Origin of the sequence: Paenibacillus sp. FSL H7-0703 (genome assembly GCF_038003485.1) — a bacterium.
Lineage (GTDB): Bacteria > Bacillota > Bacilli > Paenibacillales > Paenibacillaceae > Paenibacillus > Paenibacillus polymyxa_B.
This window is the reverse complement of the sequence record NZ_JBBOPF010000001.1, coordinates 2,380,686-2,496,028: the sequence shown is the minus strand read 5'-3', so window position 1 is coordinate 2,496,028 and position 115,343 is coordinate 2,380,686. Positions and strand designations below refer to the sequence as shown.

The following is a 115,343-nucleotide window of genomic DNA, read 5'->3' as shown; positions in this document are numbered from 1 at the left end:
TGGGACGGACAATCCGGTACTATTTTAACTATTCCGAACAAGCAGGCTCGGTGGTATATTCGCATGGAGACGGCAAGGAGCTGATTGGGGAGCATGCGGTTACCCAAGGACAAACGCTTACATTAGAGCCTTGGGGTGTTATAATTATCGAAGAAGCGTAAATGATGAATAGTGAGCCGAAACCGACTCACGAATAATATCATATAGGTATTCCCCGGGAGTATCCGGTACATGAAGCGCCCCTGCGAATTGCGGGGCGTTTTCGCATATGGCTGAATAGAGGAGTGCATCGCTATGACAACCCGAGCAGTCCGCTGGTTCCGGGCGCTGACGGCCCCGTATCGACGCAGCATTCAGCTCAAGCTGATCTTGACGATGATTGTTCTATCTGTGCTGCCGGTCATTGCTGTCACGGTGCTGGCTGCGGAAAAAAGTAGAGCTTCCATGGAAGCTGAAGTAGTAGAGACGAACATGTCCAATATGAAATGGACGGGGATCTATATCAGCGACCAGCTAGATCGTCTGAATCATCTGATTTACAGTATTCAGATCAGCCCTGATCTGAGCGATTATTTGAATGAGCGCGAGCCTGACAATCTTTCAAGCCAATTTAATGCCCAGCGAAAAATGCTGAATACGATGGCGAATGTGTATTATTCGGCCGGAAGTCATGTGATCGGCATCCAGCTTTATTTGAAGCAATCGCAAACCTTGTTTACCTTCAATAGTATGCAAAATGAAATTACGACAGTGAGCGGTATTCCCCCACAGTATGCCGAGATGTGGCAAGCGAATAAGGATTATTCGATTCGTCCAAGCTTTGCTGACCCGGAACGCTTTATTTTGACGCGCAGTATTCGGCGTTTTGAAGACCAGAAGCAGACGGGGGCTATTTCTTTGGATGTATTGTGGTCGCAATTCGATCAGACGCTGGGCTTGCTGGGACGAGGGGATCAGCATCAGGTGCTTATTACAGATGCAGATGGCGGAGTTATGTATCCAGCACAGGCTCGGCAGTCGCCTCCTCCTGCAAGTGTGCTGTCAGCTCTTCGTGACGTTAAGCCGGGTCTCGGGATGATTCAAACTGCTGAACATTATGTGTTCTATAATGATCTGGATGTAGTTGGGCTGAAGCTGGTCAAAATCGTACCCACTTCCTCCATTAACCACAGCGCTTTTTCAACGATGCTGTATGGTATTATCGTAGGCGTGATTTCAATTCTGGTTTCCATCTGCATTGCCGTTTTCATCGCATGGCGGACTGCACGTCCGATTGTTCATTTGGCGCGTTCTGTACAGGAGCTGGATATGATCAAAGGACCGATTGGACAGCCAAGTACACGCCCGGATGAGATTGGGCTGCTGGAAAGAAGTCTGCATGGGATGGCAGGCCGAATTCGCGAGCATATTCAGGCGGAATACAGTATAAATTTGCAAAAAAAGACGGCTGAATTGAAAGCGCTCCAAGCGCAGATTCATCCACATTTTCTGCAAAATACGCTGCAAATGATCGGAAGTATGGTGTTTTCGCAAAAGCCGGAGGACACCTATGAAGTCATTCGGTCGCTGAGTGAGATGTTCCGTTACGTGGTACGGGAACCTCAGGATTTGGCCTCTTTACGCGCAGAGCTCGACCATGTGGGACACTATATGCGCATCCAACAGCGACGATTTCCACAAAGATTGGTGTTTCAGGTGGAGACGGAAGAACAGGCGATGGATATTCGTCTGCCTAAGCTATCGCTTCAGCCATTGTTGGAAAACGCGTTTCAGCACGGTCTTGACCGAAAGGCGGGGGCATGGAGAATGGGGATTCGGGTGGAGATTATGAAAGAAGATGTGTGTATTACGGTTTGCGATAATGGAAACGGCATGGCCCCGGACAAGCTGGAAAAAGTACGGGCAAAGCTGGAAAACGCGTCGGAGGAACCGATCTGGGCGCAGGGTAGTCATATCGGATTGAGCAATGTGTCTTCACGCATACGGATGAATTTTGGAGTGCGCTACGGAGTGACGATAGATAGTGAGCAGGGAGTCGGTACAAGTGTCACTATCCGCATTCCATTTACCTCAGCAGAGGAGGGAAAAGTATGATCAGAGTATTAATTGTGGACGATGAGCCGTGGAACCGCGATATTCTAAAGACATTTGGCACATGGGAAAAACTTGGAATGTTGGTAGTGGGTGAGGCTGAAGACGGAGACGAGGCGTTCAGGCTGGTCGGGGAGTTAGCTCCCCATATTGTGATTACTGATATGCACATGCCGGGTGCGGACGGAGTGGAGCTGCTGCAAGCGCTAAATAACCATTGTCCTGATGTAAAAATCATTGTCGTGAGCGGATATGATGACTTTGCGTATGCCAAACATGCCATCCGTTACAAGGCCGTCGATTATTTGTTAAAGCCAGTCAATCCTGCAGAGCTGAATGCAGTGTTGCTCAAATGCAAAAACGATCTGGAGGTCAAGGCTGCTGAACAGCAGCAAGAAGCGACGGAGCTGGATTATGAGTTTTTTCACAAGCTGACCCGGTATAAGCAACTGCTGCGTCTTTATTTTAATGAGTTGAACCGTGACGGGGTGAATATAACTTGTAGGCAGGTTATGCAGGAGCTGGAGAGTTATGGAGCACCAAGTCCACATATGCTGGGCAGACTGGTGCAGGAGCTTCTTTCCCTGCTAAAAGAGCTCGCAGCGGATAACGGGCTAGATACTTCTACGGCAAAGGCAGGATTCCCACTGTCGCAGGATGCCGTATCCTCTGTAGAACATGCGCTGGAATTCGTATCGTCGTGCTATGTTCAGGAACTGGATCAGCTCATTCGGCAGCGGAAATACAAAAACAAACTGAATTTAGAAGAGGTACGGCGATATATCGACAGTCACTTTGCTGGGCCGATTACACTGGAGCAGTTGGCAAAAAACTTTTTTGTGAGTAAAGAGTATATGAGTAAGGTATTTAAGCAGGAGTATGGTCAAAATGTAACGGACTACATCGTAGAGCGAAGAATGGAAAAGGCGCGGGAATGGCTGGTCAATAAACAGATTTCAATCAAAGCAGTCGCGGAGATGGCAGGATATGAGGATGTGTCTTATTTCTATCGGGTATTTAAAAAGCATTTTGGCATGGCACCCGGTGAAATGAGGAAGGAAGTTTAAAAAAGTCCAATCCAATAAGCTAAGGGTGTCCAATGGCAGAAGTGACCTCTCATTCTATAATGAAAGCGTATACAAAACGAGCAGTACAAAGGAATTTGACCTTTATGAAGTTCGCACAGAGCTGAATAGAGGTTGAAGACCGGCGGCATAGCTGCTTTGAATAACAACTGATTTGCCGATGGGCAACGGTTATTTTCAAAATAGGGGAGGTCATTTTTCATGAAAATGTGGAAATGTGTATTGAGCACGATGCTGGTTGGCACGTTATTGGCCGGGTGTGGAGCGAATTCTTCAGGCAGTGACAGCAGCGGTTCCGGTGGAGACGGCAAAACGGTGAATCTCAAAATGTTTATTGCTCAGCCCCGTTTGAAGGAGCACTACGATAAATACATTAATGCTTTCGTAGCGAAAGAGAAGAAAGATAAAAATATCGACGTTACGGTGCAACTGGAGATGCCGCCTGCTGACAACGCCGCACAAATTTTGAAGACAAGACTCGCATCCAACGATGCGCCGGACGTATTTGCATTGCACGCGGTGAATGAAATTCCTCCGTTTTATAAAGCGGGCTATTTGGAGGATTTGTCCGGTCAGCCTTTTGTTAACAAATTGATGGATAGTGTGAAGCCTTCGGTGACAACCAAAGACGGAAAGGTCGTAGCGGTTCCTTTAGAAACGATCTCGTGGGGCTACTTGTACAATAAAAAGATATTTAAGGATTTGGATTTGCAGCCGCCGGGAACGTTGACCGAAATGAAGGCTGTGGTTGAGAAGCTGAAAGCGAATAATGTAAAACCGTTCCTGTTGTCTTACAAGGAATCCTGGATTCCACAGCTGTTCGTGCCTCTGACAGCAGGTGCGATGATGAACACACAGAACAAAGATTTTATCGAACGGATGAATCAGGACCAAGGCTCCTTTTCCGAAATGAAGAGCATGTTCGATATTATTGATCTGGTGAATAGCAACGGTACGGACAAGGCGCTGGAAATCGGCGGGGATGATGGATCGGCTGCGTTTGCCTCGGGTAAAGCGGCGATGTGGATTCAGGGACCGTGGTTTGCGGAAACGATTTTAAAATCGGATCCGAAGATGGATTTTGGGGTAGCACCGCTTCCGATTAATGACGATCCCAATGCGACATTGATTAATTTGTCCACTTCGACTTCGCTGGCTGTATCCTCCACAAGCAAGAACAAGGAGGTTGCGCTCGATTTTGTTAACTATGTGCTGGATGACAAGGATTCTAGCGCGTTCTATGAAGCATTGAAATTTAACCCGATCTCCAAAGTGCATACGTTTAAAAGCTATCCTTGGGTTAATGACGCTACCGAATATGTGAAAGCAGGCAAGTCGTACCAAGATCCATCTATCCCGCAAGCGGTCAAGGACGAGGCAGGCAAATCGCTACAATCCTACTATGCAGGCCAACTCACGCAGGATGAAGTCATTAAGGCGCTGGATAAGGCATGGAAATCGTATAACAAAGTGAACAAGTAACGGTAACCTATAGAATTACACCAGGAGGGAGAGACTCCATGCCTTTTAAAATCTATAAAAAATACGTCATGCTACTGGCGTTTACGGCTCCGGCGCTGATCTTTTATGCTATCTTCCTGCTCATTCCAACGATCAGCGGCATGTACTACAGCTTTACAGACTGGAACGGCTTGAATCCCAATTACAGCTTTATCGGCTTGGGGAACTTTGTGGAATCGTTGAAGGAAGACCCCGATTTTCTTAATTCCCTTTGGTTTACTCTTAAATACGTATTAGTGATGATTGTGCTGCAAAATGTACTGGCACTGGCATTGGCAGTGTTGATTGAGTCGCGTACACGTACCAAAGGATTTTTCCGGACAATATTTTTCATGCCCAATATGATCAGTACCATTATTAGCGCATTTATGTGGACCTTCGTTTTTTCTTCCGTGCTGCCACAGATCGCCGAAAAGACGGCTATCGCCTTTCTGGGCCAATCGTGGCTGGGCGATCCGAAAGTATCTTTCTTCTCTATCATTATTGTGTCGCTCTGGAATGGTGTCGGCTATATGATGATCATCTATCTGGCTGCGCTTCAAGGTGTACCACAAAGCTTGAAGGAGGCTGCTATTATTGACGGGGCGAACGCATTTCAGACATTGCGAAGCGTAACGATGCCGATGATTACTCATGCGATTACGATCTGTTTCTTCCTGACGCTGAATGGTGCCTTCAAGGTGTATGAGGTCGTATACGGATTGACTGGCGGGGGGCCGGGGCGCAGTACACAGGTGATTACGATGAACATTTATGAGGAGGCCTTCTCCAACAACTTCCGTTATGGTTATGCGAGTGCCAAATCCGTTATTTTGTTCGCGATCGTTCTAATCTTCACCCTGATTCAGCTGCGTGTCATGAAGAAGAGGGAGGTGGAGGCATGAGGCTGAAGAAAGCCAATTCCTTGCTGGTTACGCTGATTCTGTGCGTGGGCGCTGTCGTGTCCTTCTTCCCAATCTACATGGCGGTAATTAACTCGTTTAAAACACAGGGTGAGATGTTTGCATCCTTTACGACGCTGCCGACGAAGCTTCACTTTGAAAATTACAGTCAGGCTTTTCATCAGACTCATTTGCTGAACAGCGCCCTTAATTCCACGATTATTTCTTTTATCGGCATTGGTGGCATTGTGATCTGTTCGGCACTGGCAGGCTACAAGCTGTCTCGTACACAGGGGAAACTGAGCGGTGCGATTTTCTTCCTGTTTGTCGCATCGATGCTGGTACCGTTTCACTCTATTATGATACCGCTTACGCGAATGGCAAAAGATTTGTCCGTTCAAGGCAGTACGTACGGCTTGGCCCTGATCTATATCGGCTTGGGTGTGAATATGGCGATCTTTTTGTATCATGGATTCGTCAAATCCATCCCGCGTGAGCTGGAAGAATCCGCACAAATGGACGGCTGTAATGAGTTTCAAACGTTCTTTCGCATTATATTTCCTTTGCTGCTGCCAATCACAGTTACCATCGCGATTTTGGATTTTCTGTGGATTTGGAATGACTTTTTGCTTCCATTGTTAATGCTGACGGATGTGAACCATTACACCCTGATTCTCTCGACCAATATGCTGTTTGGAGAGTACAACAAGGATTGGTCGCTTATTCTGGCCGCACTCGTGCTGACCTCCATCCCGGTTATCCTGATCTATGCATTCTTTCAGAAATTCATTATGGAGGGCATCGCAGAGGGAGCGGTTAAGGGATAAGGTGGAAAGCCTTCCTATCAACAAGGAAGGCTTTTTCTCTGATTCAGCTTTTTTCGCGCCAACGTTTCAATAAAAAGATAGGAAGGGTTACAAACGAAATTGCAAAGGCTACAATGATCCACCACTGAGGGTCAATGATATACAACACGACTCCGATCAGCAGAACTGTTGTTATTAAGGAAATTCTCACTTTCAACATTGTTCTCTTACTCACCCTAGCTTCTAATTTTGGCAACGTTATGAGGGTGATTGCAGTTAACGCAGCAAAAAATATGGAGGTAAATGAATTATAGATAATATCAGCTCCTTGATCTAATTACCCACCCAGGATTGTTCGGAATTAATGTGATAAAACAGAACCCCCCCGCTGAGGAAGGCTTTTGTTTTGGAACGACGCACATCCAACGTTACTTCGAGAAAATACTTATAATAAAAAATAAAAGCGAAATGATGATCAAAGTTAGATATATACTGGAAATCCGTTTTCCGATTGTAGCTCCAAACTCCTTAGGATTTTTATATCCAATGATTAAACTGGGAATAAAAAAAATACTGGATAGATAAATGGTGTAGTGAAACCTAGTATTATCAACACTGTTAGACCAGGTGGGCAATCCTAAAAAGGAAAGCAACTGGTCTCCCAATATGTAATTGCCAAATTCGAAAGAAACAGCCATGCCAAGAAGAGATAACAGCAGTGAAAGTGATCCCCAGCCTATTTTTTTTCTGTTTTTTCTCAACAATTCAAAGATAATTAGTAAAATTGCAATGGCTTGTATGCTGTATGTCAACATGATTGAAAACATAAAGTACCTCCTTGAACATTAAGATCCAATGATAAGATGTCAATTTCGGAAATGAGTATACCATTTTTTGGAATTTTTTCATATGCTTTTCAATACAGCGATCGTAAGATCAAATGGAACGTGAAGCGTCTCTAGCCATACAATATTTCATCTGAATGTAAAAGGAGATGATTATGTTGGCTACCTTCTCGGCCGCGCTTCAAGTGAAAAAGCGGATGGCCAAGCGAGTCTTAAAAATGTCCGGTGTCCACGGCATTGGCGTAGGATACAGGGACCCTGCCCATCCCAAAAAGGGAGCCGCTGTCATTGTGTATACGGACCGTCTAGCGTCGGCCTCTACTGGACTCCTGTCGGCCACCGCCTTAGGAAAGAAAACGAACGTTCCAGTCCGAATTGTAAAAACTGGAAAGATCAGAGCCAATGCCACGGACTACAAAGTGCGCATACGCCCGGTCATCGCCGGCTACAGTGTCGGGACGATTGAAGGCTCTGGTTCAACCGGACTCATCGTTGCCCCAACTGGAGCGCCGGCGACGCGTTATCTTTTTAGCAATAACCATGTCCTCAATCCCTCCAATACAGACAATCGGGAGGCTACAATACAGCCAGGCGGAGCCGATGGGGGGACGGTTACTCAGGATCGTATAGGAAGGCTGTATCGTTACGTACGCTTGAATCCCACCGGTACAAACCTGATTGATGCGGCGCTTTCGCTTCCGACCCGTAACAACCTACTCAATCCGCGTTACGCTACGGTAGGAGCGATTCCAGGTCATGTTACCGCATATCGCATAGGAGAAAGATTGAAGAAGGTTGGGCGTACGACCGGACGGGTCAATGGCACGGTAGAGTCCGTCTATACGGACCTGCAAATCAATTATGGCGGAGAGTTGGGCCTGCTGACCTTCGAAGATCAGACGGTTATTAGAGGTACGACTCCCGTATCACTACCTGGGGATTCTGGCTCTGTATGGCTCAGACAGTCAGATAATTATGCAGCTGCGGTCAACTATGCAGGCACGGCAGATGGTCGCTTATCCATAGCCTTTCCGGTGCAGTGGGCGATGCAGGTATTCAACACACGGGTAGCCCGCCCCAACGGGGCAGGCAGGGTGCTCAGGGTAGATACAGGTTCTTCCCCTCGCTCCTATACTAGGCAACTCACCAGTGAGGAACTGGTTCGCTTAAGACCAAGAACGACACGCATTAGACGAAGCTAAACGTCCTACAGATGGAAAAGCTGCCGCTGATCGTCCCGATAAAGCGGTCGCTTTAAAAGCTTTCGAAGGACTGCTTGCTTCGGAAGCATCATCTCCCCGGATTTCTCCCCTGATTATAGACTTAACTTAAGTAATCCGGGGGTGGAGCTAATATAGGAAGAATCATTCACGATACCAATTATTTATGACGATAATGATTCACGACGCAAATCATTCACGGTACAAATCATTCATAATCTAAAACGTTAACGGCATGAATGAATATATTCTAATCTGCTCCTTCAGCATATGAATGGGCTCCCACATCATGGGCTGTAATGGTGCTGCTTGCCGAGGCCAAGCCCCGGATTTCCTGAGCGGTTAGGGCTCTGTTGTAAATAATCAGTTCATCCACTGCACCGTTCAGGTAGGGATCATCAAACTGGGATTTCCCAATGTAGTTCCGGTCTGTCAGTCCAAGGCTGGAAGGCTTGAGCGTCATGTTCGTGTTACGCGTCGCCTCTACACCGTCCAGATACATCATTCCAGTATTGCCTGACAAAGTCACGGCGACATGCTTCCAACCCCCTGTTGCCAGCTCTGGTGCATTCAACTGTTGTTCCTCTCCGTTCCCCGAGACGGTGATAGCAAAACGCATACCGGTTCCCTCGGCCTTGGGTGTCAAAAACATATACCGATCCGTGCCTGCTCCAAAATCAAACAGGCGTGCCCAGCCGTTATGCGTGTTCACCCGTACCCACGCGGCAATCGTAAAGTCATTTATGCTGCTAACGATACCACCGGGCAGGCTAGCATAGGCGTCTGTACCGTTAAAGTGCAGGGCATTGCCTTTCCGTCCGGCTCCCCACGCGCCTCCACTTACACTGGCCTGCTGTCCATAACCTGACGAATCGGCTGCGGTAGATCCGGCCGTTTCGTCAAATTCATAACGGGCTACAATGTCTCCGACGGGAGACGGGTTGTCTGTACTCGACTGGATACGGATATCATAGTTGGCTGCCGTACCGATATTCAGTCTGACCGTGGTCGCAGAGCTGTTAGCAGCCGTGACTGATCCGGTTTTTGTGCCGTCTACGAGCACGTCATACGTACCTGCCGCGAGTCCGGTCAAGCTCATAACGGTAGTATGAGTCGTGCCTGGGGTCATATTTTTCAGTGTCAGGCGGATATTGTTCTTGGACTTGGACACGTTGGCCAAGCTATATTGGTCCCGATTCAGCTCCACACTCAGCTTTTGGGTGATCAGATGCAGTCGTTGGAATACACCGTCCTTTGGAGTGATCGCGTAGCTGTTATTGCTTTCCGTAACGTCACATCCATAGCCGAACAGGCCGAATATTGGATCTACAGCCACATCCGAGCTTAGGATTTTAATGGCTCCAAACAGCCCCAGGTCGGCTTCCCCGGACATGCCGCGCCATCCGTTAAAGAGGGGACCGCCGTCCAGACCGAGTGCGCCATAATTGCCCTTGCCCGCCTGATATGTCCACGATACCGCCCCGATATTGGCAGGATCAGAGCTGATCTGTCCCGAGTTAATCGCCCCGATGTTCGCCAGCTTGGCGGCATAGGACAGACGCTGATCCACTTCGGGCTTGGACGAATGCCGACGTGTCCAGTCATCCATCGCATAGCCAGCCAGTGAGGTGGTGTACTGGAAGTTCCACCAATTCTCTCCGGTGATGGTGACCGGATCGGCGTAATAGTACCAGACAGGCATATGACCGCGTGCAGCACGCGTTTTGGCGTTGATTTTGCTCATCATGGTCGTGTTGTTGTTCATTTTGGCGAGTGTATATACGGCTTCTTCACCTGTGTTGTCATAGTTATACTCAGAGCCATAAGGATAGGTGGTGTTTTTGAAATTGTTGTACTTGGTAGCCATTTTGGCAATCAGGTCGTTAGCCTCGGTGGTCAAGCCTTCTTCCTGAAGCGCTTTAATAATATCAGGTGTAGTTAGCTCACCCATGAGTCCCGTGTTCCAATTATAAGCAACAGGGCCTTCATACAACGTTTTAAAAATACGATAAGCACGTAGCAAATATGTGTTTTTGCTATTGCGATAGCTGATCAGGTTGGGATACAGCTTGGCAAGTTTATACATGCTAAAAAATGTATTATAAATGTGCGGATAGGCATAGCCCCGGTACGTTGGTGTCGTATTAGGCTGCGGCATCAGGAAATCAGGAACCAGATAATCGGTATGATGGCCTTCCATCAAATTCGTCCAGATGGCCACCTCCAAATAATCATCGACTGCCTTGATTTCAGATGCTACGGGCTTCTGAACGTTTTTCTCCGCCAGAAACTGGCCGTGAGTTAGTCCCCAATCATCACCCCAGCCCCAGTAGCCAGCAAAGCTGTTGCGTTTGGCCTTGTATTGCATCATCCAGTCATCAAAGACCTTGTCCCTCAGGTCGCCCGGCACGTTCCATTGGGTGCTGTTGACCATGAAGGTAGAGTGACGCTGAAGTGCAGCTTCGACTGGCTCGATGGCATAGAACTGGAGAACGGTTTTTTCGCCGTTACCATAGTTTACAGTAATATTGTTATGTCCCAGTCGTCCCAGTGTAAGTTCATATATTTTATGGTTTGTAGGGGCTGTTTCCAGATAGCTGATGGTCGTTTCGGACGGATATTGCGCTGTGACAGAGGTAATGGATTTGCTGGTATGCAGATCGAATTTGGCCTTGAGATTGGTCGGGACAATCATACCCGGAACCACGGTCACATCCACATGTCCCTCACTGTACAGCCTGTCCTTTACAGCCTGCTCGTCCGCTACTTTATAAAATTTAAAGGCATACGTTTTGCTTTCACCAGGAGCCAGCCACAGACTGGTGCTTCCGAGATAACCACGGTTGGTGCTCTTGATGACATTGGAGTGGATATAGAACACATTCAGTCCTTCGGACCAGCCGCCTTGCTCCATAGCCCAAGTGCTGCCGGGATGCTCCTCAGTTCTCCAATGGTCCTGATATTCGAGACCAGCACCCGTTGAGGCATCAGGGATTAGCAGTACATACGGTCCGATGCCGCTAGGTCGTCCGGCGGTAATAAAGGAGCTATTATGGCCTACAAAGGAGTGTGAGAGTACTCTGGTTTCATAAATTTGTTCATTATTGCCGCCGGACCAGTACTCGTTAAACGGAAGCGGCAGTCCCCAATCTCCGATTTCCAACGTTTGATTAGAGGTGTTCGTTACTTTCATTTGCCAGTGCAAATAATCGTTAACCAACGAATAAGTTTCATGTAAAATGAAATTACGTATTCCCTGATTGTTTGATGAATTCTGATAGGCTACCTGGACACTGTTTCCAGAAGAGGTGATCTGGCGCGCATCAGCAGAATTACTTGTCCATGCCCGAGTCCACGCTCCGTTGCCGAGACGATAGGTGAACATCAGTTCACCTAGCCACTGATGATCCGACGTATTCTGTTTAGGTGCGTTGGAACTGTTCATGACATAGTTGGTATTAAAAGTGTCCCCTACCAGCCGTAAGGAAGAGAGATCGCCGTAATCTCCGACAGAGATGGAGAACACTTGATTAGATAGCTGTATTGCCATGCTATCAACCTCCTAACAAAGGTTCGTGAGAGTGCTCACAACGTTAATATATGTGTGAGAAATACTTTTGCTACCCTATGTATGAGAATTGATAGAAAATAGATTCATATAAATGTCCTAGAGGGCTCTCAATCGTGGAGGTAGAGGTATTATGAAAATTAAAATGGAGTTGCCGAAGATTCCTGTCGACTTGCCCGTATTAAATGAAGAAATGTATTCCTTACGATCCAAGGGCGAATATCGTATGGGGTCTGTAGAGGATATGATTTTGGATAATGTGGAAGCGGTTAAGGTTTCATTAGAGAAGATGACTTTTAAAAATGTAACGATCATGGAATCGTCATTACCGGAAAGTGAATGGACAGACGTCATTTTTGATAAATGCGATCTATCGAATGTTAATTTCTCAGGTTCCTTTATCCATCGGGTAGAGTTCAGAAACTGTAAATTGCTTGGAACAGATTTCTCCAGAAGCAGGCTCCAAAACGTTCGCTTTTCGGATTGCTTAGGGGATTATTCGATGTTTCGTTTTGCTAATTTTAAGCAAGTTGGTTTTGAAGATTGTTCTTTAATAAGTGCCGATCTGTATCATTTAACACTACAAAAGACCTTTTTTAACCGTTGCAATCTGGATCAAGCGATGCTATCCGGGTCCAAGCTCAAAGGGATTGATCTGAGCGATTGCGAATTTGATGGGTTGCAGGTGGATATAGAAGATTTGAATGGCTGCATCATTTCACCGCATCAGGCTTCATCATTTGTAGGGCTGTTGGGGCTAGTGATTAAATAAGGGAATTCCTCATTGATTTTTAATATGGTCCCAAGCCTGGCGCAGACGGTTAAACCCTTCAATAATTTGTTGCTCCGTTAAATGGGCAAAGATAAAGCAGGCAGATGGAGGTCCCGGTGTCAGTTGGTAATCGGCGGCATCACGCCATGTGACTCCGTAAAATCGTGCTGTCTGCATCAAATGATGATACTGGGCAGACTCATGCTTCCAGATGGCATAGGCATGTAGTCCACAATCGTTCTGATGCCAGTGAAATAGTTCGCTCAACTGCTGTATTTCACGCTGGAACACGTCGTAGCGTGATCTGTATATTCGAGTCATCCGACGCACATGGCGAACGTAGTCGCCGCGCATCATAAAACGTGCCAGTGCGCGCTGTTCCAAGCGGGCAGGCGGCAGGGGATCGTATAGTCGTTTGGCAGCTGTCAGCGCTTGGGCTAATTCAACGGGCAGGATTGCAAACCCGAGTCGAAGGCTACTGAACATGCTTTTGGAAAAGGAGCCGACATAGATGACACATTCCGCGCAATCCAGTGCTTTTAATGGTTCAATGGGTCGTCCTGCCCAGCGGAATTCACTGTCATAATCGTCCTCAATGATCCACGCTCCTTGGGATGCTGCCCATTGCAAAATGTGTTGACGGCGTGCTAATGGCAACACAGCACCCGTTGGAAACTGACGTCCCGGCGTAACAAACAGCAATTTGGAATCCCAATCCTGTGGGACAATTCCATGTTGATCCATTTCAGCAGCATGTATCTGTCCGCCTGAGGCAGTAACTGCACGATAGATGCCGGAATAACAGGGATTCTCCAATACAATTCGATCTTGTTCATGAATAAGCAACTGACTTAATAACGTGATCACTTCCATGGAACCACTGCATAATACGACTTGATCCGGGGTAGCCGTTATTCCGCGTGTTCTGCCAACATGATGGCAAATCGCTTCGCGCAGCCATTCATCACCGTTCACTGGTGCAGTCGTCGTATCAGCCGAGGGCCTTTGCAGATCTTTTCCAGCGGCAGTCATTGCGCTTTTCCATGCGATCTGTGAATTGCCCTCCAATACAACTTCTCCTGCCTGGAAAGAAATCAAAGGCGGTTTCGCACTGTCTTTATCTGTAGCAGAAGCAGGAGACGACTGTAAGTTTCGTTCCCTTTCGATCTGCATGATTCGTTGTCCCCATGCTGATAGAGCAGGGGCTTTTTGTTTTGCAACAGGTGAATTTTGGTTCTGCTGGTTGATTAGAAATTTGTCGGGCAGCGTCGCTGTCTGTTGCATAACAAAGGTTCCTCTGCCTACTGCCGAGTCTACATATCCTTCTGCCAACAGCATATCGTATGCTTCTTTAACGCTCCCTCGCGAAATTCCATACATCACAGCCAGATCACGAGTGGAAGGCAGACGCATACCACTGGCTAGGGAACCATTGAGGATTCCCTCACGAAGAGCATGATACAATGCCAAATATTTTAAATGATACTTTTGAAGCGCACGCTGATAAGCAATCGTAATATCCATACTCTTCTCCTTCGATTGGACCACTCATTTTCGTTCATATTGGATCTTTTTATGAATCCATTTTCAACATAATCTGAAATGTATCATTGGTCAATAGATGGAAGGAGAGTTCCCTGTGAGAAGAAAAGAATTTACGGTGGCAGAACAAGAGGAAATAGAGCAGTTTCTGAGCGAGGTCAGTTTCGGATTTTTAGGCATGAACAGCGAGGATGGTTTTCCGCGTGTGGTTCCCTTGAATTTCGCTTATGGAAACGGCGTTTTTTATATTCATGGCAGCCGTGCTGGAGAAAAGATGGAACGGATGAAAGAGGATAATCGGGTTACTTTTTCAGCCGCCAAAGAATATGCGCTCATTCCGTCTTATTTTACGGATGAACATATGGCATGTCCTGCGACATCATTTTTTAAAAGTATTACCGTGCGTGGTCATGCGGAGCATGTAGTGGATTTGGAAGAAAAAGCATCGGCCTTTTCCATTTTTATGAGTAAGCTGCAACCGGAAGGCGGGTATGACACGATTGATGCCAGCGATTCTCGGTATGCTTCACGTTTGAAAGGGGTCGCTCTGATCAAAATTGTACCGGAGGAATGGACTGCCAAGTTTAAATTCGGTCAAAATGTCAAAGATCAGGAACGTCAGCAGATTATCGACGGCTTGCAACAACGGGGGCTGGATGATGATCTGACAACAATTGAGATGATGCGCAAATATTGTCCTCATCACTCGGCTTAATAATTCCTGCTCGCTCACCGTCCAATTGGTTAATTATACCTTATAGGGAGATGCCCTTGATTTTCCAAAACGTTCAGTCCTTCTGTATTAGGACTTTTGAAGGACAGGTATATATCATCCTCAAGCCCGTTGTTCTTACTGCAAAGGAACTTTATAATACGATAGATTTGTGGCGTAAGGGGGCAAGACCGTGATGAGAGCAGGAGTCAGAAGTCGGGAGAGTCGACGGTTGTTACTGGAAGCGGGGGCTGAAGAGTTCGCTCAGACGGGGTTTTATCAGACAAAGGTAAGTTCGATCGCGGCACGTGCAGGATTGACGCAGCCGGATTTTTATATTCATTTTGAAAGCAAGGAACAGATGTACGAGGAGCTTGTGGAGAGCTTCCGTACTTTGGTGAATGATACGGTACAAAGCATGAAGATAGGCCCAGACCTAAGCGAGGCTGAAATTTTGAGACGGGGACAAGTGTTTTTGGAAGCTATTTTTCGCGTGTTGTCTAATAATCCGGCGATTACCCGTGTCGGATTTTACCAGGCGGCAGACTCGGTGCGCATTAAGGCAGAAATGGCCGAGCATATCAAAAAGCATCTGCTGGCGGCGCAACGATGGGGCTCCTGCCGTGAGGAACTGGACCCTGAACTGACAGCAGAATGTGTGATCGGCTTGATTGAACGGCTGACGTTAACGAAATTGCTGCCTGGACGTGAAAGTCCGTCTGTGCTTGCCAAGCAGGCACGAAACCTCCTGTATCACGGCATGCTCGGGTCCGAAGAATAACAGGACTATACAATCCCAACCTAGATTTGGGCGGCAGGCGCGGCATTTGTCCCTATCATGAATGATGGCATAAGCATAAGATGCTCTTGTAAACCATGAAGGGAGGAATCACCATGTCTGGAGTAGGCGCTGGTTATGGAGCTTTTACATCTACAGGAGCGATTCTGGTACTTTTCATTCTGCTCGTTATTATTTCCAAAGCATTCGTTATCTAATTCGTAGCTCATGAATCTGATTTCGGGCGATTTGTTGTAATCGACAGAGGGAGGAGGAACTTAAGATGGGTGAAGTAGAAAGAGGTTGCGGTGGTGGCTACAACATGTTTACTTCCACTGGTGTTATTCTGGTACTCTTCATTTTGCTGGTTATCATCACACGTACCATTTTCATCTAAAGCTATATTCATGGGCTTGAGCACCGATGCTCGGGTCTATGACCGTGCAAGCCAATAGGAACCGTCTCTAATAGAGGCGGTTTCTTTTTTATATAAAAGTTTACGTTGACGTTAACGTTATAGAGGCGTAGTATTTATATATAATCTTTTTCATAAGGTGGGTGTCATGGTTACGTATAAAATTGATGAGGTCGCCAAGCAAAGTGGTCTGACGAAGCGAACCATTCGTTATTATGAGGAAATCGGATTATTGCCCTCTCCGCAGCGTAGTGAAGGGAATATGCGCCTATATACGCAGGAGGATGTGGATTTACTAAAAAAAATAGTCAGTGCCAAGGAAGTACTTGGGTTCTCCTTGCAAGAGCTTCAGCGTTACATGTCCGCAGCGGAAATGCTTAAGGGTCAGCGGGAGGAATATCGCGAGCGAACGGAGCATTTGCAACCGAATGAGCGACGGGCCATGTTGGAGGATATGGAAGGTACACTGAACGAACAGTTGGAATTAATGGAGGGAAAAATCAACAGCATCCGTATGCTCCAGACTGAGTTAGAGGAGTTACGGGTTAGGGTGCGTGAACGCAAGGTTCTTCTGGATGAGGAGCTTGATCACGACCCGTCATAACAAGAACATTTACATTCAGATGTGGAGGTAACATCATAATATGAGTTCACAACATGCATTACCTGAAGAGTTAAAAGAACGCTCAGGCTTGCTGTCTCAACCCAAAGCGGTATGGGCGGTTACCTTTGCTTGTGTTATTTCATTTATGGGTCTGGGATTGGTCGATCCGATTCTTCCGGCCATTGCCGATCAGCTTCATGCTACGAAAAGCCAAGTGTCATTGCTGTTCACCAGCTATAATCTGGTAACAGGCGTTGCGATGCTGATTACGGGCGTTGTATCTAGTCGATTGGGTGTCAAATGGACACTACTAACCGGGATTTTGTTTATTATTGTGTTTGCCGGACTGGGCGGCACAGCCAATACAGTTGGCGGAATTGTGGGCTACCGGGCAGGCTGGGGTTTGGGGAACGCTTTGTTTATCGCAACAGCGTTGTCTGCGATTGTAGGTCTGTCCACTTCTGGAACAGCTAAAGCAATTATTTTGTATGAAGCGGCATTGGGCCTGGGGATTTCAGTGGGTCCGCTGCTGGGCGGTGAGTTAGGTTCCATTTCCTGGCGCGGTCCGTTTTTCGGTGTAGCTGGACTGATGGTAGTGGGATTTTTGTTCATTACATTTATGCTGCCTTCGATTCCAAAGCCCAAAAAACGCGGTTCCATTGCCGATCCGTTCAAAGCACTCAGTTATCCGGCTTTGCTCACGCTCGGTATTGTAGCGTTGTTATATAACTTTGGATTTTTTACGTTGATGGCGTATTCTCCATATGTAATGAATCTGGACGAGCATGGTTTAGGTTATGTGTTTTTTGGCTGGGGAATTATGCTGGCCTTTACCTCGGTGTTTGTAGCACCGAAGATTCAAGCACGCTTGAGCGTGGTATCTTCCATTAGTATCATGCTGACGCTGTTTGCCATTGATTTAGGTGTTATGGCGATTGGGACGATAGCTGGTTCACCAACGACTGTCATTGTCGCCGTCATTGCAGCTGGTATTTTTCTGGGAATTAACAATACATTGATTACAACTGCTGTTATGCAGGCTGCTCCAGTGGAGCGCTCGACAGCATCTGCGGCCTACAGCTTCATGCGTTTTTTGGGCGGGGCAATTTCGCCGTGGCTTGCAGGGAAGCTGTCAGAGTGGTACTCAGCAGAAACCCCGTTTTATTTTGGAGCATTGATGGTACTGATTGGTGTAGCTGTGCTGATCGTACGTCGTCGACATATGCAGGATATTCAAGTGGATGCACACTAAGATTGAACTTCTGAGGAGGAAAAGAGTATGAGCGAGTACAAACATATTCTAGTCGCGATTGACGGTTCGGAACACGCTATGAAGGCGCTGGAGACAGCCAAAACGTTGTCTAAGCAGCTTCAGGGGAATCCGCATCTGACTGTATTGCATGTAAACCCGGCTTTATCCATGAATGAGCCCCCGGTTGGGGTTGATGTGGATGAGCGGATCGAAGAGGAAGGTCGTCATATCTTGGAACCTGCATCCGACTATTTGAAGGACGAGGGTATTTCTTACCGTATGCTGGCGGGTCATGGTGATCCGGCGAGTGTCATTTGCGAAAGTGCAAAGCAGGAAAAGACGGATTTGATCATTATGGGAACGCGGGGCAAAGGACTTGTTTCCGAGATGATACTTGGTAGTGTGAGCCATCAGGTGATTCAGCATGCACCTTGTCCGGTGTTGACGGTAAAATAGATGGTAAAAGGAACGTTGAGATCAAGAGAAGGAGGGAAAAGCATGCAGCAGCATTTATTTATTGGTGGAGAATGGAAAGCTACTTCATCGTACACGACGTTGAAATCACCGTATTCCGGGGAAATCATTGCTGAGGTGGCAGAGGCCACGTCAGAGGATGCCAAGGCTGCTATTCAAGCGGCCTCTGATGCACGCTCGGAGATGCGGGCCATGCCAGCGCACCAGCGGTCAGCCATTTTGGAGAAGCTGGCTGACCTGCTGGAAGAGCGGCGTGAGGATGCAGCGCGCATCATTGCACGTGAAGCCTCAAAACCATGGAAGGCTGCGCTGGCGGAGGTTGATCGGACGGTGCAAACCTACAAGTTCGCAGCTGAAGAAGCCAAACGGATTCACGGGGAAACCATTCCGCTGGATGCCGCACCGGGCGGCGAGGGTCGTATGGCCTACACGCTCAAAGAACCAGTAGGGGTAGTCGGAGCTATTACACCATTTAACTTCCCGATGAATTTGGTCGCTCATAAAGTGGGTCCCGCGCTGGCAGCAGGCAATACGGTCGTATTAAAGCCTGCGGAGCAGACGCCGTTGTCGGCTTACCTGATCCCAGAGCTGCTGGAGCAGGCTGGATTGCCTGCGGGCGCTCTTAACGTGATCAGCGGCGATGGTAAAACCATTGGCGACGTACTTGTCACTGATCCGCGCGTCAGCTATATCACTTTTACCGGTAGCCCGGCGGTCGGTACAGAAATTCGCTCCAAGGCTGGCTTGAAGCGGGTCACGCTGGAGCTGGGTTCCAACGCGGCCGTTATTATCGACCGTGATACGGATGTGGACGCGGTCATCGACCGTTGTGTGAGTGGAGCCTTTGCCAATCAGGGGCAGGTATGTATCTCAGTTCAGCGTATTTACGTTGCTGATGAATTGTATGATACCTTTGTATCCCGATTTATAGAAGCAACTCAACGTTTAAAAATTGGAGATCCGCTAGAGCCGGACACGGATGTATCCGCGCTTATTTCAGCCAAGGATGTCGAACGTGTCCGTGAGTGGCTGGAAGAAGCAGTTCAAGCAGGTGCGAGGATCGCTCTGGGTGGCCAAGCTAAGGGAGGTATTTTGGAGCCGACGGTTTTGCTTAATGTGGACCCGACTTCCAAGGTGTCCTGTCGTGAAGTGTTTGCCCCGCTTGTGCTGATTCATTCTGTTAGCTCTATAGATGAAGCCGTAAACCATGTGAATAATTCGATTTATGGCCTGCAGGCGGGAATTTACACGCGTGATATCACGACCGCGCTGGATGCAGCGGACAAGCTTGAGGTTGGCGGCGTGGTAATCAATGACATTCCAAGCTTCCGTGTTGACCATATGCCGTATGGTGGTGTGAAGCAAAGCGGCACTGGACGAGAAGGCGTAAAGTATGCCATGGAAGAAATGCTGGAAACAAAGCTGGTCGTTATTAAACGGTAGTAGTTATATAAAAGCCTATCTGATGGACATAGATAATACGTTTTGCGTATGTCTGCTCATTAGATGGGCTTTTTTTCACCTTCTGCGCGATTGTCAGATGAAAATAAAGTGTTAGACCGTTGGAACTGTTCCGCCGTCAATATTATATTCACTTCCTGTAATTGAAGCGGCCCGGTCGGATACCAGAAAAGCAACAAGCTCAGCGACTTCTTCTGGTAGTCCTGGACGACCAATTGGAATTCCTCCCAACGAATCCATCAGTTGCTTTAATGCACTTTCTCGGTCACCTGTCGTCTCAGCAATCCGATCAATCAAACTTTGTGCTGCCTTCGTTTCGATAAAGCCTGGCGCAACTGTATTAATACGAATGCCTTGAGGTGAAAACTGCTTGGATAACCCTTTGCTGTAAGTAGTTAAAGCTGCTTTGGCTGCAGCATAAGCCAATGTTGCATCATATAGCGGCAAGCGACGTTGAATGGATGAAATATGAATAATAACACCGGAACCCTTTTCCACCATAGCCGGCAGCAGTCCACGGTCTAAACGGACGGCAGCAAACAGATTGGCGTTAAAAGTTTGCTGCCAATGCTCGTCTGTCAAGCTAAGAGCTCCCCCGGATGGGGCTGACGAGCCTCCAACATTGTTGACAAGAATATCTACACCGCCTAGGCGCTCAAGAACACTGTTTACTACTTTATCTACACCTTCAGGCGTACTAATATCGGCTGGAATAAACAGGTCTGGATTTTCTAAATTAACTGGAGTCGTTCGAGCCGTAGTTATTACGGTAGCACCTGCAGCCGTAAGTCTCTTAGCAATAGCCTCTCCCATTCCTTTGGTACCGCCTGTGACCAAGGCTCTTTTGCCTTTAAACTCACTTAAAATGTTTTCTAATTGAAAACTCATGCGAATAATTCCTCCTAAATTTTACAATGTGGTTGAGAAATACCTCTAGGTATCTCCACTCCGAGTTCACTAGTCTTGCGAACCTTACAAACTATCGACAATGACACCCCGGTAACGCCCTCCGCGCAGTCGATGCTTTAGGGCTTTTTGATAGGCTGGACTAAAGTACCAAGCTTGTGCTTCCTCAAAAGTGGGGAATTCCAAGATGGCCAGCCCTTCAATAGCGGGTCCTTCGAGGACTTGGTATGCGCCATACATTGCTAGGGGGTTGACGGAATGTCCCGCCAAACCTGCCGGTGCCAACTCAGAATAGAGTTGGAGTTCAGTTTGATCGGTACTCTGTTCACGTATAAAAACAACATAAGCGGGCATATTCATTTTCCCTTTCTTATTTTTTTAATTCCTTTACGGAAGTGTAATAATCAGTTCTTTAATTTTATTGTTGTTTACTAGAAATTGATGTTTAAGTAGGAGTGGATCGGGAAGATTTGATTTATCAAAGTCTCCGTCTACTTTCGCAATTACGACGATGGTATTATTACTGTCATCCATATCCACGATCTCAAAGGTGACATTCGGCCTCAATATTTCTGCTTCACACCATGATTTTATGGCTTCCATACCTTTGATTTCGCGATGATTATCCAAGATCAACGCATCTTTATCGAAAGCGGAAGTAAGTACTTCAAGCTGGGATTTGTTCGCTGATGTAAAGTAAGTTTCTACTACCGGTGGCAGGGTTCTATGTGGATTCATTTATCCTTCAACCTCCTATGGTGAGTATGTTGTGAGCGATAACTTCAAACTCATCATAGCAGTAATAATATGACTACATGGTGTCATATTATAGAGGATCATTTAAATTTCTTTTCATCGTTTCTAAATGAGACAATATTCTTGTACGTACTTGTTCGGGGCTAACCTCTATAAGGAGGGGACCAAAGGACAGCAGATAACTGTCCAGCCAATTGCCTACAGGAAATTGTGCTGTGACGGTATAAGAGCCGTCTTCCTTCTGAGTAATTGTTTTCTCGGCAAATTCATCGTATACGCGGTAAGCTCCTTGAGCAGAAATGTGAAGAGTTACTTCTATGGTATGAAGCAAGTCGTTCATCTTTGTATCTGTAGATGCTACGACTGTTCTTGGCTCATAACTAATTTCGGTAACTGCAATCTCTTTCATTCGGCTAATCTTAAATACACGATGACTTTCGGTATTTAAACAGTAACCTTCCACATACCAGGATTTATCTTTAAACAAGAGCTTGGCAGGTTCGACGCTACGATAACTCTGTTCCCCGGCGACGTTATAATAGCGGAACTTTATAACACGGTTTGTGATTATTGCGTTGCGTATAAGAGTGAATAGCTGTCTCTGGCTGTTCTGGCTTCCCCATGGCGAAAAATCTACTTCGATCCAGTTTCCCATGTCTTTTTTAAAAAGCCTACTCAACTTGTTTAGCACTTCTTCTACCTGTGGGATGGTAGCTGTAGCTACACTCTGAAGGGCCATTAAGATATCATCTTGTTCCTGCTCGGACAGTAAAGAGGTGTTAAAGACATAACCCTCCATCAATGATATTCCGCCCCCCTTGCCTCTACTGCTGTAGATGGGAATCCCAGCTGCGCTTAAGGTATCTATGTCCCGATAAATCGTTCGTGTGGAAACCTCAAAATGCTCTGCCAATTCATCAGCAGTCACTTTTTTCTTATGGAGTAACATATAAACGATTTCAAAATGTCTGCTTAACGGCATACGCTTCACCTCTCTCGGTAGCATACACCTTATAACATGACATTTTAAAGTCATATTAAGTGATTATTGACATCACACCTTAATGGACATCAACTGGGAGACTTTATTTTCTTTGAACAGCGATAATAACACTGCCTTGGGATCAGATCTTTAAATAATCTTTTTGACAAGTTGAACAAAAAGCACTTGCAAAGTAAAAAGGAATAAACTATACTGAGGCCAATCATTAGTAATTGATCAATCACTAACTTAATTAACAAGCAACGGAGGTGATATTCATGAGCAGGATACCGCTCAAGTTTACTGAACGTATCTTTATCGGAACTATGGATTGAGCATATTCAGTTAATTGAAGGAGTACGAAGTTAAGTAATTGATCAATCACTTATTTTAAAGTAAATGGAGGAGAGAACATGAAGCATCTTATTATTTACGCACACCCATCCGAGGGAAGCTTTAATCATGCAATTTTGACCACAGCAGTCGAGGGGCTGAAGCAAAAAGGACATGATGTGGTTGTTCGTGATCTATATGCAATCAACTTTCAACCTGTGATTAGCAGCAGCGAGGTCATTGGAGGAATCGGAGAAGATGTTGTACGGGAACAGGAATTTTTGCAATGGGCAGAGGTAATCACCCTTATTTATCCGATTTGGTGGACTGGGATGCCAGCTATTATGAAAGGGTATATAGACCGCGTATTCTCTTACGGATTTGCTTATAAATATGTAAATGGAGTGCAGATGGGATTACTCAAGGGAAAGAAAGCTATTATCCTCAATACGCAAGGAAAATCACATGCGGAATATGCCAGCAATGGTATGGATCAAGCCCTTCGCTTGACGTCTGACAAAGGCATATTTGAATATTGCGGACTTGATATCATGTATCATCTATTTTTCGAGTCGGTACCCCAATCTGATGAAAATACGCGTAAGAAGTGGCTTCGCCAGATTGCAGACATGGCCAGCAAAGCCTAATATTTATGTTCAGAGCCAGAGGATTAAGAATTAGGGGAATCGAAGTAGCCAGTGGCTAACCCAAAAGGCATCGCGTGCATCTACAGGCGATGCCTTTTGGGTTGGTCCAATATTGAATGTGTTCCAATCGACACTCGCTCATGGCAAGCGGCAATTGCAACAATAAGGGGTGGATATTAGTTTTTCCGATTTTTCCGATTGGCGCTACGAGATCCACCGGAAGGCCACTGTGATCCACCACCTTGACCATGTTGAGGCCACCACTGTGACCCACCGCCCTGACCGCCACCTTGACCATGTTGAGGCCACCACTGCGACCCACCACCCTGACCGCCGCCTTGACCATGTTGAGGCCACCACTGCGACCCACCACCCTGACCACCGCCTTGACCGTGAGGAGGCCAATGCGATCCACCGCCTTGATGACCGCCCTGACCACTGCTTTGTCCTGGAATAGAAGGCATACTTGGATAAGGGCCTTGTGCCTGACTGATTTGAGTTACATCAATATATGATTGTGTACCATTAGGATATAGCACTAACATTGATTTGTTAGCGGGATCTACGCTTTTTACAAAAGCAACGATCTGTTGACCATTCACAGTAAATATTCCCCATAAATTAACAAAATTGCTCACTTCAGTAGTGGTCGCGAAATGTGGTTGTAACGGCCCCATCGAACGATGAGAAGAATGTTTAGACAAGGTGTGTATCTCTCCTTTAGATTGAATTTTGTGACATCATATGTGCAAACGTACTTGTTGGAATGGGCAATGTTGCTACAAGATATTTTTTTGGAAAAATTCATTGTCCCAAAAAAGTACAAAAAGGAGCATTTTTGCAACGGTCCCTATTGTTAGCCCGTTAATTAAAAAAGGCAGTCCATCCCTTTTGGACGGCTGCCTTTATTAGAAGTGTGCGGTGGTTTACTATAGAAAAATGAATAAATAAATGAAATGACCTTCTCTAATTAAAGAAGGTCATTTTTTAATTCAGGAACCATTATTAAATGTAGCACAGCCTTCTGCTTATAGGCGTTCTCGCTTGCAAGTCATGCAGTGGTTCTTTATACCTAGTGTGGAATTTTCGCATGGACGTTCATGCGTTTTGTCGGTTAGCTATGATGCTGCGTATCACGGTTCAAAAGTAGCTACACATGATGAAATCTCTGGTGTATATCTATGTAGGGTATCAAGCTGTAGTTAGAGCATTTTTTTGAGCTGGGATATACGGGCTTGGGAAACCTCAAGTATTTTGGCATATTCGTGCTGTGCTGCATTGGGGTGTTTTTGCATTAATTCTTTTAGACTTTCGATCATCTGTTGTGTCGATCGCCGCAGACGTTTGGGCTCTTTAATAGATCGTTGTGAGTTGGATAAAGCTGACTTGGCTGGTCTTAGGATAGGGCTAAAATGTATTCCCTTTTTTAAACTTTCAATACATTCCCCGCAAATAAAGCTGTCTCTAAAATAAGTTAATTGTTCTGTTGAACCACACATTTTACACGTCACCCCAGTATATTTTCGAAAGGCGAGAATACCAGTTTCCTCATCTGCAAAAATCTCAACAGGATCACCCACATTATAATCCATGGAAATTCGCATTTCTTTGGGGATAACGATACGACCTAACGCATCTAGGGGACGTGTCATACCTGTACTTTTCAAATGATAACCTCCTTTTTTTATATCCTTATAATACTAAATAGTTATGATAAAAAAGAATAGGCTTAGAGAAGCAATCGCATATATTTAGTAAACTGTTGAAAAGTATACAAGTAATTACCAAAATATGTTTTATTATTGAGAGAAACGTGTTGAGGAGATTATAAAGAATTTCCGATATATATTCATAAAGATTATTCTAGTTGGCAATTGATTCCCATGTTGTATGAGGTGGCGTTTGGTGTGTACGATTGGACGCAGTATAAGGCAGTGCGGGTATTAACTCGATTAGCACGTGAAGGTCTCTAGACCGACCAGATTGTGGACGATATTATCAGTCATGTCGACGATTTTCGTTATGAGGCACAAATGCCCACGTTCTATTTTCTATCTGGATTAACGGGCCATAAGAAGGTTGCCTCGCTGCTGCAAGGTAGTAGGAATCTTAATTTTGCACTCTTTACTATGAAAACTTATACTTATCGTTAAAGCTGACTTGAAGAGAAAATAAAAGAACGAGGAGGGGAATAACTATGTACTCCATTAAAGAAGTTCAAATGAAGAGCGGATTGCCCGCATCTACTCTTCGTTACTATGAAAAAGAAGGCATATTACCTGATGTGGGTCGGGATGAAGGTGGAAGAAGGGTATATACCGAAAAACAAATCGATTGGATTAGGTTCCTTATGGCTATGAAAGATACAGGGATGACCATTGAAGAAATTAAGGCATACCTTGAGCTAAATGTAAAAGGAGAAGCCACAATCCAAGAGAGAAGAGACTTCCTTGTAGCCCACAAAAAGAAAGTAGAAGAACATGTGGCACAAACGCAGCACAATTTGGAGAAAATTATTCAAAAGATAGCTTTTTATGATCATGTGGTTATGGGGAAAAGCCTTTCTTAGGTATCGTATGATCTGTAAATAGTGGTAAAGTCAAATCGAATATATGGAGCCCCCGGCATATTTGAGAATACGTGCTGGAGGGCTTTTTTTGCATAGATTTCTAAAGATGCAGATTCTAGGTCGTAAGTATGGAAAATGGTTGGCAAATGGGCGGTTCACAACGCGCTTACAGGGTAAAAGTGTAGTACCAAGGTGGGCAAGTGGGGGCGTTGACTCTCACGCCACGTGAGACTGTACACTGTCAAACAAGGGAGGTGAAGCGGAATGGCTTATACGGTGAAGGAAGTATCTAATCTGTCGGGAATCAGCGTACGAACATTGCATTATTATGATGAAATCGGATTGCTGAAACCGCATCATATTGGAAATAATGGATATCGCTATTACGAACAGGAACAACTGTTGAGGCTTCAGCAAATCATGATGTACAGGGAACTGGATTTGCCTTTATCTGAAATTGGAAATGTGCTGGAGCAAACCAAGGAACAAAAGGCCGAGGTTTTGCAGGAGCATCGAGCCAAGGTCGAGGCCAAAGTCTTCCGCTTGCATACTCTCCTACAGACCATCGACGAAACGGTGGCTCATTTGAAAGGGGAACAAGCAATGAAACCAGAGCACATGTACCAAGGATTTAATCCGGAAAAGCAGGAAATGTATGAACGTGATTTGACAGACCGTTATGGTCAAGAGGCTCAGGAAACAATTCAGGAGAGCAAGACGGCGACGAAGAACTGGAGCAAAGAGGATTATTTGGATTCGCAGGCAGAGGCTGACCAGATTCATCGGCGGCTGGCAGAAGCCATGAATAAAGGATTGAAGCATAACAGTGAAGAAGTACAGGCGCTAATCCGCCGTCATCTTCAATGGGTAAGCCGATTCTATACCCCTACAGCAGAAATTTATAGTGGGCTGGGAGACTTGTATGTAGAGCATGAGGATTTCAATAAAATGTATGAAGGCTATCGCCCCGGACTGGCTGAGTATTTGCGAGACGGGATGAAGGTTTTAGCCGAACGGGAATTAAATTAACAAAGGGGTGAACAACAAGCCAATTCCGATGGCCTGCTGTTCACCCTTTTTGTGTGTAAAGCAGCTTACATGCTGCTTTGTGCTGTTCTCATGCCTTGCTGACTGTTGTTTCCGTAATGTTGCATGCCACTGCTTGCGAAATGCTGTCCAGTCGTTCCCATATGTTGCGGAAAGCTGTGATTCATGTGGCTTCCTGTATTAAAGGAGGTTGGTTGCATACTGCGGGAAGCAAAGCTATCGCCAAATCCAGGCTGAGTCATTTGATTGCTGGAACGGATGGAGTTTTCCAACTGACTACACAGTTGAATCACTTGCTGGTATTGCTGCATAGCCTGCTGGTGATGCTGAATTGCAGTTTGGATCATTTGAGCTGCGCTTCGTTCACGTTGCACCAGGCTTTCAAGACTGGATGCATTTTGTTGTTCCTGTTGCAGCAACTGCTGATACATGGCAGTTCCTTGCTGTGTTTGTTGTACCAATTGCTGCATGATTTGTTCACATTGATGAAGTTGTTGTTGTGGAGCCATGTTGTTGTACATGAATCATCAATCTCCTTCGCCGGATAGTTTTGGGTTTCAGACCCTCCTATATTGTGGCGAAGGAAGACGATATATATGCGCTATTTTTGGTTATAGGCTGGCTACCAGAATAGCCGTAAATTCCTCTAGGAATACACGATCTTCGTGATCAAAGCGGCCTTTTAGTGGGCTGTCAATGTCCAGCACTCCAATCAGTTCCCCATTCTTGACAAGCGGAATAACGATTTCACTATTGGAAGCAGCGTCACAGGCAATATGTCCTGGAAACGCATGTACATCATCTATAACAAGCGTTCGTTGTTCTGCTGCTGCGGTACCGCATACGCCACGTCCTAATGGAATCCGTATACATGCAGGTAAGCCCTGGAAAGGACCAAGTACAAGCTCAGTGCCATCATAAAGATAGAAACCGCTCCAATTAATATCTGGAAGGAAATGACCAAGTAGTGCTGAAGCATTTGCCAGATTGGCAATGGTATTGGATTCATCATGAATAAGTGCCCGGAGTTGTCCAAGAACCGATTCGAATTGTTCATGACGTGTGCCTTCGTAAGGAATAGCTTGAAACATGTAGGGTTCACGCTCCTAACATTAAATTTTTACATAAAGTGTTGTATATATCGTAAAAAATAGGTAATTATCCAATTCACTTTTACCATTGGTTAATTAATTCAAGATATAACGATTGTATATATTCAGTCAAGTGGAAAATCACTCTGTAACCTTTTCGTACACTCCGTACTCTAACCTCTGTACAGAATCATTTTGGGAAGGGGAAAGCTATACGTTTTAGCGGGACAAACAATATAGAAAGTAATTCAGTGAGGGTTGCCCTCATCTGTTTCCAGCTTATCCTCTATGGGTAAAAACAGTGTAACATGGTGGCCTAGGCCAGGGAGGAGTTACAATTATGCATGCAGATGTTCAGAACTTGTTTATCCGTATACAGATGCTTTCTTATGCACATCAGAACGATCTCACGGTAAGAGATATTCAACCTGTGTTGGAAGAGCGCGGTTACCGTGTCGGAGAACGTGAAGTCAAGCAGGAGCTTGAAAACCTGACGCAGGAAAACTTTCTGACACCGCATGATGAAATGTTCAGCATTACCGGCGCAGGGATCGATGAATTACAGGAAATTCAGTCGATGCTGGGCGTACTGTACAAGGATGTTGTGAAGAAACCGACTCGCACCACAGTTTAATCTCTTATAATATAGAAGATGCCCTTCTAATTCCTAATCCTAGGAACAGAAGGGCATCTTCTATATATAAGCTTCTCAGCTTTAAATAAGGTTGTGTTTGTTGAAGGTGTATGCTTAAATGTAGCGTATATTTATTGTCATTTTAATGCTGGAAGGATGATTGAACATGTGTGCATATGCATGTAAGGGGCATATACCACCGCTGGAAAGTCCGCGTCTTCGGCTGCGAAGAATGGAAAGCGGGGATGCGGCTACAATGTTCGCTTGCTGGTCTGACCCGGAGGTTCACCGTTATATGAACCTTTCTGGTATGTCAGGACGTGAGGACGCAGAGGATATGATTGAGCTGTTGAATGAGCTGGCGAAGACGGAGGATGCGCTGCGCTGGGGAATAGAGCTGAAGGAGAACGGGAAGTTGATTGGAAGCTGTGGTTTTAATTATTGGCAGACAGTGGGAGCTTATAAGTCTGAGATTGGTTACGAGATAGCCAAGCCTTATTGGCGACAGGGTTACATGACTGAGGCGCTACGCTTGGTGCTGTCATTCGGGTATAACACGATTCGGTTGAATCGGATCGAAGCGCTGGTGGACCCGCGCAATACAGGCTCGCAAGCTCTGCTGTCCTCGATGGGCTGGACACAGGAAGGACTGTTGCGGCAGGTGCAGCATACATCTACAGGCTTTAAGGATATGCTGATGTATTCTTTACTGCACGGAGAATGGCTCAGACTGGAGGCACAACGAAATGCTGTTTCAGTATAACGGCGGTTCATCACCACTGCACAAGCTAGGGCCGTTAAGTAAGCTAATATGGGTGGGATGCTTTAGCCTCCTGTCGATGGTTTGGGATTCGACGCTACGGGAAGCAGTTCTCTTGGCTGTACTGATTGCCGTGGCTGGCTTGGGCGCACGTTTGCCCTTAGAACGCCAGCTTCGGGCTATGTCATTCCTGATTGGGTTAGGCATCCCGTATTTTATACTGTCTATCCTAGCGATTCGAGAAGGACATACCGTGGCTGCATGGGGACCCATTGTGATTACAGCAGAGGGACTGGACATCGCAGGGGCGTTAACGTTGCGGATTTTTGTGTTGTTTTTGGCATCTTATATCTATCTCTCGACGACCGATCCCCGAGATTTTGTGCAGGCATTGAATCTGCGCTTGCGTGTTCCTTATCGGTTTGCGTTCGGTATTTCAGTGGCACTGACGTTTCTCCCCTTATTGGAAGAAGAAGGGCGAACCATTATGGCAGCACGGCGTGTTCGTGGACAGGAGCCACCACGAGGGTGGAGCCATCGGTTATCATGGTGGAGCGGGTATGCGGCTTCCGTGTTGGTGAATGCTGTAAGACGGGTTCAGCAGACGGCGCTGGCTATGGAGGGCAAAGGTTTCGGTGCTTATGCAGAACGGACATATCTTCGTACACTGAACAATGGGCGTTTAGGCAACTTATGTGCTGTGACTGCTGTATTAACTACGGCTGTTTTATGGTGGAGCTTATAAAGTGAAGCCTCTTATTTTTGCTCTTATTGTCAACCTGTGAAATATAATTAGGTTGACAATAAAGCCGCAGATGAATACATTTATACAGTAGCAGCTTGTACAAGAATCAGAGCTGTAATCTTATAGATTAGATAGGGAGAGGAGTCAAGAAATACGTATGAAGGAATCTCGTATGTTTGCAAAGTTTACAACGCTGGATATCGTACTCATGGCGATGCTGGCCACGTTGAACGGCGTCATGACCGTGTATTTGTCGCTCATTAACAAAACATTAAACAGTCTGGGAGGGCCTATCGCTACTTCCTCTATTGTCGGGCTGTACATGATATACGGCTTGTTGGCTTATTATATTATTCGTAAGCCGGGTACGGCGGTTATTGCTTATGCATTTGGCGCGGTGGTGCAATCCTTTATGGGCTCTGCCTATGGAATTGCTTCTATTATCGCGGCGGCTGTCTGCTATATGATTGCGGCTGAGTTGGTATTTGCCTTGTTGCGGTATCGACGCTGGAACGCAGTTTCGCTGATGCTAGTGGGTGGGGCTATGGTTCCGCTGTGGTTTATTGTCGCAGCCAATATGTTTGGCTATATGCATTGGGGCTGGAAGGTGCTGACGATTGCACTGGTCGTTCGTATCCTGAGCGGCATTGTCCTGTGCGGTCTGCTGACGAAAGTGTTGGGTGATGCTTTAAATCGTACGGGACTGTTAAAACGTTTTGAACTGGGACGCGCTTCACGTGCATAGCCGTGGCTATACATGTGGTTATATCTTCAACAATGGGGATCGAGGATATTTCAGTTATGAATAAACATAGCGATTATAACTCTAGCAGTAAAATAGCCGTATCCTTGAAGAATTTTGGCTATCGGTATGATGATCAGGTAGAGCCAGCGTTACATGGTCTGACACTGGACATTGCGGTGGGCGAGCATGTAGCCATTGTCGGAGCCAGCGGAAGTGGAAAGTCTACGCTATGTCAACTGCTTCATGGCGGGTTGTCCCGTTCCGGTGAAGGCGAACGGACGGGGGAGCTGACCGTGTACGGGATGGACCCCGATACCGCCGATTTGGCTACTGTCGCCACCACTGTCGGCGTCGTGCTTCAGGACCCGGATGCCCAACTGGTGCAGGGAATCGTCGAAGACGAGATTGCTTTTGGGCCGGAGAACCTGCGCGTGCCTCCGGCAGAAATAGCGCAGCGCATTGCCGCTGCGCTGGAGGCCGTCGGCCTAGCTCCCGAGCGCGACTCCTTCGTGCGGCGCCTCTCGGGAGGCCAGCGCCAACGCACCGCGATTGCTGCGGTACTGGCGTTGGAAGCGCCGCTGGTCGTGTTCGACGACGCAGCTGCGCAGTTGGACCCGCCGGCTGTACGCGACTTCGCCCTGCTATGTCGGCGGCTCCATACGGCAGGCCGGACGGTGGTTACCGCGTCCGGCCGCATAGACGATGGCGCGCGGGCAGCGCAGCACGTCATCGTCTTGAAGGGCGGGACCGTGCAGCTGCAGGGTCCGCCAGAAACGCTGCTGCGCGAACATGGTGCGCAGCTGGCCGCCTTGGGGCTGCTCCCCTCTCCGGCAGGGAGGGGAGACATGCCGCGTGAGCCGGGGGTGAATCCCGGCTCAGCAGCGGACCGCACTGGGCAGCCGTTGTTGGAGGTGAAGGGGTTGACCTTCACCTATCCCGGCAGCCAGCGGGCAGCGCTAAAGGGCGTGAGCCTAGCTCTTGCGCCCGGTGAACGAGCCGTGCTGCTGGGTGAGAACGGCTCAGGTAAAACCACGCTCGGCAAGTTGCTCATGGGCCTACTCCCTGCACCGAAGGGGTGCATACGGTGGGAGGGGCAGGATATGGCGAAGCTGCCAATTCACCAGCTGGCTGCCGGAATCGGCTATGTGTTCCAGCAGCCAGAGCATCAGTTTGCAGCTGCAACGGTGTGGGAGGAATGCTTGTACAGTGTGCGCGCCAAGCTTGGTTTACGGACCGGGGAGCCGGTTCCCGCCGCATATGTGGAACGGGCGCAGCGCTTACTGGCTTCCGCCAGGCTGGAGCACAGACTGGATGCCTCCCCGTACCTGCTAAGTGGAGGCGAAAAAAGGCTCTTGAGCGTTGCGGCACAGTTCATCTTGCCCAAAAAGCTATACATTTTGGATGAGCCTACCGCAGGAACGGATTACGAAGGAGCGAATATTCTGCTCCGTATGTGCACAGAGCAGTCTGCCGAAGGTGCGGCTTTTCTGGTCATCACCCACGATATGCAGGTAGCTGAAAGCTTTGCCAGCGATGTTCTGTGCATGGAAGAGGGCCATCTCTATAAAATGGAAAATAGTGAGATTAATCATACGATTATAGTTGACAAAAATTAACGATATGTAGACAATAATATATATACATCGTACAAAACAGGCGGCCTATATAGGCCGCCTGTTTACGATTATGCGGGGCGGGTAATAATCCATTCTGGAAAGGCAAACCGCACAGATACAACACAGTTTTTATAAGGGAAGGATTTGTGATTTGCTTGGGAAACGATAAACCCATGAAGCGCGGACTCGTGCTGACAGGTGTTCTATTGGCCACTTTTCTGGCCGCAATTGAAGGAACGGTTATCGGTCCAGCGGGACCGACGATTGTTAGCGAGCTGGGTAGCGTGAAATTGCTCAGTTGGATTTTCACGGCATATTTGCTGACGATGGCTGTGACCACGCCCATTTTCGGCAAGCTTAGCGATTTGTTTGGCCGAAAACCCATTTTTTTAATCGGCTGTTCGTTGTTTGTACTTGGCTCGTTGCTTTGTATGATGGCTGGTAGTATGGAGCAGCTTATTATCTACCGGGCTATACAAGGGATTGGTGCGGGTGGTGTCATTCCCGTTACCTTTACCATCATCGGTGATATATACAAAATGGAGGAACGCGGCAAAGTCCAAGGCATGATCAGCTCCGTATGGGGAATTTCTTCCCTGATCGGGCCTCTCTTGGGCGGTTATGTGGTTACCTATTTTGGCTGGGAGTGGATTTTCGGCTTTAACGTCCCCTTTGGATTGCTGGCTATGTTCTTCATCGCCCGTTACTTGCGTGAACAGGTAAGCAAGCGTACCGCACGTATTGACGTCCCGGGAGCGGTTACCTTTACCATCGGGATGACGGCCCTCTTGCTCGTATTGGCACTGGGTGGGCAGTATATCGGCTGGGCTTCTCCTGAATTGCTGGCCTTGGCTGCCGTAGCCATTTTGTTCCTGATTCTGTTTTTGGTTATTGAAAAACGCGCTCAGGAACCGATGGTGCCACTAAAGCTATTTGGGATACGGGATATTGCTTTTTCCTGTGCCGCAGCCCTGTTAGTCAGCACTCTATTGATCGGACTGACTAGCTATCTTCCACTATGGATTCAAGGTGTACACGGTGGAGATGCCGCTTCATCTGGTCTCGCCTTGGCTCCAATGTCCGTAGGCTGGCTATTTGGCTCCATGATCGGAGGACGCATTTTGCTGACCCTGGGCTCGCGTCGAACCTCTTTGATTGGGCTGACCCTGATTGTATTGGGGGCTTTCGTCATGACCTTGATGGGCCAAACGGCTCCGATCTGGCTGCTGTTCCTGTCTACATTGTTGTATGGACTGGGATTCGGCTTCTCGATAACTGTGTTTACGATTATTGCCCAGTCCTCGGTCGGGTTCCAGTTGCGTGGCGCGTCTACAGCTTTGAATACGTTCCTGCGTACGTTGGGGCAAACGATCGGGGTTGCAGCCTTCGGTTCATGGCTGAACTATCGCATCGCTGCCCAGACAGCCGATGGACAGCTAACTCAGCAAGGGGTTACGCAGGAGGATATTAATGGTCTGCTGGCCCCGCATGCTTCACAGAGTCTAAGTGACAAGGTTGCCGGATTACTTCGTTCTGTACTGGAAAACAGTCTGCATTCCCTGTTCGTTATCATGGTCGTTATTGCGGTTATTAGCTGGTTTGTCGTCCTCGGACTGCGGAACCGTCCGCCGGGTACGGAAGAAGAGGCAGATCAGCGCGTAAAGACACCACAAAGAGAACACGCATAAAAAAATAATATAAATCTTTCATGATAAAGAGACAGTCCGGTGCACCAAATAAGGGTCCGGGCTGTCTCTTTATGCAATGGTCTCTCCTCCTACTGATTCAGCAAAATAGCCACCTCGTATAGGACCGATAAATTCCCCGGTATACAAAAAGGAGATAAAAACCCCCTAGAGTTGCTATATATTCATAGGGTATAGGTAACAAAATGGTAAAAAAGTCTTAAGAAATTGTAACAAAAAATTTGTTTCTGAATTGAGCTGTAGGGTACTAAGGAACCATTTTTTTGAATCCGCTTACAAATTGGGCTTTGTATGATTTATTTTAGAACGAATTTGCATGTGAATGAAGCAACCAACCTAGCAAAATGGGACACGGAAAAAAATCAAGTAGCAAATTTTTCTGAATGTAATGAAAATGAAAAAAATAAGAATTTTCAGAAAATTACTAGGAAAATATGAGGATGAAATTCATAGAGGGACCTGTTTTCTTACCTCACATAATAGGGCTTTTCAGTCTATATCAATCGTTTGACATACCATATAAAATGGCCCTAACAACCAAAAAGTTGGGTTTCAAATCTAGAAGCATAATTAGATTAAGGGAGATGGAGTACTTGAAGTTTAACAAATGGTTCAGTAAAGCAGCCACTGCAACAGTAGCAACTACCTTGCTGTTAGGAGGTGGCGTTCAGGCTTTTGCCGAGGAAAATGATGCATCTGATCTCAAAACAGACAATGCATTTACGCAAATTACGCGTAATGACATGCTGAATATTTTCAAACAGCAAGGCAAAGAGAAATATGAGGTTCCGTCCTTCGATGCGTCTACAATTAAAAATATTCCTTCTGCTATGGGTCGCGACAGCTCAGGCAAGCTGACTGATTTCGATGTTTGGGACTCTTGGCCGTTACAAAATGCCGATGGCACAGTAGCCAATTACAAAGGGTATAATATCGTTTTTGGATTAGCAGGCGATCCTAAAAGAGCAGAGGATACATTTATATATCTGTTCTATCAAAAAGCGGGTAATACCTCGCTGAGCGGCTGGAAAAATGCCGGAAGAGTATTTAAAGACAATGATAAATTACTTGCCAACGATCCGATTCTAAAAAATCAGTCAGAAGAATGGTCCGGTTCTGCTACGTTAACCGCTGATGGACAAGTACGTTTATTCTATACCAGCAGACAGCCCTTTGAGCCGAATAACCAACTATACGGTAAACAGACCTTGACTACGGCTCAAATTAATCTCTCTCAGCCTGATGAGGAGACACTGAAAGTGGATGGTATCGAGGATTTGAAACCGATCTATGATGGTGGTGATGGCAAAACCTATCAAAATGTTCTGCAAAGCGTCGGAGTGGAAATGGATAATCATACCTTTAGAGACCCTCACTATGTCGAGGATCAAGGCCACAAATATATTATATTTGAAGCCAACACAGGGACAGAAACAGGCTATCAGGGCGAAGATTCAATTCAAAACCCAGCTTATTATGGCGGCAATAAGAAATTTTTCACGGAAGAGCAACAAAACCTGCTGCAAAGTCCTAAGAAAAAGGGAGCTGAGCTGGCGAATGGCGCACTGGGTATCGTTGAATTGAATGATGATTATACGTTGAAAAATGTAATGCCTCCTTTGATTGCATCCAATCTGGTAACAGATGAAATTGAACGGGCGAATGTGTTCAAAATGAACGGTTTGTGGTATTTATTTACGAGTACGAGAGGTTCCAAGGTGACTGTAGATGCGATCGGTGACGATGATATTTACATGCTGGGTTATGTTTCTACTTCCTTGACAGGGCCTTATAAACCGCTGAATGGAACCGGTCTCGTTCTTCATCAGGATCTGGATCGTGATGATATTACCTGGACGTATGCCCATTTTGCTATCCCGCAAGGCAAAGGCAATAACGTAGTCGTTTCGAGTTATATGACTAATCGCGGGCTTTTCCCGGATCACAAATCTACTTTCGCACCAAGCTTCCTGCTGAATATTAAAGGCTCGAAAACCTCTGTTGTGAAAAACGGTATTCTGGCGCAAGGGCAAATCACGATTGATCCAACGGATGACAAAAAAGAACCTCCATATAATTATGGAAAGAAATAAGTAGCTTATACAGTATGTCCGAAGGCGGCAGCTTGGTAGCTTACCGATCTGTCGTCCATCGGGCGGTACATAACGATGCAATGAAAGGTAAGGAGGATCGTCATAATGAAAAAAAAAACTCCCAAGAGCATTTGGATACGATCCGTTGTAATTATCACAGGCTTAACTATATTTATAGCTATGGGATGGAGTATGTACCAACAGGATGCAGCCAAACCCCAAAAACCTGCTGCAATTCCCAAAAATCAAGCTAATCAAAGTAAGCATACAACACCAACCTACCGGGCATCCTATCATTTTACCGTTCCGGATAAGTGGAAGAATGATCCTCAACGGCCCATTTATTTTGATGAAAAATATCATTATTACTATTTATATAATCGTGACTATCCCAAAAAGAACGGTACAGAATGGCGACATGCCACATCAACCGACCTGGTACATTGGAAAGATGAAGGGGTGGCGATTCCAAAATATACGAACCCGAATGGAGATCCTTGGTCCGGTTCGGTCGTGATCGATGATAATAATACCGCAGGTTTTGGAAAAGGCACGCTGGTAGCCATTGTGACGCAGCCCTCCGCAGATGGCGGAAAGCAGGAACAATTTTTGTGGTACAGTAAGGACAAAGGCAAGACGTTTACTTCTTACCGCAACAAGCCTGTGATGTCCAACCCCGGTACAAAGGACTTCAGAGATCCCAAAATCATCCGAGATACTCAACGTAATCAATGGGTGATGGTCATGGCAGAGGGAACGAAGATTGGTTTTTATGAGTCTGATAATTTAAAGAATTGGCGGTATACGAGCGGCTTTCAAACGGAAAATATTGGGCTTGTGGAATGTCCTGACCTTTACCGGATGCGTGCGGATGATGGAACCTATCAATGGATTCTAGGTGTGAGCGCCAATAGCAAATCAACAGGCGGACCCAACACGTATGCCTATTGGACGGGAGATTTTAATGGAGAAGCATTTCTCCCTAATCACAGTGAACCTGAGTGGCTGGATTATGGGTTTGACTGGTATGGTGCAGTTACGTTCGAGGAAGGAAAAGACAAAGATAAATATAGTCACCGTTATGCTCTGGCCTGGATGAATAATTGGGATTATGCCAATAACACGCCTACCCTAAAGGAAGGCTTTAATGGAATGGATTCGATTGTTCGCCAAATTCGACTAAAAGTTACGGCAGATGCTGGATATCGTTTGGTTTCACAGCCGGTACCCAATTTGGAGCGATTCCAAACATCCAAAAAATCATTAGGAACGATTAAAGTAGAGGGTGCTCACCGGCTTCCGGTAGCAGGCGATGCCTATCAGTTAGAGGCGGATGTATCTTGGTCCACGATTAAAAATGTAGGATTGAGGCTTCGAGAGTCGACGGATGGCAAGCGTCATGTCGATGTGGGTGTCTCAGTAGACGGTCAATACTCCTACGTAAATAGAGCCAACACCGGGCAGCCGGATCAGAGTGGAAAATATGTGGAGAGCAAGGCGCCTTTTGATACTAATAAGAAAAAGGTTCACCTGAACATTCTCGTCGATAAAACCAGTATTGAAGTGTTTGTCGATGGTGGAGAAGTAGCTTATTCCTCTTTAATATTTCCACGGTTAGAGGATCAGAGAATCACTCTGTTTTCCGATGGCGGTCCAGCAATTTTTAATAATGTAGTAGTCAAACATTTTAGTCGATAGCAGGTACTTATGCTGCTCGTAAGCTTGGGCATATTTCGCTCTATTCAGGTATATGAAAAGTCCACCCATGAATATAAGGGTGGACTTTTCTGTGTAAATCTAAATTTTTGTTTAGCACAGCTATAAGATTGTTCGTTTATTCACAAACGATCAGTTGCTAAAATTACTATTCATTCTATTTGTGATAAGGTGACAAGTTATCAGCGCTACGGCCCAATTTTTTAAGCAAGCCGATGAGTTGATCTCTTTCGGTTTCACTGATTCCGCTAAAGGCACGTTCAATCTGACGTGTATAATCAGGATAAATTTCGTCCATGACACGTTGTCCTTCGTCCGTCAATTCTGCATATATAATCCGACGATCTTGGTCGCACGGGTGACGGTGCAAATAACCGCGGCTTTCCAGCTTGTCAATAACATAAGTGACATTTCCGCTTTGCAGAAGCAGCTTTGCTCCAATTTGTTGGATTGGCTGCGCGCCCTTGTGATATAAAACTTCCATCACGGCGAAGGCCGTTGGGTTGAAGCCCACCGTTTTGATGCCAGCAACCGCATGTTCGTTTACACTTTTGAATGACTTGGCAAACACGCTATACAAATGCATGGATTGCTGTGTCACCAATGTTCGGTAATCTATCATCTTCATTCCGCCTTTATGTATGGATTTGGGCATCCTTTGACCGCTCGGCTCGGATGACCGGGCAACCATACCCTTGTTACTAGCATAAAGGGATTTACGTAGCGAAAACATGCGATTTGTCACAGTAGCTGCTTTTTTAACTATTTAATTTCAAAGCTTTAAAGTAAATTTTTGAAAAATAAAGGTTTTGAATGTAAAAATACTGTTCCGCTTGGTTATATTAAAAATAACATACCTAGCTTGATGAACCCCAATTAACCAAATAGCTACTTCAGAGGAGATGAAACACATGGATACAGGTTCTTTCCGTTTTCAATTTCGTGATCCGCAGCAAGCTGCCCAAGCCTGTGAAACATTAAAGGAAATTGGATACTCCGCCAGCACAAATGGTGACACAGGTCTCAGTGTTCATATTGAGAACCAGGATGTGCTGTCTGCATTGGAAATTTGCCAAGCCTATGAAGGAAGCATGATTGAGGTAGGGACTCTTTTCTCTAAACCGGATGAATATCCCGGTTTGCAAGGAAATATAGGTGTACAACATCCAGGTTATAGCCCGGAAGATTGGATTATCCCGGCACACACGATCAACGAAGACTGGAGCGAAGCTTATAAAAATGGCTCCTCTCAAACGTATACTAATACGATGGAGGAGCACAACGTCAGCTCTGATCAACAACCTGAAGACGAAGTGGATGGATTTTCTGGAAGCATCCATATCTGATTTTGTCCTAAAAGTCATGATTAGAATTTGAGTCTTCACTGCTCAGCTCCTACTAGGATAAAGCTCCTATAAGACCATTAATTATTGTGGCTTTGAAGGAGCTTTTTTTGTGTGAGAAAAACTCAGTTAGAGCTTTCACCAGAATTGAAATTCTGTAGGATATGCAGCAAAGCTGTTAATCTTCATGAACAAATTTTTAATTATATGAAGAACAATGGTTACTATAACGCTTATGATCCGGATCAGCAAATACAAATGGATATTCAAAATGCAGACAAAGCACTTTCTTTGTCTAAATTTTGATAATTAATTAACGCAATAAAAGAATTATTTATTTAGTCCCAAATGAAGTCTCTGGTTTTATGTAGAAAAAGTATCAGCAAACCTTAAACGAGTTTGCTGGTGCTTTTTTATTATATAAATAGTCACACTAATCCTAGAAATCACAAATAACGAAATGAATTGCTGTCCACATGAAATATGGTGAAGAAGGCAAACATAATATCGAAGAACTAGGTCTCAATATCAGGAATAGGGTGATTTTCATTATGGGCAAGTCTTCGGCTGTTAAGCAAAAAGATCAAAAACTAAAATGGTGGCAACTTAGCTTATTAGGCGTTGCAGGTACCATTGGTACAGGATATTTCCTCGGGTCTGGCTTAGCGATCTCCATAGGTGGTCCAGCCGTGCTGATTGCATACTTTTTTGCAGCAGTGGGAACATATGTGGTGTTTGATGCCCTTTCGCGCATGACGGCAGATCATCCTGAACAGGGTTCTTTCCGTTCCTATGCCCAAAAAGCATTTGGAAGTTGGGCAGGATTCGGCAGTGGATGGGTGTATTGGTTCTCAGAATTGCTTATCAATGGGAGCCAACTAACCGCGCTATCTATATTCTCACGCTTTTGGTTTCCTCAGGTACCGATGTGGATATTTGCAGCAGGCTTCGGGATTTTAGGGCTTGTGATTGTTTTTTTTGGCAATAAGGGTTTTGATCGAGTTGAAAATGTACTGGCCATCATAAAGATGGCAGCTATTGTTATGTTTCTGGTCTTGGCCGTTGCTCTTTTGGCAGGCTGGATCGGAGGAGGAAAATATAATCCGAGGTTCCCCATCAGTTACAAAGAATTTTTTCCGACTGGGGGCATAGGATTGTGGTCATCTTTTATTTTTGCCTTTTATGCATACGGAGGTATTGAAGTACTCGGAATTATGTCTAATCGGCTTCAAAAACCGGAGGATGCACCTAAAGCAGGCAAGGTAATGCTGATTACACTGGTTGCAGTGTATGTGCTTTCGATTGGTCTGGCTGTGTCTATGGTGCCATTAAGTGCCTTTAACCCGAAAGAAAGTCCTTTTGTGCTTGCGCTTAGCAGCGATCATTTGGTTTTTGTGCCTCATTTATTTAATGGAGTGCTTATTATTGCAGGGTTCTCCACAATGACAGCATCCCTATACGCAGAGACATCTATGATGCTTACGCTTGCACAGGAAGGAGATGCGCCCACATTATTTTCACGGAAGTGGAAGGGCAAATATCCTCTTTATGCACTTAGTTTGATCTCCGTTGGATTAATCTCAGCCATCGTAATGTCGTTGCTGCTACCGGGAAAAGTATATGAATATATCACTACTGCAGCGGGTTTAATGCTGTTGTATAATTGGTGCTTTATTTTGCTGTCTTCAGGTAAGCTACTGGAATCGAGCAAATCAAACAATATTAAACGTTGGATTGGATTGTTGTTGATAGCTATGGCCGTGGTCGGATCATTTTTTCATAAACTTAGCCGCCCGGGAGTGTATATCAGCTTACTGCTTGTCTTGTTAATTGCAATATGTGACCTCATTGTACAATGGGTTCGCCGAAAGCACGCCAAGGAATCTCATTAACGTTGTCAGTGAGTTAAGCATTAGCGTAAAAAAAGTAATTGAAATGCTTGTACGCCAAAATAAAAGCCAAAACCGATAAGAGATAATCCGGACATCCAAGAAATGGTTTTAAGCAAGCCGGTTTTTAGGAACCGCCGGAAAATACTTGAAGCGGCTGCCATGGTCACATCCCAGAGTAACACGCCTAATACAATCGCTCCGCTATAGATCATTAGCTGTTGTACTGGATATGTATTAGCGACGTTTGCGAGTATGGATCCGTAAATGCCAAGCCAAAAAAGGATGGAGAGGGGATTAAATAATGACATTAGAAAACCGGACATAAATGAGTTACTTAATGTATTACCATTTCCCCTTAATTCGGATTCTGAAATCACACCTGCATTTTTGATGCTTTCAATACCTGTATACACAAGTACGAAAAAACCAAACAGCCATAAAAAAGCTTTGACAAACGGAGCATTAAGAAGGTGAATCATTCCCAAATAAACAAGCAGCATATAGATAATGTCTGCGGTTATTGCACCAAGCCCAATAAACCAGGCGTGCCAAAAACCATTCTTGATGCCTCGATCCAACTGTGCGGCATTAATCGGTCCAATGGGAGCCGAAAGTGACAGACCTAGAAAAATATAACTGATAAATGTATTAATGTCCTTTTTCCTCCTTGAGTATTATTGGATGTTATGTATTTGTCTATTTAAGTTTATTCGGACAAACCCATTTGTAAGACCATATTTTTTGTGCGTATATTGTAGGAGTAGCCTCGTTATTGCCAACCACCTATCAATGAATTAAATCTAAAAAAGGAGCTCTAATTCCGTTCACACGAGGATTAGAGCTTTTATAATGCAGATCATAAGTTCATCAAATAAATGGGCTTGACACTTTTATTGAAAGCGCTTATATTTATCTCGTAAACAATACGTTATATAACGTTATATAAAAAGGAGAGGTAAAAATGAATGTACAACAGACGGTTCAGACGATTTATGAACAAGCAAGTGGAGAGATTTCTGAGGTGTATTTAGTAGCCTGCGGGGGCTCATTAGTCGATATGTATCCCTCAAAATATTTTCTGGACAGTGAAGCAAAGAAGCTGGTAGCAGGGATGTATACGGCGAATGAGTTTGTGCATGCGCTGCCAAAACGATTAGGTAAAAACGCTGTAGTCATCGTTTGTTCCCATGGAGGAAACACGCCGGAGTCGGTTGCGGCTGCTAAATCAGCCAAAGAGAAAGGCGCTTACACCATCGGCTTAACCCACAATAGTGAAGCGACACTGCTCAATTATTCTGATTATTCATTCCTCTACGAGTGGGGAGATGAGAGCGATGTCAAAAATAACCCGATGGCTATTATTTTGGAGCTTGCTGTTGAGCTGCTTCAAATCGCTGAAGGCTATGTGCATTATCAAGCTTTCCAGAACGGCTTGGGAGCAATCAATGGAATTATTAACCGGGCAAAAATACAAGTTGAACCGCGTGCCAGTGTATTCGCTGACAAATATCGCAATGAAGATCTCTTCTATATCCTGACCAGCGGAGCTTCTTATGGACATGCGTACGGATTTGCTATCTGTTCTCTGATGGAAATGCAATGGCTTCATGCGGCTTCAATCCATTCCGGTGAATTTTTCCACGGACCGTTTGAAGTAACGGATAAAGAAACTCCATTTATTCTGATGATCAACGAAGGACGCACACGGGCATTGGATGAGCGGGCACAGACTTTCCTGAATCAATATGCCGAGAAAGTGGAAGTGATTGATGCAAAGGAGCTTGGAATCGGAACCATTGCCGACGAGGTCGTCGAGTTTTTTAACCCGGTTTTATTTTACAGCATTGTATGTGTTTATCGTGAAGCACTCGCAAATGTACGCAATCACCCACTGGAAACTCGTCGTTATATGGGCAAGGTAGCTTACTAAGCGCACTTACCAACAGGAGGAAACCATCATGAAAGTTCTAGGCATTGGCGATAATGTGGTAGATAAATATGTTCATCTGCGCATGATGTATCCTGGCGGCAATGCGCTTAATTTCAGTGTGTTTGCCAAAAAAGCGGGAGTAGATGCAGCCTTTATCGGAGTATTCGGAGACGATAACGAAGCACAGCATGTAGAACACATTCTCCGTGAGCTGGAAATCGACATTTCACGGTGCAGATATCACAGCGGTGAGAACGGCTGTGCACGTGTAACCCTGGAAGAAGGAGACAGAGTATTTCTGGGCAGCAATGAGGGAGGAGTTACACGTCTCCATCCGCTGGAGCTGAGTGAAGATGACAAGGCCTATGTTGGCGGGTTCGACCTTATTCACACCGGCTTGTACAGTCATACAGGGCACTTGCTGCCTGAATTGGAGATGCTGGGAATCCCTCTTTCTTTTGACTTTTCGGATGATTTCATAGATGCACAGGTGGAGAAATATATTGCGTACGCCGATTTCGCTTTCTTCTCTTGTAGCCATATGACGGATGAAGAGACACAGAACTATATCCGCTCCAATCGAAAAAAAGAGGGGCAAATTCTGGTAGCCACACGCGGCGGCGATAGATCTATCGCCTATGATGGTACTAAGTTCTATTATCAAATGCCTGATTCCGTGGACGCTGTGGATACGATGGGGGCAGGAGACTCTTATATAACCGCCTTTTTACTGAGCTTTTTGAAAAATGGCAACATTCAGGACGCTATGGTAGAAGGCTCGAGGGTTGCTGCTCAGAGCTGTCTGGTAGAAGGTTCTTTCGGATACGGCGTCCGCTACTAAAAAAATTATGTTCAAATATCTTCACTTGTAAGAATATGTAACATTTGATACTCTAAGTGGGAGTAATATAACGTTATATGACAAGTGAGGGCACATTATGTTGAATTCGGACCAAGCAGAGCCATTATATATTCAATTACAAAAAGCGGTCAAAACTGCTATTCATAATGGAACATTTACGCAGGGAAGCCGTATACCGACCGAAACTGAGCTAAGCGAGACCTACAATGTAAGTCGAATTACCGTAAGAAAAGCCATTGCCGAATTGGTTCATGAAGGTTATCTGACCAAACGTCAAGGAAAAGGTACCTTTGTCAATGTACCCAAAATTGGGCGGAAGATTGAACATGTCATCAGCTTTACGGCTGCCTGCAAATCCAACGGCTTATCTTCACACAGTGTGGTCACAGAACGTGAAATCATAGAAGCAGATGAGGAAGTTGCACATCAGTTACAGCTGCAACAAGGAGAAAAAGTGTTATATATTCAGCGCAAAAGATACGCTGGTGATCGACCACTAATGCTGGAAAATAATTTTTATCCTTATGACCGATTTTCTTTTCTAATGGAAGAGCAGTTGGAGGGCTCTGTATACGAACTGTTGCGTCATAAATACAGCATTGATCCTAATCAACCAGGAGAGACGATATTACAAATCGCTTTGGCGGATGAATACCAGGCAAAGCTGCTGGAGACGGCCATCGGACAGGCGATGTTCTACATGCACACGATTATTTATGATCAGCATGGAGGCCCCGTTCATGTAGGTAAACAGTACATCATTGGAGATCGTTATCAATTCTCAATATAAATCCGTTGTCTGTTATGCAAATGTATTCAGGTACGGCGCAGCTTCTGCTTCCACTCCATAAGAGGAGCAGAAGCTATATTATAACGTTATATTACGTTATGTAGTGAGGCGGATGAATAATGAGGGGGTGAAATTGTGCAAGGGAAGAATGACACATTAGCGGACAAAGTTTTACTGTCAAATGCTATTTTTAATGGCTTAGAAAATGAAGCCTCGCCGGGGTTTATTGCACTGCGAGGAGAATGTATTGCAGCTGTGGGTCGTCCCGAGGAGGCACAAGCTTGGATAGGAGCGGGAACGGTTGTCTGTGATTTGGGCGATGCTTTTATCATGCCAGGAGTTCATGACAACCATGTATTTTTTACCGGATATATGTCGATGCATCGAGGCGTGGATTTGACTCATGCAGCCTCGATTGAAGAAGCAATGGAATCCATGCTACAAGCGGCAAACAATCTTCCGCCAGGGAAAGATGTAACCGCTTACGGGTGGGGCGAGGAAGGATGGGGCAAGCTGCCTGAGCAAAGCTTGTTGGACGAGCTGTTCCCTGATCGGGCGGTAATTGCCATTAACCTAAATAAAAGCTACTGCTGGATGAACCGACTGGCTCAGGAGAAATATCAATTTTTGCCGGATCAATGCAACGCTGAGGCACGCGCTTTGCTGCTCCAATCTATGATGCAGGATCACAGCCTTGTCAAACAAGAGTTTATGGAGTTTTGCCGTATACTAGCTGCACGAGGAGTTACCTCCATAAAAGATATTGGCTTTGACCGGCATAGCGAGCTGCTGCCGATTCTAGAAGAATTGAAAGAAACAGGAGAACTGCCGCTCCGATTTCATTTCTCGCTTGAACCCGTTGTTGAACCGTTGGATATTGCCACCGGTATGAAGTATAAAGCACTTTATAATGGAGACCTTATTCGTTTCCAAGGATACAAGCTGATGCTTGACGGCGTCGTAGCAGATCATACGGGGGACATGCTGGAACCTTACGCAGATATGCCCGGAGTAACGACTTTGAGTACGGTTGACTACAAAAAGATTGAAGCCTCTGTGCTGGAAGCAGACAGCCAAGGTATCAAATGCTGCCTAACTGCAGAAGGTGATGCTGCGATTCGCCAAGCGGTATCCATAATTGAAAAATGCCGCGAACAACAAGGTAATAACCTTATCAGACATTCGATCAGTGACCTTGAGTATCCTCATCCGGATGATCTGACAAGAATGGGAGAGAACGAAATCTTTGCCGAAGTCTATGCCCAAATACTGCTGCTGAATCCTTCTTACGAAGATGCTTATATGTCTGCTGTAGTAGGAAAAGACAATGAAAACCGCTTTTATAATTATAAATCCATGCTGGAAGCTAACGTGCCGGTCACCATAGGTACTGATCTGCCTTTATTTATCACCAGTGTTCCCGATTCGCTATATGCAGCCTCTCACCGATTATTCCCGGATGGCTCGCCTGCAGGAGGCTGGTATCCTGACCAAGGGATGCCGCCATCCGAAGTTTTAAAGGCATGGACCATTAATGGAGCCAAACATTGTTATATGGAAGAGGTTACAGGTACGCTGGAGGCTGGAAAATATGCTGACATCGCCGTTTTTGATCGCGACCTCCTTAACGCATCCGCTGGTGACATCAGGGACGCCCAAGTGATATTGACCATTATGGGAGGGAAGGTTACGTATAACCATTCTTGGAATGAGGGATAAACATGAACATCAAGAATATGAAGTGGAAATTATCCTTGCCCCATAGCTATACTTTAATATTTTTGATTATTATTACAGTCGCCGCATTGACATGGATTGTGCCCAGCGGACAATTTGAGCGTCATGAAGTGACAGTGAACGGTGTGACCAAAACGGCGATCGTTTCGGGAACCTATCACACTGTACCCAAAACTGGTGAGAACGGTGATTTAAGACAAGGACTCCCCCAAATCCTAAGCGCTCCTATTGAGGGGATTATTAATGCCGCCGATGTGGTCTCTTTTGTCCTTATTGTGGGCGGCTCCTTCGGGATTATACTGCAGACGGGAGCCATTGACCGTGCCCTGACAGCTCTTGCCAGACGGCTGAAGAATAAGGGGATTCTGCTTATTCCAATTGCCATGGTTATATTCAGTCTCGGAGGCTCTACCTTTGGGATGAGCGAAGAAATTATTCCGCTTTATGCGATTTTTATTCCATTAATGTTTGCCCTAGGCTTCGATTCTATGACTGCTATTCTCATTCTATTTCTGGGAACGCAAATTGGCTATGTTGGTTCGACTGTTAATCCATTTTCAGTATTGATCGCCCAGGGAATCGCAGGAGTGGAGGGTAATCCTCAGCTCTGGCTGAGATTTATTGAATGGCTTGTATTTACTATGATATCTATTGCCTTTACGATGTGGTATGCGCACCGGGTTAAGAGAAATCCGGAGAAATCCATTGTTTTTCAGAGTGATATTATAAATCGCGAGCAGTTTATAAAAGAAAATACAGGTGAGGATGTCGTCTTCACGTTTCGGGACAAATTAATTATAGGTGGATTTATTGTAACGCTTGGAGCAATTGTCTGGGGAATTTTGGCCAAAGGCTGGTATATGACTGAAATCGGCGCCCTTTTCTTCGCACTCGGTCTTTTTGTCGGAGTAGTTACTAAAATGAGCCAGAAGGAAATAGCTGAGAATTTTGTAAAAGGGTGTGGAGAATTCATCTACGCTGCAGTGATCATAGGTCTCGCCCGCGGAATTCTGATCATCGCCGAGCAGGGTATGATTATCGATACCGTATTGAATGCACTCGCAAGCATTCTGGAAGGATTGCCAAGTTACTTGTTCACCACCATTATGTTGGTTGCACACAATATTATTACTTTCCTGGTTCCATCTTCTTCAGGGGAAGCTGCACTAACAATGCCTGTACTTGCACCCCTTGGCGATCTTGTAGGTATCAATCGTGAAGCAGTAGTCACAGCGTACCAATTCGGTAACGGGTTAACCAATCTCATTTCACCGACAGGCGGAGTACTGCTAGCGGGATTGGCCATTGCCCGGATCAGCTTTGGACAGTGGCTGAAGGTAATCTTCAAGCTATTCCCCATCCTGTGGTTAGTTGCTGCTATTTTTGCTGCGATTTCGGTTGCGGTGGGTATCTAATAAATCAAGTGAGAGCCCCTGTCTTTTAGAGACAAGGGTTCTTTTTGTGCATAAGTTTACGTGAAAAATGAATAATATGGATAGCATTTTCCTAAGGAGGAAATAAAATTGATGCACGCTGATAATAGATTACTCATTGCTGCTCTAGGCGGTGTTAATGAAATCGGGAAAAACATGTATTTCATCCAATACGATCAGGATATTGTCGTTATCGATTGTGGCTCCAAGTTTCCTGATGAGAACTTGCCTGGTATTGACCTTATTGTGCCCGATGTCACCTATCTGCTGGAAAATCAGGATAAAGTCAGAGCGCTCATTGTGACTCATGGGCATGAGGATCACATTGGAGGTATTCCCTATTTGCTGAAGCAGATTAATATGCCCGTTTTTGGCACAAAGCTCACCATCGAATTAATTAAGATTAAGTTAAGGGAGCACAATCTTTTACGTGATGCTGAGCTTCATCTTATAGATGCAGATTCAACCGTTCAAGCGGGAACGATTCAGGCCTCCTTTTTCACCACGGTCCACAGTATCCCGGATTGCCTGGGTGTCTTTTTTCAGACACCGGAAGGCAATGTGGTCCATACCGGGGATTTCAAATTCGATATGTCTCCCGTAAGCGGACCTTTTCCCGATCTTCATCGAATGGCTGAAATAGGAAAGAAGGGGGTAAAAGTGCTGCTCTCCGAAAGTACAAATGCGGAAAGACCGGGATTTACCCCTTCAGAACGTTTGGTTGGCGGGCATATTCTAGATGCATTTGCCAGAGCCAAGCAGCAGGTATTTATCTCCACGTTCGCTTCTAATGTGAACCGTGTCCAACAAGTCATTGACGCGGCTGTGGAAACAGGTCGCAAACTGGTTTTACTCGGACGCAGTATGATAAATGTGGTTTCGGTGGCCAAGGAGCTGGGCTTCTTGCATATGCCTGAGGAATTGTTGATTGAGCCAGGGGAAACAGAGCGGTTTCCCGCAGAAGAAATTGCAGTTTTATGTACCGGAAGTCAGGGAGAGCCGATGGCCGCATTGTCACGTTTAGCCAATTCCCTGCATCCCAAAATCGAAATTTTGCCTGGTGATACGGTCATCATTGCTGCGGGAGCCATACCAGGGAATGAGCGAAACCTTTCCCAGGTCATTGATAATTTGTATGTGCTGGGTGCACAGGTTATTTATGGATCAGGCAGCTCCACGGGGATGCACGTATCCGGTCATGGCAGTCAGGAAGAATTAAAATTAATGATGACCCTGATGAAACCGGAGTATTTGATTCCCATACACGGTGAATTCAGGATGTTGTATCAGCATCGTCAGCTAGCGGAGTCTGTGGGGATTCCGATGGAGAATGTATTTATCGTCCATAACGGTGACACTGTTCAAATCGAAGAGGGAAGAGCATCCCTGGGGCCCAAAGTATCAGCCGGCAATAGCTTGGTAGACGGGTTGGTAACAGGGGACGTAGGTAATATTGTACTACGAGACCGTAAAAAGCTTTCTTCAGACGGAATGCTGATTATTGTGATGACGTTGAGCAAAAACGAGAAGCAAATGCTCGCAACGCCAGAGGTTATTTCAAGAGGCTTTGTATATGTTAAGGATTCCGAAGAGCTCATGAGTCAGATCCACGACACGATTATGTCCACAGTGAACGAGTTAACAGAAATCGAAATGAGTCAGTGGGGACTGATTAAGCAGATGTTAAAAGATGATGTTGGCCGGTTTATTTACAGTCAGACAAAGAGAAGACCCATGATTTTACCTATCATTATTGAGGTATAGAATAGCGGCAAATGTAAAATTCAATACGCGATTACTCAAAAAAAGACTTAAATCAGCAATACGACTGATTTAAGTCTTTTTACTTCCTGTTTTTCCTAAAAATGAGGTTGTAATGGCGGTTTCTAGCGAAGCGGAGGATTTGAATCTGGAGAAGCGAAGCGTTCGCCTTTGCCACGGGATTCTAACCTTCAAATTTTTTGAAATCCAAAAAGAATCCCGTGGCAACAGCGATCGTAAGATCAAAGCCTACGCGTAGTGACTCCCACTCCTACAGCATCACGTTTAAAGCCGCTTGCGTTCCTGCTGTGTGCCCTGTCGTAAACGCCGCTGTAATATTATAACCACCTGTGTAACCGTGAATATCGAGAATCTCACCGCAGAAGAACAATCCAGGCATCAGCTTGGACTCCATCGTTTTCGGATTAATTTCCTTCAAATTCACACCGCCCCCGGTAACAAATGCTTCCTTCAGAGAGAGCGTACCGTTCACACGGATTGGAAACGCCTTAATGCGATGAGCAAGTTCTTGCCATTGCTGCTTGGGAATATGATCATAGGTCAAGTCCTCACGCAGTTTGGCTTGCTGGAGCAATAATGGAATTAAGCGTTCCGGTAAATAAGGCTTAAGCACATTTTTGATCGCTTTTTTAGCATCGACCGATGCCAATTCTAGCGTTTCACGGTAGACTTCATCGGCATGTTTGTGAGGCTGTAAATCCAGAGTCAACAACACCGTGTTTACCTTATCCTTTTTCATTCCCTTGACGACAAACTGACTGCATCGCAAAGCAGTTGGGCCAGATAGACCGAAATGTGTAAAAATCATATCTCCTTCATGGACGACAACTTTTTTTTGCTTCGCGTTCCATACGGTCAGACTGATATCGCGTAAGGATAGTCCCTGAAGCTCTTTCGTCTGGATGAACGTCTCGCCTGAGGTCAACGGCACCTCTGTTGGGTACAGTTCCGTAATCGTATGCCCTGCTTGTTCTGCCCATGCATAGCCGTCACCTTCCGAGCCTGTATGCGGGACGGATTTGCCGCCAACGGCTACAATGACATTACGGCTATGTAGGATTTCACCGGAACGCAGCCGCACCCCAGCCGTATGACCTTCATTGTAAATAACCTCTTGAACAGGACAGCTTGTCCGAATCTCGACTCCTTGAGAGCGTACCTTGTTGATCAAAGCATCGACAACTGTTTTGGCTTTGTCCGTCACTGGAAACATACGCCCATTGTCTTCTTCCTTTAAGGCTATACCCAGCTGTTCAAAAAAGGCGATGATATCCCGATTGCCGAAAGCCGCCAGTGCACTGTGCAGAAAACGGCCATTGCCGGGAATGTGTCGAATGAGTTCGTCCAGCTCTTTGGCATTCGTGACATTGCAACGACCTCCACCAGAGATCCCCAGCTTTCGTCCGAGTTTATTTCCCTTTTCCACTAAAAGCACCTTGGCGCCCTCACCGCTGGCAGCGGCAGCAGCCATTAATCCAGCTGAGCCGCCTCCGATCACAATAACGTCGTAAGTCATAGACCTCTTCCTTTTCGTCGACAAATTTTCAAAAAATTCAGAATGGTGTAACCGATTTTTCATCATATCGTAATACCGTCGCTTTAGATAGCCTTAGAACGCAGTAAATACGTATATATTTCAATTTTCAGGAATTTATAACACGTAAAAACGATCCATTTATATACATCTGGTATTTAGCAGATTTTGTCGTTCTACACCGGGATTTTAACACATATATTGTAATATATTGTAGCCTGTGCTTTAATTCAACTAACGGCGTCAAGGAAAGATGATGAGGGGGAGAAGTCCTTGTTAATTGCGTTGAAGGAAAGTGTGCTCCAAGTTCTCCTTGCCGTTATATCGGCGGGTTTTTTCTCTATATTAACGGATTATGGGGATAAGAAAAAGGTTTGGGGCGGCAATCTGCTTCCTGGACCTAATCAAGGAATACTGTATCTGTGTTGCTTGCCAGCCATATTGCTATGTACACTCTTTCAATATCAGTCTCCGTATGGTCTACCTTCCAATCTCGGTATTATTCCCCTTGCTGTTGGCATCATGTACGGTAGACGTCGCACTGCCTTCGTGCTCGCCGCTTCCGCACTGATGGGTGTCCTGATTATAGCCCAGTCGACAGAAATGTCCCCGATGTATGTGGGCACGGGTTTTATTCTTTTTCCTTTTATGCTGCTGCATGTCAAGTTTTTTCAAAGAGGAACTTTGTTGGATAAAAAACTCCTAATCTCCGCATATGTTGTGGCTGATATGCTGTTTAAGGCGATATTTCCGCTACTATGGGGCAAACAGGATATTGCGGTATACGTTCCTGACTTACTTACAACGTTCTGGAATATTGGTGCAGGGGTGCTGGCAAGTTTTACGGTCGTGAGTCTGATGCATAATGCCTTTGAGAAGCTGGCGCTGCGGCGTGATGTGACTGAATTTACGAGCAAATACTTAATTGAAGTGGATAAGCTGCGTCAAGTTATGGATTTGATGCCGTTATCTCTTGTTACTCTGGACAGCGAAGAACGAGTTATACATATGAACAAAACGATGCTGGAACTCTACCAGGACTTCGATCCCTACATTACACTGCCTGAGGTAGTAGGCCGTCCATTGACCTCGTTATATGGTTTTAGCTCTTTGCCTGTGGTTAACGAACGAGTTGCAAAGGCGTTGGAAGGAGAGGCGGGTGCTGATTTTATAAATGTTACTCCCAAAGTATTCTTCTCAAGTTTCCTTCCTATTCGTGATAAACATGTAAACCAAACGACAGGCGTCATTATCGCCTTGCAAGATATTACAGAGCTGGAGACGCTGCGCAGTGAGCTAGGCAATTTTGAAAGGCTCAGTCTGGTCGGACAGATGGCAGCGGGCATTACTCATGAAATACGTAATCCGATGGCGGTTGTGCGTGGTTTTTTACAGCTCATGCGTGAGAAAAGTCCAGAATCTCTCAACCATTACTACCGCATTGTGATGGAGGAACTCGATCGGGCGAACGGAATTATTAACGATTTCCTTTCACTGGCCCAGAATCGGATTGTCGAGAAAGAGCAATGTCATCTGCATGATATTATTCGCGAACTGACGCCTTTATTGTGGGCAGATGCGAATCTGAGGGGGCAGACGATTGAGCTAAAGCTGGAGGAACATGTGACGATGCTGCATTTGAACCCTAAGGAAATGAAGCAGTTGCTGCTTAATTTATCACGTAATGCGATGGAAGCTATGGGGGAAAAGGGGGTGCTGACCATTTCGACTCATGAGGAAGGGGATTTCGTGGAACTCGAAGTAAAGGACACAGGTCCGGGAATTCCGCAAAAACAGCTTGAAAAGCTGTTCCAACCTTTTTACACTACCAAAACGAAAGGTACAGGTTTGGGGCTGGCCTTATGTCAAAGTATAGTGGAGCGTCATCACGGTACGATTGCCGTAGACTCGGTGGAGGGAATGGGCACGCAGTTTAAAGTCCGATTGCGCAGAACCGTCCCGACTTACCGGGATCATGCTGAACCTCCTGTCATAAATTCGATACAGAAATAATCGTGCAAATATATAGCCGGATTTTTGCAAATTACGTGAAAAAGATTGTATAATGAAGTTTAGATGTCCATGCCTTTACTACGGCAAAGGATGAAATTAGAAACGTAGTATACATGATTTTTGGAAAAGGAGTGAAAGAATATGTCTATGTCTTTCGATCAATATATGAGAGATTCAGTTCAGCCAATGCGCGATGAACTGACGAATCTTGGGATTCAGGAACTGCGTACTTCTGAAGATGTGGAGGCCAAGCTGCCTAATGCCAAAGGGACAGTGCTGGTTGTTGTGAACTCGGTATGTGGTTGTGCCGCAGGCCAATGCCGTCCGGGTGTGGCTGAAGCGTTGAAGCATGATATTACGCCAGATCATCTGTATTCGGTTTTTGCCGGACAGGACAAGGAAGCAACGGCAAAGGCTCGCGAATTTTTCGCACCTTACCCACCGTCTTCCCCTTCCATCGCGCTGTTGAAAGACGGCGAGCTGGTTCACTTCATCGAGCGTCATCAGGTGGAGGATCGTTCGGCAGATCAGATCGCTGCTGATTTGACCAGTGCATTTGATCGTTTTTGCCGGTAAGACTGCTCAAGCTATGCCCCGCATTTTTCGCCTGCGAAACTTGCCGGGGCTTTTGCATGTTGGCTTGTGAAGGAAATTCCTAAAAAAGAGGTGCTTATCTGATGAGTTTGCAGGAACAGATTATTGCTGAATTGGGAGTACAGCCTACGATTAACGTAGAGGCGGAGGTCCGTAAGCGTGTGGATTTCCTCAAGTCGTATGTAACGAAAACGGGAAGCAAAGGGCTGTTGATCGCCATCAGTGGCGGGATTGACAGTGCCGTAGCAGCCGCTTTGTGCAAGCGGGCTACAGATGAATTGACGCAGGAACAAGGAGACGAATACAAAACGCTGGGTGTATTCCAGCCATACGGCCAACAGGAAGATATCGAGCATAGCTACGCGGTAGCCAAAGCGTTCGACCTGAAATATGCTGGGGAAACGAACATTAAGGAAGCCGTGGACAAGGTTGCCGTGGAAGTAGAGCATACGTTAAAGGATATCGGTCTGGAGCGTTCCATTACTCCGCAAGTGAGAGGGAATGTAAAGGCAAGAACACGTATGGTGGTTCAGTACGCACTCGCGAATGAGCTGAATCTGCTCGTCGTTGGCACAGATCACGCTTCAGAAGCCATCACAGGCTTTTATACCAAATGGGGCGATGGTGCAGTCGATATTACGCCACTTAGTACGCTTAACAAACGTCAGGTGCGCTTGCTAGCCAGCTATCTTGGAGTTCCGCAGGCCATTTTGGACAAAGCGCCTACAGCAGGATTGTGGGAAGGCCAGACGGATGAAAAAGAACTGGGGATCTCCTACGAAGCAAACAGCGACTACCTGGAAGGCAAGGAAATTGACCCGGCGGCACGCGAAAAGCTGGAAAGCTTCTTTACACGTACAGCGCATAAGCGGACAAGCATCCCAGGAGTGTAAGCATTAATCTTATGGAATTGTAAAATCCTGAAGTAAATAAATGCGGCGATCCGCCCGGCGGATCGCCGTTTGTATTGAAGGGGCAATAATTAATTGGCGATCCACTCAATGAAGCGGCGGGTTTCGGTAATCGCCTGATCGAGTGGAAGACTGCCTCCCTGGAATGGATGAACGGTATTAAAGGTATGAGTGCCGCCTTGAATTTGTACCCATTCGATGTCGGGACGAACGGATGTGAGCAGGGCAGAGCCTTCCCGTAGACGTTTGGAATCTTCGGTTCCCTGGATTAGTACAGCTGGGAGCTGGCTGTTGGCAAGTCTGTCTACAATGGCAAAACGCTGGCGATTTTGTTCCAGGTCTTCCAGAATGACTGCATCCAGCGGAAGCTGTTGTCCTGTTCTAGCGTTCTCCACATAGCTGCGCCCCTTGGCGCGCATTTCTTCTTTTTGCGGTAAAGTAAACAAATCAAGATCTGTCACGCCATTCCATGAAATGACGCCAGCAATCTCGCCGGGATGATCTAGAGCATATACAAAGCAGCTTCCCGCGCCTCGGCTATGTCCTAACAGAAACAACGGCAATTCTCTGAACTCATGACGTGCTCTCAGATTGGACAGCAATAGTTCCAAATCCTCTTGTTCGCGGCTATAGGTGTTGCGTGCGAACTTTTCCAGCTCGGTAAAATTCTCTAGATCCTCACCTATGCCATTATGTGAAAAGTTGAAGGTCACAACATGGTTATCCATACTCAATGCTTCTGCTATATAGGGGAACATGCCCCAATCCTTGAATCCTTTGTAGCCGTGAGCGATGATGAGCAGGCTTTTGGCTGTATTTTTAGCGGGAAACCAGGAAGCCCGGATCACCGCATCTGTTCCTGCTTCGGTACCTGCTTCAACAATAATGGTTTCTGACATCCTATCCTTCCTTTCTACGGGAATTTTTTAAATGGGCATATCAGCTGAATTTCAAAACATTCACCTATAGCCTTTCTTATTTTAACATATTTTGGTGCCGCTTTTACGCCTTTGTGACTCGCCAGGGTGTGGACGCACTGTTACAATAGATCCAGTAAAGTAAAAAGGACGGGGAATACCCAAATGATCTACGGAATTGGACATGATGTGCTGGAAATAAGCCGTATGGCTCATATTTTGGCAGGTAAATATGCAGATGCGTTTTTGAATCGGGTGCTGACCCCGGCAGAACGTGAGCTTGCTGTGGAACGCAAGGGTAGACTAACGGAGTTCGTAGCAGGGCGCTTTGCCGCCAAGGAAGCGATAACGAAAGCCTTCGGCTGCGGAATTGGGCAAATCATCGGGTTCGGCGATATGGATATTTTACCGGAACCTGGGGGGAAGCCAGCCGTTTATTTGTCTTCATCCGCGTGGGATAGACTGAGATTGCCGTCTACAGGTGACTCGAATTACAGCATTCACTTGAGTATTACACATCAGCCTAACATTGCCTCTGCTTTTGTGATTGTCGAATATAAGGAGATGTGATGTGATGACTACAAATACATTGGAACAAAAGCGTTATTTCAGCTTTGAACTGTTGAATTGGTATACACGTAACAAGCGCGATTTGCCGTGGCGCCGCCATCGGAATCCTTTTTATATCTGGATCTCGGAAATTATGCTTCAGCAGACACGTGTCGATACGGTCATTCCGTATTTTAATCGCTTTATTGCACGTTTTCCGACGATTGAAGCGCTGGCGGAAGCGCCCGAGGAGGATGTGCTCAAGCTGTGGGAAGGGCTGGGGTATTATTCGCGGGCCCGGAATTTGCAAACGGCGGCGAAACAGGTTGTTGAGCTTCACGGTGGGCAGGTGCCAGATGATACGCAGGCTGTTGCTGCACTGAAAGGAGTAGGTCCGTATACGACGGGGGCGATTATGAGCATTGCCTTTAATCGGCCAGAGCCTGCTGTAGACGGGAATGTGATGCGTGTGCTGTCGCGTTATTTTCTCATTGAAGAAGATATCATGAAGGGCAGCACGCGAGCGCATATGGAAAGTCTGGTCAGGGAGCTGATTCCCGAAGGAAGAGCCTCTGATTTTAATCAGGCGCTGATGGAGCTGGGGGCGCTGGTCTGCACGCCAAAGTCGCCTCACTGTCTGACCTGTCCGGTCATGGAGCATTGCTCGGGCAGGCTGGCAGGCCGCGAGGAGACGCTGCCAGTCAAAACAAAAGCGAAGCCGCCGCGGCTGGAGCCTCGCTCCGTCGCCCTTATCGAGGGTAGCGGTGCCAACGCAGGCCGCCTGCTTGTGCGCCAGCGCCCGGCCAAGGGCCTGTTGGCCCGCATGTGGGAGCTGCCGCATGAGCTTGCCGGGCCGGAGGGCTACAACGGCCCGGTGCCGGATGAGCCCGCCATGGACCATCTGGCGGCTCATTTGCTGGCAGAGGGCGTGCTTGCGCGCCCGATGCGGTTTGTACGTGAGGCGGAGCACACGTTCAGCCACATTCACTGGAACCTGCGTGTGTTCCAGTGTGAAGAGGTCGCCGTCCCTGCCGGGGAGGCGGGAGGACATCCGCTGGCTGCCGAACAGCGGGCCAGCTACAGCACCGAAGCGAAGCCGGGTGCGTTGATTGCGCTGGCTGAGCAGGCGGAGCACGCGCATAATGCGCTGCCAGCGGGGTACCGCTGGATCAGCGAAGCGGATATGGCCACCTTGGCGTTTCCCAAGGTGTTCCTCGATCTGATCACCGAGTATTATGCGAAGCAAAAAGGAGACTGATGTTAATTGAATAGCGCTGTCAGCAAAAAATAAAGTATTAGACTGAGCCTAGAAAATGGAAACAGCGACAACCAAGGACGAGAAAATAAAGTCCTAGACTGTCGCTGTTTCCATTGAACTAACGTTTCCCGTTAGCGTAATGGGTTCATTGTCATTAGCCTCAACCGCTTACCTGTTTGCTCAGACTCCTGGCAACAGCTGGGGCATGATGCTTTTTCCATAATCCAAGACGTACTTATTAGTTTTGTAGTGCACCTTGTTAATTACGAAGTAACCTGTACTAGAATATTGCTCATCACTCGAAAACATCAACGTAAAACGATAAAACAAAAAAGCCGCTAAAATAGCGACTTCAAATGGGACTATGCTCTTGTCCCCCGACAGTTAATCCAGATACAAAATCTCAATCTCGCCCGGAGCGAAGGATTGCTCTGCGTAATTCCCCCCCCAATCACAAAGCGATCTCAAAATGGGTTCAAGTGATTGACCCAGTTCCGTCGTTGAATATTCCACCTTAGGCGGTACCTGATTGTACATCTTTCTGCGAATTAATCCGTCTGTTTCCAGTTCCCGAAGAGTTTGAATCAGCATCTTTTGCGATATATTATGAACGAGTCGCTTAAGCTCTCCCGTCCGTTTAGGTCCTTTTATTAAATAGTACAGAACAAGCCCCTTCCACTTTCCTCCGATAACCTCTAGTGTAACTTCCAGTTCACAGAAAAATGTTTTCATATCAATGCACCATCTCCCGATCTAAGAATATCCCCTTCATGTATCGCTTGATCCTTCAAGGATCACTGAAGGAAAAATTGAACGTTACATGGAGGGGATAATACAATCGCATTTAAGTTGATTTAAAAATCTTTGTCGTTTGAAAATTATTATGTCCTGGTTAAACTTGAGCTACTCCGCCATCTACGAATAATTCAACGCCGTTCATATAACTGCTTTCATTAGAGGCTAGGAACATGACAGCATTGGAGATCTCTTCAACCTGCCCCACTCTGCCGAGCGGAATATCATTTTTTGCCTGTTCCAGGAAATGATCTAGTTCAGAGCCAAATAACTCATCGTACGCCGGCGTTACGATTGTTCCCGGACTAAGGATGTTTATACGAATTTCGGTCCCTCTCATATCAAGAATCCAGCTGCGGACGAGCTGTCTGATCGCTGCCTTGGATGCACCATAGATACTAAACGCTGGCATCCCCGTCGAGCCAGCAGTGGATCCCGTTAGAATAATCGAACCTCTTTTATTTGGAAACAAAGCTAATGCCTTTTGTACTGTAAAGATGGTTCCTTTCACGTTGACATCGAAAGTCTTGTAGTATTGTGCTTCTGTAATTTCTCCTAATGGAAGCAATGACCCTAGTCCGGCATTTGCAAAGAGAATGTCCAAGTGTCCCTTTTCTCGCTTAACTGTTTCGAATAATATATCTAGATCTTCCGATTTAGATATGTCACCTCGGACACCTGTAACATTCTTTCCGATCTGCTTTACTGCTTCATCCAGTTCACGTTGTCTGCGTCCCGTGATAAAAACGTAAGCCCCTTCTTTTACGAACTGTTGTGCCGACGCGAGACCGATGCCGCTTGTACCTCCGGTTACAACTGCTACCTTCCCGTCAAATTTCCCCATTCTATTACACTCCTTTTATAATGATTTATATGGTATAGGATGCTCTGTCTGCTTCATGAACCTCCTATGAACGATAGTATGGGGGGAAAGTTACAAGAAAAACAGTACCCACTTTTTTGTGATATAGTCACCAAAAAGTGATAATTGAGGCGGCACAAGCGTTTGTTTTTACAGCCTAACAGATGGAAGTGAGCTCCATTAAGTTTGAGATTGTATATGTGCTTTTAATTTCTGCCGGACTTATTTGTCCGGTTCTGTTGACCCAACAGGTGTCAATGCCCGACTGAAGACCACCTTTGATATCCGTATTTAATGAATCTCCAATGACAAGCGCATCCTTTCTATTAAATTCTGAAATATGACTTATGACGTAATTGAAAAATTCTTCCTTCGGTTTTTGATAACCAATGCTTTGCGAATCAAAGATATCCTCGAAAAACTTATATAGCCCAGACTGCTTCAAGCGTTTGATTTGCGTGTGAGTGATACCATTCGTGATTACGAACATTCGATGGGTCTTTGATAAGCGATGACAGACATCCATTGCGCCTTCCATAAGCAATTGGTTTCCATCTCCCAACAATTCTCTATACAAACCTTCCCATTCCAAGCCGACCACGATTTCCCCCATTCTCAACATTGTAAAAGAGGGCTCCATTAATTACTCACCACATGATACCACGTATTTGAACTATCCTGCCCGTTAGCTTAATGAAGCAACGTCAGTCTAATACTTTATTTTTCAGTCTAATACTTTATTTTTCAGTCTAGAACTTTATTTTCTTTTGACAATAGCGGCAGTATGGACATGAGGTTGATCCATGCTGCCGCTATTTTTCTGTTTTTGAAATATGCCTAATTTAGTTGCGAACGAAGTGTGTTACTTTGGGGGATTTTTTCGGTATTCGGATGGAGTCACCTTGTTGACCGTTTTGAACATTTTGGAGAATAGGAGTACATCTTTATACCCTACAGACCGAGCAATATCCCCGATTTTAAGGGAAGTATTTCTTAATAGGGAGCACGATTTTTCAATCCTCAAATGCAATAAAAATTCCTGTGGTGACTTATTTAGTTGCTGTTTAAATAAACGATGCAAATACGAACGGTCAATTGAAATGTACTTGGCAATGTCACTTACGGTAATGAAGTGTGAATAGTTTTGTTGAATGAAGAGAAGCGCTTCTTTAATATACCGCTGCTGTCTTACCTCATGGTTGACTTCCTGATTAGGGTAATGTTCAAACATCAGATACAGAAATTCATACAGCTTGGATGCAAGCAGCAGGTCTTTGTTGGATTTCAGTGTAGAAGAAACGACGATACTCTCCATACAGCGGGCAAGGCTGCCCTCTGCTTCAAACCGGAAAATGGGATTGTCCCTATTGATACAGGTCCGGCTTAGATATTCTTTTGCTTGCACCCCATTAAAACCAATCCAGGCATATTCCCATGGGTCGACTTCATCCGCTTCGTAGTAAATTAAAACCTTCGGCTCAATAAAGAAAGCATCGTTTTTCTCCAAATGATAGATTTTATCGTTGACTTTAAAGATCCCTTTTCCTTTTAAAATATAATGCACCATATACCCGCTTCGAATGGCTGGACCATAAGAGTGTTTGCTGATACAGCTTTCTTTGCCACATGTGTATAAATTGAGATCCAGGTTGTTATAGGAATGATTGGAAAAGTGTGAACTCATTTGTTTTCACCCCTTAATTCATCTCTGCATATTATCACACCGTTTCATATAGAGTCTACATTATTCCATATAATTATTTAAATAATTCAATTATTATTAGGATGTAAATGATAAGTAAACAACATAATTTATACTTTTTGGAAATCGTACTATTGGCTCTATAAGGGGGTTGCTATGGCTATACACATCGATAAAGAGAAGCTTTTATTCCATTTACAAGGCAGCAATACGAGTTATGTCATGCAGGTTATACGAGATGGTTATTTAGCCCATCTGTATTGGGGAAAGAAAATTCAGAACTATCGGGGAAGCAATAAAATCATCTTTATGGATAGAGGATTTTCACCCAATCCCGATGGCGAGGATCGAGCCTTTTCACTGGATACTATCCCACAAGAATATCCATCATTTGGAAAAAGTGATTTCAGGATTCCTGCGTATCAGCTTCAATTGGAGAATGGTTCTACCGTGACAGATTTTCGGTATAAAGAACATCGGGTTTACCAAGGCAAACCAAAATTGAAAGGGCTTCCTTCTACTTATGCAGAGGATGCTGGCGAAGTAGAAACCCTGGAAATCGTCCTTGAAGACCCATTAATTGATGTAAAGATTGTACTATCCTATAGCCTATATCAAAAGCGGGATGTCATTACTCGTTCAGTCCGTTTCGATAATGAAGGTCGGCAGCAGCTAAAACTGCTTAGAGCGTTAAGTGCTAGTGTGGATTTTCGTGATGATGAATACGAACTAATTACTTTGTACGGTGCGCATAATAATGAAAAAAATATAGCAAGGCGAAAAATTTTACCCGGAATTCAAGTGGTAGACAGCTGCCGTGGAGCTAGCAGCCCTCAACAGGCACCCTTTATGGCACTTGTAAGAGAAGGGACAGATGAAGAACAGGGTGAAGTGTACGCCTTTAATCTGGTGTACAGCGGGAACTTTACGGCCCAGACTCAGGTAGATTCCTATCGGAACACAAGAGTCACCATGGGGATTAATCCTTTTGATTTTACATGGCTGCTTGAACCGGAGGAATCGTTCCAAACCCCTGAAGTGGTCATGGTATACAGCGAAAATGGCTTGGGCGGCATGTCGAGAATTTATCATGAATTATACAGGAACAGATTATGTCGTGGGCCTTTTCGTGACAAAGAACGGCCGATCCTGATTAATAACTGGGAAGCCACTTACTTTAACTTTGATGCTGACAAGATTGAGCAGTTGGCGAAGGAAGCTCAAAGTGTAGGAGTGGAGCTGTTTGTATTGGATGATGGGTGGTTTGGAAAACGGGATGATGACAATACTTCATTAGGCGATTGGGTGGTGGATCGTCGCAAACTTCCAGATGGATTGCTGGATCTTGCAAACCGCATACGAAATCTGGGTATGGAGTTTGGTTTGTGGTTTGAACCTGAAATGGTATCCATAGACAGCGATTTATACAGAAAGCATCCCGATTGGTGTATCCATGTCCCCGATCGTCCGTATACGTTGGGAAGAAATCAGCTGATGTTGGATTTATCGAGGAAGGAAGTGTGTGAGTACATTATTAAGTCGGTTTCCGATATTTTATCGGACGTTCCGATTACTTATGTAAAATGGGACATGAATCGTCACATGACGGATGTGGGTTCGGCAGCCTTGCCACCTGAGAGACAAAGGGAGACTGCGCATCGTTATATCCTGGGACTCTATAGTGTTATGGAAGAGCTTACATCAAGATTTCCCCATGTCTTATTTGAGAGCTGTTCTAGTGGAGGAGGCCGTTTTGATGCCGGTATGCTCTATTACATGCCTCAGACCTGGACGAGTGACAATACGGATGCCATTTGCCGACTGAAGATTCAATGGGGGACAAGTCTTATCTACCCTCCGATTACTATGGGGGCACACGTCTCCACAGTACCCAACCATCAAGTGGGCAGAATAACTCCCTTGGAGACAAGAGGTTATGTCGCCATGGCCGGTAATTTTGGATATGAGCTGGATCTGACGACATTAACCATTGAGGAAAAAGAAATAGTAAAAAAACAGATAGCTTTATATAAAGAAATGAGATCGCTCATTCAATTTGGGAAGTTTTACAGAATAATTAATCCGTTTGATGAAAATGAAGCCGCATGGAACTTTGTGTCGGAAGATCAAACGGAAATGGCGGCCAGCTATTTCAAGGTTTTATCCCAACCCGCAGCCGCGATTAAAACGTTAAAATTCAAAGGTTTGAATCCAGACTACGTTTATAGAAATGTAGAAACCGGTGAGCTGTTCGGCGGTGATGAATTAATGCATGTCGGCATAACGCTTGCCAGGGTAAAGCAGGACTTTTTAGGCATGTTCTGGAGATTTGTTAAAGAAGACATCTGATTCAGCTAGAGGGGGTTTTACTAGATGGAAGCAAAAGAAAAGCAGTATAAGCAAATTTCTCAAGAAATTTTAAAATATATCGGTGGTGAAGACAACATTATCGGTGTGGCCCATTGTGCCACCAGATTAAGAATTGTACTTGAGGACAATGAAAAAGCGGAATTAAAAAAGATTGAAGATATTGATCTGGTTAAAGGCGTTTTCATAGCGGGGGATCAACTACAGATCATTTTTGGAGCAGGGTTGGTCAATAATATCTATGCCGTATTTTCCAAACTGACCGGAACGGAAGATATGTCATTAAGTGATGTCAAAACGAAGTCCGCACAAAGGCAAAATCCTTTTCAAAAAGCCATTAAATCGCTGTCAGATGTCTTCATTGAGATCATGCCGGGAATTCTTGCCGCCGCATTGTTAATGGGGATAACCGGGCTATTAGGTCAGAAGGGGTTATTCGGTCCTAAATCGATTGTGGAGATGTATCCAATTTTTCAAGGGATCAATCGCTTCGTTCAAATCGTTTCTACGGGTATTTTCACCATCCTGCCGCTGCTTGTTGTTTATTCTGCAACCAAGAGATATGGCGGTCGTCCGATTCTGGGGCTTGTGCTGGGTGCAATTATGCTTCATCCAGCCCTGGCGGATGCCTTTGAGGTAGCTAAAGGGAGTCAAAACCCGGAATCGATCAGTCTTTTCGGCCTTCCCGTACAGTTGGTTGGATTTCAGGGCGGTATTATTATTGCTCTAATGATGGGATATGTGGTAGCCAAGTTGGATCAGTTTTTTAACAAAAAGGTTCCGGACATGATTAAACTATTTTTGGCTCCGTTGCTGACTGTCTTTGTTTCTTCCCTGCTATTGTTTACCATTATCGGCCCTCTTGGGCGAGAGTTGGCTAGTCTGGTCACCGTTTCGCTGCTTTGGATGACGCAAAACCTTGGGATATTCGGTTTTATGTTTTTTGCAGGCATTCAGCAGATCATTGTTATTACAGGCTTACATCATGTTATGGGTGCGGTAGAAGCGCAGCTGTTAACCGATACAGGCAGAAATTTTATCAACCCGTTGGCATCAGTAGCTTTGATGGCTCAAGGGGGCGCCGTTTTGGGGTATATTCTTTTGAAACGCAAAGACACCAAGGTTAAAGAAATGGGTTACTCTGCATTCGGGTCTGTACTTTTTGGAATCTCGGAACCAGCGATCTTTGGGGTCACTTTAAAGTATAAGTTCCCCTTGGTTGCTGGATGCCTCGGAGGAATGATTGCGGGAGCATATGTATATTTAAGCAAGCTGACAGCCATAGGATTCGGAACCACGGCTCTTCCCGGCTTTGCAATTGCCGCGTCAGAGAACCATGGTCATATGAATTATCTTATCGCTCATCTTATTGCCCTGTTATGTGGAGCATTATTTACATTGGCTTACGGTGCTTTCAAGAGCAAGGGGTCAACAGTCTGAACCAAGAGAATATTGATTAGGTTGAAAAACTTAATCAGTTACAATCAAGCTTTTATGAAAACGGTTAAAAGAAGAGAATATTCGTGGAATAGACAAGAGAGCATAGATGAAAAAGTAAAAGGGCCGTCCTCAGTCGTTAAAAATGACAGGGGACGGCTCTGAGTCACATGAATATACTTGTATGTTCGTTAAAGCTAATTGATTCCATCATCGCTTTCAATCAGCCCTTTGCCGATTACATTGGCCGAAACCGGAGGCTTGCCGAGCTCCCGAGACCATATGGACAACTGCCCAATATGGTGGATTTGGTGGGCAATGACATGCCGCATCACCTCACCCCACGCATCAATTACAATCCTGCCGTCCGGGAGGTGATCTTCGAATCTTTTCCGTTCCAGACCATCATGCCAGGCGAGCACGAACGGCTCGACATCGAGTCGAAACTTTGCATCCAGCTCACGGACTTTGTCGAGCGTATCATACAGAGAGAAGTCCTCTTGAAAGTCGGGTTTGCCCTGAATCGTTTGAATCCAGCTCCACTCTACATCAACGATATGAAAGAGTGTCTTTAGAATGCCGCCGACTCCGCCGACGCGTTGTTTCAGTAATTCCTCCTGCGACACCTCTTCACACCAGCGGTACCATTGTTCCCGAATCATCCAGTTGTAACGAAAAAAAGTCTGCATCCATCAACCTCCAGAGCTGTATTTGAGAATCATCTCCACCAGTTTACCATGGAATGCCAAAAGGGCTGTCTCATTCGTAGAAAATCTACTTTTGAGACAGCCCTTTATTATAGGATAGAGATGTTGTTACTGGCTTATTTCTTTGCAGCCGCGTAACGTTTGTTTACTTCATCCCAGTTGATTACATTGTAGAATGCTGCAATGTAGTCTGGGCGTTTGTTTTGATATTTCAGGTAGTAAGCATGCTCCCAAACGTCCAGTCCAAGTACCGGAGTCAGACCTTCAGACAGCGGGCTATCCTGGTTTGGAGTGCTAGTGATCGCCAGTTTGCCGTCTTTGCCGACAACCAACCAAGCCCAACCGCTACCAAAACGTGTTGTAGCTGCTTTAGTGAAGTCTTCTTTAAATTTGTCGTAGCCGCCCAGCTCGTTGCTGATTGCTTCAGCAATAGCACCTGTCGGTTGTCCGCCGCCGTTAGGACCGATAACTTCCCAGAACAGGCTGTGGTTGTGGTGTCCACCACCGTTGTTGCGAACCGCAGTGCGGATGCTTTCAGGAACGCTGTCCAGATTGGAGATCAGATCCTCCAGGCTTTTGCTTTGCAGTTCAGGAGCGCTCTCCAGAGCTGCGTTTAAGTTCGTTACATATGTGTTATGGTGACGATCATGGTGAATTTCTACTGTCAGTGCATCAATGTGCGGTTCCAGTGCGTCTTTTGCGTAAGGAAGTTCTGGTAATTGAAATGCCATAGTAAAATCCCTCCTGGTTATATGGTTGGGTAAGTGTTCCTATGTAATAATACCCTCGATAGTTATATTAAACCGCATTCAGCCTATTTTATCAACATTTTTGTTTGTAAAATAGCAAACTGGGCAATACGGCCTGGTAGCTAGCATGTCCAAAAACCCGATTGGAATACACAATACATAGGTAATAAGAGGTAAATTGTGAACTTTAAAATGTAAACGCTTTATATACAGCGCTTACATGAGAAAAAGGGATGTATTCCATCAAAAAGTATGGTTTAATGGTCAAGGAAGCAGAAATTTCGGCTTTTTTGTCGTCTGCTATAATCTGTCATGTCTATGACATGACGAACTTGAGGGCATACACCCTTTTCCTGTTCTTCATTTCATATATAGCAGATCGTATGCATTTTTATCATAATGCCTTGTGATTAACACCATGATAAGAAATTTAAGGATTTATGTAAAAATGACGGTGCTGTCTCAATTTTTTTATTATGCTTACGAAAAGGGAGATATTACTTATGCACGTTCGTTCCTTTCAATTAAGTGATGTGAACTCAGTAACGGAACTCATGCAAATTGCCTTGTCAGAGGAGTGCTACAAAGAGACGGTGAAAGCATTTGCCCGTCAGCTTTCGTGGGATTCCGGTTTGATCATCGTTGCAGAAGAAGAGGGAGAGATCGTGGGTGCTTTGATCGGCACGATCGATCAGAATGATGGTTGTTACTATCGTATCGCTATTCACCCGGATCGTCGTCGGATGGGAATCGGCAAATCGCTTGTGGAGTCCATGGAGCAGCGTTTTCAGCAACGTAAGGTTAGCCGTATTTGGGTAGCAGGGGACAAGCATAACAGTGCGGCCATGCCTTTGTACGAAGCGATGGGCTATGGAGCAAGCCAGATTTTACAGGCTTTTCAGAAGCTGAGTATTTTGGCTCCTCATTAATCGGGAATCGAAATAAAGAGAATTGAATAACATTAAGTATAATATTTACATTTAGAGCATATCTGAGTAACCGTTGCAATCGGGTACGGGATATGCTTTTCTATTTATAACAGGGTTGAGGAGGTTTAATTATGGACGCTTTGGCTCCTTCGTCAGGCCCGCTTCCCTCGCCGGAAACGTCCAAACAAGCAGGCCGCTCTGGTTACATACGCGATTGGTTAGTCACTCTGCTGATCGCCATGGTCGTCTTGCTGCTTCTGAACCTGTTCGTATTTAACTTGTCCACGGTCAGAGGACATTCGATGCAGCCGACGCTAATGGAAAGCCAGCATTTGTTCGTTAACAAACTGGTTTATAATTTTCATGGTCCGGGCAGGGGGGACATTGTGATTTTAAAAGATCCCGATTCCAAGCTGTCGAGCCCAAGATTTTTAGTGAAGAGAGTCATAGGTATTCCCGGAGATGTAATCCGAGTTGAACATAATCAATTGTATGTGAACGGTGAGCTGCTAAATGAACCTTACACCAACTCTAACGTGGAGGATGGTGATTATGGTCCCTTTACGGTGGAGCCGGAGCACTTTTTTGTCATGGGGGATAATCGCCATATTGCAGCAAGCAAGGATAGCCGCTATTTTGGCAGCATTAAATCTCAAGATTTACTGGGACGTGCAGAATTTATATTTTGGCCGATATCTGAGTGGAAATGGCTATAGAGCAACTATAGTCTGAAATCAATGAGGAACACGTCCAAACCGATCAGGACCATGACGGAGCAGGCGGTTACCGATGAGGAAAGGAAGAGGATGATGAAAGAAGTGATGGTATATACCGACGGTGCTTGTTCGGGAAATCCGGGTCCTGGGGGCTGGGGGATTGTTTTGCTGTATGGGGAGCATCGTAAGGAGCTGTCAGGTGCCGAGAAAATGACGACAAACAACCGTATGGAGATCAAGTCTGTGATTGAAGCGCTAAAGCTGCTCAAGGAGCCTTGCCATGTGAAAGTACACAGTGACTCTGCCTATGTCGTCAATTGCTTTAAACAGGGCTGGATTAAGAATTGGCTTCGTAATGGCTGGCGCAACAGTAAAAATCAGCCAGTGGAGAACAAGGAACTATGGGAAGAACTGTGGGAACTGATGGGTAAGCATGAGGTTGAATATGTGAAGGTTAAAGGGCACAGTGACAACGAACTGAATAATCGCTGTGATTTTCTGGCGACCAGTGCTGTTAAAAATTTACGGTAGCATCTGCTGCTATTTTCTGTTGAAATTTGAGATATGGGTATTTTGCAAATCCTCATATCTGTAATGATAAAAAGTGGAAGAGAGGTGAGTATCGGATGCAACGCGGATTGACTCAGGCGGCTGCCGGAACCGCTTTGACTTGGGCTGCGCTCAAGCAGGAAATTATTGAGGCAGCTCCAGGGCTGGGTATCGACTCCATCGGGTTCGCATCCGCCGACCCCTTTCTGTCTCTGAAAGCTATATTGGAAGATCATCGTGCGAAAGGCTATGAATCCGGCTTTGAGGAGCCAGATATTGATAAGCGGATCTACCCGGAGCTGTATGGCTCACAGCCTGCATCTCTGATTGCTATTGCGGTGGCGTATCCTTCTAAAATGAAGGACCCGCCGAAGTCGGACAAGGGGAAGTACCGTGGTATTTTGGCGCGTTCAGCCTGGGGGAAAGATTATCATCTGGTACTACGCGAAGCGATGGAAAAGCTTGAGGCTTTTATAAGTGAGCGGGTGCCTGATGCCATATTGAAAAACATGGTGGATACCGGAGAACTATCGGATCGAGCCGTTGCGGAACGCGCAGGGATTGGTTTTAGCGGCAAAAATACGATGATGATTTCACCGACGCTGGGATCATGGATTTATCTAGGTGAGCTGTTGACGAACATTCCTTTCCAGCCAGATGAACCGGTAACGGATGGTTGCGGCGAGTGTACCAAATGTTTGGATGCCTGTCCTACGGGCGCGCTTGTGGGTCCTGGACAGCTGAATGCCCAGCGGTGTGTGTCCTTTTTGACGCAAACGAAGGGCTTTCTGGATGAGGAGTTTATGCGGAAGATAGGGAATCGGCTGTACGGATGTGATACCTGCCAAATGGTATGCCCCAAAAATCGGGGTCTCAACTGGGATCACCATCCCGAGCTTACACCCGATCCTGAAATTGTGAAGCCGTTGCTGCTGCCGTTATTGGATTTGAGCAACCGTGAATTTAAAGACCGATTCGGTCAAAGTGCGGCGGCTTGGCGGGGGAAGAAGCCCATTCAACGCAATGCGGTCATTGGACTGGGCAATTTCAAGGATATCAGTGCGGTGCCCAAATTAACGGAGGTTTTATTGGATGATCCGCGTCCCGAGCTGCGAGGCACGGCGGCGTGGGCTTTGAGTCGAATAGGAGGGGGAAACGCTATGACAGCGATCAAGCAAGCATCAGAGAAGGAACAACATGAGCAAGTACGCGAAATGATCGCGCAAGCGCATTCCAAACTGGAGGAACAAGAGCAGGCAGAACAGCATAAGGCGTCTGAATCATCAAAATCAGAAGTAACAGCTGGGGATTCACAGGGCCCAACCACCATTTATTATGATGAGATGGAGACACCTGTGGGCACGTTGACGCTGTGCGCTACAGATCGGGGGCTGTGCCGAATAGACTATGGCGTTTTCCATGCGAAGGAAGCACTGCTTCAGCAATGGGCCCGAACATGGATTGGGGAATATGTCTATGTGCAGGAGCCGGAAAAGCTGCGCGAAGCCGCGGATCAGCTGCGTGAATATTTTGCGGGAGAACGACGGGAATTCAGCATAGCCTATGATTTGAGAGGCACTCCTTTTCAAGAGCAGGTATGGCGTGCATTGCAAAATATTCCGTACGGACAAAGTGTGTCCTACAAAGATATTGCAGAATCGATCGGACGAGCCAAGGCAGTACGTGCTGTGGGTGGAGCCAATAACAAAAATCCGTTACCCATTCTGTTTCCATGTCACCGGGTATCGGGTGCTAACGGAAGTTTGGTCGGTTATGCTGGAGGCTTACCAGTCAAGACGAAGCTGCTGGATTTGGAGAAACAATAAGGACATATGTTTGCAAAAAGTGATTTGCTAGCTGTCCCATGTTTTGCTATGATAGGTTCGTGCAATTCAAGATGTTTCATATAAATATACAGAGGTGACGACTTCGTGGTGTGGAATATTGTCATTCCGATTATTACCCTGATTGCTGGTTTGGTTGGGGGATTTTTCATCGGTGCTTATTATCTTCGTAAACAGCTTGAAAAGATGCAAAACGACCCTGAAACGCTGCAAAAAATGGCCAAACAGATGGGTTACAACCTGAATGGGAAGCAAATGCAAAAAGCCCAGCAGATGATGAAGAACCAACAGTTCTCCAAAAATCAGCCTGGTCCGCGTAAAAATCAGGGCCGTCGGAAATAATGAGCAACGTGAGCACGGATGCCGCATGAGGTTGCTGCATAGAGGAGGATTACTGTGGCTGGCGTAAAAGATTATATTAACCGCAAAGCTGCGGATAACCGGGATAAAATCGAGTACCATGTGGAGCAGATTTTACAACTGATCGGTGAGGACCCCAAGCGTGAAGGGTTGTTGGAAACACCGGCACGCGTTGCGCGCATGTATGAGGAAATATTTGCGGGTTATGAGGTTGATCCCCGGGATGCGCTGGGTGTGACATTTGACGAGAATCACGAGGAGCTTGTGATCGTGAAGGACATTGTTTATTACAGCCAGTGTGAGCACCATATGGCTCCTTTCTTCGGAAAAGTGCATATCGGCTATGTACCCAGCGGCAAAATTGTAGGATTGAGCAAGCTTGCACGTCTGGTAGAGGCAGTGACCCGCCGATTGCAGGTACAGGAGCGTATTACATCACAGATCGCTGATATTTTAAATGAAGCAGTCTCCGCTCACGGGGTTATGGTGGTCGTGGAAGGCGAGCACCTGTGCATGTGTGCAAGAGGTGTCAAAAAGCCTGGTAGCAAAACGGTAACGTCTGCGGTACGTGGTACGTTTCGTGATGATGCAGCGCAGCGCGCAGAATTTCTGTCGCTGCTCAAGGATTGATCGAACATCGCAAGACGTTTATGTGATGAACAAAAAAAGGGTGGTTTACGCATAGGCGTAGCCACCTTTTTTTGTTAACATCAGAAATAGAGACGACGGGATAGCCGCCTTAAAATTACGATAGCCTATGGATAACAGTTATTTTTATAGATAGGGGATAACGTATGGAGAATGTACATAGATCAACAGAAAAAACAACAGCTTTGCCTGAGTTGCAGTGGTTTGAAGCGCCACTCGCGGCCACTCAGGAGGACGTTTTGTCTCCGCTGGCTTGGGAGGAGCTGGCCTGTCGGCAAGTAGGGAAAGGAGCTGCACCCATTTTGCATCTATGGCGGCATCCGTCAGCGCTTGTGATCGGTCACCGGGACCGCAGGCTTCCCTACGCCCCACAGGCGATGGAGCGAGTGCGCAGCGCGGGAACCTCGGTATGCGTACGCCCCTCGGGTGGAGCAGCCGTCATGCTGGACAGGGGGGTGCTGAACCTGTCCTTGATCCTGCCGAATCCACAGCGGGCCATCAGCCTGCATGAGGATTTTCGGCTCATGGCAGCGCTAATTGCCGATGCGCTGGTTCCGTGGTCTGGCGAGGCGCAGACCGGAGAAATCCCCGGGTCCTTCTGTCCCGGGGATTACGATGTCAGCGTCCGAGGCCGCAAGTTTTGCGGCATTGCACAGCGGCGCCAAGCCAAGGCGTATATCATCACAGCTTTCGTGATGATTGAGGGCAGTGGTGTAGAGCGTGCACAGGCGGTACAGGAGTTCTATACAGAGGCAGCCGGAGATACGCCGGCGGGCGTGCAGCAGCAGGATTACCCTGGGGTGAATCCAGCAACGATGGGTAGCCTGGCAGAGCTGGCTGGAGTGCCATCTGTTGAGGCGTACGTGGCATCTCTGCGCCGTGTCGTTGAGAGCCGGACAGCCGTTTTACCTGCCGATGGCTGGCTGGTACAACCGGAAGGATTGACCGAACAAATGGCAGCGCTCAGAGAGCGATACGATTTGCAGGTATAGTTTGTCTTTAGCTTAGAAGCTTAGAAGGGTTGCCATCTCAGCTTGGAGGCTTGATCGTAGCGTGCTTCCACTTCAGGCCAGTTAACGACATGCCACCAGTCTTCGATATATTTGTTGCGTTCGGCCTGATGCTTTAAGTAATATGCGTGTTCCCACACATCAATCGCCAGCAGCGGAATGGACTCCCACTGAGTCAGATTCTGGTGCTTTTCGGCTTGCAAAATTTCAAGCCGTCCCGCGCGCGGACTCCACACCAGTATCGCCCAGCCGCCGCCCTCAACCTTCTCGGCCGCCGAACTGAATTGCTTTTTGAATGCATCGTAGCTGCCAAAATCCTTTTTAATCTGTTCAGCCAGCGGCCCGCTAGGGTTTCCACCGCCTTGTGGACTCATGATCGTCCAAAAAAGAGTATGCAGATAATGGCCTGCACCGTTAAATGCCAGTTCTCGTTCCCAATGCTTTACGAGGTCAAAATCACCTGTTTTTCGGGCTTCTTCCAGTTTCTTTTCCGCTTTGTTCAGGTCATTCACATAGCTCAAATGATGCTTGTCATGGTGAATACGCATCGTTTTCTCATCAATATACGGTTCAAGCGCATTATAGGGGTAAGGGAGCGGCGGTAGCCGATGTCCCCCAATAGGAACCGACCGGCCGATTGAGGTTTTTTCCGTTGCCGAAGGTTGCGCCTGGCTGGACTTGACGCCTTTAGTGGTCCATGCGCCTTCTCCCCTTATGCCTGCCTGCCGTTCTCGAAACGCTTCCTCTGGGTAATTCTCACCCTCTGTAGCTACATGATACAACCTAGCAGCCCTTGCGATGGAGCCAGGTTCCTGAAAGGGGGTTGTCGAGATCAGGAAATATTGGCTTTCATGTGCCGCGTGTAATACAATTCCGGCGGCTTTTGGCTGCTGACGCAATGCATGACTGTGCTCGCTTAGCAGCCCGAGCTGCCGTACATACTCCTGTGACTGACGGTTTGCGGTTTGCAGCAAATCGTCCAGTCGACGATTTAATTCTTGTGAGTCAAGCTGAGAGTTTGAGGCTGACTCTGACAATGGCATCTTTACAGATGATGATGCGTCTAATCCCCTTGACTGTTTTGAATGTTCAGTGAATTCGTGTGTATGTGCTTGTGGAGCAGCCGACATCTGTTTCCATTCCTGATGCCACGCCTGATCTGCCGGATCGAGCGCGCTCCGTTGCTCTTCAAGCAACTCTATGGCGGTGCGTTCTGTCTGTTCGAATACAGTCCGCCAATCATCCAGCAGCCGTACATAAGTAGGCTCCAGTCCCTCGGTAGCGGATTTAATCACTTCCACATGCCAACTTTCCTGCTGCTTCCAATGCCGAATTTCCTCCAGCACACGTAAGGGCAGAAAAGACCCATAAGTACTCAGCATCGTTTTTTTACCTCCCGTATCCTACTATGGCTATCCGGCCGATCTGGCAGATCTGCCCTGGATGCATACGTACCCAGTATATTCGCTGTCTCATCAGGAATATGTCTATGAACTCCCTTAATCCGGTCACATCTGTTACGTAAAACAATAAATACCCATGGAAAACGAAAAAGAAGCCCAGCTACGGCACGGGTTAAGTGTCCATAGACAGGCTTCTTCAAGGGGAAGAATAGAATACAGTTCTTCGAAAAATAATTCTTTACTTCGTAGTCGTTTGTTTGTGGGCATCAGCGATGGTTTTCTTGTCCTCCAGCTCCTGTACACTGCTTAGAAACGTCGATACCCGTCGCAAATATTCACGAGGGTGCTCTCTGAAAATAAGCTCATGTATCCCGTTTTTGACAATCCATACACTGGAAAGCGGGTTGGTTTGATTGGCAGCGAGCTTTTCCGCAATAGGATAAGGAGCTTTTTCATCCTGTGTACCATGCACAAACATGATCGGGAACGGATAGTTTTCCTTTTTAACCTCCTGATATGGAATCTGATGCAAGCTGGTGCCGTTCAAGACTGGAAACAGCAACTCCAGAATTTCCAAAGACGGATGTCTTGGCAGATTAATTTGATTGTGAATGTTATGGTACAGCGTATCCGGCTCCAGCAGGAAGGTGCTGTCCAAAATCATTGCGTCCACATCCTTGGTTTGCAAGCCCGCCTGAAGAGCGGTTCCTGCCCCCATGGAGAAGCCCCATACGATAATCTCCGACGAGCCGCGTTGCTTCGCAAGCTGAATTGCTCCGAGGAGCTGTTGGGATTCTGCTTTGCCTCCGGTTGCGACTGCTTTGCTGTTTTGTGACGCAAATCCATAATCGAACATGACCACATTAAAGTTCAAACTGTGGGCATAATGCGCCAGATCATACATGGGAATCCAGCTTTCTTCGCGGTTAGCCCCATAGCCATGACTGAAAATAATCGTTTTCCGCGATTGATCCGCCGGGATATACCAGCCTTGTACGATGCGGCTACCATCCTTGGCAGGGAAGCTGACTTCCTCATAAGGCATGTTTTTGGCCTGCATCGGATTAGAGTACAGTGGTGCAACGGTGGGATTCGTAAGTACCCATGCGATGTAAGCATGCAAGGCAATAAAACAAAACAACAGAAAAAAGACGACCGACAGCAGCAGAGCAATCACAACGTGCTTGAACCGCAGCAGACGGGGATTAAAGAGTGGGGTGGACGGCTCCTGAACAGCGGTCTGTAGCTGAGCGTTGCGCTGGGATGTCGAAATCATGTAAGAGCCTCCTTATATAAAATTGATCTTCGTTTCATAGAATTTAGGTATAATTCCACTTGAAAATAGTAGTGTAGGTCCGTATAGATACCTATTATCGTATGATGGGGATTATCCAAAGTCAACGCCTGAACCGGAAAAGTAAAAATGATGCAAAGAATTGTCGATGTTTGTTCTCGTTCTGTAATATGGTTGTCACAAAAACATCGGTTTACAGTAGCCGCGACTATTCTATATAATTTATGTAACCATGTTTCATAGTGTGAAACGAATATGGATACAAGAGGAGCGGTTCACGATGGAAGACCGTAAATTAACCGTTCGCGCTGTAGAGCGTGCACTTGATATACTGCTGTGTTTTACCGCAAATTCGGATCTTGGCCTGACGGAGATTGCCTCCAAAATTGGTCTACATAAAAGCACGGTTCATCGGCTGCTGACTACGTTGGAGGATCGGGGCTTTGTCGTTCGGAATGCCGAAACGGAAAAATATCGACTGGGCTTCCGCATTTGGGAGCTATCCACGCATTTGTCCCAAAGTGACGAGCCGGCGGTGCTGTTACAACCTGCAATGGAAGGACTACGTGACCGTCTGGGTGAGACGGTCAGCTTGTACTTACGGGACGGCAGCATGCGTATTCGCATACAAGCCGTGCAGAGCAATCAGGCGATCCGCAGGGTCGCGCCTGTAGGTGCGCGTATGCCGCTGGCTGTAGGGGCCTCCAGCAAGGTGCTGGCGGCCTTTATGCCGCCGCAGGAGCTGGAAGCCCTGCTAAGCGGGGATGAATGGCCGCCCTCAGTAGACCCGGAGGTCTATAAAGCCCAGCTGCAGGACATTCGCGAGAAAGGCTATGCGACCAGCTATGAAGAACGGGAACCAGGGGCTGCTGCTGTGGCAGCGCCAATTGTGAACCGGAAGGGACAGGTCACTGCGGCTTTATCTGTATCTGGCCCGGTCAGTCGACTTGCACCCGAGACGCTACATGACTTTGCTCCGATTTTGATCGAAGCGGCGAAGGAAATGGGGCTTATGCTCCCGTAACAAGAATGAACACAGTTGAAGCAAGCAGAGTGATTTGATGGGGAACGTCTCCTTGGTAAAGGGAACCTAAAAGGGTTGCCAAAGCCATAAATTTGAAGTAGTCTGGTAAGGAAGGCGGGATGTCTGTTATATCCGCCTCATGTGAATAGAAGTATCACAGTTACTGGGGGAGCCTGTAATGCCGGGCTGAGATGGAATCGTGCAAGATTCCGGACCCTTTGCACCTGATCTGGATCATACCAGCGTAGGGAAGTAATCGGCCATTGAAATGTATACGCGGCTGCTGTCTTCAGTGGCGCATTGGAATGGATTATTCCATATGCGTACTGTCTGGATAGCTGCCTCGTTAGATTAGCCGGTTCCCTGGGGAACCGGCTTTTTTGCATAGATCAGCGCCACCCTGGGAATGGTTCCGGATCGGTGTGTCATTTCATCGAAACGGGAGGAATGGACAATGAAGCCGACAGAAGCAGAAGGAACAAAAGGAACAGAATTGAAATCAGCAGAAGTAAGATTGGTAGGAACAAAAGAAGTTGAGGTAGAGAAGACAAACAGGGAGCAAGCCAGTGGGGTAACGCCCTTTCCAGGGAGCCGTAAGGTATATATTCAAGGCTCACGGCCGGACATTGCCGTGCCAGAGCGCGAAATTGCTCTTCATTCTACACATACGCCGCAGGGCACGGAGCATCATGAGCCATTGCGTGTATATGATACAAGCGGTCCCATGACCGACCAAGCCTATCAGGTCGATATCCGTCAGGGCCTGCCTCCATTACGGCGAGCTTGGGCACTGGAACGGGGCGATGTGGAGGCTTACGAGGGACGCGCCGTCAAGCCGGAGGATAATGGACTGAAACCTGGCTCCAAACGGGAGACAGTGGAATTTCCCGGCGTGACCAACCGTCCGCTTCGTGCTTCGCAAGGGCGTACAGTGACGCAAATGCATTATGCACGGCGAGGGATCATTACGCCCGAAATGGAATTTGCGGCGATCCGCGAAGGGGTCGAGCCTGAGTTTGTACGGCAGGAATTGGCGGCTGGACGAGCCATTTTGCCTTCGAATATCAATCACCCGGAAAGCGAGCCAATGGTCATTGGGCGTCATTTTCACGTAAAGATCAATGCGAACATTGGTAATTCTGCGGTTACCTCCTCCATCGAGGAGGAAGTGGAGAAAATGACTTGGGCTGTGCGTTGGGGCTCGGATACGGTTATGGACCTGTCCACAGGCCGTAATATCCATACAACACGTGAATGGATCATTCGGAATTCTCCTGTACCGATTGGGACTGTGCCGCTGTATCAGGCACTTGAAAAGGTGAACGGTGAAGCAGAGGCGCTGACGTGGGAGCTGTATCGCGATACGCTGATTGAGCAGGCGGAGCAGGGAGTGGACTATTTTACAATTCATGCAGGTGTATTGCTGCGGTATATTCCGATGACGGCGAATAGAATGACGGGAATTGTATCCCGGGGCGGGTCAATCATGGCAGCCTGGTGCCTTGCGCACCATCAGGAGAATTTTTTGTATACACATTTTGAAGAAATTTGCGAAATTATGAAAGCCTATGATGTGGCCTTTTCTCTCGGGGATGGTCTACGTCCAGGTAGTATCTATGATGCGAATGATGAAGCACAGTTTGCAGAGCTGGAAACGTTGGGCGAGCTAACGCAAATCGCATGGAAGCATGATGTTCAGGTCATGATTGAAGGGCCGGGACATGTCCCTATGCATAAAATCAAAAAGAATGTGGATTTACAAATGGAGATTTGTAAGGAAGCTCCTTTCTATACCTTGGGACCGCTCACGACGGATATTGCCCCCGGATATGATCATATTACCTCAGCCATCGGGGCGGCGATGATCGGTTGGTTTGGGACGTCCATGCTGTGTTATGTTACGCCTAAGGAGCATTTGGGTCTGCCCAATAAGGATGATGTCCGCGAGGGTGTCATTACCTACAAAATTGCGGCACATGCTGCCGATCTGGCGAAGGGTCATCCACGGGCGCAGCAGCGGGATGATGCTTTGTCCAAGGCACGCTTTGAGTTCCGGTGGCGGGATCAGTTCAATCTGTCGCTTGATCCCGAGCGGGCCTTGTCTTACCATGATGAAACGCTACCGGCAGAGGGCGCCAAGGAAGCACATTTTTGCTCGATGTGTGGTCCCAAATTTTGTAGTATGCGCATCACGCAGGACATTCGCGCCTATGCAGCGGATAAGGGGCTGAACACTCAAGAAGCAGTAGCTGCCGGGATGCGTGAGAAGGCAGAGCAGTATCGGGATGGAGGTCAGTAAGACGAACGTGTGAGTTTAGGAACAAATGAATTAAAAAAGCCGTGGTTCTCTACAGTCGATGTAGGAAACTACGGCTTTTTAGCTTATGTAAAGCGGATCATGCAACCGGATAAACGGCGCCTTATTTTTTACCCATTTTTTCATTTAAAATGTCCTGAAAGCTGAGCTTCTTTTCCGAGCTATCTTCTTTCTTCTGCATACTCACCGCGTTGGCACGTTGGTATTGGTGGTGAAAGGGCATCAGGGTGTGGACGGTTAAGTTCATTGTATTCATGTAGGTCATTCCTCCAATTCCATATTGTCAAATTCAGATTGAGTTGCTTAGAACGTCTGTATAGGACTATTTGTATGTACTTGATGTCGTAATGCTATGTAGGTTGCTTGGTAATGTTTCAATCATTATACCCACATTTTTTCAAAGTAAAACGCTTTTGACATAAAACAGGAAGATGGTCATATGTGTCCAAAATGTCGATTAGGAGGATGGTCGTTTTAGAGGAAAATGTGCCTAGGTCTAAAACAAGGGCTAGAGGCCCGTTTTCTTAGTTTAGTAGTCGGGATTGTGTTTTTTTGTCGAATAACCTTGTAAAAGGAGAATTTTGCGGAATCCAAGTCAGGATTGAGGCAGTCTGGTGGCGAATTAAAGTGTCAAAGTTGTATTGACTTTATGTTTGGTAGTAGATACCATGAACTGGTTGTCAGCGTATTTTGGCAACAAGAGTCAGCCAATCCATCTGGCGATTCATCCTTTGAAATGTTATAGAAAGGATTAGAGCATATATGAAAAAAAGTATTGCAGATATCGCATTTATTATTCTGGGTGCGTTTTTTTTCGCGCTAGCTGTTAATCTGTTTGTGATCCCGAATGAGTTTGGCGAGGGGGGCGTTACAGGGGTTACGATCATTTTGTACTACCTGTTTCAGTGGTCTCCCTCGATCGTCAATCTGGTGATCAATGGCTTGCTGTTGATTGTCGGATATAAATTTTTGGACAAGAGAACGACCCTGTACACTATAATTGCGGTCGCTTTTAACTCGCTGTTTTTACATTTAACGGTCAACTGGCGGATTGATTCGCATGAGCCGACGATTAATGCTGTATTTGCCGGAGTTTTGGTGGGGGTCGGCATTGGCTTAATCGTACGGGTAGGTGGCACTACGGCGGGAACGGTCATTTTAGCCCGGATTGCCAACAAGTATCTGGATTGGAATATCAGCTATGGCTTGCTGTTTTTTGATTTGATTGTCGCATTCTCTTCCTATTTTATTATTGGTCCGGAAAAATTGATGCTAACTATCGTTATTTTGTACGTTGGTACAAAGGTGATGGACTTCATGATCGAAGGACTGAACCCGAAAAAAGCGGTCATGATCATTTCGGAGCACCAAGATAAAATTGCCGAGATGGTTATCACAAAAATGGATCGTGGAGTTACCGTCCTGTCAGGCCACGGATATTACACTAAAAATCCAAAAGAAGTGCTGTATATCGTCATTAGTAAACAAGAGGTGTCAGCGCTTAAAAAGATAGTGAAAGCCATCGACACAGCAGCATTCATTACCATTCATGACGTGCGGGACGTGTTTGGAGAGGGCTTTCTGGATATTTCGAAGTAGCTCGCGTGCGAAGGTAAGGTTATAAGAGAACGTGGCTAGAAGTCGGTCCTGAGGGATCGACTTTTTTTGTTTTATATAAATAAGATGAACTTGAAAAATGAACATCAAAACGGAGTAGGCGGAATGGTGCTGTACAAGCGAAGCGGTCGCTTTTGTCCCCGGATTTCTACCCTGGATTAGGGGCTTATTCAAGAAATCCGGGGGCGGTGGCGATGGGAAGCACCATCCGACTGCGCAGTGGCGCTATAGGTAACTCTTAAGTTCGGTTTATATAAATAAAAAAATACCCCCGATTGCAGCTTTATCTGCAAAACGGGGGTTCTTCACATATGAAGTTCATAAACTTAGCTTTCGATCATCTGACGCAATACGGTTTGTAGAATACCACCGTTGTGGTAGTAGTCGATATCGACGGTGCTGTCTAGACGGGCAATTACCGGGAATTCAAACTTTGTGCCATCCTCGCGTTTAGCCACCACTGTAAGCTCTTGACCTGGCTTCACGTCATTGTCGATGCCAAGAATGTCAAACGTTTCACGACCGTTCAGACCCAGGCTGGACCAGCCATAGCCCTCCTGGAATTGCAGAGGCAGTACACCCATGCCGACCAGGTTACTGCGGTGAATCCGCTCGAAGCTTTCGGCAATGACGGCTTTAACGCCCAGCAAAAGCGTACCTTTGGCCGCCCAGTCACGGGAACTGCCTGTGCCGTATTCCTTACCAGCAATGACGATCAGGTTCTGATCGGCTGCCTTATATTTCATGGATGCATCATAGATGGACATTTCCTCATCCGTTGGCAAGTATTTGGTCACGCCGCCTTCAGTACCTGGAGCCACATTGTTGCGGATACGGATGTTGGCGAATGTACCGCGCATCATGACCTCGTGGTTACCGCGACGGGAGCCGTAGGAGTTGAAGTCCTTGCGTTCCACGCCATGTTCCTTCAAGTACAGTCCTGCCGGGCTGGAAGGGGCAATGTTGCCTGCTGGTGAGATATGGTCCGTTGTGACCGAATCATTCAACAGGGCAAGCACACGGGCATTACGGATTTCCTTGATATCCTGCACGCCATCCTGAAGTTTTTCAAAGAATGGTGGATTTTGAATATAAGTTGATTTTTCATCCCATTCATACAGTTCGCCTTCAGGAACCGGAATGGAGTTCCATTTTTCGTTGGCAGTAAATACATTTTCATATTTACGACGGAACATATCCGGGCTGAGAGACAGGCTGATGGCTTCCTTGATCTCCTCGGAGGTTGGCCAGATATCTTTCAGGTAGACAGGCTGATTGTCCTGATCGTAACCGAGAGGATCATTCACCAAATCAATGTTCACCGTGCCTGCCAGCGCATAAGCGACAACCAGTGGCGGTGAGCCGAGATAGTTGGCTTTGACCTGTGCATGCACACGGCCTTCAAAGTTCCGGTTGCCGGAAATAACTGCGCTAACCGTCAAATCATTGTCTGTGATGGCTTGACTCACTTCGTCAGGAAGTGGGCCGGAGTTACCGATACAGGTTGCGCAGCCGTAGCCTGCTACATGGAAGCCGAGGGCTTCGAGCGGTCCGATTAATCCGGCTTTTTGCAGGTATTCCGTCACGACGAGGGAGCCCGGTGTCAAGCTTGTTTTAACATAGCCTGGCTTTTTGAGCCCACGCTGCACTGCTTTTTTGGCCAGCAAGCCCGCACCGAGCATAACGCTTGGATTGGATGTATTCGTGCAGCTTGTGATAGCCGCAATAACGACTGCTCCTGTACCCAACTCGCTGGTGGAGCCGTCCGGATGGGTCAGCGGAATCTTCTGTGCGATTTTTTCATCGCTCAGTCCATAGCCGCCCTTGTCCACCGGGGTACGGATAATGCCTTCGAACGTTTCTTTCATGCGGCTAAGCTCAACACGGTCCTGCGGACGTTTGGGTCCGGCGAGACTCGGTACAACCGAAGCCAGATCCAGCTCAATGGTATCACTGAACACAGGGTCCGGTGTATCGGATGTGCGGAACATGCCTTGGGCTTTGTAATATTCCTCTACGAGGCTTACTTGCTCATCGGAACGTCCGGTGCTGCGCAGGTAGGCCAGCGTTTCCGCATCGACCGGGAAGAAGCCAATCGTTGCGCCGTATTCCGGTGCCATGTTGGCAACTGTCGCACGGTCAGCCAAACTGATGTTAGCCAGACCAGGCCCGTAAAATTCCACGAATTTGCCGACTACGCCTTTTTTACGCAGCATTTGTGTAACAGTGAGCGCCAGATCGGTGGCGGTGGAGCCTTCCGACAGGCTACCTGTCAGTTTGAAGCCAATCACATCGGGAGTGACAAAATACAGCGGCTGCCCCAGCATACCCGCCTCTGCCTCAATCCCGCCGACACCCCAGCCTACAACACCCAGCCCGTTAATCATCGTGGTATGGGAGTCTGTTCCTACGAGGGAATCTGGAAAGACGACCGTTTCACCGTCAATGGTTTTGGTAGCGGCAACGGAGGCGAGATACTCCAGATTGACCTGATGGACGATACCGGTGGATGGCGGAACGGCCCGGAAGTTGTTGAACGCCGTTTGCGCCCAACGCAGAAAACGGTACCGCTCTTCGTTGCGTTCAAACTCTACATTAATATTGTAATCCAGCGCATCACTGGTACCAAAAGCATCGACCATGACCGAGTGATCGATAACGAGATCGACGGGAACGAGCGGATTGATTTGCTTCGGGTCCCCGCCTGCTTTTTTCACCGTATCACGCATAGCTGCCAAATCGACAACCACCGGGACACCGGTAAAATCCTGTAGCACGATGCGTGCAGGAATGAACGGAATCTCCTTGTTGGTATCCCGATCCTCAGCCCAGCCTGTCAGCTGTTGCACATGTTCTTCCGTAATGGCGCGACCGTCAAACTGTCGAACCGCGGCTTCCAGCAATACTTTAATGGAGAAAGGCAGCTTGGCGATACCGCTTTTTCCTTGTTCCTCCAGTGCCTTAAGACTGTAGTAGCGATAAGGCTTCCCGTTAACTTCCAGACTACGGGCGATGGAGAATTGATCTTTTCCTGACATAAGTATTACCTCCTTGAAGTGGATGCTTGGGGAAAATAGGGATGTCGTTTTTTCGACGTCTTTCACAGTTGGTTTAAATTGGTTGCGTTCTCAATTACATCTTCAGTAGTTTATTGCGTGTTAGAGGTTAAGATGAATGTAATTTGTTTCATTAGATGAAACATGATTTCAAAATGATTGCTTTTGGATTAAGTATACCGTTTTCAGACGGTTCCGTAAAGTTTTTTTGGCCTAAATGATGCGTTGCAGATTGGAAAATAAAACGTTCCGCTCCCTCGCGTTTCGATGTTCATACCAAGCTTTAGAGATTCATACTTATAGATAGAGAGCATTTCAGACCAGAGAGGCAAGAAAGGAAGTTATTCATCATTCCGGTTATCCCCGGAAAAGGATAGCGGGACGAATATGGAGGGATTGGGATGGGGGAGCGGGAATGGAAACAGGCCCTTTTTGCTTACGTGAATCAATATAATCGCAGTGAAGTGAATGGTGTACCGCAGCCGGATGAGTATCTGGAGGTGGGTCAGCGGATGGAACGAGCAGCTCGTGCGGCCAGATTGGAGCAGTGGTACAACGAACGGGATGCTGTTCCCCTACGCAGCGAGACACGCGCCAAGCCGCTACGAATGGTGCAGGATACCCCGGATGAGGCTGTGGTAGATGTACAACTGCATGTCCGACTCTTTTATGAGAAGGGTGGGATGACTCACCGGGAGGATCGGATCGAACGGGAGCGTCTGACGTTCACACGCGAGGGTGAAGCCTGGCAGGTAGCGAGAATTGAGCGCGATCCGGCAGAAAGGAAGCCAGCGGGGGGAGAGGTTCCTTTTGAACAGGCTTCGTTTAATCAAGGAGGAAATCTGCCGCTGCTGAATCGCGGTGTGCTGGGCTTCGGCTCATCAGCACGTCCCAGCCGATATCGCCGCGAAGAAGCAGCGGCCTATGCAGATCAGTGGTGGGATAGCTCCAATCCGGAGTTTGAAGGTTTTGATGTGGATTGCACCAATTATATCTCGCAATGCCTCTTTGCAGGGGGAGCACCGATCCACTATACTGGTAAAAGAGAATCGGGCTGGTGGTATAAAGGACGGGTCGCCGGAAATGAGCTGTGGAGCTACAGTTGGGCAGTTTCCAACAGTCTGGAGCGGTATTTGGGCTCCAGCTCATGGGGGTTGACCGCTGAGCAGGTGAGTCGCCCAGAGCAGCTCATGTTGGGGGACGTCATTTTTTACGATTGGGATGGTGACGGAACCTTCCAGCACAGCACGGTGGTCACGGCCTTTGATGCGGGCGGCATGCCGCTAGTCAATGCACATACGGTAAGCTCCAGACATCGTTATTGGGACTATAAAAATTCGTATGCGTGGACGGACAACACGGTATATCGCTTTTATCACATCGCCGACTATTTTTAAATGAGATGGTGGATAACAGGTACAGTGATGCAAATCAGTCACAATGACGAAAGCAGGAAAGCGGAGGATAGGCATGGCAAATCAAAAATTGACCGTAGGGCTAGTGTACGGAGGCAAATCGGGCGAACATGAGGTTTCGCTGCAAACGGCGTATGCGGTAATGAACGCTTTTAACTATGAGAAATACGAGATTATTCCTTTTTATATTACGAAGGCTGGCGATTGGCGTAGAGGGGCGCTATTAAGCGCTCCTCTGGCTTCTGTAGAGCAATTGAAGCTGGAACGCGCAGAGGGCGGCACCAAGGCGGCATTAGATACATTGTTCGGCAAGCTGTACGGAGAGCAGACGCTGGATGTACTGTTTCCGTTGCTGCACGGCACCTTTGGCGAGGACGGAACGATTCAGGGTCTGTTCGAAATGGCGGATATGCCTTATGTCGGTGCGGGAGTGCTGGCTTCGGCAGCAGGTATGGATAAAGGCGTCATGAAGAAGCTGTTTGAGCATGCAGGATTGCCGCAAGTGAAATACTGTTATTTTAATAGTACACAGTGGGCCCAAACCAGTCATGATCTGGTACGCAACATGGAAACCGAGCTAGGTTATCCTTGCTTTGTCAAACCGGCCAATCTGGGATCAAGTGTCGGTATTTCCAAAGCCAGTAACCGAGAAGAGCTGGAAAAGGCTGTAGATCTGGCTTTGCAATTTGACCTAAAGGTGATTGTCGAGGAGTACGTCGATGCCCGTGAGATTGAGGTCAGTGTACTGGGCAATGATGAGCCGATTGCCTCGGTACCGGGTGAAATTGTATCGTCGAGTGATTATTACGATTACGCTGCCAAATATACGGATGGCCAATCGGAAATGCTTATTCCGGCACCGTTGGATGAGGAAGTGGCAGATCGTATTCGTGAAGCCGCATTGCAAGCATTCCGTGCTCTGGAAGGCTGCGGGATTTCCCGTGCCGATTTCTTCGTCAGACGCTCGGACGGACATATCCTTATTAATGAAGTGAATACGATGCCTGGCTTTACACCGTTCAGTATGTATCCATTGCTGTGGAGAGAAACTGGCGTATCCTATGCAAGTCTGCTGGATCGCATGATTGCTCTTGCATTGGAGCGTTATGAGCGCAGGTCGGCACTGCACTACGAGAACTCATAAACGAAACAAAGGGGAGCTGATCACTCTCCTTTTTGTTCATATATATGGCATATCTTTGAGCACTACACTAAACCCTTAATGATGAAAGGTGGCGGCTACACATGGGATTTCAAACTGAATTTAACTCAGTGTGCAAATTCAAGAGCGAGCAAGAACTTTACGAACTCCTGGAATACGGACGTGGCAAAATGGTTAAATCCGGGCTGCGCGTGTTTCCGACAGGCCAGAAGGTCATCGCTTACAGCGTGGACAACGTGGCAGTAGCCATTGTGCAGATTGTGGGCTGTATCGCCGAAATTAATTTCCAGGGCGATGAAGTGACCGAAGTTGAGATGATCCTCATTCGTAAGCTGAATGAAGAGGAATCAAGAATTCAGACCGCATTGGCGGATGAAATGTTTTTTGGAGCACAGCAGCAATCCTAGCTGTTTTCTTCTTGCGATTTGTGCGATAACACCGAATCAGCAGGTGCTTTTCCGGGTATGATCAGTAGAAAAGGGTTTTAGGTCACAGAACGAAAGCGGCCTTACCATCTACTGCGACTGCTGAAAGGAAGACACCCTATGATCGTAAGGTTCGGTTATGTAGCCATGTCGGTTACCATTCAAAATGCATCCCCCTCTAAAACCATGACATTGAGCAGCTTTAACAAGATTGGAGACCGAGAAGCTGCAATCCGCAAGCTAGAACGGATAGCAGCCGAAAATCTCCATAATACTTTGAGGCTGCTGCGCCATAATCGCGCGAGTGATATCCAGGTCTATCGTTTCTCATCCAAGCTGATTCCGCTAGCGACCCATCAGGATCTGCGGGATTGGGACCCTTTTCAGGCGCTTGCTGCTGACTTTGCAGAGGTTGGGAACTATGTCAAGACGAATAGGATGAGGGTATCGTTTCACCCCGATCATTTTACAGTGTTAAGCACCCCCCGTCCTGAGGTGTTGCAGAGCTCCATTAATGATCTGAAGTACCACAAAGCGATGCTGGAGGCCATGGGACTCGGTGCCGAAGCCAAGAACAACATTCATATTGGTGGTGCTTACGGAGATAAGGTGACCTCAGGCCAGCGTTTTGTAGAGCAGGTTAGTGCGCTGGATCTTTCGTTAAGAAAACGGTTAACGCTGGAAAATGATGATAAAACGTTCAATGCGGTGGAAACGCTGGAGGCTTGCAAATTGACGGGGTTACCGATGGTTCTCGATATTCATCATCAATGGGTGAATAATGAGGGGGAGAAGCCGTGGGAGCTATGGCCGGATATTTTGGATACCTGGAAAGGGGAATTGGCCCAAGCCGGATCTTCTGTGGATCATCCATTGCCGCCCAAAATCCATGCGTCCAGTCCCAAAAGTGAAAAAGATCCTCGGGGCCATGCGGACGGTGTTCTAGTGGAGCCGTTGCTTACCTTTTTGCGCAATATTGCCGGATATACGGATCGGATTGATGTCATGCTTGAAGCCAAACTTAAGGATGAAGCGTTATTCGGGTTGATGAATGAACTGCGCCTTCAGGAAGCTAATGGGGTTAAAGTGCTGGATGGAGCTTCCGTAGAAATTATGCCTTAGAAAGTAGCATTTTGCGGATAAAGCTCCCATTTAGAGAAACTTTATGCAGCTTATTGTGTATACTAGAATGTGTAAACTAGCAAACTTGTACTGAAACAGAGATGGTTAAGAGACTGTGTTGTAGAGCAGCTTCGTAAACCACGTAACAATGATATAGAAAGTAGAGTGAACACGTTGAACGAAAATGAAAACGAAAAGGTTCCCTATATCGTATCAGGAAAAAGCTATACTGCCGTGGCTATTAACGCGGCATCCAAAGCCGGGGAATGGATTAAAAGCAGGCTGGGAACTGTTGAACATTTGAATACCAAACAGTCTCCTACGGATCTAGTGACCGAGGTAGATAAAGGTGCAGAGCAGATGATTCGCAGACTGATTCTGACCCATTTTCCCGATCATGCTATTTTGGGTGAAGAGGGTGTAGAGCCGGGAGCCGAAGCTTCGGCCCGCGCATTAGAGGTTGCCCGTGAAGAGGAATATCTATGGATTATTGATCCAGTAGACGGGACTACCAATTTTGTGCACAGTCTGCCCTTTTACAGTGTATCTATTGCATTGGCCCATCGTGGAGAGGTGATTGTCGGGGTTATCTATGATCCGTCCCGTGATGAAATGTTTGTAGCGGAAAAAGGAAAAGGCGCTTATGTACATGGCAATCGCATGCAAGCATCGAGAGAAGAAACACTGGGAGATAGTCTGGTGTGCATCGGCTTCCCGCCGGATCGTACGTATGCACAACCGCTAAATATGAAAATTACGCAGGTTCTTACACCTCAGGTACGCGGCATTCGGGCGCTGGGCTCGGCAGCATTGCATCTGGCTTATGTAGCATCAGGACGGCTGTCGGCCTATTGCGAAATTGGTTTGAATGCGTGGGATGTGGCAGCGGGCGCTTTGCTGGTACAGGAATCAGGCGGCACCATTACCGATACATTGGGCAGACCTTATGACCTGAGTGTACGGCATATTGCAGCGACGAATACAGCTATTCATTCTCAACTTATTCAAGTGCTGAAAGAAGCAGACGCAACCGGGTTATAATTCTACGTAGAACATCATCATGAAGGAGGAAATCGCGATGAGCCAATCCGAAGAATTGGAACGCCAGCTCAGTGAACTGCTGACGGAAGGCGAAATTCGTGAGAATGAGGCCCAGAAGCGGGAAAGACTCAGTCCTAAATATGAGGTGCGGGTTCAGACTCATATCGATCCCATTGTTGAGGAGACGCGTAAATACCGGAGTATGGCACGGGAACTTGATGACCGATACGACGAATATATGAGCAAGGCGGACAAATCGAAACCAACCGATCAACGCTAAGCAGATACAAATACCTCTTGCCGAATGACCAAGGCATGGGGTATTTTGTATGATATATAGAGTTTTCTCCATTTTGGGCTGGACCGGGCAGGATGAGCGAAGGAGGCGACATTCACTGATTACCTACTTTAAAAGCGCTTACAAAAATGCTGGAATCCATCATAAAATGGTACTGCTGATTACGGTGCTTATGCTGGTTAATTTTGCAGTTGTTGCAGTCATACTTAAGTACGTATTTCATATTTATGATAATCAAATGTACAAAAAAACATCCGAAGTACTCAATATTTCTTCAATCGGCATAGAAAATGAGCTGAAGGATGTGGAAAAAGTTACTTTCAAGGTAACAACGGACGAGCAGCTCCAACGTTATTTGCTGCAATTGGAAAAGGAAACGTCACCTTATAGCAAAATGGTGCTGCGTAAAAAAATAACGAATAGGCTCGTCGCCTTTGCCGGCTCTGAGACCTATGTCTATTCTATGATAGTCATCGACAAAGAGGGACAGGTCATGAGCGCGGGCAACCGCGAAGGTATTCCCCAGGAGCTTCGATCCACCCTGTCGGAGCTGGCAGACGAACATGACGGTTCCAATGCATGGTATGCGGCAGGTCATTCCTCCTTGCTGGCCGCTCGGCAGTTCAAATCCTTTACCGATTCCAATTTTACACTGAATGGGCTCGGAACGCTTGCGATTCGTGTGCGAATTGACCGGATTGTAGCGGATCGTGTGCAGACCTCCGGCCGTGACGGACAACTGATGATTACAGATGGAAGACGGATGATTTATCCCGAAACACCACTTTTGAGTGAGAGTGATATCCAGGCGGAGCTTGGCCGAAAGCAGCCTTACGGGATTGCGACCTACTCAGGAGGAACCTTTTTCGCTGCTCAAATCAAATCCTCTTATACGGGGTGGACGTATTTGCATATGACCCCCTTCGATGATATGTTTCGCAGTATTACGATCATCAAAGAAGTTGTAAGCGCTATTTTTGTTATTATGCTTCTTATCGCATTGGCACTGGGGGCTAGGTTGTCAGGGAGCATTACCAAACCGATCGTTCAACTAATCCAGAACATGCGTAAAATAGAAAAAGGCGATCTCGACCGTTTGGAAGAAGAAGCACTTGGCGCGGTCCCCCTTTCCACACAGGATGAGGTAGGCTTGTTACATCGGACATATAAGAAAATGATTCGTCGCATTCGTGAGCTCATTAATGAGAATGTTGCCAAGCAGCTATTACTGCGGGAAACAGAGCTAAAGGCATTACAGGCACAGATTAATCCACATTTTTTATACAACACGCTGGAATCCGTGAACTGGCTCGCCAAGGCCAATAAGCAGGATCGGATTTCAGAGATGGTGGAAGCACTTGCTTTTCTATTGCGTAGTGCGGTCAGTTTTGAAGAGCAGCTGATTCCGCTTCGAAAAGAACTGGATATTGTAAGGAGCTACGTAACGATCCAAAAAACACGTTTTGATGAACGTCTCGTTTTCCATCTGGATGTCCCGGAAGAACTGATGGATGCACAAATTCCGAAGCTAACGCTTCAGCCCTTGGTGGAGAATGCCATCCATTATGCGTTGGAGCCGCGAATTGAACCCTGTCGGATTGCTATTATTGCGAGAGAAAGCGAGGGGGCTCTATTTCTGCAAGTTGAAGATGACGGACCGGGAATGACGCCTGATTTCTTGGAAAAGCTGCGGAGCGGGCAGGTCATGACTCGTGGGCAGGGCATTGGACTTACGAATATTCAGGAACGGATTAACCTGACATTTGGTACACCTTGGGGGATAGAGCTGCATAGCGAGTCAGGAACAGGAACGTCAATTCATGTCTGTATTCCATATGTGAAAGGGGATCAGGGTCGTGTACAAGGTGCTACTGGTTGATGATGAGCGTATGATTTTGGAAGGCATATCACAGGTGGTTGATTGGGGCAAAGCGGGAACGAGACTAGTTGGTACAGCACGTAATGGGATTGAGGCTTATGATCAGATTCAGGCCAGCCCGCCTGATTTTGTGATCAGCGACATCTCTATGCCTGGACTGGACGGTATCGGACTGGTTGCCAAAACGACGGAGCATTTTCCAGACGTTCGTTTCATTCTGTTGTCTGGTTACAAAGATTTTGATTATGCCTGTCGGGCCATGCAATACGGGGTGAAGCACTACTTGCTGAAGCCATGCAATGAGCGGCAAATTCATGAGGCTCTGACCGAGTTGGGGCAGGAGCGGGAGGAGCAGGAAGAACGCAAGCAGTTTGTAAACCGGATGAAGCTAGATTTTCAGCGTATGCTGCCTCATGTGAAGGAACACTTTTTGAAGGAGTTTATTTCCTATAAAACTTACGGTAGCCGCGATATCGCATTTTATGAGCGGTTATTCGGACTTGAATTGCAAGATAAGCAGGTTCGAATGCTACTGCTGCGGGTGGAGGAATCACATGAGCCGGAGCATTTGTTTGCATTGCAAAATATAGCGGCAGATTTGATGGATGATGTCTTGCTCAGTACGACCATGCAGGGGCAATTGCTCATCGTGCTGGAAAGTGAGGATGACACGTCACGGTTTATGAAACAGATTGAAGCGGTACGTGCGACATTTCATCGCTTTTACAAGCTGGAGGTAACGGTCGCAGTTAGTGAGTCGGATAGTATGCAGCATTCACGGGGGATGTATCGGGAGACACTGCATTGTATGAATCACCGTTTTTACACCGGGGAAGGCAGTCTGATTACGAAGGAGGATTTAGCGGCTGAGGATACCCGGGAGATGGCAGATTTGGAGCTGGACGAGGAGAAGTTCGGTCTGCTGATCAAGGCTGGAAATACGGTGGAGGTTGCACAGGAAGTGGATCGGTTGTTCGGTATTCTGTCCCGTATGAAGCTGGAAATTTCCGTGACCCGCTCCTATGTGCTTCAGCTCTATGCCGCTATGATCCGTATATGCCCCGAAGAAGAGCGTGCGGCGTTTACGAGCCGAATGGTGGTGCTGGCAGAGCAAAAAACGCTGGCATGTCTCAAATCTTTTGTACAGGAAGCTGCCGAACGAATGACCGCAATCTATTATAAAAGTAATGTGTATCGCCAATCTTCCACCGTTGATAAAATGATCACTATTATTGAGCAAAACTACAGAAAATCCGATCTGTCGCTGAACGGAGTGGCAGGTCAAATGCTGTATATGAATTCCGACTACTTAGGAAAAATTTTCAAAAAGGTGACGGGGGAAAACTTTTCACACTACGTCAATCGTTATCGGATCGAACGTGCGGCTGAGCATATTCGAGAGACCGGAGACGTGAAGGTATTTGAACTGGCGGAATGGTTCGGCTTCGGTGGGAACGCGCAATATTTTAGCCAGGTGTTCAAAAAGTGGGCGGGTATGACGCCCTCCGAGTATATTAAATCACATGAACGGGGATGAGCTGATGGCCCCCACTGTTTTTTAAACCTAGGAAACCTGATTTGTGTATTCCAATGTTTCTCTGCTTTTGGGAAAATAACAACAGGAGCTAATGTAAACGCTATCAAAATTGCGAAAATGCGTTGTCACTCGTGATTTGGCTCCTTTCTAGAACAGCGAAAAGGGGAGAGATAGGTGGGCAAAAAGGGATGGTTTCTGATCATGGCTATGCTGCTCGTTTTGACGACGGCATGTAGCGGAGCGGACGGCGGCAGCAATTCGGGCACAAGTGCAGACGGGAAAGTAAAGTTACGTATCGCTTGGTGGGGATCGGATACGCGTCATGAATACACGCAGAAGGTCGTTGATTTGTATAAGCAGAAAAATCCAAATGTAACGATTGATGTGGAATATGCCTCTTTTGATGACTATTGGAAAAAGCTCGCCCCGCAGGCTGCGGCTAATCAGTTGCCTGATATCGTGCAAATGGACATTTCGTACATTAGCCAATATGCGAAAAATGGTCAACTGGAGGATCTCGCGCCTTACTTGAATCAAAAAATTCAGGTCGCTGATGTGACCGAAAATGTACTCAAAACCGGCGTAATTGCCGGAAAGCAATATGGTATTCCAACCGGTGTCAATGTTCTGGGTTTCCAGTATGACCCGGCGTTGCTCAAAAAAGCGGGTATAGACAAAATCCCTGACAACTGGACATGGGATCAGTACAAAGAACTGGCTTTAAAGGCTGGTTCCAATAAAGTATACTTTGACAGCTCGATGGCTGCTGATATTTTCTTCCACTACTATTTGCGTACGCAAGGAAAGACTCTCTACAATGCGGAAGGAACAGGATTGGGGTATGACGATGATAAGCTGTTTGTTGACTTCTTCAGCGGATTGGCTGATCTGATTAAGAAGGGAGCGACCCCGCCTCCTGAAATTATGAACCAGACCAAGGGGATTCTTGAGGAATCCGATATTGTAAAAGGAACAGGCATCGGTATTTGGCAGTGGTCCAATCAGTATGTGGGCTTACAGCAGGTCGTTAACCGCCCAATGGCACTGGCTCCAATGTTTGGGCCGAATATGGAAAAAGGCGTATACATGCAGCCTACGATGTACTGGACGGTTGCTTCCCGTTCACAGGTGAAGGATGAGGCCGCAAAGTTTATTGATTTCTGGATGAATGATGTAGAAGCGAATAAATTGATTAAAGGCGAACGTGGCGTGCCGATTTCCTCCAAAATCAAGGAGGCTGTTGCGCCAGAGTTAAGCGAGCCTACGAAGCAGGTGTTTGAATTTGTAGCTTCCATGGAGCCGAAGGCTTCTCCAATGAGCCCGCCGCCACCAGTCGGATCGCCGGAAGTGATTGCGACTCTGACCGATTATATTGAACAGGTCAATTTCGGACAGATGACGGCTGAAGACGCAGCGGCCAAATTCCGGGCTGATGCGAATACTATCCTTGCGAATAACAAGCAATAATGAGCGCAATGGGACCTTTAGGATATCTGACATCGTTTTAGCATAAGAACGACAAGATCCAAGGAACGTTTCGTTAAGTTAACCGTGCGTATTCCAAAGCATGATTGCGCACGGTTGATTCGACGAACCAACTGCATAAGCACTCTTTGCAGACATCACAATAATATTCATATAACAACGAATTATTAATAACATAAAATTTTTCTATTTCTTTAAATGCAACAGAAGGGAGGCTTGATGAGCTTGCGAAATCATCAGAGCTTGAAAGCCAATATGACCGGATATGCGTTTATCAGCCCGTTTATTGTGGGCTTTCTGGCGTTTACGTTAATTCCAATGTTTATTTCGCTGTATCTGTCCTTTACCACCTACAACCTGTTCACCCCGCCCAAATGGATTGGTCTGGGTAACTTCGAAAAAATGTTCACAGGCGACCCGAAATACTGGAATTCGATCAGGGTCACGTTTACGTATGTGCTGGTCGGTGTACCGTTGCGACTGATTTTCGCGTTGTTTGTGGCTATGATTTTGAATACCAAATCGCGCATGGTTGGCACCTATCGGACGATGTACTATCTGCCGTCGATTATCGGAGGTAGCGTTGCGGTATCCATTATGTGGCGGAACATTTTCAGTAATAACGGCATAGTGAACAGCCTGCTTTCGACCTTAGGGGCGACTCCGGTGAAATGGTTTGGTGATCCGGATGCTTCGCTTACGATGCTGATCACCCTGTCCGTATGGCAATTTGGCTCCTCCATGCTGATTTTTCTGGCAGGTTTAAAGAACATTCCTGTTGAATTGTACGAGGCGTCCAGTGTAGATGGCGCTAAGCCAGTACGAAAATTTTTCAGTATTACGCTGCCGTTGCTTAGCCCCATTATTCTATTTAATCTGATTATGCAGACGATCAGCGCTTTTATGACCTTCGTCCCGGCTTATGTTATTTCTAAGGGTGAAGGAGGCCCGATGGATGGAACGATGTTGCATTCTCTGTATCTGTTCCGGCAGGCGTTTATGTTCAGCAACATGGGATATGCGGCAGCCATGGCCTGGGTCATGCTCATTATGATTGGGATACTGACAGCGATTTTATTTATAACCTCCAGATACTGGGTATTTTATGAAACGGAAAAGGGGCGCTGATACCGATGACATGGAAAACGGTCAAATGGCCAATTTATCACATACTGGTTGCTGCACTGGCGCTCCTGATGCTGTATCCCGTTTTTTGGATGCTGTTCAGCTCGTTTAAAGAAAGTCGGACGATATTCGTCACGGCATCCTCGCTTTTCCCTACTGAATGGATCTGGCAAAACTATGTAACAGGCTGGAAAGGGACAACTGGCTACAACTTTGGCACGTACATTCTGAACTCGCTCACGATCGTGGTGATTTCAACGATTGGAGCTGTGCTTTCCTCCTCATTGATCGCATTTGGCTTTGCACGCTTGAAATTCAAAGGGCGTAACTTGTGGTTTGCTTTGATGATGGTGACACTTATGCTACCAGGGGATGTGGTACTGGTACCGCAATATATTATTTTCACCAAGCTCGGTTGGATCAATACGATCTTACCGTTGGTGGTACCCTCCTTTTTCGGGATGCCGTTCTTCATCTTCCTGATGGTGCAGTTTATACGGACGATTCCAGCAGAGTTGGATGAAGCGGCGACGATTGACGGATGCGGCAAGTTCCGGCTGTATTTCAGAATTATTTTACCCTTACTCAAATCGTCGTTGGCTACAGCGGCAATCTTCTCTTTCTACTGGAAGTGGGAGGATTTGCTTGGTCCGGTACTGTATCTGAATTCGCCGGAGAAATATACCGTATCTATTGCACTCAAGATGTTCCTCGACAGCGAGTCGGCTTCCAACTGGGGAGGAATGTTCGCGATGTCTATCCTAAGCCTGCTTCCAGTTATCGCTGTATTCTTCGCATTCCAGAAGCAAATTGTAGAAGGAATGAGTACGAGTGGTTTGAAGGGGTAAGATCCAAAATCCATAGCGTGAGGATATGAAGCTTACGAGTGGAAATGGAAGGCATCCGGGTTTGTACGATTGAATGGACGGGATTTGAGGGCGATGGCTGAGAGGTGAGTAAATTGTGGAAGTTTGATTTTGGTCCGGGGGAGCCTGCGGATGGCTACAAAGGAGTGCCTCCGGATTGCTTATATACAACTGAACAGGGCTATGGCTTCGAGACTACGGAGCATGTGTACGGTCGAAAAAGACAGAGTGCAGCCAAGGAGGCACGCACGCGGCTACGAAGCAGCTTTTGTATTCCACTGAACGCTGCATTTGTTGCAGATGTGCCAGACGGGATGTATCTCGTCACCGTACTGGTCGGCGATTCGCAGGCGGAAACGCTCACGCGATTCAAGGCTGGTGAAGGCAAGCACATGCTTCCCCCAGTACACACGCTGCCGGGCCAGTTCACCGAAGCACTGTTTGCGGTGCCTGTCCGGGGTGGCAAACTACGCCTCACCGTGTCAGGCACTGCGCCACGGCTCAATGCGCTGGAGATTGCGCCAGCGCCACAGACCCTCCGGCTATTCCTAGCAGGAGATTCCACGGTTACGGATCAGGACGCATTCGGCTATCCGTATACTGGCTGGGGCCAGGCTTTGCCCGCCCTGTTCAAGCATGATGTCTGCGTGGATAATCATGCCGTATCGGGACGAAGCTCCAAAAGCTTCGTGGACGAAGGAATGCTGGATGTCATTTTGGGCGAAATAAAGGCAGGAGATTTCCTGTTCATCCAGTTCGGTCATAATGATCAGAAGCCTGATCCAGAGCGGGCTACAGAGCCTTTTACAACCTTCAAGGAGCATCTTCGCCTCTACATCGACGGCGCAAGAAGCCATGGGGCAACCCCGGTACTGGTCACGCCCGTACATCGTCGCTATTTTAACGAGGATGGTACGCTATCTGACACACATGGTGACTATGTAACAGCGGTTCGTGAGCTGGCGGAAGAAGCGAATGCGCCGCTAATTGATTTGTCTGCCCGCACACAGGAGTTATATGAGCAGCTAGGTCCCGAAGAGAGTAAAGAGCTTTTTATGTGGCTACTGCCTGGTGAATACATGAACTTTTCCAGCGGCTTAGAGGATAACACGCATTTTCATGAGAATGGCGCGGTTCGTATTGCAGACATGGTGGTGGATGCTGTGAAGGAACTGGATTTGCAACCGCTGCGCATGTATTTACGTTGAAGGATGACCTTTTCATGTACGGGCGTCAAGGAGGTAACTCACGTGAAACTTACCAAAGGGGGAGACGTGGAAATGCCTGCATTGATTTTTGATGAAGAACAAGTTAAGCAGGTGATCGACCGGGTCGTAGAACGCACATTTCAAATGCACTACAGCTGGGATTGGCCGGGTGGAGTCGCCTTTTACGGAGTATGCGAAGCGTATGAAGCGACAGGGAACGAAAAGTATTTGACCAAGCTGAAAGAATGGGTTGACGAAAATATCGAGGATGGACTTCCATCTCTCTCGGTGAACGGCGTTTCTGTCGGGCACTGTTTGTTGACGCTTTATCAGGCCACAGGTGAGCAAAAATACCTTGATATTGCCATCGAGATGGCAGAATTTTTGGCCCAAAAAGCGGAGCGGTTTGCCGACGGCATTTTCCAGCATACGGTGAATTCACTTCATGATGTATTTCCGCAGCAAGCATGGGTGGATACGATGTTTATGGCCGGTTATTACTTGCTGCGCATCGGTCATCTGTTGGGCAACAAGGAGTATTGGGAGGATGGGGTTCGTCAATATCACGGGCATGAAGAATTTTTGCAGGACCCGGATACGAATCTGTATTATCACGGATGGGATCATGCGAATCAAAGCCGGATGTCAGGAATATATTGGGCGCGCGGCAATTCATGGGCAGCCCTCACGATGGCAAAAGCGCTGAAATTGGTGGAGGTGCAGCATCCATCTTATATGATCATCGACGGCTCGCTGCGTGACCAGCTCAATGCGCTGGTGCGGCTGCAATCCCCGGAAGGGCTGTGGCATACGGTGCTGAACGATGATACCTCTTATCTGGAAACCTCGGGCTCGGCAGGAATTGCGACTGCCTTGCTTATGCAAGGAAGATTGTTTAACAAATACACCCAAAAGGCGATCGACGGTATTCTTTCCCGCATTAAGGACGACGGCACAGTAACGGGGGTATCCGCTGGAACTGCTGTGATGAACGATATTGACGGCTATCGAAACGTTCCGTACAAACGCCTTCAGGGCTGGGGGCAGGGATTGGCGCTTGCTTTTCTGGCTCAACTGTTGCGTACCAAGGAGAATCCGTACGGCTAGAAGAAGGGGCATAGGGAAACGAAAGTATTCATAGGTCAAAGGAGGTCGATAGCATGGGAGATACTGAACTTTCTCAGGAGCTTTCTCATGAAAAAGTAGCTAATCAGCCGCGAGGCAGCCTATTCTGGGTTATCCCCGATGGGTATATTCCACCGGAAAGCCGGGGAGGGCTGCTCAGTCATGAGAGTATATGCGTGCTGAATTGTGGGAGCCGTGTGGCAAATCTGAGTATAGACATCTATTTTGAAGACCGCGAGCCGTTGGAGGGATTGATGGAGGTGGTAGAAGGAAGACGAACCCGCCATATCCGAACAGCCTCGTTGGAGAAGTCCGGCGAACGGATTCCGGCAGGGATTCCTTACGCAATTACGGTCACTAGCGATGTGCCCATCATCGTACAATATAGCAGATTGGACACGACACAGCCGGAATTGGCGTTAATGAGTGTCATGGCGTACCCTATCTAATGCGACGAAGACTAAGAAATGAAAAAAGAAATCTCCTGGCTGGAATTGCGCAGCTTGGAGATTTCTTTTTTTTAGGCAAATGAGTGTCTATTTTTAGCCCGTTTTTTGTGATTTTGCCGAAGTTGTTTTGATCGGCGTGAAGTTTTTTCGTCCTCCGAAATTGGTACCCAGAACGCCGATGATGATTATCACAGCCCCAATAATGTGATAGTAGGCGAGTTGCTCCTTCAAAATATAAGCACCCGCAATCATGGAAATGAGGGTGGATAAATTACCGATCACACTCATTTTGGAGGCTTCGATCCACTTCAAGGCAAAGCTCGATAACAGCGAGGTGACGAGGGTAGACAGAATGCCCAGATAAACCAGTGCCATCCAATAACCAGGCTTCACCAGTGGAGCGGTATAGGCGCTCATGGAGCCGTCTATGGCATGATATCCCAGTGCCACCACGTTAAAAACGATACATCCCAAAATAGAGGTAACGTAGGTCAATTCCATTGGGTTGTACTTTTGTGTTAAGGGTCGTGCCAGCACATTATAGCCGGATAGGCATATCGCAGAAAGCACGAGCAGAAGAATACCGCCATAGCTACTGGATGCTAGCGGTGCTCCGCTTTTCATCACAAATATAAAAACCACGCCAAAGACAGAGAGCAGTAAGGAAATCTTCTGGACTACCGTTGTACGCTCTTTAATAAAATAGGAAGCTAACAGCAGCGTAAAGATGGGAACGGTTGCTTGGATAATTCCACCTTCCGATGAAGAAGTGCTCATCAGCCCGAAGGCTTGCAGTGGAAAATACACTAATGGCGAGAGCAGCGCCAGTGGTAAAATGCGCAGAATGTCACGCATCTTGATGTTGATCTTGATCCAACCGAGCAACACGGGAATGGTCAAAGCGATAAATGACAGCGCAAAGCGATGGGCAATCACATCCAGCGGGCTTGCCTCTGTGACTGTCAATTTTACAAATAAAAATGAAAATCCAAGTATAGCTGCATAGCTGAGAGCTGCCAGATAGGCGGCTCCATTTCTGGAACGACTGTGCATAATAAACCTCCGTAATCATGACCTTAACCTGTTGTTCTCTCAATATACCCGGATGGCACAACCTGATACAATCCATAAAATCTGCAACTGTACGGGTACAGTTGTGAAATGGAAAAAAGCCGGAACGAAGTCCCAGAGGTCGAATACCCTTCCCTAAGACTACTTCCAGCTCTTATCATAATTCATATTCTATCACTTACTGCTGGGTTTACTTCCCTTGTGACATCGCCCGGAACGAATCGTCCGCCGCTTCCAGCGTAGCATCCACATCTTCGTCGGTATGCGCTGTTGTGAGGAACCAGGCTTCGTACTTGGATGGTGCCAGATGAATACCGCGATCCAGCATGTGACGGAAGAAGGATGCGAATGCTTCGCTATCCGTATCCTGCGCCTGTGCGTAATTCGTGATCGGATGATCACAGAAATGCGTCGAGAAGGCTCCACGAATACGGTTGATCGTCAATGGCACGCCGTAGCGTTCAGCAGAGGACTGAATACCGTCCGTCAGCCTCACGGCCAGACGTTCCATCTCTTCGTACACGCCTTCCCCTTGAAGGACTTCAAGGCAGGCGATGCCTGACGAGATGGACGCCGGGTTGCCCGCCATCGTACCCGCCTGATAAGCCGGGCCGAGTGGGGCAACCTGCTCCATGATGTGCTTGCTGCCGCCGTAGGCACCAATCGGCAGACCACCGCCCATGATTTTGCCCAGCGCGGTCAAATCTGGCTGAATCGCATCATGGTTGTCCAAACCTGCATACGTTTGGGTGGAACCGAAGTGGAATCGGAATGCGGTAATGACCTCGTCATAAATGACGAGTGAGCCGTTCGCACGCGCCATCGAGCAGAGCCCTTCCAGATAGCCTGGCTGCGGCATAACCATGCCGAAATTACCGACAATCGGCTCAACCATGACTGCCGCCACATCGTCGCTCCAACGCTCCAAGGCTTGGCGCAACGCGTCGAGATCATTGAATGGCACGGTAATAACCTCGCTCGCAATGTTGGTCGTAATGCCTGCGCTGTCCGGTATGCCCAGTGTGGAAGGACCGGAGCCTGCGGCTACAAGTACCAGATCCGAGTGACCGTGGTAGCAGCCGGCGAATTTGATGATCTTGTTCCGCCCAGTATAGGCCCGTGCCACACGAATCGTCGTCATAACCGCTTCTGTGCCAGAATTCACAAACCGGACCTTGTCCATGGAGGGAATTGCTTCCTTCAGCATCTTGGCCAGTTTAATTTCCAAGACTGTTGAGGTTCCGTACAATACGCCGTTCGCAGCCGCTTCGCTGATGGCCTTGGTAATATGGGGATGGGCGTGTCCGGTAATAATAGGGCCATAAGCCGCCAAATAGTCGATATATCGATTATCATCCTCATCCCAGAAATGAGCACCTTTAGCGCGTTTCATGAATACTGGAGCGCCGCCGCCCACAGCTTTAAAGGAGCGTGAAGGGCTGTTAACGCCCCCGACAATATGCTCCAGGGCTTCTTTATATAGTGCTTCGGAGTTTTCCCGTTTCATCATCAAAAACTTCCTTTCCGTTCATTAAAATAGGGTATACACACGCCAAAGGGCAGCGTTCACGGCTGCCCCTGCATACATCATTATAGCTCTTTTTGACCTGTCTTTGTTGTTGATTGTGTGGAAGCATCCTCATTACTGGTTTTACTGCCCCCTGTAAAAGAAGCTTTATCCTTCTTGGTAGACGATGCACTGTCTGGCTGTTTCGTTTCGTTCTGATCCTTGTTTTGTTCCTGTGTTTGTGTGGGTGGATTATTAAATATATCCTGCACATACGTTTTCAGTTCTTCCGGATCGCGGACAGTAAGAACTGCCGCGCCGCCCACATTCTCTTCTCCGAGCATCTTCATCGGTGGAACCTGTTCGCTGCCTGCAAAGTTGCTTTGGTACCCCACATTTGCCAGCTTCCACATATCGTTAACACTGAGATTCGTGTCGATGTACGGGTTAACCTGCTCTAAAATATTCGGCAAGTTAGCGATGGAAGTCGTGGTCTGCATTTTCTGGGCTACGGCTTCCAAGAATGCCCGTTGCCGTCCTGATCGGGAGAAGTCGGACATTGCATCGTGGCGGAACCGCACATATTGAAGCGCCGTATTGCCATCTAGATGCTGCATGCCCTTTTTCAAATCAATATCGTACTGATGTTTATCCGCATTACTTGTATAATGCATATCCTTTTCCACTTCAAAATCAATCCCGCCTACGGCATCCACCAGTTTGATAAAGCCCTGGAAATCCGTGTACACATAATATTGCACCGGGATGCCTAACAGGTCGCCAGCCGTCTTCATGGCCGTGTTGGGTCCGTGAGTAATGGCAGTGTTAATTCGATTTTTTCCATAGCCGGGAATATCCACGTACGTATCACGCAAAATAGAGAACAGGTGGATTTTTTTCTTAACGGGGTCCAGTGATACAACCATCATGCTGTCTGATCGGGGGACTTCCCCTTTCTGGATACCGCGCCCATCGACACCCATCAGTAAAATGTTAACCATATCGGTACCTTCCCACTTGGGTGGTTCTGGCGTACGAACCTGATCGACCTGCTTTACATTTTTGAAGGGGGAGTTAGCGCCCTCTTTATGCAGATTATCCAGCTGATTATAAATGGATGTAAAATAGTACACGGCAAAGCCGACAATCGCGACGATTACCACGGCTAGAACCGACCATATCGTCCTTTTGGTTCTGCTTGTCATGGATGCTCTCCCTTTCGCTTTTCAGTTCATTACATTATAATTTCTTTTTGGAGCACAATCAATTTAACTATGGATTTTACAAATCCTGATTGAGAGGTATAACATGCTGGCAATTGATGTGCAGGATCTGCGCAAAACATTTAAGGTTCAAAAAAATCGCGAGGGCTTAAAGGGTGCCTTCCTTGATTTATTCGCCCGCGAATACAACGAGGTAGCCGCGGTCAAAGATATATCTTTCCGTATTCCGCAAGGAGAAATATGCGGTTATATCGGTGAGAACGGCGCCGGAAAGTCCACCACGATTAAGATGCTGACAGGCATTCTCGTGCCGACATCGGGACATCTCAAGGTGGGCGGTTATGTCCCCTATGAGGAACGCGAGAAATTTGTAGGCAACATTGGCGTTGTTTTCGGTCAGCGCAGTCAGCTTTGGTGGGACATCGGTGTGATCGAGTCTTTTCAACTACTGCGGAAAGTATATCAGGTTCCGGCTACGGACTTCAAACGTAGGCTGGATGAGCTGGTAGAGAGGCTGCAATTGCAGGATCTGCTAAGCCGCCCGGTACGCAAGCTTAGTCTCGGGCAAAGGATGCGCTGTGAGCTGGTAGCTGCCTTGCTGCACAATCCGTCTATTGTTTTTCTGGACGAGCCGACCATTGGGCTTGATATTATGGTGAAGTCCGAAATCCGCGAGTTTCTGAAGGACATGAACCGGGATCACGGTACGACTATTTTGCTGACGACCCATGATTTGCAGGATATTGAAGCGCTGTGCTCGCGCGTCATTATGCTGGATGATGGAAATATCATTTATGATGGTGGTCTGGAGGATCTGAAGGCGCGTTGGGGGACAGGTCGAGAAGTACGGTTCCAGTTTGGCACATCGACCCAATTGGAGCAATTACAGGCATGGACTGCTGATATGCCACTGGCTTGGACGATGGATAATGATTTGGCTGCCAAAGTATGGATTCCTCTTCATATTAATGTATCGGATGTGCTCGCTTGCGTAGTCGGTCGCACGGACATTACGGATATCAAAATCATTGAAACCAATACGGATGATATCGTCCGCAGTATCTATCAGTCTGGTTCGGCTGAACGCCAGGGCAATCCGATAGTGGAGGCCAAAGTTCATGCTTAGCGTATACACCGATTTTATTCGTATCCGATTTCTCACGATGCTTGCGTATCGGGTGAACTATTATTCAGGAATCCTTATTTATTGCATGAATATTGGCGTGTATTATTTCACATACAAAGCGATATATGGCGATGCGGGTAGCATTGGAGGCTTTACCGCTGCTCAGATGACGACGTATGTAGCAGTATCGTGGATGGCGAGAGCCTTTTATTTTAACAATCTGGATCGTGAGATATCGACGGATATTCGTGATGGAAGCATCGCTATTCAGATGATCCGACCTTATAATTATGTACTTGTTAAATTTATGCAAGGACTCGGCGAGGGAATGTTCCGTTTTCTGTTGTTTATGATTCCAGGTATGGCGATTGCGATGCTGCTATTTCCGGTGAAGCTTCCCACGGATCCGGTAGCCTGGGTTGGTTTTCTGGTCATGCTGTTTTTTAGCTTTATGATCAATACTCAGATTAATATTATTACGGGATTAACGGCCTTTTTTATCGAAAATAATGAGGGCATGATGCGTATGAAGCGCGTAGTTGTAGATCTGTTTTCTGGGTTGATTTTGCCAATCAGTTTGTTTCCAGGCTGGCTGGCGACGATCGCCCAATGGATGCCGTTTCAGGCGATTACCTATTTGCCGGGTTCTGTATTTACGGGACGTGTAAAAGGCGTTGGCATCTGGAATGTACTGGGTATCCAAATCATTTGGCTGGTCGTTCTGCTCGTGCCGATGATCATCATTTGGCGACTGGCGCGCAGACGTCTGTTCGTGCAGGGAGGGTAAGCCGATGATGTACTATTTGGGTCTCATTAGCGAATATTTGAAAAATTACATGAAGTCACGGCTCACCTATCGGGCTGACTTTTGGGTAGAAGTGATTTCAGACCTGCTGTTTCAGGCCACGAATCTTATTTTTATCCTGGTTATTTTTATGCATACAGACAGTTTGGGAGGCTGGAGTGAAAATGAAGTCGTGTTCGTTTATGGATTTTTCATGGTCCCTTACGGATTATTCAGCTGTTTTGTAAATCTTTGGAACTTTAGCGAACGTTATATTGTGAAAGGTGAGCTCGATCGGGTAATGACTCGTCCTGCATATAATCTGTTCCAGATTTTCCTTGAAAATGTGGACCCACCTGCGCTGGTGGGCTCAGTGATCGGTCTGATTATTATGGGGATCAGCGGGGCACAGATGGACTTGGCTATGGAGTGGTGGTTTGTACCAGCACTCATTGTAATGAGTCTGAGCGCCGTAGCCATTTATACGGGTATTTACACCATACTGACTTCCATTTCGTTCTTTTCGGATGCGCCCACAGGAATTATCCCGCTCATGTACAATATTCAGGGCTACGGACGTTATCCAGTGACGATCTATAACCGAGCCATTCAGGTTGTGCTGACTTGGATACTACCTTTTGCTTTTGTTGGTGTATATCCAGCCTCCCTATTCCTCCACCGAGAGGACATGCGCCATATGGCTCTCTTAACTCCTGTGATGGGAATTGTCTTTCTGACCTTGGGCTTACTGGCATGGAACTGGGGAATTCGCCGCTACAGAGGGGCAGGCTCATAGATCAGATCACATAAGCCCCACACAAGATAGGAGATGATGAGATGTCCACGATATTTACCGTTATTGGGCAAGAGGCACCGGATTTTGAATTGCCTGGGAGTGAAGGAAAGCGTGTCAAGCTGTCTGATTATCGAGGCAATAGGGTGTTGCTGTATTTCTATCCCAAGGATTTGACCTCTAGTTGCTCGACCCAGGCTTGTGATTTTCGGGATAAACATACGGAGTTTGAAGGTTTGAACACGGTGATTCTGGGGATAAGCCCAGATCCACTCAAGCAGCATGACAAGTTTATTGCAAAGTATGGACTCCCTTTTCAGTTGTTATCTGATGAAGAGCATCAGGTCGCTGAGACGTATGGTGTATGGCAGCAAAAACAGATGTACGGCAAGCAGTACATGGGTATTGTTCGGTCTACGTTCCTTGTTGATGAAAATGGCATTTTAGTTCATGAATGGCGTGGTTTAAGAGTGAAAGGGCATATTGATGCTGCGCTGGCATACATTCAGGATATGGCGTAAGTGAAGAACAAAGAAAACCTTTTGAAATCGGATTATGCTTTTTTAAGCATCGGTTTCAAAAGGTTTTTGTTAATTTTTAGATGCGTTTTGTCGATGCTTCCACTTTTGCTTGCAGAGATAAACACCCCATAAAACAAGCGGAATGATCAAGCCGTTGGTATAATGCCAAGTAGACATGGGATAAACAAGAGTTCTTACATAATAAAACACATTTGGGGTTATCAAAATGGTCATGCCAAACACAAGCCCTCCTGCGGGGATGACAAAGGGACGGATATTAGAAATTCGGAATAGCTGAGTTGTTCCGAAAGTAAACGCGTAAAAGAAAATGACTCCCTTGAAAAAAGCGGCCAGTGCCCAGGTTAATGAGACAAGCGACTCAATGCGTGTAATATAATTCAGCTCATTGATTTTTGTTGTAAGTGCAGAAGAAATGTATGGACTGTAGTTGGTCACAAAGGGCCCAATGATAAGGAGGGAGAGCAGTAAAAAGAGGGTAATCAGCACTCCGCCTATGAGAGATGCCAGCAGCATATCTCTTTTAAAGTGGCCTCTTTTGTTTACAAAAGGAAATACCATGAGCATGATAGACATGCCGGCAAAAGGCATTCCCGCGCCTGGAACCATCCCTTTAGCAACAGGAGCCAGCCCGTTTTCCAAAACAGGCCGTACATTAGAAAGCTGAATTTGTGGTAGGAGTGCCAAGATCAGACCACAGAAGATGAGTACATACACAGGTAGCAACATCTCGCTAACCCGACTAAAGGCTTCAATTCCCGCTAGCGCAGTAAGCACCAGTAGTGAAACTTCCATCGCCAGTAGAACGCTCAAAGGGGTTTCTTCAAATAATTGTGTATTCAGAAAATCTCCTACCTCTCTCGCATTAAGGGCGGTACCCATAAAAAAATAAAACAGATACCAGCAGGAAACAATAGATCCGAACACAGATCCCAAAATTTTGCGGATGGCTTCAATAAGCGAAAGATTCGGGTAGAGCTCATGAACGCGAATAAGTACATAAATGATAACTAAGCCCAACGGGATAGATAATATAGAGCTGATCCAGGCATCCTGCTGAGCAATATGTGTAATGATAGTCGGATAGATTAAGAGCATATCCCCGATTAAACTCAGGAACATCAGGACAGTCACTTGCCGAACGCTAATACGTGCTTTTTTTAACATGTGGCTGCCTCCTTTCTAAAAACCAAATATATTTGACACAAAAGCGTTAACAGGGTTATAGATGATTTCAATCAGAACCAGCGGGCTTGGCGTAACCTCTGATTTGGCCGCAAGGACACTAAGCCATGTGCCTAATCCGAGCATAATGATGTACACGAACATATCCTTAAAGCGATGTTTTCGGTACAAGCCTGGCAAATCTTTGGCAGCAATGGCTAGACCGATACAGATAATGACAGTGGTGATCAGCATATGTATGCTCCTTCCATTAAGGGTGAGGGTCAACCAGGTCCCAGGCTATGATTTCCTTTTGTTCTAAACTTGTATACGACAAGCAGCAGCAAAGGAAGGACAATGGAATCAGTCAAATCCCAGTAAATCCAGGCATGGACGATCGTATCCAGATAATAAGTAATGTTGGGTGCCGACACGATAATCAAGCCAAATAGAATCATGAAGCTGGGGCCAAGAAAGCTCCTTACATTGTCCAGTCTTAGCAGTTGAGTCATACCCAGTGTAAAGGCATAGAAGTGTAAAATGGTTTTAACAAAAGTAGTGATAATCCAGGCTGTGCTCATCATGGATTCAACCCTCTGTAAGAAGTTTCCTATGTTAATTTTTTTAGAAAGCGTGTAAGAGGTGTACACGCTGTTTTCGGTTACAAAAGGGCCTAAAACCATGAGAGAAACCAGAAGTAGTACGCTTAACAGAACGCTAGCAGTAAGGCCGGCTAATAAAATTGATTTTTTTAGACCCGGTTTTTTGCTCACATAGGGGAAAATCATGAGTAAAAAAGCTAATTCTCCGAATGGGTAGGAGAGCGCAAATATGCTGCCTTCCATAATCTTAGGAATACCTTGCTCCATAATAGGCTTAAGCTGCTGACTTTCACATTGGGGAAGCAAGCACAGGATTAAAAATAATGTAAAAACCAGGCACAGAGGAAATAACATTTGAGCAGTACGTGCAATAGGCTCCAGCCCCATATATATCCCCCACATAAGCACAAGGATTAAGAGTAAATTGATAACGGGAAGAGGTGTCATCACATAGGTCTGGCTGTTCATAAAATCTCCAACTTCTCTTAAATAAATCGCTGAATTCATCATTAAATGGAACAAATACCATATTGAGATGAGGGCGCCTAGCCACGGACCCAAAATTCGCTGGCAGAGCTGAATAAAGGTAAGTTCAGGGTATAGCTGGTGTACCCGCAGGAGCAGCAGCAGTACAGCTAGTCCTGCGGGGATGCTTAGAAATGAGCTGATCCAGGCATCCTGCTTGGATATGCTAGTAATGAGGGAGGGATACACCAATACGCAGTCTCCGATAATACTCAAAAATACGAGTACGGCTATATTTGTAATGCTGATACGCCCTTTCTCCTCCACACAGCTCACTCCTTCATTTCTTTTTGGAACGATTCAAACAAAGAACCAATTTTTTTGATCGTAGTCTTTGCCTTATATTCAATCTGTAAGTCCATAAATGGATTTTCTTTTTCTTCTTTTAATCTTTTCCAAAGCTCTGGTTTGGACTGGTGGATCAGCTGACCAAAGCCGAAAATGTCTGATTTAAACTCACGACGAACAGTCTCTACGGAATGCTTCATAATTTCAACGATTTTTTCATTGCTTGCGGCCTCAATTTCTTTAATATCAGCCATACTGCTTAATTTCATATGCTTACAATTGACCTCTCGTACAGTGCTGTCGTTGGTAACAGATATGGAGATAACAGGTTCTCCATCGCGAATGATCACTTTTTTTTGGGTTTCGCTGTTCAAGGCTAATAAGGCGATATTCCCCCCTCCCTGACAGTCGACGTGTCCTGTAGTTGATTCCACTGTATTCCGAATGTAATTGAACCCTTTGCTGTCTTGTTCATTGATCCAGCCCAGCAAGCGGTCTTTTTTTAAGACACCGATACCGGAGAACCTCAGTATGGTTCCAGGAGATATGCTTTTGGTGTTATCTATACCTTTTTCATTAGACGATTCTATATCTCCCAAAGCTTCCAAAGCGGGCAGAGTGGACTGGATGTCAGGATTAGCCAAGTCGCTCAGCAGTTGATCCATGGTTACTTTGGTGGCAGGAGCCCATGTTTTGGTTAACGTATCCAATGAAGCGAACATTTTATTGGCCGGTAACTTTTCAAGTGGAGTGGGGATCTTTAACATCGTGGAAGCCTTGTTATCTTTGGCTATCGCAATATAAAAGTCACTTCTAGTAAAAGGCTCTCGCATCAAGGCTTCAATCGCATCAGAAATTCCTCTTCTCGCATACTCTTCACCTAAAATCAGCATACGAATATGAGATAAATAGATGGAGCGCGGGCTTGTATCCGTCATTTTTTGAATAGCCTCATGAATCGTGGGCGCAGTTGCCTGATAAGTAACGACCGGAGAGCCTGCACTTGGTGAGGACTTGGAAGCTACTGCAGAAGGAATGACCACCTGAGCCGTCACCTCATACTGGTCTCCTGCCATATCCACTCCGATCCCAATAGCGATGCCCAACTCGTTTAATTCTGTTCGATCCCAGCATCCACCCAATAGTAAAGCAATCAGCCCCCAGACGATGAGCAAATGTATGGTCTGCTTCATGGTTGATCCCTTCTGGTATTTGGTTTATGGCTAATCCGTCTTTTTTTCGTTTTTTGGCGGATCGTATTTTGGATAGAAATGGATTGAGGCCGTGTCGTCATGCGAGGCCAAGGTAGGCGAAACAGTGTATCTTTCATATCGCTTTCCACATAGGGACCAAACGGGCTCATATAAGATACTCCAAACGATCGCAGACTGGTTAAGTGCAGTAAAAGCACGATTAAACCCATCAATATTCCAAGAAGCCCGAAGGCTGCGGCTAGCATCATTAAGGCGAAGCGTATAATACGAACCGCTATCGACAGGCCGTTTTCTGGAATAACATAGCTGGAGATGGCGGTGATTGACACGATAATGACCATAGCCGCCGAGACAACCCCCGCATCCACGGCTGCTTGCCCAATGACCAGTGTGCCTACAATAGATACAGCCTGTCCGACTGTCCTCGGAATTCTGACTCCTGCTTCACGCAAAATTTCATAAGTAATTTCCATGAGCATCGCCTCGACAAAGGCTGGAAACGGTACGCCTTCCCTTTGTGCTGCGAGACTGACCAATAAGTTTGTAGGAATCATCTCTTGATGAAAGGTAGTTACCGCAATATAAACTGCTGGTGCAAGCAAAGCGATAAAAAAGGAAAAGAAACGCAGCAAACGCAGCAAAGTGCTGATGTCAGCACGTTGGTAATAGTCCTCCGCCGACTGGAAAAATTGAACGAACAATGCGGGTATCAACAGTACAAAGGGGGTCCCGTCCACCAAGATAGCGATTCGGCCCTCCAGTAGGCTGGCAGCGACCGAATCCGGGCGCTCGCTGTTATAAATGGTGGGAAACGGGGTGAAGGTTTCATCCTGAATTTCCTCCTCGATGTAACCCCCTTCCAAAATCCCGTCAATATCAATTCGGTCCAGACGTTCTCTCAGCTCCTGAATAACTCCTTCGTCAGCAATCCCTTTGACATACATCACGGCCACATTGGTATGAGTCACTTGACCGATCTGTCTTGTTTCCATCCAGAGACGCGGATCGCGGATTCGCCTACGAATTAGGGCGGTATTGGTACGCAAATTTTCGGTAAAAGCCTCCATTGGACCCCGTACGACACTTTGGGATTGGGGTTCGCTGACACTGCGATCCTCCCAACCGACCGCATCAATCCATATGCCCTTTGCGTATCCGTCCAGCAAAATGATAATACCGCCAGATAGCATCTGGTTGAATAAGGCATCCATTTCGTCCACACTACCTGAGTTACCTGCAATCAAAACTTGATCCTTTAAATAGTCGAACGGTTCCGCACCCTCTGGTACATGATGCTCGTTTACCCGCATTAATGAACGCAGAACGGAATCATGGAGCAATTGAGTGTTAATCAGACCATCGATATAGAACAAAGCTGCTGGCCATTTTTGCATCCATAATAGCTCTTTAATGATTACATCTCCGCTGTTTCCAAAGGAGCTTTCAATATGGTTTACATTATCCCTCAAGTTAGAGGACACATGAGTAAGTGGACAACTTTTATTCTGATTTGGCATACGTAAAATCCTCCGATATTGGAGTTTGTTGGCTTAGTATGCTCTGAATATATGAATTTATGCCTTGACGATTATAGAGCGATTTTCATAAATTAGATACATAACTAATTAGATTTATGTATAATAAATAAATCCTAAGTATCGGAGTTGATTTAAAATGGTAGATAGGCAATACAGGAAGTTATTTGCCGCAGGTATCATTAACGGAATGGGAGACCGATTCTGTCAGATCGCTTTGTTGGCTTTAATTTATCGGCTTACCGGTTCGGGATTCAGTGTGGGTATCATGCTGGGATTGCGGGTGATTCCTTTTTTAGTCCTGTCACCTGTGGCGGGCGTGCTTATTACCCGCATATCCCGGCGTATGCTTATGATGACCACGGATCTTTTCAGAGGCTTGGCAGCCCTTGCCTTTTTAAGTGTTCATAGTCCTGAGGACATATGGATCATTTATGGAGTCAGTACCCTGCTAGCCTGCGGAGAAGCTTTGTATGCTCCTGCTCGTAAATCATCCATTCCGCTGCTTGTTCATCCCTCCGAATTATTGAAGGTGAACAGTCTTGAGCAGGTGATGAGCGGGCTGGTGCTGGTCGTTGGTGCTGCTGCCGGAGGCATCATATCTGCTCTCTTTGGACCACAAGCTGCATTTATATTGAACGCAGCAAGTTTTTTTGCCGCAGGTCTGATCGTTCGCAATATTGCATTTCCACCTGTCATGAAGGAGAAAATAAGCAGGGAGGATCATCCAAACCGGAGCAGATCGCGAATGTTGGACTGTATTCGTGCATCCGTTCCTCTCCAAGTTGTTGTTGCATTTGAGTTGCTGGTTCCCATGCTCAATGGCATTGATAATGTTCTGATTAGTGTATATGCAGTGCAGGAATTCAGGCTGGGAGATGCCGGAATCGGATTGTTTTACGCCGCTTTGGGCGCGGGTCTGGTTGCCAGCTATGCAATAGGACATTTATTCAGTGGTTCTTTGTTGAAGGGAGGACTGGTATGCCTTTTGTTGGAGGGGATTTTACTTATGGGATTAAGCGGTATTTATCACGCATGGGCGGCGGTTGCTATTTACTTCTTAATTTCGTTGGCTGGCGGGGTAGGGGCCATTTGTCTGGATACATTATTAATGCGGGAGACCCCATTGTATTTACAGGGTCCATTGTTGGGCATGCTGACGGCGTGGAGCCAAGGTATCATCGGACTGTCTATGTTTGGAGCAGGGGTGGCGATTGAAATGATGGAGCCGCGTATGTTGGGTTTGGTTGGAGGCGCGGGATTTGTGGTGATATCTATCGTGATTTCGATGTATTATGCAAGGATTCGTAGCCGTAAGGCAGCAGGAGTTTGACTACTTCAAGTCATCCTTGTTGCTGGTTTTCACCGATTTTTCGGATTTGCGTAGCGAGCTAAACAGGAAGCTTCTCCACCGGTAAATAATATACAGCAGGATTATGAACCCGACGACTCCCGCAATTCGCAGCGCATACAGCTCTACCAAATGGAAAATGGCATCCCATTGGGGACCAAATAGCTTGCCGATGCTTAGAAAGAGGATGACCCAGAATAAAGCGCCGCTGTAAGCATACAAGGCAAATTTACGGAAAGAAAGAGCAATAATCCCGGCAAAATAACCGGTAAAATGCCTGACACCGGGGATAAAATATCCAAGGAAGATAAGCCAGTATCCATATCGTTGGAACCATTTTTGTGTTTTCTGAAGCTTGTCCGGCGATAACAAAACCCATTTACCGTATTTCTGAATAAAGGGGAGTCCAGCCCATCTTCCAATAAAGTAGGTAATAGTCATGCCGAGGGTTGTTCCCAGAAAAGCTAGTAGCACCAGTTTACCGAAATCCAAGGTACCGGCATAGGAGAGATATCCCGCATAAGCCATTGTGGTTTCCCCGGGAAATGGTAAAGCAATAAACTCAAGCAGCAAGCCGAAAAAAAGGACGCCGTAGCCGTATTCTTCGAACAATTGCGCGATCCACTTCAGCACATCCATCGTTTACACTCCTACGAACAGATTGAGTATTTTAGAATCAATTCATTTTAACAATCTTTTCATGCCCACTCAACTCCGGTTGATTTCTTGACGTCTTGTTTTATCGTTGCGTATAATGAAACGAACAATTGAGGGAGGCACGGTAATGAATAAGCCTAATGAAATCGTTGTAGTTCTTGATTTTGGAGGACAATACAACCAGTTAATCGCAAGAAGAATTCGGGATCTCGGCGTATATAGCGAGCTCCTTCCATACAATACGCCTGCGGAGAAGCTGAGAGAGCTGGCGCCAAAAGGGATTGTTTTCTCAGGCGGACCTTCCAGCGTATATACAGACAATGCTCCTCAGGTGGATCGGGCAATTTATGATCTTGGCATCCCTATCTTTGGTATTTGTTATGGCATGCAGCTGATGGCTCACCAACTGGATGGTAAGGTAGAACGTGCGGGCAAGCGTGAGTATGGCAAAGCAGACGTGCAATTCAATCAGGACGCCCGCTTGGCTAAAGGATTGGATTCTCTTCAAACCGTATGGATGAGCCATGGGGATCACGTTACAGATCTGCCGACTGGCTTTACACTGGATGCAGGAACAGAGAGTGCACCGATTGCCGCGATGAGTAACCTGGAGCGGAATCTGTATGCGGTGCAATTCCATCCAGAGGTACGTCATTCCGTTCAAGGTAACGAGATGATCAGCAACTTCCTTTATGAAGTGTGCGGTTGTGAAGGCAACTGGACCATGGAGTCGTTCATCGAAGATCAGATTCGTGAGATTCGTCAACAGGTAGGCGACAAGAAAGTATTGTGTGCCTTAAGCGGTGGCGTGGATTCTTCCGTTGTAGCGATGCTCATTCACAAAGCGATCGGTGACCAACTGACGTGTATGTTCATTGACCATGGATTGCTGCGCAAAGGTGAGGCCGAAAGTGTAATGGAGACGTTCGTTGGTAAATTTGATATGAAAGTTGTCAAAATTGACGCACGTGAGCGCTTCTTGTCCAAGCTGGCAGGAGTCGATGATCCAGAACAAAAACGTAAAATCATCGGTAACGAGTTTATCTATGTGTTCGAGGAAGAATCTTCTCAATTTGACGATTTTACTTTCCTGGCACAAGGTACGCTGTATACGGATATTGTAGAGAGCGGAACAGCAACGGCACAGACCATTAAATCCCATCATAATGTGGGTGGTTTGCCAGAGAACATGAAGTTCAAGCTGATCGAGCCGTTGAATGCCCTGTTCAAGGACGAAGTGCGTAAAGTCGGCGAAGAATGTGGACTGCCAGCTGAGATTGTATGGCGTCAACCATTCCCAGGTCCGGGTCTTGCCATTCGTGTGCTGGGTGAAGTGACAGAGGACAAGCTAACGATTGTTCGTGAGTCGGATTACATTTTGCGCGAGGAGATTGCTAAAGCCGGTCTGGACCGGGAAATCTGGCAATACTTCACCGCTTTGCCGAATATGAAGAGTGTTGGCGTTATGGGCGATGCTCGTACGTATTCTTACACTGTAGGTATTCGTGCAGTAACCTCCATCGACGGTATGACCGCCGACTGGGCACGTATCCCTTGGGATGTGCTGGAGAAAATTTCGGTACGTATCGTAAACGAAGTGGATAACGTGAATCGCATCGTGTACGATATCACCTCCAAACCACCAGCAACGATTGAGTGGGAATAAACGCGGGAACTCCCGCTCTGTAATCACGAACCTTTTGAGATTCACCAATACAACATCAGGACTCCTCCGCATCGGCCGAAATATCGCTGTGCGGCAGGAGTCTTTTTTACGGATTCAAGGTCGAACATCTGCTCCCAACTCAAAATGAGAGCGGGGAAGAGAGTATTTTATGGGTCAAAATCAAGGAACCCCAGTTATTTTCAACGGATACGAGGTTGAAAAAGAGGAGATATTATTCCATAATAATGTCTCCTTTTTTTATATGACTTTATCAGCTTCAAGCTTTTTTATGTTATCCTCCAATGGTGTCATGTTTTGATACTAATATATTTTATAATATACCTAGAATAAAGTGTTACATATCCCGTTTCATTAAACGCTGTTCTAAGGAGAATAAAGAGATGAAAAAATTATTTTTGTCGTCCTCATTTAAGGATGTTGCACCATGGTTAGTCCATTTCGTCGGTGAAAACTTGGAAGGAAAAAAAGTCACCTTCATCCCAACCGCAAGTATTCCAGAGAAAGTTAAGTTTTATGTGGAATCAGGAAAAAAAGCATTAGAGAGTTTAGGATTAGTCGTGGATGAAATCGAAATAAGCACAGCAACCTGGGATGAAATAGCGAGTAAAATTAGAGGGAATGATTATATTTATATTACCGGAGGCAACACATTTTATTTACTTCAAGAGTTAAAAAGAACTGGGGCTGACAAAATCATTGCTGAAGAAGTTAATGCAGGGAAATTGTATATAGGCGAATCTGCCGGTTCGTTGATTTTATCACCGAATATCGAATATGTTCAACTTATGGACGATGTTCAGGAGGCCCCTGAATTAGATTCCTTTGCTGCACTAGGG

107 protein-coding genes and 1 riboswitch (2 of these 108 cut by a window edge) are annotated in these 115,343 nt (G+C 46.5%); of the genes, 73 read left to right on the top strand and 34 right to left on the bottom strand.

Translation table 11 applies throughout. The features are described 5' to 3' along the window. From MHB46_RS10875 to MHB46_RS10850, 6 genes are all read left to right on the top strand, one after another. On the top strand, positions 1 to 161 hold the 3' portion of the coding sequence (locus MHB46_RS10875) for a beta-galactosidase (RefSeq protein ID WP_341162321.1). The gene continues 1,846 nt to the left of window position 1, outside the view; 161 of the gene's 2,007 nt are visible here — the last part of the coding sequence; its start codon lies off the left edge, out of view; it ends in the stop codon at positions 159 to 161. Positions 162 to 294: 133 nt separating this feature from the next. Next, on the top strand, positions 295 to 2,094 hold the full coding sequence (locus MHB46_RS10870; RefSeq protein WP_341162320.1) for a sensor histidine kinase: 1,800 nt from the start codon (positions 295 to 297) through the stop codon (positions 2,092 to 2,094). After that, a complete protein-coding gene (locus MHB46_RS10865; protein ID WP_341162319.1) occupies positions 2,091 to 3,158 on the top strand; it encodes a response regulator transcription factor in 1,068 nt (355 codons plus the stop codon). The genes MHB46_RS10870 and MHB46_RS10865 overlap by 4 nt, the downstream gene beginning before the upstream one ends. Positions 3,159 to 3,377: 219 nt before the next feature. Then, positions 3,378 to 4,658 carry an ABC transporter substrate-binding protein gene (locus MHB46_RS10860; RefSeq protein ID WP_341162318.1) on the top strand — a complete coding sequence of 427 codons (1,281 nt, stop codon included), beginning with the start codon at positions 3,378 to 3,380 and terminating at the stop codon, positions 4,656 to 4,658. A 38-nt stretch (positions 4,659 to 4,696) separates the two neighbouring features. After that, positions 4,697 to 5,581, top strand: coding sequence for a carbohydrate ABC transporter permease (locus MHB46_RS10855; RefSeq protein ID WP_023986930.1), 885 nt, complete (start codon positions 4,697 to 4,699; stop codon positions 5,579 to 5,581). Continuing rightward, on the top strand, positions 5,578 to 6,405 hold the full coding sequence (locus tag MHB46_RS10850; RefSeq protein ID WP_028541047.1) for a carbohydrate ABC transporter permease: 828 nt from the start codon (positions 5,578 to 5,580) through the stop codon (positions 6,403 to 6,405). The genes MHB46_RS10855 and MHB46_RS10850 overlap by 4 nt, the downstream gene beginning before the upstream one ends. 407 nt (positions 6,406 to 6,812) lie before the next feature. Here the strand turns inward: MHB46_RS10850 and MHB46_RS10845 are convergent, their stop codons facing one another. Beyond that, positions 6,813 to 7,211, bottom strand: coding sequence for a hypothetical protein (locus MHB46_RS10845; protein WP_341162317.1), 399 nt, complete (start codon positions 7,209 to 7,211; stop codon positions 6,813 to 6,815). Between the two features lie 173 nt (positions 7,212 to 7,384). Between MHB46_RS10845 and MHB46_RS10840 the strand changes: the two genes are divergently transcribed. Continuing rightward, positions 7,385 to 8,431, top strand: coding sequence for a hypothetical protein (locus tag MHB46_RS10840; RefSeq protein WP_134904622.1), 1,047 nt, complete (start codon positions 7,385 to 7,387; stop codon positions 8,429 to 8,431). A 268-nt stretch (positions 8,432 to 8,699) separates the two neighbouring features. Here the strand turns inward: MHB46_RS10840 and MHB46_RS10835 are convergent, their stop codons facing one another. Next, the gene (locus MHB46_RS10835; protein ID WP_341162316.1) at positions 8,700 to 11,999 is read right to left on the bottom strand and encodes a DUF5695 domain-containing protein; all 3,300 of its coding nucleotides are present in this window, start codon (positions 11,997 to 11,999) and stop codon (positions 8,700 to 8,702) included. A 151-nt stretch (positions 12,000 to 12,150) separates the two neighbouring features. Between MHB46_RS10835 and MHB46_RS10830 the strand changes: the two genes are divergently transcribed. Beyond that, positions 12,151 to 12,789 carry a pentapeptide repeat-containing protein gene (locus tag MHB46_RS10830; RefSeq protein ID WP_341162315.1) on the top strand — a complete coding sequence of 213 codons (639 nt, stop codon included), beginning with the start codon at positions 12,151 to 12,153 and terminating at the stop codon, positions 12,787 to 12,789. A 9-nt stretch (positions 12,790 to 12,798) separates the two neighbouring features. Here MHB46_RS10830 and pdxR read toward each other — a convergent pair whose 3' ends face one another. Next, positions 12,799 to 14,313, bottom strand: coding sequence for a MocR-like pyridoxine biosynthesis transcription factor PdxR (pdxR, locus tag MHB46_RS10825; RefSeq protein ID WP_341162314.1), 1,515 nt, complete (start codon positions 14,311 to 14,313; stop codon positions 12,799 to 12,801). Between the two features lie 115 nt (positions 14,314 to 14,428). Between pdxR and MHB46_RS10820 the strand changes: the two genes are divergently transcribed. From MHB46_RS10820 to MHB46_RS10790, 7 genes are all read left to right on the top strand, one after another. After that, positions 14,429 to 15,046 carry a pyridoxamine 5'-phosphate oxidase family protein gene (locus MHB46_RS10820; protein ID WP_341162313.1) on the top strand — a complete coding sequence of 206 codons (618 nt, stop codon included), beginning with the start codon at positions 14,429 to 14,431 and terminating at the stop codon, positions 15,044 to 15,046. Positions 15,047 to 15,239: 193 nt separating this feature from the next. Next, a complete protein-coding gene (locus MHB46_RS10815) occupies positions 15,240 to 15,824 on the top strand; it encodes a TetR/AcrR family transcriptional regulator (RefSeq protein WP_043882439.1) in 585 nt (194 codons plus the stop codon). 113 nt (positions 15,825 to 15,937) lie between these two features. After that, positions 15,938 to 16,039: a hypothetical protein gene (locus tag MHB46_RS10810; protein WP_014599460.1), complete on the top strand. Its 102-nt coding sequence runs from the start codon at positions 15,938 to 15,940 to the stop codon at positions 16,037 to 16,039. A gap of 345 nt (positions 16,040 to 16,384) precedes the next feature. Continuing rightward, positions 16,385 to 16,840, top strand: a complete 456-nt coding sequence (locus MHB46_RS10805) for a MerR family transcriptional regulator (protein WP_013308689.1) — start codon at positions 16,385 to 16,387, stop codon at positions 16,838 to 16,840. Positions 16,841 to 16,880: 40 nt separating this feature from the next. Beyond that, complete coding sequence (locus MHB46_RS10800) at positions 16,881 to 18,092, top strand: MFS transporter (protein WP_341162312.1); 1,212 nt, start codon at positions 16,881 to 16,883, stop codon at positions 18,090 to 18,092. A 27-nt stretch (positions 18,093 to 18,119) separates the two neighbouring features. Then, on the top strand, positions 18,120 to 18,548 hold the full coding sequence (locus tag MHB46_RS10795) for a universal stress protein (RefSeq protein ID WP_061831288.1): 429 nt from the start codon (positions 18,120 to 18,122) through the stop codon (positions 18,546 to 18,548). 42 nt (positions 18,549 to 18,590) lie between these two features. Beyond that, entirely contained in the window at positions 18,591 to 20,009 is a 1,419-nt protein-coding gene (locus MHB46_RS10790; protein ID WP_341162311.1) for an aldehyde dehydrogenase family protein, read from the top strand. 111 nt (positions 20,010 to 20,120) lie between these two features. Here the strand turns inward: MHB46_RS10790 and MHB46_RS10785 are convergent, their stop codons facing one another. From MHB46_RS10785 to MHB46_RS10770, 4 genes are all read right to left on the bottom strand, one after another. Beyond that, the gene (locus MHB46_RS10785) at positions 20,121 to 20,915 is read right to left on the bottom strand and encodes an SDR family oxidoreductase (protein WP_341162310.1); all 795 of its coding nucleotides are present in this window, start codon (positions 20,913 to 20,915) and stop codon (positions 20,121 to 20,123) included. A gap of 84 nt (positions 20,916 to 20,999) precedes the next feature. Continuing rightward, positions 21,000 to 21,293, bottom strand: a complete 294-nt coding sequence (locus MHB46_RS10780; protein WP_341162309.1) for a DUF1330 domain-containing protein — start codon at positions 21,291 to 21,293, stop codon at positions 21,000 to 21,002. Between the two features lie 27 nt (positions 21,294 to 21,320). Then, positions 21,321 to 21,671, bottom strand: a complete 351-nt coding sequence (locus tag MHB46_RS10775) for a nuclear transport factor 2 family protein (RefSeq protein WP_341162308.1) — start codon at positions 21,669 to 21,671, stop codon at positions 21,321 to 21,323. 88 nt (positions 21,672 to 21,759) lie between these two features. Further along, positions 21,760 to 22,671, bottom strand: coding sequence for a helix-turn-helix transcriptional regulator (locus MHB46_RS10770; protein ID WP_254327346.1), 912 nt, complete (start codon positions 22,669 to 22,671; stop codon positions 21,760 to 21,762). Positions 22,672 to 23,084: 413 nt separating this feature from the next. Between MHB46_RS10770 and MHB46_RS10765 the strand changes: the two genes are divergently transcribed. Further along, a complete protein-coding gene (locus MHB46_RS10765; RefSeq protein ID WP_322161474.1) occupies positions 23,085 to 23,651 on the top strand; it encodes an NAD(P)H-dependent oxidoreductase in 567 nt (188 codons plus the stop codon). 176 nt (positions 23,652 to 23,827) lie between these two features. Here the strand turns inward: MHB46_RS10765 and MHB46_RS10760 are convergent, their stop codons facing one another. Then, on the bottom strand, positions 23,828 to 24,355 hold the full coding sequence (locus MHB46_RS10760) for a hypothetical protein (RefSeq protein ID WP_341162307.1): 528 nt from the start codon (positions 24,353 to 24,355) through the stop codon (positions 23,828 to 23,830). Between the two features lie 498 nt (positions 24,356 to 24,853). Further along, positions 24,854 to 25,318: an AbrB/MazE/SpoVT family DNA-binding domain-containing protein gene (locus MHB46_RS10755; protein ID WP_013308700.1), complete on the bottom strand. Its 465-nt coding sequence runs from the start codon at positions 25,316 to 25,318 to the stop codon at positions 24,854 to 24,856. 530 nt (positions 25,319 to 25,848) lie between these two features. Here MHB46_RS10755 and MHB46_RS10750 point away from each other — a divergent pair. Further along, positions 25,849 to 26,220, top strand: coding sequence for a MerR family transcriptional regulator (locus MHB46_RS10750; RefSeq protein WP_069291070.1), 372 nt, complete (start codon positions 25,849 to 25,851; stop codon positions 26,218 to 26,220). Between the two features lie 264 nt (positions 26,221 to 26,484). Continuing rightward, a complete protein-coding gene (locus MHB46_RS10745) occupies positions 26,485 to 27,249 on the top strand; it encodes a MerR family transcriptional regulator (RefSeq protein WP_254327348.1) in 765 nt (254 codons plus the stop codon). A gap of 65 nt (positions 27,250 to 27,314) precedes the next feature. Here the strand turns inward: MHB46_RS10745 and MHB46_RS10740 are convergent, their stop codons facing one another. Both MHB46_RS10740 and MHB46_RS10735 read right to left on the bottom strand, forming a co-directional pair. Then, the gene (locus MHB46_RS10740) at positions 27,315 to 27,788 is read right to left on the bottom strand and encodes a hypothetical protein (protein WP_250267424.1); all 474 of its coding nucleotides are present in this window, start codon (positions 27,786 to 27,788) and stop codon (positions 27,315 to 27,317) included. 90 nt (positions 27,789 to 27,878) lie between these two features. After that, entirely contained in the window at positions 27,879 to 28,358 is a 480-nt protein-coding gene (locus MHB46_RS10735) for a GAF domain-containing protein (RefSeq protein WP_025719270.1), read from the bottom strand. Between the two features lie 340 nt (positions 28,359 to 28,698). On the opposite strand from MHB46_RS10735, the gene MHB46_RS10730 reads away from it, so the two are divergent. The 8 genes from MHB46_RS10730 (at position 28,699) to MHB46_RS10695 (ending at position 38,355) form a co-directional block, all read left to right on the top strand. Further along, on the top strand, positions 28,699 to 28,992 hold the full coding sequence (locus MHB46_RS10730) for a hypothetical protein (RefSeq protein ID WP_341162306.1): 294 nt from the start codon (positions 28,699 to 28,701) through the stop codon (positions 28,990 to 28,992). 166 nt (positions 28,993 to 29,158) lie between these two features. Further along, positions 29,159 to 29,755: a GNAT family N-acetyltransferase gene (locus tag MHB46_RS10725; RefSeq protein ID WP_341162305.1), complete on the top strand. Its 597-nt coding sequence runs from the start codon at positions 29,159 to 29,161 to the stop codon at positions 29,753 to 29,755. Beyond that, a complete protein-coding gene (locus MHB46_RS10720) occupies positions 29,739 to 30,497 on the top strand; it encodes an energy-coupling factor transporter transmembrane component T family protein (RefSeq protein ID WP_341162304.1) in 759 nt (252 codons plus the stop codon). Before MHB46_RS10725 ends, MHB46_RS10720 begins: the two co-directional genes overlap by 17 nt. Positions 30,498 to 30,654: 157 nt before the next feature. After that, on the top strand, positions 30,655 to 31,242 hold the full coding sequence (locus MHB46_RS10715) for an ECF transporter S component (RefSeq protein ID WP_235307211.1): 588 nt from the start codon (positions 30,655 to 30,657) through the stop codon (positions 31,240 to 31,242). A gap of 56 nt (positions 31,243 to 31,298) precedes the next feature. After that, the gene (locus tag MHB46_RS10710; protein ID WP_341162303.1) at positions 31,299 to 32,858 is read left to right on the top strand and encodes an ABC transporter ATP-binding protein; all 1,560 of its coding nucleotides are present in this window, start codon (positions 31,299 to 31,301) and stop codon (positions 32,856 to 32,858) included. Between the two features lie 173 nt (positions 32,859 to 33,031). Further along, positions 33,032 to 34,546, top strand: a complete 1,515-nt coding sequence (locus MHB46_RS10705; RefSeq protein WP_341162302.1) for an MDR family MFS transporter — start codon at positions 33,032 to 33,034, stop codon at positions 34,544 to 34,546. Between the two features lie 611 nt (positions 34,547 to 35,157). Further along, positions 35,158 to 36,657 (top strand): glycoside hydrolase family 68 protein, encoded by a 1,500-nt coding sequence (locus MHB46_RS10700; RefSeq protein WP_341162301.1) that lies wholly within the window; start codon positions 35,158 to 35,160, stop codon positions 36,655 to 36,657. 105 nt (positions 36,658 to 36,762) lie between these two features. Then, positions 36,763 to 38,355: a glycoside hydrolase family 32 protein gene (locus tag MHB46_RS10695; RefSeq protein ID WP_341162300.1), complete on the top strand. Its 1,593-nt coding sequence runs from the start codon at positions 36,763 to 36,765 to the stop codon at positions 38,353 to 38,355. Between the two features lie 175 nt (positions 38,356 to 38,530). Here MHB46_RS10695 and MHB46_RS10690 read toward each other — a convergent pair whose 3' ends face one another. Then, a complete protein-coding gene (locus tag MHB46_RS10690) occupies positions 38,531 to 38,995 on the bottom strand; it encodes a MarR family winged helix-turn-helix transcriptional regulator (RefSeq protein WP_013369372.1) in 465 nt (154 codons plus the stop codon). Between the two features lie 289 nt (positions 38,996 to 39,284). On the opposite strand from MHB46_RS10690, the gene MHB46_RS10685 reads away from it, so the two are divergent. The 3 genes from MHB46_RS10685 to MHB46_RS10675 all read left to right on the top strand — a co-directional run bounded on the left by MHB46_RS10685 (position 39,285) and on the right by MHB46_RS10675 (position 41,608). Then, positions 39,285 to 39,719 carry a hypothetical protein gene (locus MHB46_RS10685; RefSeq protein ID WP_103046978.1) on the top strand — a complete coding sequence of 145 codons (435 nt, stop codon included), beginning with the start codon at positions 39,285 to 39,287 and terminating at the stop codon, positions 39,717 to 39,719. Between the two features lie 111 nt (positions 39,720 to 39,830). Further along, positions 39,831 to 40,022: a spore coat protein gene (locus MHB46_RS10680; protein ID WP_341162299.1), complete on the top strand. Its 192-nt coding sequence runs from the start codon at positions 39,831 to 39,833 to the stop codon at positions 40,020 to 40,022. 245 nt (positions 40,023 to 40,267) lie between these two features. Next, positions 40,268 to 41,608, top strand: coding sequence for an amino acid permease (locus MHB46_RS10675; protein WP_341162298.1), 1,341 nt, complete (start codon positions 40,268 to 40,270; stop codon positions 41,606 to 41,608). Between the two features lie 20 nt (positions 41,609 to 41,628). Here the strand turns inward: MHB46_RS10675 and MHB46_RS10670 are convergent, their stop codons facing one another. Then, positions 41,629 to 42,261 (bottom strand): LysE family transporter, encoded by a 633-nt coding sequence (locus MHB46_RS10670; RefSeq protein WP_081112522.1) that lies wholly within the window; start codon positions 42,259 to 42,261, stop codon positions 41,629 to 41,631. A gap of 308 nt (positions 42,262 to 42,569) precedes the next feature. Between MHB46_RS10670 and MHB46_RS10665 the strand changes: the two genes are divergently transcribed. The 6 genes from MHB46_RS10665 (at position 42,570) to MHB46_RS10640 (ending at position 50,124) form a co-directional block, all read left to right on the top strand. Then, a complete protein-coding gene (locus tag MHB46_RS10665; RefSeq protein ID WP_235307214.1) occupies positions 42,570 to 43,538 on the top strand; it encodes an SIS domain-containing protein in 969 nt (322 codons plus the stop codon). A gap of 28 nt (positions 43,539 to 43,566) precedes the next feature. Further along, a complete protein-coding gene (locus MHB46_RS10660; RefSeq protein ID WP_341162297.1) occupies positions 43,567 to 44,379 on the top strand; it encodes a PfkB family carbohydrate kinase in 813 nt (270 codons plus the stop codon). Between the two features lie 97 nt (positions 44,380 to 44,476). Continuing rightward, entirely contained in the window at positions 44,477 to 45,190 is a 714-nt protein-coding gene (locus MHB46_RS10655) for a GntR family transcriptional regulator (RefSeq protein WP_341162296.1), read from the top strand. Positions 45,191 to 45,325: 135 nt separating this feature from the next. Further along, a complete protein-coding gene (locus tag MHB46_RS10650; RefSeq protein ID WP_341162295.1) occupies positions 45,326 to 46,909 on the top strand; it encodes an amidohydrolase in 1,584 nt (527 codons plus the stop codon). A gap of 2 nt (positions 46,910 to 46,911) precedes the next feature. Beyond that, positions 46,912 to 48,342 carry a YfcC family protein gene (locus MHB46_RS10645; protein ID WP_341162294.1) on the top strand — a complete coding sequence of 477 codons (1,431 nt, stop codon included), beginning with the start codon at positions 46,912 to 46,914 and terminating at the stop codon, positions 48,340 to 48,342. Between the two features lie 111 nt (positions 48,343 to 48,453). After that, the gene (locus tag MHB46_RS10640) at positions 48,454 to 50,124 is read left to right on the top strand and encodes a ribonuclease J (RefSeq protein WP_341163727.1); all 1,671 of its coding nucleotides are present in this window, start codon (positions 48,454 to 48,456) and stop codon (positions 50,122 to 50,124) included. Between the two features lie 268 nt (positions 50,125 to 50,392). Here MHB46_RS10640 and MHB46_RS10635 read toward each other — a convergent pair whose 3' ends face one another. Further along, the gene (locus MHB46_RS10635; protein WP_341162293.1) at positions 50,393 to 51,658 is read right to left on the bottom strand and encodes a BaiN/RdsA family NAD(P)/FAD-dependent oxidoreductase; all 1,266 of its coding nucleotides are present in this window, start codon (positions 51,656 to 51,658) and stop codon (positions 50,393 to 50,395) included. Positions 51,659 to 51,949: 291 nt separating this feature from the next. On the opposite strand from MHB46_RS10635, the gene MHB46_RS10630 reads away from it, so the two are divergent. The 3 genes from MHB46_RS10630 to nadE all read left to right on the top strand — a co-directional run bounded on the left by MHB46_RS10630 (position 51,950) and on the right by nadE (position 55,176). Further along, entirely contained in the window at positions 51,950 to 53,689 is a 1,740-nt protein-coding gene (locus tag MHB46_RS10630) for a two-component system sensor histidine kinase NtrB (protein ID WP_341162292.1), read from the top strand. Between the two features lie 141 nt (positions 53,690 to 53,830). Continuing rightward, the gene (locus MHB46_RS10625) at positions 53,831 to 54,265 is read left to right on the top strand and encodes a BrxA/BrxB family bacilliredoxin (protein ID WP_013308727.1); all 435 of its coding nucleotides are present in this window, start codon (positions 53,831 to 53,833) and stop codon (positions 54,263 to 54,265) included. Between the two features lie 101 nt (positions 54,266 to 54,366). Continuing rightward, positions 54,367 to 55,176, top strand: coding sequence for an ammonia-dependent NAD(+) synthetase (gene nadE / locus MHB46_RS10620; protein WP_025722646.1), 810 nt, complete (start codon positions 54,367 to 54,369; stop codon positions 55,174 to 55,176). An 89-nt stretch (positions 55,177 to 55,265) separates the two neighbouring features. Here the strand turns inward: nadE and MHB46_RS10615 are convergent, their stop codons facing one another. Continuing rightward, entirely contained in the window at positions 55,266 to 56,093 is an 828-nt protein-coding gene (locus MHB46_RS10615; protein ID WP_028541020.1) for an alpha/beta hydrolase family protein, read from the bottom strand. A gap of 183 nt (positions 56,094 to 56,276) precedes the next feature. On the opposite strand from MHB46_RS10615, the gene acpS reads away from it, so the two are divergent. Both acpS and mutY read left to right on the top strand, forming a co-directional pair. After that, positions 56,277 to 56,681 (top strand): holo-ACP synthase, encoded by a 405-nt coding sequence (acpS, locus tag MHB46_RS10610; protein WP_069291092.1) that lies wholly within the window; start codon positions 56,277 to 56,279, stop codon positions 56,679 to 56,681. Between the two features lie 4 nt (positions 56,682 to 56,685). Next, positions 56,686 to 57,918 carry an A/G-specific adenine glycosylase gene (gene mutY, locus MHB46_RS10605; RefSeq protein WP_341163726.1) on the top strand — a complete coding sequence of 411 codons (1,233 nt, stop codon included), beginning with the start codon at positions 56,686 to 56,688 and terminating at the stop codon, positions 57,916 to 57,918. Between the two features lie 384 nt (positions 57,919 to 58,302). On the opposite strand, the gene MHB46_RS10600 is transcribed toward mutY, so the two are convergent. The 4 genes from MHB46_RS10600 to MHB46_RS10585 all read right to left on the bottom strand — a co-directional run bounded on the left by MHB46_RS10600 (position 58,303) and on the right by MHB46_RS10585 (position 61,259). After that, positions 58,303 to 58,650, bottom strand: a complete 348-nt coding sequence (locus MHB46_RS10600) for a winged helix-turn-helix transcriptional regulator (RefSeq protein ID WP_019685981.1) — start codon at positions 58,648 to 58,650, stop codon at positions 58,303 to 58,305. Between the two features lie 160 nt (positions 58,651 to 58,810). Next, the gene (locus MHB46_RS10595) at positions 58,811 to 59,557 is read right to left on the bottom strand and encodes an SDR family NAD(P)-dependent oxidoreductase (protein WP_058711000.1); all 747 of its coding nucleotides are present in this window, start codon (positions 59,555 to 59,557) and stop codon (positions 58,811 to 58,813) included. A 175-nt stretch (positions 59,558 to 59,732) separates the two neighbouring features. After that, a complete protein-coding gene (locus MHB46_RS10590) occupies positions 59,733 to 60,197 on the bottom strand; it encodes an HAD-IA family hydrolase (protein WP_226888891.1) in 465 nt (154 codons plus the stop codon). A gap of 240 nt (positions 60,198 to 60,437) precedes the next feature. Next, positions 60,438 to 61,259: an AraC family transcriptional regulator gene (locus MHB46_RS10585; RefSeq protein WP_341162291.1), complete on the bottom strand. Its 822-nt coding sequence runs from the start codon at positions 61,257 to 61,259 to the stop codon at positions 60,438 to 60,440. A gap of 174 nt (positions 61,260 to 61,433) precedes the next feature. Here MHB46_RS10585 and MHB46_RS10580 point away from each other — a divergent pair, with 174 nt between their 5' ends. Then, positions 61,434 to 63,626, top strand: coding sequence for an alpha-galactosidase (locus MHB46_RS10580; RefSeq protein ID WP_341162290.1), 2,193 nt, complete (start codon positions 61,434 to 61,436; stop codon positions 63,624 to 63,626). Between the two features lie 24 nt (positions 63,627 to 63,650). Further along, entirely contained in the window at positions 63,651 to 65,084 is a 1,434-nt protein-coding gene (locus MHB46_RS10575) for a PTS transporter subunit EIIC (RefSeq protein WP_341162289.1), read from the top strand. 194 nt (positions 65,085 to 65,278) lie between these two features. Here the strand turns inward: MHB46_RS10575 and MHB46_RS10570 are convergent, their stop codons facing one another. Both MHB46_RS10570 and MHB46_RS10565 read right to left on the bottom strand, forming a co-directional pair. Next, positions 65,279 to 65,770: a DinB family protein gene (locus MHB46_RS10570; RefSeq protein ID WP_341162288.1), complete on the bottom strand. Its 492-nt coding sequence runs from the start codon at positions 65,768 to 65,770 to the stop codon at positions 65,279 to 65,281. 134 nt (positions 65,771 to 65,904) lie between these two features. Beyond that, positions 65,905 to 66,519, bottom strand: coding sequence for a superoxide dismutase (locus MHB46_RS10565; RefSeq protein ID WP_023986992.1), 615 nt, complete (start codon positions 66,517 to 66,519; stop codon positions 65,905 to 65,907). Positions 66,520 to 67,040: 521 nt separating this feature from the next. Between MHB46_RS10565 and MHB46_RS10560 the strand changes: the two genes are divergently transcribed. From MHB46_RS10560 to MHB46_RS10530, 7 genes are all read left to right on the top strand, one after another. Next, positions 67,041 to 67,466, top strand: coding sequence for a GNAT family N-acetyltransferase (locus tag MHB46_RS10560; RefSeq protein ID WP_160789290.1), 426 nt, complete (start codon positions 67,041 to 67,043; stop codon positions 67,464 to 67,466). Between the two features lie 131 nt (positions 67,467 to 67,597). Beyond that, on the top strand, positions 67,598 to 68,182 hold the full coding sequence (gene lepB, locus MHB46_RS10555; RefSeq protein ID WP_341162287.1) for a signal peptidase I: 585 nt from the start codon (positions 67,598 to 67,600) through the stop codon (positions 68,180 to 68,182). Positions 68,183 to 68,275: 93 nt separating this feature from the next. Continuing rightward, a complete protein-coding gene (rnhA, locus tag MHB46_RS10550) occupies positions 68,276 to 68,713 on the top strand; it encodes a ribonuclease HI (RefSeq protein ID WP_023986996.1) in 438 nt (145 codons plus the stop codon). A 95-nt stretch (positions 68,714 to 68,808) separates the two neighbouring features. Beyond that, complete coding sequence (gene queG / locus MHB46_RS10545) at positions 68,809 to 70,557, top strand: tRNA epoxyqueuosine(34) reductase QueG (protein WP_341162286.1); 1,749 nt, start codon at positions 68,809 to 68,811, stop codon at positions 70,555 to 70,557. Positions 70,558 to 70,662: 105 nt separating this feature from the next. After that, on the top strand, positions 70,663 to 70,917 hold the full coding sequence (locus MHB46_RS10540; RefSeq protein ID WP_013308742.1) for a YneF family protein: 255 nt from the start codon (positions 70,663 to 70,665) through the stop codon (positions 70,915 to 70,917). Positions 70,918 to 70,971: 54 nt separating this feature from the next. Further along, complete coding sequence (gene folE, locus MHB46_RS10535; protein ID WP_013308743.1) at positions 70,972 to 71,565, top strand: GTP cyclohydrolase I FolE; 594 nt, start codon at positions 70,972 to 70,974, stop codon at positions 71,563 to 71,565. 164 nt (positions 71,566 to 71,729) lie between these two features. Beyond that, positions 71,730 to 72,575, top strand: coding sequence for a lipoate--protein ligase family protein (locus tag MHB46_RS10530; RefSeq protein WP_341162285.1), 846 nt, complete (start codon positions 71,730 to 71,732; stop codon positions 72,573 to 72,575). 20 nt (positions 72,576 to 72,595) lie between these two features. On the opposite strand, the gene MHB46_RS10525 is transcribed toward MHB46_RS10530, so the two are convergent. Together MHB46_RS10525 and MHB46_RS10520 are read right to left on the bottom strand one after the other, a co-directional pair. Beyond that, positions 72,596 to 73,975, bottom strand: coding sequence for a Fe-Mn family superoxide dismutase (locus MHB46_RS10525; RefSeq protein WP_341162284.1), 1,380 nt, complete (start codon positions 73,973 to 73,975; stop codon positions 72,596 to 72,598). A 259-nt stretch (positions 73,976 to 74,234) separates the two neighbouring features. Further along, a complete protein-coding gene (locus tag MHB46_RS10520) occupies positions 74,235 to 75,272 on the bottom strand; it encodes an alpha/beta hydrolase (protein ID WP_341162283.1) in 1,038 nt (345 codons plus the stop codon). Positions 75,273 to 75,570: 298 nt separating this feature from the next. On the opposite strand from MHB46_RS10520, the gene MHB46_RS10515 reads away from it, so the two are divergent. Both MHB46_RS10515 and thiC read left to right on the top strand, forming a co-directional pair. Continuing rightward, positions 75,571 to 76,314 carry an IclR family transcriptional regulator gene (locus tag MHB46_RS10515; protein WP_061831535.1) on the top strand — a complete coding sequence of 248 codons (744 nt, stop codon included), beginning with the start codon at positions 75,571 to 75,573 and terminating at the stop codon, positions 76,312 to 76,314. Positions 76,315 to 76,469: 155 nt separating this feature from the next. Continuing rightward, positions 76,470 to 76,582, top strand: a riboswitch (TPP riboswitch). A gap of 186 nt (positions 76,583 to 76,768) precedes the next feature. After that, positions 76,769 to 78,613, top strand: a complete 1,845-nt coding sequence (gene thiC / locus MHB46_RS10510; protein ID WP_341162282.1) for a phosphomethylpyrimidine synthase ThiC — start codon at positions 76,769 to 76,771, stop codon at positions 78,611 to 78,613. A gap of 121 nt (positions 78,614 to 78,734) precedes the next feature. Here the strand turns inward: thiC and MHB46_RS10505 are convergent, their stop codons facing one another. Then, positions 78,735 to 78,887 carry a hypothetical protein gene (locus tag MHB46_RS10505; protein ID WP_010348453.1) on the bottom strand — a complete coding sequence of 51 codons (153 nt, stop codon included), beginning with the start codon at positions 78,885 to 78,887 and terminating at the stop codon, positions 78,735 to 78,737. Between the two features lie 506 nt (positions 78,888 to 79,393). On the opposite strand from MHB46_RS10505, the gene MHB46_RS10500 reads away from it, so the two are divergent. Further along, complete coding sequence (locus tag MHB46_RS10500; protein ID WP_023987004.1) at positions 79,394 to 80,230, top strand: YitT family protein; 837 nt, start codon at positions 79,394 to 79,396, stop codon at positions 80,228 to 80,230. A gap of 344 nt (positions 80,231 to 80,574) precedes the next feature. Here MHB46_RS10500 and acnA read toward each other — a convergent pair whose 3' ends face one another. Then, entirely contained in the window at positions 80,575 to 83,286 is a 2,712-nt protein-coding gene (gene acnA, locus MHB46_RS10495; RefSeq protein ID WP_341162281.1) for an aconitate hydratase AcnA, read from the bottom strand. Between the two features lie 419 nt (positions 83,287 to 83,705). Here acnA and MHB46_RS10490 point away from each other — a divergent pair, with 419 nt between their 5' ends. The 14 genes from MHB46_RS10490 to MHB46_RS10425 all read left to right on the top strand — a co-directional run bounded on the left by MHB46_RS10490 (position 83,706) and on the right by MHB46_RS10425 (position 98,441). Next, the gene (locus MHB46_RS10490) at positions 83,706 to 84,701 is read left to right on the top strand and encodes an amidase domain-containing protein (RefSeq protein ID WP_341162280.1); all 996 of its coding nucleotides are present in this window, start codon (positions 83,706 to 83,708) and stop codon (positions 84,699 to 84,701) included. Positions 84,702 to 84,774: 73 nt separating this feature from the next. Beyond that, the gene (locus tag MHB46_RS10485) at positions 84,775 to 85,863 is read left to right on the top strand and encodes a D-alanine--D-alanine ligase (RefSeq protein WP_039270664.1); all 1,089 of its coding nucleotides are present in this window, start codon (positions 84,775 to 84,777) and stop codon (positions 85,861 to 85,863) included. A gap of 101 nt (positions 85,864 to 85,964) precedes the next feature. After that, entirely contained in the window at positions 85,965 to 86,288 is a 324-nt protein-coding gene (locus MHB46_RS10480; protein ID WP_007428793.1) for a hypothetical protein, read from the top strand. 138 nt (positions 86,289 to 86,426) lie between these two features. Then, complete coding sequence (gene uvsE / locus MHB46_RS10475; RefSeq protein ID WP_341162279.1) at positions 86,427 to 87,428, top strand: UV DNA damage repair endonuclease UvsE; 1,002 nt, start codon at positions 86,427 to 86,429, stop codon at positions 87,426 to 87,428. Between the two features lie 174 nt (positions 87,429 to 87,602). Further along, positions 87,603 to 88,469 (top strand): inositol monophosphatase family protein, encoded by an 867-nt coding sequence (locus MHB46_RS10470; protein WP_341162278.1) that lies wholly within the window; start codon positions 87,603 to 87,605, stop codon positions 88,467 to 88,469. A 37-nt stretch (positions 88,470 to 88,506) separates the two neighbouring features. Further along, entirely contained in the window at positions 88,507 to 88,749 is a 243-nt protein-coding gene (locus tag MHB46_RS10465; RefSeq protein ID WP_029515768.1) for a hypothetical protein, read from the top strand. A 166-nt stretch (positions 88,750 to 88,915) separates the two neighbouring features. Continuing rightward, the gene (locus tag MHB46_RS10460) at positions 88,916 to 90,646 is read left to right on the top strand and encodes a sensor histidine kinase (RefSeq protein ID WP_341163725.1); all 1,731 of its coding nucleotides are present in this window, start codon (positions 88,916 to 88,918) and stop codon (positions 90,644 to 90,646) included. Beyond that, on the top strand, positions 90,624 to 92,183 hold the full coding sequence (locus MHB46_RS10455) for a response regulator transcription factor (protein WP_023987013.1): 1,560 nt from the start codon (positions 90,624 to 90,626) through the stop codon (positions 92,181 to 92,183). Before MHB46_RS10460 ends, MHB46_RS10455 begins: the two co-directional genes overlap by 23 nt. Before the next feature lie 174 nt (positions 92,184 to 92,357). Then, on the top strand, positions 92,358 to 93,650 hold the full coding sequence (locus tag MHB46_RS10450) for an ABC transporter substrate-binding protein (protein WP_341162277.1): 1,293 nt from the start codon (positions 92,358 to 92,360) through the stop codon (positions 93,648 to 93,650). Positions 93,651 to 93,887: 237 nt separating this feature from the next. Next, positions 93,888 to 94,796, top strand: coding sequence for a carbohydrate ABC transporter permease (locus tag MHB46_RS10445; RefSeq protein ID WP_023987015.1), 909 nt, complete (start codon positions 93,888 to 93,890; stop codon positions 94,794 to 94,796). Positions 94,797 to 94,801: 5 nt separating this feature from the next. After that, positions 94,802 to 95,641, top strand: coding sequence for a carbohydrate ABC transporter permease (locus MHB46_RS10440; RefSeq protein WP_209949423.1), 840 nt, complete (start codon positions 94,802 to 94,804; stop codon positions 95,639 to 95,641). A gap of 113 nt (positions 95,642 to 95,754) precedes the next feature. Next, positions 95,755 to 96,867 carry a rhamnogalacturonan acetylesterase gene (locus tag MHB46_RS10435; protein ID WP_341163724.1) on the top strand — a complete coding sequence of 371 codons (1,113 nt, stop codon included), beginning with the start codon at positions 95,755 to 95,757 and terminating at the stop codon, positions 96,865 to 96,867. 72 nt (positions 96,868 to 96,939) lie between these two features. Then, entirely contained in the window at positions 96,940 to 97,974 is a 1,035-nt protein-coding gene (locus MHB46_RS10430; RefSeq protein WP_209949450.1) for a glycoside hydrolase family 88/105 protein, read from the top strand. Positions 97,975 to 98,027: 53 nt separating this feature from the next. Continuing rightward, positions 98,028 to 98,441, top strand: a complete 414-nt coding sequence (locus MHB46_RS10425) for a sensory rhodopsin transducer (RefSeq protein ID WP_341162276.1) — start codon at positions 98,028 to 98,030, stop codon at positions 98,439 to 98,441. 93 nt (positions 98,442 to 98,534) lie between these two features. On the opposite strand, the gene MHB46_RS10420 is transcribed toward MHB46_RS10425, so the two are convergent. The 3 genes from MHB46_RS10420 to MHB46_RS10410 all read right to left on the bottom strand — a co-directional run bounded on the left by MHB46_RS10420 (position 98,535) and on the right by MHB46_RS10410 (position 102,224). Beyond that, positions 98,535 to 99,494 carry a DMT family transporter gene (locus MHB46_RS10420; RefSeq protein ID WP_209949427.1) on the bottom strand — a complete coding sequence of 320 codons (960 nt, stop codon included), beginning with the start codon at positions 99,492 to 99,494 and terminating at the stop codon, positions 98,535 to 98,537. Between the two features lie 208 nt (positions 99,495 to 99,702). Further along, complete coding sequence (locus MHB46_RS10415; protein ID WP_269465967.1) at positions 99,703 to 101,019, bottom strand: glutamate-1-semialdehyde 2,1-aminomutase; 1,317 nt, start codon at positions 101,017 to 101,019, stop codon at positions 99,703 to 99,705. A gap of 83 nt (positions 101,020 to 101,102) precedes the next feature. Further along, positions 101,103 to 102,224 carry an LCP family protein gene (locus MHB46_RS10410; protein ID WP_069291107.1) on the bottom strand — a complete coding sequence of 374 codons (1,122 nt, stop codon included), beginning with the start codon at positions 102,222 to 102,224 and terminating at the stop codon, positions 101,103 to 101,105. Positions 102,225 to 102,327: 103 nt separating this feature from the next. Between MHB46_RS10410 and MHB46_RS10405 the strand changes: the two genes are divergently transcribed. From MHB46_RS10405 to bcp, 4 genes are read left to right on the top strand one after another with little or no spacing between them, the layout of a single operon-like run. Beyond that, positions 102,328 to 103,368, top strand: coding sequence for an ABC transporter ATP-binding protein (locus MHB46_RS10405; protein WP_028540997.1), 1,041 nt, complete (start codon positions 102,328 to 102,330; stop codon positions 103,366 to 103,368). Next, positions 103,361 to 104,155, top strand: coding sequence for an ABC transporter permease (locus tag MHB46_RS10400; protein ID WP_053324641.1), 795 nt, complete (start codon positions 103,361 to 103,363; stop codon positions 104,153 to 104,155). The genes MHB46_RS10405 and MHB46_RS10400 overlap by 8 nt, the downstream gene beginning before the upstream one ends. A gap of 4 nt (positions 104,156 to 104,159) precedes the next feature. Beyond that, the gene (locus tag MHB46_RS10395; RefSeq protein WP_341162275.1) at positions 104,160 to 104,948 is read left to right on the top strand and encodes an ABC transporter permease; all 789 of its coding nucleotides are present in this window, start codon (positions 104,160 to 104,162) and stop codon (positions 104,946 to 104,948) included. Between the two features lie 41 nt (positions 104,949 to 104,989). Beyond that, complete coding sequence (bcp, locus tag MHB46_RS10390) at positions 104,990 to 105,466, top strand: thioredoxin-dependent thiol peroxidase (RefSeq protein ID WP_341162274.1); 477 nt, start codon at positions 104,990 to 104,992, stop codon at positions 105,464 to 105,466. A 69-nt stretch (positions 105,467 to 105,535) separates the two neighbouring features. Here bcp and MHB46_RS10385 read toward each other — a convergent pair whose 3' ends face one another. Genes MHB46_RS10385 through MHB46_RS10365 form a run of 5 tightly spaced genes read right to left on the bottom strand, consistent with a single transcriptional unit; the run spans position 105,536 to position 110,794 of the window. After that, on the bottom strand, positions 105,536 to 106,651 hold the full coding sequence (locus MHB46_RS10385) for a GerAB/ArcD/ProY family transporter (protein WP_341162273.1): 1,116 nt from the start codon (positions 106,649 to 106,651) through the stop codon (positions 105,536 to 105,538). A gap of 15 nt (positions 106,652 to 106,666) precedes the next feature. Next, positions 106,667 to 106,903, bottom strand: coding sequence for a hypothetical protein (locus MHB46_RS10380; protein WP_341162272.1), 237 nt, complete (start codon positions 106,901 to 106,903; stop codon positions 106,667 to 106,669). Between the two features lie 29 nt (positions 106,904 to 106,932). Continuing rightward, positions 106,933 to 108,042, bottom strand: a complete 1,110-nt coding sequence (locus MHB46_RS10375) for a GerAB/ArcD/ProY family transporter (RefSeq protein WP_341162271.1) — start codon at positions 108,040 to 108,042, stop codon at positions 106,933 to 106,935. A 5-nt stretch (positions 108,043 to 108,047) separates the two neighbouring features. Beyond that, on the bottom strand, positions 108,048 to 109,256 hold the full coding sequence (locus tag MHB46_RS10370; protein WP_341162270.1) for a Ger(x)C family spore germination protein: 1,209 nt from the start codon (positions 109,254 to 109,256) through the stop codon (positions 108,048 to 108,050). Further along, positions 109,253 to 110,794 carry a spore germination protein gene (locus MHB46_RS10365; protein WP_341162269.1) on the bottom strand — a complete coding sequence of 514 codons (1,542 nt, stop codon included), beginning with the start codon at positions 110,792 to 110,794 and terminating at the stop codon, positions 109,253 to 109,255. Before MHB46_RS10365 ends, MHB46_RS10370 begins: the two co-directional genes overlap by 4 nt. 157 nt (positions 110,795 to 110,951) lie before the next feature. Between MHB46_RS10365 and MHB46_RS10360 the strand changes: the two genes are divergently transcribed. Next, positions 110,952 to 112,145 carry an MFS transporter gene (locus MHB46_RS10360; RefSeq protein WP_341162268.1) on the top strand — a complete coding sequence of 398 codons (1,194 nt, stop codon included), beginning with the start codon at positions 110,952 to 110,954 and terminating at the stop codon, positions 112,143 to 112,145. Here MHB46_RS10360 and MHB46_RS10355 read toward each other — a convergent pair whose 3' ends face one another. After that, on the bottom strand, positions 112,146 to 112,802 hold the full coding sequence (locus MHB46_RS10355; RefSeq protein WP_341162267.1) for a DedA family protein: 657 nt from the start codon (positions 112,800 to 112,802) through the stop codon (positions 112,146 to 112,148). Positions 112,803 to 112,947: 145 nt separating this feature from the next. Here MHB46_RS10355 and guaA point away from each other — a divergent pair, with 145 nt between their 5' ends. Both guaA and MHB46_RS10345 read left to right on the top strand, forming a co-directional pair. Then, complete coding sequence (gene guaA / locus MHB46_RS10350; RefSeq protein ID WP_254327388.1) at positions 112,948 to 114,486, top strand: glutamine-hydrolyzing GMP synthase; 1,539 nt, start codon at positions 112,948 to 112,950, stop codon at positions 114,484 to 114,486. Between the two features lie 401 nt (positions 114,487 to 114,887). After that, a protein-coding gene (locus MHB46_RS10345; RefSeq protein WP_341162266.1) for a peptidase E crosses the window boundary here: on the top strand, positions 114,888 to 115,343 show its 5' portion. The gene runs 162 nt beyond the window's last position; 456 of the gene's 618 nt are visible here — the first part of the coding sequence; it begins with the start codon at positions 114,888 to 114,890; its stop codon lies off the right edge, out of view.

Excerpts from the sequence above, each read along its gene's own strand:
- nadE (WP_025722646.1), top strand. The coding sequence starts at position 54,367 with ATGAGTTTGCAGGAACAGATTATTGCTGAATTGGGAGTACAGCCTACG.
- MHB46_RS10585 (WP_341162291.1), bottom strand. The coding sequence starts at position 61,259 with ATGAGTTCACACTTTTCCAATCATTCCTATAACAACCTGGATCTCAAT.
- MHB46_RS10575 (WP_341162289.1), top strand. The coding sequence starts at position 63,651 with ATGGAAGCAAAAGAAAAGCAGTATAAGCAAATTTCTCAAGAAATTTTA.
- MHB46_RS10565 (WP_023986992.1), bottom strand. The coding sequence starts at position 66,519 with ATGGCATTTCAATTACCAGAACTTCCTTACGCAAAAGACGCACTGGAA.
- mutY (WP_341163726.1), top strand. The coding sequence starts at position 56,686 with ATGACTACAAATACATTGGAACAAAAGCGTTATTTCAGCTTTGAACTG.
- MHB46_RS10600 (WP_019685981.1), bottom strand. The coding sequence starts at position 58,650 with ATGAAAACATTTTTCTGTGAACTGGAAGTTACACTAGAGGTTATCGGA.
- MHB46_RS10625 (WP_013308727.1), top strand. The coding sequence starts at position 53,831 with ATGTCTATGTCTTTCGATCAATATATGAGAGATTCAGTTCAGCCAATG.
- MHB46_RS10840 (WP_134904622.1), top strand. The coding sequence starts at position 7,385 with ATGTTGGCTACCTTCTCGGCCGCGCTTCAAGTGAAAAAGCGGATGGCC.
- MHB46_RS10360 (WP_341162268.1), top strand. The coding sequence starts at position 110,952 with ATGGTAGATAGGCAATACAGGAAGTTATTTGCCGCAGGTATCATTAAC.
- MHB46_RS10805 (WP_013308689.1), top strand. The coding sequence starts at position 16,385 with ATGGTTACGTATAAAATTGATGAGGTCGCCAAGCAAAGTGGTCTGACG.
- MHB46_RS10660 (WP_341162297.1), top strand. The coding sequence starts at position 43,567 with ATGAAAGTTCTAGGCATTGGCGATAATGTGGTAGATAAATATGTTCAT.
- thiC (WP_341162282.1), top strand. The coding sequence starts at position 76,769 with ATGAAGCCGACAGAAGCAGAAGGAACAAAAGGAACAGAATTGAAATCA.
- pdxR (WP_341162314.1), bottom strand. The coding sequence starts at position 14,313 with ATGGATATTACGATTGCTTATCAGCGTGCGCTTCAAAAGTATCATTTA.
- acnA (WP_341162281.1), bottom strand. The coding sequence starts at position 83,286 with ATGTCAGGAAAAGATCAATTCTCCATCGCCCGTAGTCTGGAAGTTAAC.
- bcp (WP_341162274.1), top strand. The coding sequence starts at position 104,990 with ATGTCCACGATATTTACCGTTATTGGGCAAGAGGCACCGGATTTTGAA.
- MHB46_RS10655 (WP_341162296.1), top strand. The coding sequence starts at position 44,477 with ATGTTGAATTCGGACCAAGCAGAGCCATTATATATTCAATTACAAAAA.
- MHB46_RS10440 (WP_209949423.1), top strand. The coding sequence starts at position 94,802 with ATGACATGGAAAACGGTCAAATGGCCAATTTATCACATACTGGTTGCT.
- guaA (WP_254327388.1), top strand. The coding sequence starts at position 112,948 with ATGAATAAGCCTAATGAAATCGTTGTAGTTCTTGATTTTGGAGGACAA.
- MHB46_RS10870 (WP_341162320.1), top strand. The coding sequence starts at position 295 with ATGACAACCCGAGCAGTCCGCTGGTTCCGGGCGCTGACGGCCCCGTAT.
- MHB46_RS10865 (WP_341162319.1), top strand. The coding sequence starts at position 2,091 with ATGATCAGAGTATTAATTGTGGACGATGAGCCGTGGAACCGCGATATT.
- MHB46_RS10780 (WP_341162309.1), bottom strand. The coding sequence starts at position 21,293 with ATGAATATGCCCGCTTATGTTGTTTTTATACGTGAACAGAGTACCGAT.
- MHB46_RS10815 (WP_043882439.1), top strand. The coding sequence starts at position 15,240 with ATGAGAGCAGGAGTCAGAAGTCGGGAGAGTCGACGGTTGTTACTGGAA.
- MHB46_RS10590 (WP_226888891.1), bottom strand. The coding sequence starts at position 60,197 with ATGTTGAGAATGGGGGAAATCGTGGTCGGCTTGGAATGGGAAGGTTTG.
- queG (WP_341162286.1), top strand. The coding sequence starts at position 68,809 with ATGCAACGCGGATTGACTCAGGCGGCTGCCGGAACCGCTTTGACTTGG.
- uvsE (WP_341162279.1), top strand. The coding sequence starts at position 86,427 with ATGATCGTAAGGTTCGGTTATGTAGCCATGTCGGTTACCATTCAAAAT.
- MHB46_RS10615 (WP_028541020.1), bottom strand. The coding sequence starts at position 56,093 with ATGTCAGAAACCATTATTGTTGAAGCAGGTACCGAAGCAGGAACAGAT.
- MHB46_RS10705 (WP_341162302.1), top strand. The coding sequence starts at position 33,032 with ATGAAGCGCGGACTCGTGCTGACAGGTGTTCTATTGGCCACTTTTCTG.
- MHB46_RS10405 (WP_028540997.1), top strand. The coding sequence starts at position 102,328 with ATGCTGGCAATTGATGTGCAGGATCTGCGCAAAACATTTAAGGTTCAA.
- MHB46_RS10515 (WP_061831535.1), top strand. The coding sequence starts at position 75,571 with ATGGAAGACCGTAAATTAACCGTTCGCGCTGTAGAGCGTGCACTTGAT.
- MHB46_RS10570 (WP_341162288.1), bottom strand. The coding sequence starts at position 65,770 with ATGCAGACTTTTTTTCGTTACAACTGGATGATTCGGGAACAATGGTAC.
- MHB46_RS10710 (WP_341162303.1), top strand. The coding sequence starts at position 31,299 with ATGAATAAACATAGCGATTATAACTCTAGCAGTAAAATAGCCGTATCC.
- MHB46_RS10415 (WP_269465967.1), bottom strand. The coding sequence starts at position 101,019 with ATGAAACGGGAAAACTCCGAAGCACTATATAAAGAAGCCCTGGAGCAT.
- MHB46_RS10720 (WP_341162304.1), top strand. The coding sequence starts at position 29,739 with ATGCTGTTTCAGTATAACGGCGGTTCATCACCACTGCACAAGCTAGGG.
- MHB46_RS10485 (WP_039270664.1), top strand. The coding sequence starts at position 84,775 with ATGGCAAATCAAAAATTGACCGTAGGGCTAGTGTACGGAGGCAAATCG.
- MHB46_RS10685 (WP_103046978.1), top strand. The coding sequence starts at position 39,285 with ATGGATACAGGTTCTTTCCGTTTTCAATTTCGTGATCCGCAGCAAGCT.
- MHB46_RS10740 (WP_250267424.1), bottom strand. The coding sequence starts at position 27,788 with ATGTACAACAACATGGCTCCACAACAACAACTTCATCAATGTGAACAA.
- MHB46_RS10800 (WP_341162312.1), top strand. The coding sequence starts at position 16,881 with ATGAGTTCACAACATGCATTACCTGAAGAGTTAAAAGAACGCTCAGGC.
- MHB46_RS10775 (WP_341162308.1), bottom strand. The coding sequence starts at position 21,671 with ATGAATCCACATAGAACCCTGCCACCGGTAGTAGAAACTTACTTTACA.
- MHB46_RS10395 (WP_341162275.1), top strand. The coding sequence starts at position 104,160 with ATGATGTACTATTTGGGTCTCATTAGCGAATATTTGAAAAATTACATG.
- MHB46_RS10425 (WP_341162276.1), top strand. The coding sequence starts at position 98,028 with ATGGGAGATACTGAACTTTCTCAGGAGCTTTCTCATGAAAAAGTAGCT.
- MHB46_RS10490 (WP_341162280.1), top strand. The coding sequence starts at position 83,706 with ATGGGGGAGCGGGAATGGAAACAGGCCCTTTTTGCTTACGTGAATCAA.
- MHB46_RS10750 (WP_069291070.1), top strand. The coding sequence starts at position 25,849 with ATGTACTCCATTAAAGAAGTTCAAATGAAGAGCGGATTGCCCGCATCT.
- MHB46_RS10690 (WP_013369372.1), bottom strand. The coding sequence starts at position 38,995 with ATGATAGATTACCGAACATTGGTGACACAGCAATCCATGCATTTGTAT.
- MHB46_RS10520 (WP_341162283.1), bottom strand. The coding sequence starts at position 75,272 with ATGATTTCGACATCCCAGCGCAACGCTCAGCTACAGACCGCTGTTCAG.
- MHB46_RS10480 (WP_007428793.1), top strand. The coding sequence starts at position 85,965 with ATGGGATTTCAAACTGAATTTAACTCAGTGTGCAAATTCAAGAGCGAG.
- MHB46_RS10850 (WP_028541047.1), top strand. The coding sequence starts at position 5,578 with ATGAGGCTGAAGAAAGCCAATTCCTTGCTGGTTACGCTGATTCTGTGC.
- MHB46_RS10855 (WP_023986930.1), top strand. The coding sequence starts at position 4,697 with ATGCCTTTTAAAATCTATAAAAAATACGTCATGCTACTGGCGTTTACG.
- MHB46_RS10365 (WP_341162269.1), bottom strand. The coding sequence starts at position 110,794 with ATGCCAAATCAGAATAAAAGTTGTCCACTTACTCATGTGTCCTCTAAC.
- rnhA (WP_023986996.1), top strand. The coding sequence starts at position 68,276 with ATGAAAGAAGTGATGGTATATACCGACGGTGCTTGTTCGGGAAATCCG.
- MHB46_RS10430 (WP_209949450.1), top strand. The coding sequence starts at position 96,940 with ATGCCTGCATTGATTTTTGATGAAGAACAAGTTAAGCAGGTGATCGAC.
- acpS (WP_069291092.1), top strand. The coding sequence starts at position 56,277 with ATGATCTACGGAATTGGACATGATGTGCTGGAAATAAGCCGTATGGCT.
- MHB46_RS10400 (WP_053324641.1), top strand. The coding sequence starts at position 103,361 with ATGCTTAGCGTATACACCGATTTTATTCGTATCCGATTTCTCACGATG.
- MHB46_RS10465 (WP_029515768.1), top strand. The coding sequence starts at position 88,507 with ATGAGCCAATCCGAAGAATTGGAACGCCAGCTCAGTGAACTGCTGACG.
- MHB46_RS10795 (WP_061831288.1), top strand. The coding sequence starts at position 18,120 with ATGAGCGAGTACAAACATATTCTAGTCGCGATTGACGGTTCGGAACAC.
- MHB46_RS10525 (WP_341162284.1), bottom strand. The coding sequence starts at position 73,975 with ATGCTGAGTACTTATGGGTCTTTTCTGCCCTTACGTGTGCTGGAGGAA.
- MHB46_RS10640 (WP_341163727.1), top strand. The coding sequence starts at position 48,454 with ATGCACGCTGATAATAGATTACTCATTGCTGCTCTAGGCGGTGTTAAT.
- MHB46_RS10410 (WP_069291107.1), bottom strand. The coding sequence starts at position 102,224 with ATGACAAGCAGAACCAAAAGGACGATATGGTCGGTTCTAGCCGTGGTA.
- MHB46_RS10500 (WP_023987004.1), top strand. The coding sequence starts at position 79,394 with ATGAAAAAAAGTATTGCAGATATCGCATTTATTATTCTGGGTGCGTTT.
- MHB46_RS10845 (WP_341162317.1), bottom strand. The coding sequence starts at position 7,211 with ATGTTTTCAATCATGTTGACATACAGCATACAAGCCATTGCAATTTTA.
- MHB46_RS10530 (WP_341162285.1), top strand. The coding sequence starts at position 71,730 with ATGGAGAATGTACATAGATCAACAGAAAAAACAACAGCTTTGCCTGAG.
- lepB (WP_341162287.1), top strand. The coding sequence starts at position 67,598 with ATGGACGCTTTGGCTCCTTCGTCAGGCCCGCTTCCCTCGCCGGAAACG.
- MHB46_RS10715 (WP_235307211.1), top strand. The coding sequence starts at position 30,655 with ATGAAGGAATCTCGTATGTTTGCAAAGTTTACAACGCTGGATATCGTA.
- MHB46_RS10635 (WP_341162293.1), bottom strand. The coding sequence starts at position 51,658 with ATGACTTACGACGTTATTGTGATCGGAGGCGGCTCAGCTGGATTAATG.
- MHB46_RS10370 (WP_341162270.1), bottom strand. The coding sequence starts at position 109,256 with ATGAAGCAGACCATACATTTGCTCATCGTCTGGGGGCTGATTGCTTTA.
- MHB46_RS10380 (WP_341162272.1), bottom strand. The coding sequence starts at position 106,903 with ATGCTGATCACCACTGTCATTATCTGTATCGGTCTAGCCATTGCTGCC.
- MHB46_RS10790 (WP_341162311.1), top strand. The coding sequence starts at position 18,591 with ATGCAGCAGCATTTATTTATTGGTGGAGAATGGAAAGCTACTTCATCG.
- MHB46_RS10595 (WP_058711000.1), bottom strand. The coding sequence starts at position 59,557 with ATGGGGAAATTTGACGGGAAGGTAGCAGTTGTAACCGGAGGTACAAGC.
- MHB46_RS10460 (WP_341163725.1), top strand. The coding sequence starts at position 88,916 with ATGGTACTGCTGATTACGGTGCTTATGCTGGTTAATTTTGCAGTTGTT.
- MHB46_RS10420 (WP_209949427.1), bottom strand. The coding sequence starts at position 99,494 with ATGCACAGTCGTTCCAGAAATGGAGCCGCCTATCTGGCAGCTCTCAGC.
- MHB46_RS10770 (WP_254327346.1), bottom strand. The coding sequence starts at position 22,671 with ATGCCGTTAAGCAGACATTTTGAAATCGTTTATATGTTACTCCATAAG.
- MHB46_RS10735 (WP_025719270.1), bottom strand. The coding sequence starts at position 28,358 with ATGTTTCAAGCTATTCCTTACGAAGGCACACGTCATGAACAATTCGAA.
- MHB46_RS10560 (WP_160789290.1), top strand. The coding sequence starts at position 67,041 with ATGCACGTTCGTTCCTTTCAATTAAGTGATGTGAACTCAGTAACGGAA.
- MHB46_RS10810 (WP_014599460.1), top strand. The coding sequence starts at position 15,938 with ATGTCTGGAGTAGGCGCTGGTTATGGAGCTTTTACATCTACAGGAGCG.
- MHB46_RS10505 (WP_010348453.1), bottom strand. The coding sequence starts at position 78,887 with ATGAATACAATGAACTTAACCGTCCACACCCTGATGCCCTTTCACCAC.
- MHB46_RS10445 (WP_023987015.1), top strand. The coding sequence starts at position 93,888 with ATGAGCTTGCGAAATCATCAGAGCTTGAAAGCCAATATGACCGGATAT.
- MHB46_RS10830 (WP_341162315.1), top strand. The coding sequence starts at position 12,151 with ATGAAAATTAAAATGGAGTTGCCGAAGATTCCTGTCGACTTGCCCGTA.
- MHB46_RS10695 (WP_341162300.1), top strand. The coding sequence starts at position 36,763 with ATGAAAAAAAAAACTCCCAAGAGCATTTGGATACGATCCGTTGTAATT.
- MHB46_RS10665 (WP_235307214.1), top strand. The coding sequence starts at position 42,570 with ATGAATGTACAACAGACGGTTCAGACGATTTATGAACAAGCAAGTGGA.
- MHB46_RS10725 (WP_341162305.1), top strand. The coding sequence starts at position 29,159 with ATGTGTGCATATGCATGTAAGGGGCATATACCACCGCTGGAAAGTCCG.
- MHB46_RS10745 (WP_254327348.1), top strand. The coding sequence starts at position 26,485 with ATGGCTTATACGGTGAAGGAAGTATCTAATCTGTCGGGAATCAGCGTA.
- MHB46_RS10580 (WP_341162290.1), top strand. The coding sequence starts at position 61,434 with ATGGCTATACACATCGATAAAGAGAAGCTTTTATTCCATTTACAAGGC.
- MHB46_RS10765 (WP_322161474.1), top strand. The coding sequence starts at position 23,085 with ATGAAGCATCTTATTATTTACGCACACCCATCCGAGGGAAGCTTTAAT.
- MHB46_RS10355 (WP_341162267.1), bottom strand. The coding sequence starts at position 112,802 with ATGGATGTGCTGAAGTGGATCGCGCAATTGTTCGAAGAATACGGCTAC.
- MHB46_RS10835 (WP_341162316.1), bottom strand. The coding sequence starts at position 11,999 with ATGGCAATACAGCTATCTAATCAAGTGTTCTCCATCTCTGTCGGAGAT.
- MHB46_RS10385 (WP_341162273.1), bottom strand. The coding sequence starts at position 106,651 with ATGTTAAAAAAAGCACGTATTAGCGTTCGGCAAGTGACTGTCCTGATG.
- MHB46_RS10645 (WP_341162294.1), top strand. The coding sequence starts at position 46,912 with ATGAACATCAAGAATATGAAGTGGAAATTATCCTTGCCCCATAGCTAT.
- MHB46_RS10730 (WP_341162306.1), top strand. The coding sequence starts at position 28,699 with ATGCATGCAGATGTTCAGAACTTGTTTATCCGTATACAGATGCTTTCT.
- MHB46_RS10860 (WP_341162318.1), top strand. The coding sequence starts at position 3,378 with ATGAAAATGTGGAAATGTGTATTGAGCACGATGCTGGTTGGCACGTTA.
- MHB46_RS10785 (WP_341162310.1), bottom strand. The coding sequence starts at position 20,915 with ATGAGTTTTCAATTAGAAAACATTTTAAGTGAGTTTAAAGGCAAAAGA.
- MHB46_RS10675 (WP_341162298.1), top strand. The coding sequence starts at position 40,268 with ATGGGCAAGTCTTCGGCTGTTAAGCAAAAAGATCAAAAACTAAAATGG.